Here is a 115,343-nt window from a genome sequence, read left to right on the forward strand (position 1 = left end):
ACACAAAAGGCTCTCTTGATTTTATTTCTCGAGGGTCTTTTTTGAGATGAATTTAACAGCGACTATCCTTAAAGTTCATCCAGCCTAAACCTTCATCTGTGGTCGCTCTTGGGCGATATTCTGCACCTACATAACCCGTATATCCCAATTCATATAACCAGCTTAATAATCGGCTATAACACACTTCACCTTCATCGGGTTCGTGTCGTGATGGCACTGCGGCAATCTGAACATGTTGAATATATTCAAGATATTGCTCGAGTTTCTTCATCAAATTTCCTTGCGCGACTTGAATGTGATAACAATCGAACATGATTTTGATATTAGAACGACTTAAGCAGGCAACGGTTTCTACAGCCGTTTCAATATCTGAGAGATAATAGCCCGGGATATCCTGACGGTTTATCGGCTCTATCAAAATACCTATGCCATGATCAGCCGCGAGGTCTGCCGCGTAATTTAAGTTACGCAAATAGACATCAAAACAGGATTCTAAATAACCATTAGTCACCCCCCCACTTTGGAGCACTTTTTCTGGTATCTTGCCCGACATCACATGAACGTGTTGTGCGTTTATCTGTGCAGCGTAATCAACGGCTTGCTTGATGAATTGACGAGCTTCGGTTTCTCTTTCTGGAATAGCGCATACGCCGAAGTCGCCTGCGCTCAGATCGCCTGGTAATGTATTTAAACTCAACATTGGCAAACCTGTCTCTTCCAAGGCTTGCTTGACGTCTTCTGCGGGAGTTTCAAACGGCCAGTGACATTCCACTGCATCAAAACCTGCGTTAGCAGCAGCATGAATACCTTCTACCAAGCTGAGTTCCTGCCAAAGAAAGCCGAGATTTGCTGATAGCTTAATTGACTCATTAATGGACTGATTTATTGATTGATGTGTAGTTGTCTTAATCAAGTGAGAATCCTATTAACTTGTTTGTGTTTTCCATGGGTGACTCTTACCCAACTTTAATTTTAAAACGACACCAACTAATAACAACAATGATGCCCATGCAATAACCGCAGGAACCATATCGTGACTGTGCGAAATCTGCCCCTGAACATCAATGTTAAACGCTGAAATGAGGTAATCAACAAGAAATCCTGTGATTAAAGCAACAATCGTTACCCCAGATAAATAAGCAATCAATGAGCGTTTACCCAGCTCTTTGCCAATTACGCCAAGTGTTGAAATATTGGTCGCCGGACCCGCCATTAAAAACACCATCGCTGTACCCGGAGAAACTCCTGCAAGCAGTAAACCTGCCGCAATAGGCGTCGAAGCAGTTGCACACACGTACATCGGAATGCCAACGACTAGCATCAACAACATTGCAGGTAAGCCACTTCCCCATTCTGCGAGGAAAGTAACAGGCACAAAAGTTTGCACTAGCGCCGCAAATACCAAACCAATCACCAACCAGAACAACACCTTATCAAAAAGATCTGTAAATGAGTAAACAACACCATTCCACGCTTTGTGTATAAAACTATCTGGGTGAGATTCCATGGGGATCTCGTTAGAAGATCCATTTGATGAATCACAGCATGACTTTATTTCTTTTGGCGGTTTTGAAGCTTCATCGCTACTGCTACAACATGAAGTTGTTTTTTCTACAGCTTTAGAGACTGCTTCACTACCGCAACATGACGTTTCTTCAACGATTTTTTGTGTTTTCTCTGATCCACAACAGTTAGCTTCCGCTGAACTCTTAGCGGCCATAGGAGTAGAAACATGAGATTCGTTCTCTTCTGCCTTACCCACCAACAGCCCCGCCGTGATAGCAGATACTATCGCGGCGATAGGTCTGACAATAGCCATAAATGGGCCCAGTAAAGCGTAAGAGACACTCACTGAATCGATCCCTGTTTCAGGTGTTGCAACCAAAAAAGAAACGGTTGCCGATTTTGAAGCACCTGCACGACGTAATCCCAATGCAGCAGGAATGACACCGCAAGAACACAATGGCAATGGCGCACCAAACAACGCTGCTTTGACGATCGATGGCGCACTATTTCCACTCAGATGCTTTTGCAATAAAGAGGTAGGTATCAGCGCTTTAATCAAGCCACCAATCACTAGACCCAAGACTAACCATGGGGCTGCTTCTAAGCATAATTCTAATAAATTGTTTAAAAATTCCATAACCTATCCTTGTTCCTCAAACTAAGCTTAAGCAAAACGTTAGTCGTCGGTATTGTCCAATGCGTTTAAAATCGTACACGAGGTAGCAGGTTCTGCCCCACCACAACACGCATCAGTAATTTTATGTAATGCATCACGCATTTTATTTAACTCATTGATTTTACTTTCTATCTGCACCAGTTTTTGCTCTGCGATAGTCTTAACTTCAGAACAACTATGCTGATCCCTTTCGACACGCAAAGTGAGTAACTCCGAAATCTCATTCAATGAAAATCCCACTGACTTCGCCTGTTGGATAAAGTGCAACTGCTTGAGAGATTCCTGATCGTATTCACGATAACCTGACTCGGTTCTTCCTACAGGTGCGATCAAACCCTGCTTCTCATAGAAACGTAGTGTCTCAACTTGAAACCCTGTGTTTTTCGAAAGCTCACCAATTCGCATTTTAATAACCTTAATTACTATTTAAGTTTTTAGTATAAACCCTAAAGTCTACTATAGGGTCAAGCGTAGACTTGAAATTAGCATTTATTAGATACAGATCAATTTACTGCATGGAATTCATTGAGTAATTCCCCTATCTAATTAGCACTGCCACATATAGTTAGCTTAAATATTTGAAGAAAAACAGATGGGTTTGGATGTTAACTTAAGATGAGATATAGTTTTTTTACTATCAAAAAACGGGCTGAAAGGTGGGGGGGTGCCTTTATCATTCAGAATAATAGCTCGTTTGAATGAGTCATTAGAACAGACTCTATATTCAACGTTCTAAAGTCATTTACTACAATCAAATATTACAAATAGTTTTCAACGAGTTCCTTATAGAGTTCAATATCACTCTCATAAACGGCAGATTCATATTTTTCGACAAAATCAGAATCAACGAAGGGGGAAAAAACGGTGAATATTTGTATGGGTGGTTCAGGTAAATTAAGCACCTTGAATTTATCCTCCATACCCAGTTTGGTTATTTCACTGGTGAGTGAGATATAACAGGGTAAATAGACCGCATCTAAACGGTTAAACGCTAATTTTTTAAGGTTCTTTCCTGGCGACTCTACGCCCGGCAAAGGTTCTAGATCAACCGCATTTCTGGTTAACATCGGGGAGACAAAAGAATTCTGGATAGTACCAATCTTGAATCCTGTTAAATCAGCTTCTGATGACACCTGATTTAATGCAGAGGATGAATTTACCACTATGCCTGATTTGATTTCTGAATATGGGAGTTTGGGGTATTGAAAGATTAATTCTCTTTTTGGATTTTTTGCCAAAAACAGAGCGGCATCCAGTGACGCCTCTTCCAGACGTTGCACTAAGCGACTTAATGGATACTCTTCAAACACATAGTCTGTCAGGCCCATACGCTTTGCGACGATTTTGAAATAATCAATGGCTGCGCCTTTCGGCTCGTGATTCTCATCCAGAAACATGTGTGGATGTAAATTAACAATACCAAGCTTTAATGTCTCCGCCTGAAGACTTGTTGATAGCACCAAAGACAAACCGAATAACAAACGTGTAATAAGCGTTAAAAATAATCGCGGTAATTTATAGGCAACAGCTGAAATATCGACAGATTCTCTGCGGATTAATTTTGTGGAATAGTTGTACAGATTGATAAAAACACCCTCTCCTGGTAGCTTAAAATAACTTTTAAAATTGAGGCTTAGATGTGCTTTTTTGGGCCATAGTTAAATGTAAGCGATAATATTTTTTATTTTCTCCCACTTATTATTATTTTTATTATTTTGTGAAGAAGTTATACCTATCACAATCGACTTTATAAAACGCCTTGTTTATATGGCTCCTTATAAAATGACATCATACTGATAGACATACAGTTTATGCCTATTGATTATACTAGAAATATAATTGCAGACAAATTATTTTTATTTATCATGAGCTTTATTAATTTAATTAATTGATTGTCAATAAAACCTCTTGTAAATCATAAATCGTTAGCGAGAATCTGATTTCTATTCAGAGACTCTCTTCATTCACAACGCTTTTTACGACGCTTTTTACAAGACTGTTTGCATTTTCAATATTCTCTGATCAAACCGAAAATTACCGTTAGTCAATCAAATTGGTATGAACTTGATATAAAGATTCTAATACCAAGGTTAAGTAATGCCAGACGGTTTAGCGTTTTTAACCTACACTTATGGCGTTTAAAATTGTTATGGGCAAACACTCATTCCGCCCCACATATATTCAAAGGAGAACAAAATGGATGCTATTGATACGATTAAGATATTAGGTAGTCTTCTTGGCAACGGTGCATTATCAAAAGGCTCAGGAGGAAATGTCTTAGGCAGTATCCTTGGTTCAGCGTTAGGTGGAGCACAAAACCAGCAAACACAGGGCGGCGGCGCACTAGGTGATATTCTGGGTGGTCTAATTGGTGGAAACCAACGCACTACTAGCGGCGGCGGTATGGCTGATATTCTGGGTGGTTTACTCGGCGGTCAACAACAGCAACAACAAGGCGGTGGTCTTGGTGATTTATTAGGAAGTCTAACTGGTGGCGGACAAAGTGGCGGCGGACTAGGAGACTTACTAGGCAGCTTGGCAGGTAGTCGCCAACAGCAGGCACCACAAAGCGGTGGCATGGGCGATTTACTTGGTGGATTACTCGGCGGCGGTCAAAGTGGTGGCATGGGTGGCGCTGGTGGACTAGGCGGTCTTCTTGGTGGAGCACTCACTAAATACGCTCAAAACCAGAACAGCACTGCCCCTAACCCGGGTGTCGATGATAGTGACCTTTTGCCAATGGGTATTGATCAACGAGAAGCAACAGATCAGGCAACCCTTATCATTCGTACAATGATCAATGCAGCTAAATCAGATGGTAGCATCGATGAAGCAGAGCAGGAAAAAGTGATCAATAAATTGGGCGATGTGACTCAGGCAGAAGCTGACTTCGTACGTAATGAATTCCGTCAACCACTTGATGCAGCAGCATTTGTACGTTCAATCCCACGTGGCATGGAACAACAAATCTACGCTGTATCATTGATGGCGATTGATCTGGACCACAATAAAGAAGCTAAATATCTTGATGAATTAGCACGTGGTCTTAATATTCAACCTCAACTTGCTAATCAGATCCACGAGCAGTTAGGTGCTCCAAAGTTATATGCATAAGCGAGTAGTGTATTCGTAAGAATTACTCAGTAAAAAAAAGCGACTCATCGAGTCGCTTTTTTTATGTTTGTGAATCAGCTAATTAATCAATTTAGCAGAGCTTTGGACTTTTTCTCTTTATATTCTGCCCAATCCGCAAAGCCAAAAGGAGTCTTTTGTTGACCCGTAATTCTGCGTTTAAGTGCTATCAACTGGATATTCAATTCCGATGAAGGTTTAACAAAATGCACCTGCTTACCGCTATCTACATGTCCTTTAAAATAGATCATGGCGTTGTTTTTATAAGCGATATGATCAATATAGAATGTGACTTGTTTTCCCTGATGTTCAATCTGAATACCTGCTTCATAATCATCATCCAGAGATTTGTGTAGATCATTAATCCAAACTACAACGTCTGTGTTATTAATGTTTTTAATTAATTTAGCACTGATTAAAATCTGACAATTAGAAACCGCTTCCTGACTTTTTAATCGGATCGTATTAATAATATCTTCTTTTTCAAAAATTCTACAAGTAGCATCCATGCCATCATCCTTACTTATTATTCTTCCTATCTAAGTAAGTGAAACAAAATCACGCTAAGTTCATAATTTTTATTAGAAAATTAGTTTGTTTACCCTGTAGCACCATAACATAGCGTAAAAATGCACTAGTTAGGTGTACATTCTTTTAAATTGCTGCCTGTTATTCCTGTACATTTCTCCATTGTCTAGTTACTTGCCCCACTTCCTTGCATTTAATCCTTAGTCTTTTAACCTGCTCTTAAGTCTAATTATTTCTGATACCCAAGCTACTAAACATAATACGCTATAGCTCTAATTCATTGAGAAGCTTGGTAATTTCTACCTAAATTGCTAAAAAATGGCATAAAAAGTCCTCTTTTTATCCAGCTTTATATTAAATCGTTTGTGGCAATCTCAGGCCATTGCCGATAGCTCATTGAATATATTAAATTTCCCATGCTACAATCGCGCCTTTTTTCGCTGAGCTGGCTAATCACATAGCGCTAATCGATTGTTCTCATTGAAGGTATTCCCTTGTTCTCTCTCACAAAATTATCACTCATAACCCTTTTATTACTATCCTGTATCAACCCGGCATTTGCATCATCCGCTGCCAGTATGATTCCGCATGATTTCACAGCAAAAACATTAAGTTGGGTGGCTATTGCAATCTTTGTTATAGCGTATACCTTTGTAATTCTGGAAGATGTGATTCACCTAAGGAAATCAAAGCCTGTCATTGTGGCAGCCGGTTTAATCTGGATCATTGTTGCAATGTCTTACGCGGGCATCGGACGCTCTGATCAAGTCGATGCTTTTCTTAGCCATAACGTTCTGGAATACGCTTACCTGTTCTTATTCCTGCTGGTGGCGATGACCTACATCAATACCATGGAAGAACGTGGTGTGTTTGATGCGCTCCGAGGTTGGTTAATCTCCAAAGGTTTCACCCTTAAAGGTATTTACTGGATTACCGGCGCACTGGCTTTTGTAATCTCGCCGTTAGCAGATAACTTAACAACGGCATTATTGATGGCCGCGGTAGTTATATCAGTATCGGGGGGTCGCTCAGCGATCATGGCAGACAAAACCCTAAAAGGTTTTGTGGTATTAGCCTGTATCAATATTGTGGTAGCAGCGAATGCAGGCGGCGCATTTAGCCCGTTTGGTGATATCACCACCTTAATGGTGTGGCAAGCAGGTAAAGTGCCTTTCGGTGGCTTCCTCGGCCTATTGCCAGCTGCCTTGGTAAACTGGTTGATTCCGGCAGTCATTCTTTCTTTCTTCTTACCTAATGCCAAACCTGAGCCTAAAAAAGAAGAAACGCGCCTCAAATACGGTGCATTTGTCGTCGTTGGTTTATTCATCTTCACAATCGCGCTTGCCGTTACCTTCCATAATGCGTTCCATCTTCCTCCGATGCTGGGCATGATGACTGGCTTAGGATTTTTGCAGTTGTATGGTCATCACCTTAAAAACACCGATAAATCACACGTTGATGATAATCGCATTGGACGTTTTGATATCTACAACCAGTTACAACGCTCGGAGTGGGACACCTTGATGTTTTTCTATGGCGTTATCTTATGTGTGGGTGGTTTAGGCGCATTGGGCTATCTTGCGCAAGTTTCAGGTCTACTTTATGGCGTTTTAGGACCAACCTATGCCAATATTTTAGTGGGTGTTATGTCAGCGATTGTCGATAACATTCCGGTAATGTTTGCCGTGCTCAGCATGAACCCTGAACTAACACAAGGTCAGTGGTTATTGGTGACATTAACCGCTGGTGTTGGTGGATCATTACTTTCTGTTGGGTCTGCAGCAGGTGTTGCACTTATGGGTCAAGCACGTGGCATATACACGTTTATGTCACACCTTAAATGGGCATGGGCAATTGCTTTGGGATATATCGCCAGTATTGGCGTTCACATGGTTATTTATGATCTTTCGTTTTAATAGTTGGGTATAGATAAAAGTAGTAAACCCACCCCCCTACTTTAAGCGACATTTTTATAACACAATAAAATCACAGCGCTAAACGATTACTTTAAAGGTATCGTTTAGCGCTGTTTATTTTTTTATTTCCGTGCATCTTTTATATACATAACCGAGCCGTCATTTCTCATTTCTATATCAAATAACTCGCTGGCTCTAATCAAATCACCCAGCTTTCTGTAGCCATAGTTTATGGATGAGAAGGAGCTATTATTCGAAATATAGTGACCGACGTGGCTCATGTGTGCCCAGCCATCATCTTCTGATGATTGCTCAACAGCCGTTCTCAATAACTTCACCAGTGCGTTATCACGTCTAAGCTCAGCTTTGCTTTTCTTGGCCTTTTTAGTGGAGGTATTGTCTGTTTTCTCTTTTTCTTCTTGCGCTAGATTTTCTGTGAAGATGAATGGCGAACATGCATCAACGAATGGCTGCGGCGTTTTCTTTTCACCAAAACCATAGACAGGTAGGCCACTCTCAAGGATTCTTAGCACCAATGGGGTAAAGTCACTGTCGCTAGTCATCAACGCAAACGCATCGATACTGCCACTGTAGAGCAAATCCATCGCGTCGATAATCATCGCAGAGTCAGTCGCGTTTTTACCTTTGGTATAAGCAAATTGCTGCATCGGCCTTATGGCATTTGGATGTAAACGATTAATCCAGCCAGATAACGATGAGTTGTTCCAGTCCCCATGTGCATGTCGCACATTGACCATACCGTACTTCGCTAGTTCTTCTAAAACCCCTTCTATTGAATTGTGACTTACATTATCGCAATCGATAAGTAATGCTATTCTTTTTCTTTCTGACACAAAAACTCCCAGTGTACACACTCTAATGATTAAACATGACGCACAAACAGTCAGTTTGTTACGTCATCTGATTGTAAACACATCCCCACTGCTTTTGAAAGACAACTCGTTTTTAGTTAGTAAAAACGTGTTGAATTTATACAGAGTCAGAGGCTTGTTTCATCCTAATCATTAGAATTTTCATTCTTTTGATTGTTTTTCTTATGCTCATTGTTGTCATCAGAAGACGAATCGTCTCCTTCATACACCACAATTTCTACTGGCTTATGGTAGATCAAATTACTAACATCCACGGTATCACCATATTTTTCTTTGATTGCCTTGATGGCTCTAGCGCGCTTGTCGAAGAAGTGTGCAGCACCGATTTTCTTATATAAACCAGAACGTTTCAGTGCATCTTCTACTTTGAATTTAATCCGTGAAATATAGAATTCGATGCCCGCTTCAGCTAACCGTTCAGACATATGGCTCAGCATTTCTTCACCCGTTGCATCAATCTGATCAACCGCTTCCAGATCTAACACCAGTACTTTCAGCTCAGGTTTATCTGCGACTGCATTCAACATTTTACGTTCGAGATAACCAGCATTGGCAAAATACAAATCGCCGTCATATCGATAGAAGGCAACCGTCTTACTGGTTTTAAGCGCATTCAATCTGGCATCACGATAAACACCTTCTTCGGTGAGTGACACCTCGGCAAAATGAGGTGTCATGGTGCGGTATAAATAGAACAACAGTGATAAACCGATACCAATAAAGATGCCCCATTCAAGATGCGGTGCAAAATAAAGCGTAGAAGCAAACACCGCCAGCGTGACAAAACCATCGTGCGGATTGACTGTCCATGCGTGTTTGAAAGGCTGTAATTGAATCAGGCCGATAACCGCGATAATGATTACGGCTGCCAGCGTAGCAACCGGCAAATGGTATAAAAGTGGTGTTAAGAACAACAAGGTAATACCAACAATAATACCGGACACGATTGCGGCAAAACCCGTTTTTGCACCGGCATCAAAAGCCACTGCCGTACGTGAGAAAGAACCAGAAACCGCATAACCCTGGGTTACACCAGCGACCAGATTTGCCAGACCTTTACCAACCATTTCCTGATCAGCTGATAAATGCTGGCGCGTTTTAGAAGCCACCGCTTTTGCAATAGAAAATGCTTCAACAAAGCTCAATAAAGCAATCATAAATGCAGGTAAAAGTAAGTTAGATAAATGATCTGGATTGATTGATGGCGCTTTAAAAGCGGGTAAACCACTGTTAACTTCAGCGACAATTTTACCGCCCATGCCTTCAAAACCAATCGCCCATGAGACTAAAATCGAGATCACTACCGTGAATAAAATACCGGGTAATCGTGGTGTGAATTTCTTGAATCCGAGTAACAATAATAAAGAAAACGCACCCATCATTAAGGTCGGCATATGTGTTTCATTGGGAATCGCTTTCAATAGATTCCACAGGGTTTCGTACAAATGACTACCCGATTCGACATCGATACCAAGTAATTTGCCTAGTTGTAAACTACTTATCACTATCGCAGCCGCATTGGTAAAACCAATCACCACCGGATGCGACAGGAAATCCACCATCACGCCCAGACGCAATAAACCTAGAACAACTTGCATAATGCCCGCAAGAATCGCAATCATCGCGGCATAGGCAATATATTGTTCGGGCTCTAATCCCAGTGGGATCAGTGCAGCTGCAGTCATCAATGAGATGATAGCCACCGGGCCATTTTGTAATTGCCGAGATGAGCCAAATAAAGCCGCTACTATAGGCACCAGGAATGCAGCATATAAACCCATTTGCGGTGGCAAACCGGCTAACTGCGCATACGCCATGGACTGGGGTATCAACACTAGGGCAACGGTAATGCCAGCGATTATATCTGCCCTTAATATCTCTGGTTTCTTCAGTTCAAAGATCCAGTCCAGAAACGGCACAAAACGCTTCTTACCATCGTTTACTAACTGTATTAAATAATCGTTCATTATTCCCCTATACGGTGTCTTTTATTATCTTTGCTGTACTTTAATTAGTACTTTTTTTGAGTGAGTCAAAAACTATGATTCATAGTATTTCATTATAATCATAAAGATAGCAGAATCTGATTAACAGTTTTCTATAATCTATTTTATTTATGGATTAATTAATCATATTTAAGGCTATTCAAAACAATAGCATCACATTTAAGTATCACATAAGAGGAAAAAGTGCCCCAATGTACGGGGGTGGCTTAATAGCTAAACGATAAAAATCCTTATTGTCTATCAGGTCTTAACAATGTCTTTGCGAAACTTATCGCTGTCGTTAATGACAGTCATGAACTGGCAGGAAGTAAAAACATTCGTTTAGCCGAGTTAAAAAATGAAAAGTTTATTATTTATTAATAGAGATCAAGCACTTGGACTATTTGATGAAACCCTCTCACTATGCAAGGAATCCGGTTTTTCACCCAATATCATTAGCCAGCCCCCGATACATGCAAACCTTAGTCACAGAAACAGCGGCAGGTATAGGTGTAGCGATTGCCCCCCTTTTGTATGAGTAAGTTATATAGCCAAGGCTGTCACTTTCTTAACTTAGAAAAAATAAATATGAAAATTCCATTATAGCTTCAATATAATAAAAATAACCACGCCGCAACAATCAAAGCATTTGTGGATATAGCTTTAAATGCTAAGGTCGAAATACAACAAAGCATGAAACATTAAGGCTTAAAAATTCAATAACCAACTAAGAGTTAAGTAATATGAAATCAGGCTTATCTATTCAAACAACTATCATTTCAAGTTTATTTGCAGTTTCGATATTCTTTATTTTTGCAAGTACACCTGCTTCTGCAGAAACTCATAACATATCTAATACTTCAAACACATCTGCAACAAAATCCGACTCTATTAATAGATCGATAGATTTATTTGGGCTTAAATTAGGTCAATCCATTACTGAGGTAAAAAGTATTCTGACAAATACCTTCAAAATCAAAAAAGAAATGATTAAAGAAGGCCGTTGGTTTCAACCAGAAATTGAAGGTTTAGATGTTGATGCTTTAACTATTAGTAATATCGAGCTACCGTTACAATTTAAACCTGATAGTCCCCCTATTTCAGTCAAATTAGAAAAACTTGAAATATTATTTACCTTGAAGCTCCCGATATCTGAGCCCAGAAGATCTGCATCAAAATTTATTGTGTTCTGGTTTGAGAAAACCCCTGAGGTACAAGCCTTGGTTAAGGATTACGCATTAAATAAACTGGGTAAGCCTTTAATTAATAATGAAGACGGTTATCAGTGGTGTAATTATATAAGCGAGGACAAACAGTCTTGTATCACCAGTTGTGATTTATCTAAGCCTGATCAATTTTGTCCACCCAATCCGTCCATTGGCTTGATGGAAGCTTCGTCTAAAATTTATTCACTCGCTATTACAGATTACTCTATGGATACTAATACAGGAAATGCTTTGAAGGTATTGAAATCTAAATCAAAATAATTAGTTTAACCCTAAACTTAGCTTGTTCAATTCATCTGCAGAAGAATTAAAAAAATGCCCGTAAGTAGGGGGGTGTAAAAAAACCGTCATTATTATTCTTTTTACGAGGCTAATGTGCGTTTAACCATTCATGAACAATAATTAATGTAAAAGACCCATTTTTGTGTCCAATTCAACGCCAAAATAGTATCTAATCTTTCATTACAAAATCATCAATAATCGCCGAATAAAGGTCTGATTATTTCAAAACTTATATACCCTGTTTAAAGGTAAATCATGACAACATTAAAAGAACAAACCGACGCTAAGATTGAAGAGTCTCGACAAGCTAACCCTGAGTTTATGAAAGGCGTCGAAGATGTTATTAAGCAGGCAAAAGACTTCCAACAAGGTAGCAATGCTGTTGAAACGGGTACGCAAGCACCTGGTTTCGAATTACCAGATCCAGAAGGTAAATTAATATCGTTGCCTGATTTACTGGCAAAAGGCCCTGCCGTAGTGACTTTTTATCGTGGTAGTTGGTGCCCTTACTGCAATTTACAGCTTAGAGCTTTGCAAGCACGTTTGGCTGATATTCATGCGCTAGGTGCTGAATTAGTTGCTATTAGCCCACAAGTACCTGATGGGTCGATGACAAAGAATGCCATTAGTGAAATGGACTTCATCGTACTCTCTGACCAAAACGCCAAGGTAGCCGCTGAATATGGCGTGGCTTGGGAAGTTCCAGAGTTTCTTGTGGAGCATATGAAAGTAGATCGCCAGCTTGACCTTGAAGAAATCAATAATGGCAATGGCAGCATACTTCCAATTCCTGCGACTTTTGTTTTAGATACTGATGGTGTCATTACATGGCGCTTTGTCGATGTTGATTACCGCACGCGCTCTGAGCCTGAAGATATTATCAAGGCGCTACAGAAGTTGTCTTAAGCGATTCTTACGACCTCATTAGAATACAGGTTTAAGAGTTACCTCATTGATCGCCAACCCTATGAAACAAATTACCGATATTACACTGATAGAAAGCCAATCAACTCAAGGCGCTTTGTTTATTCTCTTTAGTGGTCCATCTTGTGGCGTGTGCAAAAGTATTCGCCCACAACTTGAGTCTATGCTGAAAGAACACTTCCCTGAAATACAAAGCGCTTATATCGACTGCGAAACATCACCTGAAATATGCGCACAATTCGGTGTATTTAGTCTGCCAGTGGTGAAAGTATTTATTGAAGGTAAGCTAGTCGCGGAAGAGTTTGGTGCTTTTAGTCTTTCTCAACTACGCGATAAATTAGAAAGATACTATTCTATGTGGCTTAGCGAATAATGTGGCTTAGCGAATAGTATGGCTTAGCGAATAGACAATGATGACAATCAAGTTCGCTAAGTTTATATTACCCGTTATTTTAGCCAGCTAATTTCAAAATAAGGATACTCAAATGACAGACACTCAATCGCGACCGCCATTACCGGATAGACTTTCGGGAAATCCTCGCAGCCCTCATCATGTAGAAGAAATTTTCCAGCACGAGATAGGCATTTTATTTAACAACAAAGAACGCATCGATGTTGAAGAATACTGCATTAGTGAAGGCTGGATAAAAGTGGCTTCGCCTAAAGCTCTGGATCGTCGTGGACAACCACTATTGATTACATTGAAAGGAACGGTTGAAGCCTTTTATCGTTGAATTTTTCTCCCGCTTTCGGTCTTGATATCCCTATCTATAAGATATCCTCGTAGCCAAAAGAAGTAATAAGTGCAGTAATAAGCAGAAGTAATAAGTAGAAGTAATCAATAAATGTTTGAAGTTTTCAGTTTAGCCATTGCCCTGAGCATGGACGCTTTCGCCGTTTCTATCGGCCTTGGTTCTAAACACTTAACAAAAACAAAATCACTTTCGATTAGAGCTGCGATCTACTTTGGTGTGTTTCAAGGCATCATGCCTTTAATAGGGTTTATCGGCGGCAAAAGTGTTTTCGGATGGATCAATCATTATGCGCACTGGATCGCTTTTTTACTGCTGATTCTGATTGGCGGAAAAATGATTTATGACTCACTCACTGACGGTATCGAAGAATTTATCTCGGATATTACACACAAAGTTCTACTCGCTCTGGCTATCGCAACAAGCATCGATGCCATGGCAGCGGGTTTCACCCTAACGCTGCTTGAAGTCAATCCTTTTATCGCATGCATTATTATTGGCTTCACCACGTTTCTCTTTAGTGGACTTGGTGTCTTTATTGGCGCCAAGAGTGGCACCTGGTTAGAGAGTAAGGCAGAGCTTGTTGGTGGTACTGTCCTTATTTTAATTGGTTTTAAAATACTTCTCTTTTAGATGACGTAAAAAAGTGCCTATAAGTAGGGGGGGGGCCTTAAATCATAAGAAAGAGAATCGTAGTAGAAATCATTAGGCTAATCATTAAGGGGATGTATAGGCTGGTTTTTCAGCACCATTAAATGTTATGTTTGACGCCATGATTATCGCTAAATAAGTCTTTATAAACGCGAAATCATTCCAGAAAAACGAGTGCACTTATGAACAAAGGAACCTTAACTTTTTTCTGCGGAAAAATGGGCGCAGGAAAATCTACCCAATCGATTGCGATTGCACAACAAAGTAATGCCATCCTACTTTCTGAAGATGAATGGTTAGGCTCACTATTCCCAAATAAAATTTCGACTCTAGAAAATTATATAAAATACTCAAATCGACTGAAGCCACAAATCAAAAAGCTTGTTCAATCACTATTAAATAGTGGCACAGATGTGGTTATGGACTTCCCTGCGAATACCGTTTCTCAAAGAAATTGGTTTCGCCGTATTTTTGAAGAAGTGGATGCTCAACACAGAATGATTTACATCGACCTACCTGATGAAGACTGTTTAAAACACATAGAAAAAAGACGTTTACAACAGCCTGAAAGAGCGCAAACTGATACTGAAGAAATGTTTCATCGAGTGACTCAATATTTTGAAACCCCAGATTCGTCAGAAGGTTTTACTGTTGAAGTCAGGCAATAGAAAATTTCAGGAACACTTAAAAGCTTAGCCAGAAGGACTTGGCAAAGAATCAATAATTTATCAATCGTCAGGAAAGCAGATGAGCAAAGATTTTTTTAAACAAAAAGCGGGCATTTACGAGACAGATGAAAAGCGTGTTTCCAATGTCGATAATATCGCCAATACCGTGCTTGAAAATGTCAGCCTTAATCAGACTATGCACTTGATGGATTTTGGCGCAGGTACTGGACTACTGCTTGAACGCATTGCACCGTATGTTAAAAAAATAACGGCAATCGATATTTCGAAGTCGATGATTGAGCAACTCGAAAAAAAGCAAGACAGTCTTGAGTGTGAAATAAATATTCGACAGATTGATTTAGTTACAGAAAATATCAGCGATTCATTCGATGGCATCATATCGTCGATGACGATGCATCATGTGAATGATATTGAGGCAATGTTCTCCAAATTTTATAACTTATTAGAAGATGGTGGAGTCATTGCCATCGCAGATCTTGATGAAGAAGACGGCAGCTTTCACACGGAAGATACAGGCGTTTATCACTTTGGTTTCAAACGCGATGTTATTGCAAATGCCGCCAAACAAGCAGGCTTTCAAGACGTTGCAGTGATTGATGCGAGCGTGATGCACAAACCCTATGGTGATTTCCCGATATTTTTACTGACCGCCAGAAAACCGGAAAACCACCCTGCATAGCCAAAGTCATCTAGTTAAATAGATTAGCTTTTCAACTAAATGACTTCTTCAATAATACTTACCAATAACGCTTTGATTTCTTTGGTTTCCGGGGCTCTCGGATCTGGCTCTCTAAAGCTAAGATAAACCGTTTCTGGCTCGTCATGCAAAACATAGATAGCAATCGCATAAGGGCATAACACGATATTGTGTGGATTTGCACCTACCAAGGCGTGTGATAAATTCGCCTTACAAAACAGCAATATTTCGGCATCATCATAGACAGGGGTAGTAACACCAGCGATTTCAGCGGTGTTTTCTAACATGGTTTTAGCATGTGATGTGTAACTGATAACCAAACCTTCCGCCGATATGGCAGCCAGTAAATCTTCTTTAGCATCAGCAAAACTGGATTCTGTACTGAAAACATTGGCAAATTCAGGGTACTTAGCCTTCTCGCCTGATGCAGACTCGGTTTTTGATGGCGTTGCCGCATTTACAGCTGCATCACCGTTTAGGTTTTTAAATAACTCCGATGCTGCGATACCGCACACAACAAACAAAACCAAGATGAATATTTTTTTCATTTAACTACCCTATTCCAACATAAATAATTATTTTCGATCTGTTCTCAAGTATAAACTCAACCCTGTAAGGCTGTTTAGTGATTTTTGCCACCCCCTACCTTTGGGGCACTTTTTTTTAAAACGTTAATATCAAAAAGCGCTACACGGTTTAACATCACCAATAAAGAATTGCATACCTGCAATATTCGCAACTTGTTTAAAACCGGCATATTGGGCGAGTTTATAAATTCGTGATTCTTTGATACTCCAGAAAAACAACCTACTGGTTTGACTCCGTTCTGCCAAAGAGTTCAAAACAGGACAGATGAGTTTATGCAGCGGTACCTGTCCTCGGTAGTCTTTTGAGATACCTAAATCATGCACATACAACACCGGCTTATCATCCAGAATACGTTTTAGTGGCTCTAGTATTTTAGGACAACCCAGATCTTGATAAAACTGGATTGATTCAATCGCAGACTTCACTCCCTGTAATCCTAATTGTTGCGCCCAACAAAAGCCGAGTAAGTCATTAACTGTTTGATTTGCGCTATCTGCAACATTTTCAACACCTTTGTCGATATCATTATCATTTATACATAACCGTAAGCCTGCATTGCCTGATAATTCATCTTTGAGTTTTTCTTCCACTTCACTTTGAGAGTAGCTTTCACCCCAAAGATCAGGGTCTCCAAATATATTCTGATAGGTTTTAATTAATTGCTCACTCATATTACCTTCTGCCATTAACGCATCGAAGTTGTGAAAATCTTTAAAAGTCATCTTGTTATTCATTGTCTTGTTTATGAAGTTGTTCATGGGTAAAAATCCTCAGTTTTATATTTTTTTAGTGAGTAACATTGAAAGTATTTTGCTTTCGCGCTTTTCAGAAAAGCCACATGAATCGACGTCATGCTTGGGGTTGCTGTAGGTACCAAAGAGCATGTCCCACCAAACGATGTCGCTATAATTCTGTGAATGATGACCAGACTTGTGATGCAAACGGTGCATTTCTGGCGTTTGAAAAACGTATCCAACCCAATGGGGTAATCGAATATTGGCGTGAATTAGGAAACCCGCTGATCCTGTGATTAATAAAAACCACGAGGCAGCTTCCAGATTTAATCCCAATAGAACAAACACAACGCTATTGCTGATGATTAAATCGAATGTCATATCGAGTGGGTGGATATAAAAAGCAGTCAACGTTTGTAAGCGTTTTGGACTGTGATGCAGTTGATGGAAAACTCTCCATGCTAACGGTGATGCATGACGAAAACGGTGCCACCAATAACCCGCAAAGGTAAATATCACGTATGCAATCAGTGCCGCTAAAGGCGCTGACATCGAATCACTTAATGAAAATAGCGACCAACCATTCGCGATGCTGTTCCACAACATATCGACCAAAATGTAAACGCCAAAGATAAGTGCATTTACCAGTGCCGCACGCCCATACCATTTCCATTCAAACATTAAGGGATGGGCAGGAAAACGATGTTCCAAAAACATTAATACACCCGCAAAGGCATATAAAAGGGGTAAGGCTAATTCGGTCATTGATAACTCCGTATGTGTCTTGTGTTATGTAAGTGCTAGCTATAATCGTACGGAGTATCAAAATTGACCATTCATTAAGCTCAAGTTTAGATATAGGACCTATAATGGATCTTATGATGATACGTATTGATGTAATGAAGGTTTAAATATGGCGATAACCACAAACTTATTAGAGGCCTTAAAGACAGTCTTACGTGCCAAAGGCATCACCTATAAAGATGCTGCGCAGGCGCTGGAACTTTCTGAGGTAAGCATTAAACGCATTTTTTCAGAAAAGAATTGCTCCTTAACTCGCTTGGAAAAGCTCTGTGATTTAGCTGAAACTGATTTTTCAGAATTGTTGGAGATTGCCGAATCTCAACAACAAAAAGTGAGCCAGTTAAGCCACGATCAAGAACAAATGCTGGTCAGTGATACGCGGTTGTTAGTGGTGTCAGTGTGTATCATTAATTACTGGACGTTTGCTGAAATACTGGCGAAATATCAATTCACCGAAGCGGAACTCACCGGTGCATTCACGACATTAGATCGTCTGGGCATTATCGAATTACTGCCTGCTAACCGCTATCGTCTTAAAATATCGCGTCGCTTTAATTGGCAAGTCAGGGGCCCTATTCAAAACTTCTTTATCGAATCCGTTTTACAGGCTTATCTGCACAGTGATGCACAAGACGGAGGCAATCACCTGCACTTTACCTGGGGCATGTTGAGCAAAGAATCTGCCGAAGAATTAAACCGAAAAATTCACCGAGTGGTTGATGAGTACATGAGCATAGTTAATCAGGATGCAAAAATTCCGGTAGAAAATAAACTGACCAGCAGCTTATTGATTATGTTCAGAGAGCATTGGGAACCTGAGTCATTTAAAGCGCTGTGGAAGGATGAATAAGTATTAGTTGCTAATACACCCCCCACCTTTGGGGCACTTTTTTAATCGAATGCCTATCTAGTTATCACTAATTAATGATAACTAGCGGGAACAGCTAACAATTCATTAAATGATATATATCACTGATCCGCTGCTTATAACTTTTCAGCCTGTATAATTAAGTGCAAGATAGAATCATGAAGAAGGTAGAGAAAATTCAACTTAAGCGCTGTTTGAGTTTAAGCGAAATCGTTATCTATGGCGTTGGACTAATACTAGGTGCTGGCATCTATGTGCTGATTGGTTCTGCAGCAGGCATTGCAGGTAACATGTTGTGGCTATCTTTCACCTTGGCGGCAATCGTCGCCAGTTTTACGGCGATGAGTTATGCCGAACTCGCCGCTATTTTCCCCGAGGCCGGGGCTGAATATATCTATGCCAAAAATGCGTTTGGCTGGGATAAAATGGCGTGGGTGTTTGGCTTTATCGCTATTGTGATTGGCTTTACAACGGCAAGTGCGGTAGCCCTTGGTTTTGCGCGTTACCTCTCCTATTTCATCCCGATGAATCAGGTGATACTTGCCATTGGCTTGTTAGTGCTAATGACTGGCATCAATTTCTGGGGTATCAAAGAATCCGCACGTTTTAATGCATTAGCTACCACGATCGAAGTCGGCGGTTTGGTATTGCTGATTGCCATTGGTGGTTACTTCATCTTCAAGGGTGATATCCCGTTAGCAAACTTGACTGAATTTCCACCGCTACAGGAAGGTAGTTCTATAAGCTGGTTACCTGTGGTGTCTGCCAGTGCCTTGATTTTCTTCGCTTATATGGGTTTTGAAGATATTGCGAATATTGCCGAAGAAGCAGAAAACCCGGCACAAACTTTACCCAAAGCATTTATTTATGCCTTATTAATTTCAACCATTATTTATATTTTGGTGGCAGTTGTTTCTGTGAGCGTTATCCCCTTTTCTGAATTGGCTAAAGCCGAGCAACCTTTGTCGATGATCATGTCAAAATTAATCGGTGGCTTTAGCCCAGAACTCATCGCTTTGATCGCCTTATTCGCCACGGCAAACACCGTGTTAATCACACTTATTGTGTGTGCCAGAATGATGTATGGCATGGCAAAATCAAACTCTTTTCCTCGGGTATTAGCCAGTGTGCATCAGACTCGTCAAACACCTTATGTTGCGATCATGGTGACAGGCTTTATTTCAATTATCTTCTTATTTTTCAAAAAGGTAGAAGTACTTGCTGCGATTTCAGATGTTGGCATTTTCATTCTGTTCTTCATCGTTAATCTTAGTAATATTGTGTTGCGATACCGTCGACCCGATATCCACCGAGTGTGGCGAGCACCTTTCAATATTGGACGTTTACCGGTGCTCTCAGTGCTCGGTGTTCTGAGCTGCCTTTTCATGCTGATCAATATCAATCATCCTGTTCATCTTGGCGATAAAACCTACTCAGCGCAGTTGGTAGGTATGTGTATATTTGCCTTGGCTATTCCCTTGTCATTTGTCTTTAACCGTAAACCCAAAGTCTAAAAACGTATTTATCTGTTTTTTGATTTTTGTCTGGATGCTCAGAATAGTCTGCTGATAAACTAAAATCATAAATAATAAGAGGACTTAAGAATGCCTTCAAAACTAAGAGAGTGGTTCGACGAATTAGGTCATTTAAATCATTTAGACAAGAAAGATATTACCTTGCAGAGAGCCTTTGCAGTGGTGATTTATCATGTTATCAACGCTGACAAAGTAGAGACTGAAAAAGAGAAAAAACGCTTCAGTAGCTTCTTTAAAAATGATTTTTCTCTGGACGATCTAGAAATCGATCAATTGCATCGGGAAGCTTCACAATTCGATAAAGATTTCGACACGTATCTGGATGTCTTAAAAGAGAAAATTGGCGCTTATCCAGAAGTTGAATTGAAATTGATGCAAACCTTAAATTCCATCATGGTGACTGAGGGTTTCAATGAAAAGGAATTTTTTGAGTTTGAAAAGATTCGAGATGCTTTGTTTTAAATATTGTTTTAAATATTGTTTTAAAATATTTAAATTAACTTTAACTGAATTTAATTGCCTTTAAGCCCCTTTTTAGCGCGTTTATTCAGTTCTATTCATTATCAGTTAAGTCACGAAGAGTTAATATCAGGCAATCCAATCCAATGACAAAAATAAGGATTCCGTTGCGATGAAATACTGGTTTGACAAAAGTGCTACAAAAAATAATATCGTTATTCTCACGAGTAAAGCACTTGTAGTAGCATCTGCGGATGAAGCCTCTCAAGATAACGTTGAAACTCAATTAAAAGCCAATAGTCATCCCAAAACGATATTTGGCCCAAAAGGTTTTAAAGTTATTTCATTTGTCGCGATTAAGGATCTAAAAAGTATCAGTGTCGATGGCAACCTGGAAATAAGTTATCAAACGCCGAAAAAGCTGATCACAGAAAATATTAGCTTTGATAGTGCCAAATCAAAATTAGAGTGCATGGGTTACATTAAAAAGCTCACGCTTAAAAACGACGCGTCCAGTGAAAGCAATAAATCGTCTGAGGTCAAAAGCACCCCGGAAGCAAGCCCAGAAAGAGATAAAGATGGAATACCAACATCTACCGCATTCACAGTAAAAACCAATAAAGAAGTCAAAAAGAAGCCTAGATTCAATATCAACTTTCAACCGCTTATATTGCCATTAATTAGTCTGGCTATGGCAATTGGAGCCGCCTTCCTCCTCTACCCCAAGTTAAACGTCATTGCATATGCGCTCGGTGGTATTTGGGCATTGGCTAGCTTGTTTTTCTTATATCTTGGCTTCAAAAAACCATCAGAAGATGATGAAACTTATGTTGAACCGGCAAAAGATGACGAAGCAAATCAATCAGCACTGGCAAAACTATCAGAGAAGATATTCAGTGTATTAAAACCAGCCTATGTTTTAGGACTAGCCGCTATCGCCGTTGGCGCACTTTATTTTGTTATACCTGATGAACTACGCGGACCTTCATCACTTTATCAAGCCGTTCAAACGCGATTAACCAGCGGTGCAGATGGGTCATCTATTCAGAGTTATTTAGACAAAGGCGCTGATATCAATTACATGGCTGAGGATGGCTCGACACCACTTATTACGGCATTAAATTTCAGTGAAGAGAATTTAGCAATCGAGCTAATTAACAGAGGTGCTGCCTTAAGCACCCAATTCGTGGGTCAAACACCCTTGGATTTAGCGATTGAAGCTTCTTTAGATAAAGCCGTAAAAAGCATGCTTAATAAAGAAATGGTCACCAGCAATCCACAAGATTTATTGATACGTGGCATTTCAAGCGGATTAAACTACGAAAACCTTAAGATCATTGCTGATTCGGGCATGGACATGAATCATATGGATGAAGAAGGTTTAACCGCATTGGGAATCGCACTTCTATTCGGGGCAGAACCAAAGGTTGTAAAATTACTCCTGGACCGTGGCGCATCGATTGATATTAAAGTCGGCGACATTACCCCTTTAGAATTTGCAAAATTACGCGGATATACCGAAATCACTGCGATGCTGGAACAACATAGCTCTTAATCTAGTTCTTAAGCTAGTTAATAACCCAGATATTCATTACCTTAAAAAAGTGCCCCAAAGGTGGGGGGTGCCATTTTATTTAAGTTAATTATTACTTGTTAAACTAAACCTTAGCAGCAGTTAAAAACGACTCTAAATCAATCACCTCTATACCATTTTGTCGCGCTATTTGCTGTTGACTGGAAGTATTGTAACCCCAATCCACCAATTGCAGTTTGACTGACGATAAGGCGGGATTTTCTTGAACACCTAATAAGGTTGGCAAGCGGTCCTCGACAAAGATAACCTCTCTTTCGGGATATTCTTCAATCAGGTTTTCTAGCACCGCTTGTTTCGATAGTTTTCTATCTAAGCCAAACAATCGATCATCAGCCAATTCGATATGATTGCCTTGCAGGGTTTTCTTTACGAAGCGCTCTTGTTTGGTGGTGATGATTAACCAGTCTTCCTTATTCAAGTTTCTTAATTTATCTGCAACGCCATCAAACAAAGGATTCTTTGATAACCACTGCGTTTCGTCCTGTTCAATCAAATTATCGCGGATTCTGCCAAACAGCATTTGTAACGCATCTTTATTGAAGTCATTTTCTGTCAGTAGATTTTGCATTTGCGTATGATAATTACTGCATTCCACATCCAAATCGATATTTTGATGGAGTAAACGCATAATCAAAGGCGCTTCGTATCCAACTTCCAGACATGGGCGCATTTTCACAAACGCTTCAATACGGGCTTCGGTAATGGCTTCATCTTGCATATCAGGCCATAGCGCTTGAGCTGCCATCCATGAAGTACCAGCTGTTTCAATTGCGCTGTGGCAAATGACCCCGTCAAAATCGAGGGCGTAAAGTGTATTTGAATTCATACTAATAATTATAGAGTGGTCGATAGATAATGACACCCCCCTACTTTGGGGCACTTTTTTTATTTTAGAAACAGAAGTATTGTTTACATTGTAAGAATTCGCTGGTGAACTGAATAACCACGAGATTTAACAACGAATTGATCAAACAGCTAATTGATTAAACAAATGAGAGTCTTTTTTGTTAATCTGGTCAGTAACCTACTCATTAGAAACCCTATGAAAGTGACTCAATGATAAAAAACACAACCACAAAAATGTTTATTCATTCCTTTTTGCTGTTTGGACTCATTTTATTACTATCATCTTGTAAAACTGACACAGAAACACAGACTATTCCCAGAGTGGTCGCTGAGAAACAAACTTACGATTTTCAGCAACACGTTAAACCCATCATCGAACACAAATGTATCTCTTGTCATGCATGCTATGACGCTCCCTGTCAGTTAAAAATGCAATCTGCAGAAGGAGTTGATCGTGGCGCTAGCAAAATTAAAGTCTATGATGGCGGACGCTTAGAAAATGAATCACCTACCCGTTTATTTGTTGATGCTCAAACCACTGAAGAATGGCGCAACAAAGGGTTTATCTCTGTTTTAGAAAAAAGCGTATCTGCAGACAAGACACAAAATAATTCGCTATTGCGCAATATGATTGAGCTTGGGCAGAAGAATCCACTACCTGCGAATAAGCAAATACCAGATTCGATCGAACTAGGCTTAAAACGCAATAATTTTTGCCCAACGACAGGTGAGTTTTCAGAATACGCCGATGATAATCCGCATGGGGGAATGCCTCTGGCAGTGACAGGACTCTCTCAAAAAGAAGCGAATATCCTGACTACGTGGCTTGATGAAGGCGCCAAAGTTACGCCTTTATCCATAAAAATTTCTGAATCTGAAAAAGCATTGATCCAGCAATGGGAGACATGGCTTAACAGTGACGACATACGTACTAAATTAGTGGCGCGTTATATATACGAGCATTTATACCTTGGACATTTATATCTGCAAACAGATGACACAGAGACTGATACGACCAATCAAACCACGCAGTTTTATACCTTAGAACGCTCTTACACACCCAGTGGTGAAGCCGTTATACCGGTAAAAACAGTGAGGCCGTTTGATGATCCCGAAAAGCCTTTTTACTATCGATTGATTCCGATTGCAGAAACCATCGTGCATAAAACGCACATTATCTACCCGTTTGATCAACAGCGTTTACAGCAGTATAAAGACTTGTTTCTTCAAGCTGAGTGGACGGTAAATAAGCTACCTGGTTACAGTTATCAGGAGAAGTCGAACCCCTTTATTACCTATCAAGCGATACCTGCCAAACTCAGGTATCAATTTTTATTGAATGATGCCGAATATTTTGTACGTAACTTCATTCGAGGTCCTGTTTGCCGTGGTCAGATCGCCACCAACGTCATTCGCGATCAATTCTGGGTGATGTTTGAAAACCCCAAATACGAGATTTATACCAATAATGACGAATACCAAAACTCAGTGAATGCATATCTGGGTTTACCGGGTGAAAAAACATCCCTTAGCGATTTAGGTACAGAATGGTTTAAATACAGTGATAAGCGCAATAAGTACCTGAATACCCGAGAAAAACAATACCGTAAAACTTACCCTCAAGGTGCGACGACACAACATATCTGGAATGGCGATAAAACCAATGAAAATGCATTCTTGAGTATTTTTCGACACCATGACAGTGCATCAGTAACGACCGGCTGGTTAGGTGAAATCCCGCTAACCACATGGATGATGGATTACCCTTTATTTGAGCGTACCTATTATGAATTGGTTGCCAGTTTCGATGTGTTTGGCAATGTTTCTCATCAGGCACAAACGCGTCTTTATTTTGATTTAATCCGCAATGGCGCAGAAGTGAATTTTTTGCGATTACTACCTCCTGAATCCCGCGAAAAAACCTACGAGAGTTGGTATCAGTCAGCTGCGAAAATTAAAACGGAAATTACGTATCATGAACTTGATGATAAATCCCCGACGGCTATTCGTTACAAAACTAAGGATACTTACTCTGAAGTTTTGCAGTCACTATTAGATCAATACCCTCAATTAACCAAAAAACAGGATACGATTAACCGCTGTGATACAGCGTGTAGAGACACGTTAAGTAAAAAATCAGCAACAGATAAAGTCAATTTAAGTCTGTCTCAAATTGCAGCGATACCCGCCAAAAAACTGGCTGCTATTGAATGGTTACCAGAGGTAAGCTTTGTTCGGGTAGAACTGCCTGACCAGCAAGTGCAAAGCTATTCACTATTAAGAAATAGACGCCACAGTAGCGTGTCATTTATGCTCGGTGAGAAATTACGTTATCAGGAAGAATTAGATACATTAACCATTTTACCCAAGCTCATTGGCAGCTATCCAAACCTGATGTTCAATCTCAAAATCACCGAGATTGATGCGTTCGTCGCACAACTCGAAAAAGTAGGCTCGGAAAAAACCTTCAATCAACTGATAGAAAAATGGGGAGTGCGACGCATGAGCCCTGATTTCTGGAATGTGTTACACGGATTTACCGAGAACATGCAAACAGAACAACCCTTAGAGTCGGGTATTTATGATATTAATCGCTATGGTCGATGGTAGCGAGTGTCTAAGATTTACTCCCTTTTTTACTCTTTTTAGACTCAACTTCTTCGCCCTTTTTATCGGGAACATAGCTAATCACAACACTGAAATCGTCTGCATCCAGATCTTTATCCCACGGGTATAATTGCACGTGCCCTGCTTCATCCAGAGCTGCTATTAGCATCGTTCCTTCTGGTTTGTCTTCTAACACATTATCGATACCGTACTTCTCTGTCAGCGGGGTACTTTCAAACTGCCAGCCATGCGCAAACGAATCTCTAAATTCTTCATAGGAGATTTGACCATCAAACAAACTGTCACCTCGAATGGATTGACTAGGCACTTTCCTCGAGTCTTTTTCCTTGCCGTCGCCTTCTCGTACAATATTTTTCCACCCCATTTCATAGACATTATGATGACCGAGTTCCGGCGCAAAGCGACTACAAATCAAGGTGTTATAGGCTTCATTGGGGGTTACAGCGACAAGTTTGGTAATATTGGATAATTCCAGAACCTCTTCGGTGGTTTCAGATAAGATTTCACCATAATGGGTCGGTATATTTTGCATTCTGGCGGCTTTCAAATGTTTCCAGCGGGTATCAATCACCATCACTGGCACATCGTTTTTCTGTAATTCAGCGGCCAAGCCGGTACTCCAGAGTGAAGCTCCAACAATCAATATTCCATCGGGGTGTGCTGAAGCCAGATTCAACTTTCGCGCAATCCAGCCAATGCTTAGGCCGTGCATGGTGACGGTTAAAATGATCAGAGCAAAAACCAGAGGCAACAAGAGTTCTGCACCTTCATACCCTTTTTGCGCCAGTTGCGAACCAAATAAACCGGCAACCGCGGCGGCAACAATGCCTCGTGGAGCAATCCACATAATCAATAATCTTTCTTGTTTACTGATATCTGTGCCGATGGTTGAAATATAAATAGCCAAGGGTCTAAACACAAATATCACCAGCGCCAGTAACACCCAGCTTTGCCAACCCAAACGCTGCAAAATTTCAGGCTGGATGTCGGCAGTTAGAACAATGAAAGTCGAAGACACAAGCAAGATGGTGACATATTCTTTGAAGCGTTTCAGTTCATGCAAGGTGCTCAAATTCTGATTCGCCAGCGTGATTCCAAGTATCGTGGTTGCCAAAAGCCCTGCTTCGCTTTGCACTCTATTAGCGATGGTATAAACCAGAACAACAGCGATTAAAATCAACGGTGACTTTAAGTATTCGGGCACACTTCCCTGTCGAAAAGCTCGTGCGATAAACAAACCAATGCCAACACCCAAAGCGACGGAAACGACAAGGCTAATTGCCAGACCACCCAGAATGCCTGTAGCTAAGGTATCACCTTCCGATTGCACGTAATAACCATAAATCAGTACCACCAGCAACGCACCAATAGGGTCGTTAACGATACCTTCCCAGCGTAAAAGTGCAGCTGGTTTTTTCCTGAGATTTGCCTGCTTTAACAACGGCATGATGACGGTAGGGCCAGTGACAATGATAATGGCACCAAACATTAACGCCACCGTCCATGACAAGCCGACCAGGTAATGTGCAGCCAAACTGCCAAACAGAAAGGTTAAAACGACATTCCACGTGACTAGACGATATATAACATGAGTGTTCGCCTTTAATTCATGCCAACGTAAATTCAAGCCACCTTCGAATAAAATAACGGCAACACTCAGTGAAATCAGCGGTTGCAGTAAATCACCAAAATCTTCACTGGGTTTCAGCCAGCCAGTCAAAGGCCCCATGATGAAGCCTGCAATTATCAACAAAATCAGCGCAGGAATTTTTAAGCGCCAACCTATCCATTGCAGGGCAATACCCACGATAAGTATAGAGGCGATAATTTCAGCGAGATGATGATGCATAGAGTTAAGTTATCTGATTATAGAGAAGCTGTGATAGTAGCCGCTTAGTGCTTCTATGATAAAAAACCCCTCAAAGTGGGGGGGTGTATTTTCAATGAGCTAAATGCTGACCTTACAAGAAGCAATAATTTTTTCTCTTGAAAACTTCAAAACATGTCCCGTCTATTAAAGAAATGCTTTATTCGTTAGGTGCTTGTTCACTCAACAGGTTTTGCTGATCGCCTTCAGCAAACTCCTCTTCTATTTGATCGATAGCGGTATCATCTGGCTTTAAATCTACCGTTTCATCACTAATACGTTTAGCTTTAGTTGCAGGTTTGATTGTTTGCTTTTTCTTGGTTGATGACGCGCTGGTATTGTCTGTCATCCGCACCTGATAAATTGGTTCTGGCATGATGATATCGGCATCATCGAAGGCCTGTTTTGATTTTTTAATCGCTTCACTGCGCACCTTGGAAAAACTGAAATGATCCTGATCAACCCAGCCATAAATGCGCAAAAGAACATTAAAATCACCTAATTCTTCGATTAACGCCATTGGTTTAGGATCATCAAGAACGCCTTCTATTTGAATCAGGGTATTAACCGCTAGTTGCTGTGCTTCAGTCAAATCCTGAGCCGCATCGACACCGATATCAAAAGTAAAACGCCTTTCTGAATTTCGGGTGAAGTTTACAATAACCGCTTTATACACTTCAGAATTTGGTATGCGTAAATGATTTCCATCAGCTGTAATCAAGATGGTCGCTCGAGAAGTTAAGCGCGCAACGCTCCCCTGATTACCATTGATATCCACAAAATCTTTAACCTGAAACGGATTTCTCAAGCTTAATAAAATACTGGCAATGTAGTTTTCAACAGTGTCACGAACGGCAAAACCAATGGCTAAACCAAAGATACCTGCGGCCCCCATAATAGTGCCCAGTAAAGCCGTCGCATCGAGTAAAGATAATGCCAACACCAACCCAATGACGATAAAAATCAGGTGAGTAATCTGACCTAAGAGATTGGCAATAAAGGCATTTTTGGTGAAATAGCTATATAACTTTTCCCGGCGAGATATCCACCGTCCAATAAACCACATTATGATGAAAACCGTAAACGCCAAGACTAATAATGGCAATGCGGTGATAATTTTATTACCTAATGCGGTACTTTTATTCCAGGTGGTTTCCAGACGTTTTTCAACGCTTTGGGTGACGGTAATCTCATTTTCAACTTCGACAACGCCTTCAACTTTTTTTGCAAGGCTATTGGCTTTTGCCTCAACCGTAGAAGAAGAAACTTCACCGCTAAGTGTTACTACACCTTTATTGACGTCTATGTTTAATTTATCGAGCGTATCCAGTTCTGCAAAAATTTCACTTAAACGGCTGCGGATTTTTCGATCACTGACACGGGTATCATCAGTAGTTATGACTTTAGTACTGGTTTCTTCCTCACTACTCGTTGCTTTTGCACCACCCAGTAAATCATTGATGGCATCCGCGTGTATTGAGCTTGCTGAGAATGTTAAACCTAGAAGTAGAACGATCGACAAAATACAGCGAGATAAGAAGGAATGTGTGGTTTCTGTCATATAAGAAGTTAGTTATAAAAGATGATCATTATCAAAGATCAGTTAATAATGTTTGTGATAAGCGTTAACTGTAATTGGTAAAGACCCCCTACTCGTGTCATACAGGTAGGGGATTTATTGTTGTAAAAAATAATAACCATTTTGTATTGATCTACTAGTTATTGCTTGGTTTACATGCCACCTTTTTCATAATCTTTAACTTTGCGATTAAAAACACTCCGTTTTATTACTTTATTCTTATTGTAATTTTTACGGGGAACATAACGGGCACGATGCACACTATGGTTTAGATAAGGCTTATCTCTTGATTTTACTTTTACTTTTACGCGTTCCTTATGATTCAAACGATAGTTTTTAGGAACACGTTTAGTACGCTTCCAAGACTTACGACCTGGGTAGTAGTAATACCCGGATTTTGCATTGTAATAAACCCTTGATCCCGGGTAATAGTAATAATCGTAAGTGCTTTTTACCTTAACCTTAGTACGATTCTTGTATTTGTTTTTATCACGGTAATAACGCTGGTCACGATTATATCTGCGTGGTACATATTTCTTGCGGTGTTCACTATGCCTAGCATAAGGACGGTCTTTCGACTTGATTCGAATCTTTACACGGTCTCGACGATCAAGGTGATAGCTGCGAGGAAGTGACCTGACTTTTCGCCAGCGGTTTTTATAAGGGTAAAAATAATAACCCGTTGAAATATTCAGATAGATTCTGGATTGTGGGTAATAGTAGTAATCGTAAGGCTGATAATAAGACGAGCCATAAGAAGGCGATCGGACCGTTGTGTCATCACACGCTGTTACTCCAAACAACAGAATAACTGCCAGTAATGTACCACTAAGAGATTTAAACCACTTATTCATACTTCCTCCAACTTCGAATTTGATAAACGAGACTGTAACATCGATTAAACTTGTTCTCTTCTACATGTTCTCTTCTACTTGTCTCTTCTACTTGTCTCTTCTAATAGCTTAGATGAAAATGTAATTGATTTGTAATTTACTTTTTATAAATAACTGTAACGCCTAACGATTCAAGTGAGGAATCGTTAATTTCTTCACAACATCTAACTAACCCCACTCTCTACAAAGTCGGATTAGTCTATGAAAAGATGACATATAAATGACAAATAAAAGTCGAATAAAATATCAAATTTTAACGCCTGCGGTAGTTTTTGTACCTGTTAAGATTGGCATTACGTTCAATTCTATCTCTTCTAGGATCAACCCGTACCCTTGAACGTGGAACATATTGTTTGCGATGAACATTATGGAATCTATACGGAGGTTGATTCGTTTTTAATCTAACCGTTACACGATTTACTGGGTTTAAACGAAAATGAGGGGGTAACGTCCTAACCTTAATCCAGTTAGTTCCATCTGGGTAATAGTAATAGCCCGTTGAAATACTGAAATAAACCCGAGAATAAGGGTAATAATAATAGTCGTATGGATAATAATAAGGAGCAGGCGCAGCGGCTGTCACAACGGTGCTACCGCTACCATTACTACAACCAGTTACAGCGCCAAACATCGTCGCAGCGATTAAACCACCACCCATGAGCTTAACCATCGTGGTCGTTATTTTCGTGTTTTTGGTATTAGATATGGGTTTATCAAGAAATTGTTTTTTCATCATTAAATCCTCTACTTGTCAGACCTACAATCGGGTACTGAATAATTAAAGGATAGCGCCACTAAAGGTTTTAAAAAATGACAAATGTCTATAATCAGTAGATTAGACTGTTGTGAAATTATTGCTTCTATTCAGTACTCTGCCACCAATTTGCAATGACCTGGCTGACTTTATGATTGATAAGATAGCCGTAGGAACGGTGACAATTTAAACCTGATTCATCATGAAAATAGTTATAAACACCTTCTGACTGGTCTTCAATGGCTTCTAATATTCCGTAATCGACCATTCTTTTATAGTCATTAGCCAGAAAGCGATCAAGCGCAATCAAGTCTCCGTCTGCAGCGATATTTATCCAATAGCGAATATTGCTAGGGTATTTATGCTCGCCAGACATGTGATTACCCATTAAACGGGATTGCACATAATTCATTCCCAATGGACTGCCCAGGGTTAAAAACAAATCAACCTTGCCCGGTAAATGTTCCAGATTAGACAATGCCCACAGTGTGTCATAACTAATGATGGTGCCCATGCTATGACCAATGAGTAATACCTTATGGCCCTTTTCTAATAATGGCCTAAGTTCTTCTTTGAGTTGTTCACGAATATGACTCGCTATTTTGTCTTCATTTTCAAAATAACGATTTGTGTCTAGCGCAGTCTCTTTTAATTTACCCCGCAACAAGCGTAGTAATACCGGCGAACTGTCCACCGTGTTGTACATAAACATATCAAGACGGTGTCGCCATGCATTTGCCTGTTCTATATCCAGATCACTGGGGCCGCCCTTCTCCAGCATTTTCTCAACCCAGGGTCTATGTGTTTCGATATCTTCGCGGCTTTGATAATAAGTGTAATTCCAGTTGATGAATTTGAAATATTCATCGTGTGCAGCTAGATCTTCAGCCACATCTGGTTCCACTCTTCTGACGCCTTCGACCAATGTTTGCCAAAGCAAATTCTGATGCAGGTCAGCAGGAGGTTTAGGATTCTTCCCCGGTACAAAAACAATATGTCGCTTACTCATTCATAACCAACTACATTTAAAATTATTATTAAATTGCCCATACCTATCTGTCATTTATTTTCTGGCTTAAATCGATAGGTCATTAAAATAGATCATTAAAAATAGATCATCAAAAACGGTGATTAAAAACAGTATAGAACCAGATTAATAAAAAAGGCAGAAAATCAACCGATCTCAGGATTAAATGGCCCAGAAATACTTATAAACTGTTTGAGTTTTAAAAACGACCTGAGCGTTTAAGCAGATTCTAATTTGTTTAACTTGAAAAAATTAAATACGTTAAATACGTAATAAAGGTCGAACACTAAACCACAAAACCTTATTTACAAATATCCAGATCTTTCTCAGGTAAGGTTTTTGCCATATCTTCAGTTTTCTTAGCCAATGCATAAATATCATTCACATCCGCTTGCGCCGGTTTGTTATCAAAAGACGTTAACTGTTCTACGATTTCGTTGGTGTTATCTCGATACGCCTGAGATATCTGGCGCTGCTTCTCACACTGATCAATAGCAAATTTAGGGATGAGGCTTAAGGCGCCATCTATCTGGCTAATCCCGAGCTGATGCTTACTAGGATTAGTAATCATGCCATCTTTAGACAAAGCTTCCTGTAAATTTTTACCACTCTCATTGAGCATTACTGATCCTGCAAGAATGTATTCTTTGCGCGAAGGTTCTAATACTGAAATAGCATTTGAGATAGATGCCGAAATGATACGTGAAGCCTGTGTGATCTCATTTTTTTGTTGGCGAATACTATTGTCATTACTGTTGCGGGTGTAAATCTCAATCGTTTCTGGTTTGGCTAGTTGCTCCAGTGACTCTTTGAAGGGTTTGATATTATTATTTCTAAAAACCAATTCGAGAGAATCATAAATAGCTAACACATCTTCGTTGATACTCGCAGCCGCGTGATTACTCCATAAATTTACATCGCTATCACTCGCCTGACTACTCAAAAACGTCGATGTATTGCGATAACTAATCGTAGCCGCATTAATTTTACCCAGCGCAATCAGTGCTTCGATTTTGTTAATGGCAGGATGATCTTCTGATACAAAACCAAAATCCTGACCATGCCAGGTTTTTATTTCATTTGGATCATTGTGCTTTTCTGCGTCTTTTTCTGAGTTGTTACTGGTGCTGTTACTGCTATGATCTGTCGTCGAATTAACAGATGTGGATAGTAAAGATTGAGGCTTGGCGGTGTGACTGTCAGAGTCTGCGCTACTATCATCATTGTTGCAGGCACTTATCAAAAGTGCAGACAGGAATATGCCCAAAATATGGCCATTCTTTATTCCTTTAATTTTTTTATTATTAATTAACATCTGCTGAAGTTTTACCAAAATCCCTGTGATTTTTTATATTTGTCGTACAATATAATCTTAGTGATTGATTTCAGTGGATTTGTTCACAGAATGTTGTTTTTTTTCGACTAAACCTCAAATTAATTAAATAATTCAATAATTAAGCAAGGGAGCGATATGAAATACCACCCCCCTACTTACAGCAGTTTTTTCTATAGGCATCTGAATTTGATAATAAATTATCTATTCAACGCCAAGTAATTCAACGTCGAAAATCAAGGTAGCATTAGGCGGAATAACGCGCCCAGCACCACGTGCGCCATAACCCATTTCTGGTGGAATAATAAGGGTGCGTTTTCCGCCAACTTTCATTCCTTCAACACCTTGATCCCAGCCTTTGATAACGCGACCGCCGCCTAAAGGAAACTGAAATGGTTGACCACGATCTACAGAGCTATCGAATTTTGTGCCATGATTATCAGAAGCGTCAGGCTCGTATAACCAACCAGTATAATGAACAGAAACTGTTTGCCCAGCGGTCGCGACTGATCCATCACCCACGACAACATCTATTTTTTGAAAGCTGGCAGCGCTATTAGCTGTAGATGCTTTTTGCGTAACAACTTGTTTGATTTCATCCGTTTTAGTGCCACCACAGCCGATAAGTAGCACACTAATAGCTAGAGCTGAGATAAGCCCTTTTTGTGAATTAAGCTTCATTTGATCTCCTTTTATATCAAAATATCCATTAAATTAATTCCCGAGATTATGCCCATAATTACTTATTTTTACAGTATTTATATACTTAATCTATTTTTACAATCCGACAGCGCGAATATACCCTGAATTTGTGGGCTGAAAATAACCGAGCGGGAAATATAGAAAAACTGCTTAGAAAAGAGGTTTTGAAATGAGTTAGAAAAGGATTAGAAAAGGATTAGAAAAGAGGTGTATCAAAAATAAAATACACCTCTTTGTTTTAAGTAAACCTCAATGAGTGTTTGTATTGCAGTGTTCGTATTACATCTTTTACTTGAGGCTTAACTTTCTGAAACGCCTGATTAACAGTAATCCCAATAATGAAATCAAACCCATAGTATTCAGGCTTCCTCCGCCAGAACTACTCGACTCCGAATCCGTTGTATCTGAATCCGCTTTGACAGAAATTGTAAAAACAGCCTCATCATTACAACCATTGCTATCCGTAACGGTGTAGTTGAAAGAATCCGTTCCTACAAAATCTATTGCGGGCGTATAAGTAAAGGTGCCGTCGCCGTTATTGGTAATCGTCTGACCATTAGCCGATGTCGTATCAGCTGTTGATACGGTTAATGTATCGCCATCAGTATCGGTGTCATTCGCCAATACACTGGCAGTTGTTAGAATAGTATTTACCAATGTGTCATCGGCATCATCAACGGCAACACACGTTTCAGCGGGGCTTAACTTAGGTGAATTAGCGATTAGATAGGGCTCTGGGTCAACATAGCCCAGGTAATCAGTACATGCGGTCGAAGGGGTATAACCTTCCAGACTTGGCGATGAATTACTAATACCAAAATGTAAGTGCGGAAGCGCACTGCCACCCGATGTATAGGCGCCAACTTCTGCTATTTTTTGTCCTCCGGTTACCGTATCCCCCGCGTTAACGGTGAAGTTTTTGATATGACCATATAAGGCGTAAAAGAAAGTATCATCAGATTTGGTATATTTAACAACGACGACACCACCTGGCGTACCATCATCGCCCCCATAAAAAGGGATTGATGTTGAAGTGCTTTCTACCACACCTAAACCGACGGCATAGACGGGACTTCCTTCTGCCAGATTATAATCGTTTGCTAGATGGCATCTGTTCCCGAAATTTACATTTGCATCGCCGAAACCGATATAACTCGATTCTGCGTGAGTTTTATCACTGGGATAATAAAATCCAGAACTGGTGCGTAGCGTTGCTGCTGCGTATGCAACAACTGGTATCAACAATAGAGCTAAACTGATGTGCTTTTTTTTCATCTTATCCTCACGTTAATATATAAAGGTAAGAACGCCTCAAGATTGAGATTTAGTTGCTGATTAAAGTGTATCTTTTCTTAATAGCGCCCAGTTTTTATAGATTTAGAATTATTATATTGTTCGGGCATTATATATTAACCACAAGCTTCTTGCAGGCTAGGTTTTTTCGAAGCGAGTTTTTTCACATAACGATCAATGACTTCCCCTTAATCTTCTTCCATATCCTCTAAAAATTCAGCCAAATACTGAATTTTATCGGGTACGCCTTCCCATTCTTCGGCGTCTTCAGGTGCAGGAATCATGCCTTCGATTACCGGCCATTCGGTGGATAGATCTGCGTTTATTTTTATAAATTTTAATTGATCATCGGGTAAGTCGACTTCATCAAAAATAGCATCGATCGGGCATTCGGGCACACACAAGGCACAGTCGATGCATTCCTCTGGATCTATCACCAACATTTCGGGACCTTCGTGAAAACACTCAACCGGGCAAACGTCGACACAGTCTGTGTATTTGCACTTGATGCAATCTTCTGTCACTACAAACGTCATTATTCGATTCCTTCTAGATGTTTAATGTTCTTACTTAAATGGTTTATACACCCCCCTACTTTGAGGCGTTTTTTTCAATGACAAAAGCCATGATTACCCAATAACGTATTAAGAATAACCGATACAGCTTAAGTCTATAGCGGCCAGGCCAATAAAATCAATGGAATAGTAATGACAATAATCAGAATTTCAAGCGGCAAGCCCATGCGCCAGTAATCACCAAATTGATAGCCACCCGGCCCCATCACCAGCGTATTCGATTGATGCCCGACAGGAGTCAAAAACGCACAAGACGCCCCGACGGCGACTGCCATCAAAAACCCATCGATATTTACTCCCATGGTTTGTGCTGCAGCAACCGAAATTGGCGCCATAACCAAGGCGGTGGCGGCATTATTCACCACACTGGAAAGTAACATGGTGATGATTAAAATCAGCGTCAAAACAATGATTGGAGAATCCGTACCCACAAGATCCAGCATGGTTTCTGCGATTAGCTTGGTGGTATGGGTAGAATCCAGAGCATTGCCGACGGGAATCATCGCCGCCAATAACACCAGCACCGCCCAATCTATTTGCTCATAGACTTCACGCACGCGAACAATACCGGTTAACACGTAAACCATCACGGCAAGTATAAAAGCGATCGGTAAGGAAACCAGATTGGTCATCGCCAAAATGATTGCACCAACAAAAGTCGTCATTGCCAATACCACCTTTCGACTTCTATCCAGCTCTATCGCACGTGGCGCTAATGGCAATAAACCGATCTGGGTGAATTGTTCATCGATGGTTTCTTCGTGCCCTTGTATCAGCAACACATCTCCTGACTTGAATACCAGTTGACGGAGTCGACTCACCACGCTTTCGCCGTCTCGTGCCAAACCAACCAGCGCGATAGAACGTCCCGATAAACGTCTGAAGTAACGGATATCTCGCCCTACCAGAGGAGACCCGTGCGTAATCACCCCTTCCATAAGAATGGTTGTATGCTCGTCTGGCTCGTCGTAGATATGCGTCGCGCTATTGAGTAACTCAAAATCGTGGTTATCCAGCAGCGGCTTGATTTCTATTGGATCTGCACGGATGATAAAAATATCATCTTCGGCAATTTTATAAGTCAAGTTTACATTGCGTGCATAGGTTGATGGTGTCGCCACGCCGAGGATTTCAGTTCTATCCTGCCCTTTGAACATGGGTAAATCTTTCAGTCTGGAGCCAATGTACTTGCTGTCTTTTTTTACCTGAATTTCGGTGAGATAAGAATTGATTTCAAATAGATTTATCGACGCGTTTTTAGTCATTCGACCAGAAGGAATTAAACGCCAACCAATAAATACAATAAACAACACACCTGCTATAGCGACCGGAACACCGACAGGTGAAAAATCGAACATGGCGTATTCTTCGCCTGTTACTTTTGCCCGATAAGCCGCGATAATAATATTCGGTGGCGTACCAATCAGTGTGGTCAATCCACCCAGAATACTGCCAAATGCAAGCGGCATGAGTAAACGCGCAGGTGGAATATCATATTCCTTCGCTGCCACCATCGTAATCGGTAGCATTAACGCCAATGCACCGACATTATTCATAAATGCAGAAAGTACCGTAACAACCGCGGTTATTGTGGCGAGTAAGGAAAAAGGAGTAAATTTGATGAGCTTCATCTTCTCCGTAATTAAGCTCACTACTCCCGCATTCTGTAAACCTTGTGACAAAATCAGCACCGCCGCTACCGTAACCACAGCCGAATGGCCAAAGCCGGTAAATGCCTCCTCTTCAGGAATCACACCAAACAGAACTGCCACGATCAAACAGAACATGGCCACTAAATCATAACGCCAACGCCCCCAGGCAAAAAGAAGCAGTGCGACTACTAAAATGCCGCTTATTATCATTTGATCAAATGTCATAAAACTCCGTATCTTTTTTTTAGATGTATAGATTACCCATACTAATGAGTTTAGTCATATTAATAAAAGAAGATGAAATTAATATTAATAATCAAACAGAGATTTTGCGAGCGGACTTAATACAGCACTATATACAGGACAATAAATAGCGCTAACCGTAATGAATTTTTTATATTGGCACCCCCCTACTTTGGGGGCTTTTTTTTACAGAATGACTGGCTAGATCAATAAAAACATCAATAAAGACATTAGTAAAAACATCAGCAAATGTAACCCCGTTTTATTGTTATTTCTCTATGATTTTTTTTCGTGATTTATTTCACAGAATCAGCAGAAAAAACATTCTATTCTGTTTAACTGGGTTGATTCCATTATCTGAGCGTTAACCCGAATGAAAATATTCAAATATTTTCTAGTGTGAGAAAGCCCCATAAACACAATATTTTGAGTGGAGACCATCATGACCGCAAACTCGTTTGCTAATTCTGCGACACCCCAATCGCCAATCTGTAAATTATTCTTCATCGTCTTTTTCAGTTTATTTAGTCTTGCGACGAGTGTTTCTGCAAATGCAGAAGATAAAGCAATCATCGTTTTTGATGCATCGGGCAGTATGTGGGGGCAATTAGATGGTAAAACCAAAATAGAGATAGCCAAGAAAACACTGTCAGATGTGGTAACAAACTGGGATGACGAAAAACAGCTGGGCTTACTCGCCTACGGACACCGCAGAAAAGGCGACTGTTCAGACATAGAAACGCTGGTTCCCGTCGGCAAAAACAATAAAACGGCGATGATTTCCAAGGTGAACAAGATTAATCCCAAGGGAAAAACACCAATCAGCGCCTCCATTAAAATGGCCGCTAATGAATTAAAGTTCACCGAAGATGATGCTACCGTCATTCTCATCAGTGATGGCAAAGAAACCTGTAATGCCGACCCGTGTGAAACAGCGGCTGAATTAGAAAAGCTCGGGGTTAATTTCACCGCGCACGTTATTGGTTTTGGTGTCGACAAACAAACCAGCGAACAACTTCAATGCATCGCAGAAAATACCGGCGGCCTGTACTTCCCAGCGGATAGCGCAGAGCAACTCAGCGTTGCCTTAAAGCAAATTGTAGTCAAAGCCAAAGTCATATCAATACGTGCGATAGATGAGAAAACCGGTGAGGTCTTCCCTAAAATAATCGACTGGAAACTCATCAATCAAGACACCGAAGAAGTCATCAGTCTAGAAGGCTCAGGCGCTGGTGTAGAAATACTATTAGCTGGCGATGAAACGGATAACAATAGTAAAAATATCGTCACGACAGAAAAATCCATCACTGCCGGAAAATGGTTAGTCAGTGGAACAAGCGGAAATTATTCGGGCGAAGCGACCGTCAACATCGAAGATAACGATCAAAAGATCAGCATAAACTTCAATAAAAAATTACCCAAAGTTGTGATTAATGCGGCAAACGAAGCAATCACAGGCACAGAATTAGATGTTAGCTGGGAAGCACCCAAAGGCTTAAAAGGCTTAATCAACCTGCAACTCAGCGAGGACGAACCGAAATACCACGCCAGCCCGTTAAAACACACAAAAGGCATTAGTGAAACCACACTACGGTTACCCTCTGTCGCTGGTGAATACGTACTGCGCTTCTATGACAACCAGGACAGAATGATATTGGCAGAACACCCAATTACTTTAAAAGAAGCAGAGATAGTGATCAACGCGCCAGAAGAAGTGGGCACAGGAACCGAGCTCGAGCTTTCGTGGATAGCACCCAGAGAAGCCAAAGCAAAAATCAATCTGGAAGCGGCGGACGATAAACCTAAATTCCACCGCAATCCGCACCTTTATGTCAAAAATAAGAAAAAAGAAGGAGTCATGCGCATGCCTGCAACCGCTGGCGAATATGTACTGCGTTGGTATAACCAAAGTGATCGAAAACTAGTCACCGAAAAACCGATCGCACTTGTCGAATCCACCATTACCTTGAATGCTCCGGATCAGGCAGGAACAGGCAGCGAGTTGGAACTATCCTGGGAAGCGCCTAAAACAACAGAGGCCAAAATCAATCTGGAGTTGGAAGGCGATAAGCCAAGATTCCACAGCAATCCGCATCTTTCTGTAGATGACAGGAAAAAACAAAGAATCATGCGAATGCCAGCAACCGCCGGAAATTACATACTGCGCTGGTATAACCGTAGCGATCAGAAAGTCGTTCTGGAAAAACCGATTACATTAGTAGAGTCAGTGATTACCATCAATGCGCCTGATCAGGCTGAAACCGGCACAGAAATCGATCTATCATGGGAAGCTCCGAAATCAACGCAGGCTGTTATCAATCTACAACTAGCGGATGAAAAACCCAAATACCACAGTCGTCCTTATCTGAATACCAAAGGTAAAACATCCGCCACCATGCGCATGCCGGCAATTGAAGGTGACTATGTACTGCGCTGGTATAATATAAGTGATCAAAAGATTGTCGCTGAGCACCCGATTAAATTAACAGCAGCAGCAATCACCATCACCGCACCTGACGAAGCCGGGGTTGGAACCGAAATCGATCTATCGTGGGAAGCGCCAAAATCATCCAGAGCCGTTATCAATTTACGATTGGCAGATGAAAAACCCAGCTATAACAGTCGCCCCTACCTTTATACAAAAGGTAAAACATCAGCCAGTATGCGTATGCCTTCAGAACCCGGAGAGTATGTACTACGTTGGTATAACGAGAGTGACCAACAGATTGTCACTGAACGTCCCATTAAACTAACGCCAGTAGCAATCACCATCACAGCACCTGATGAAGCACAAGCGGGAACCGAAATCGATCTATCGTGGGAAGCGCCTAAAACATCCAAAGCAGTGATCAATTTACAATTGGCGGATGAAAAACCGAACTATAACAGTCGCCCTTATCTTTATACCAAAGGGAAAACATCCGCCACCATGCGCATGCCATCACAAGCCGGAGAGTACGTACTGCGCTGGTATAATGAGAGTGATCAACAGATTCTCACTGAACGTCCACTCAAAGTAACACCAGTTCAAATCACCATCACAGCACCTGATGAAGCACAAGCAGGAACCGAAATCGATCTATCGTGGGAAGCACCTAAATCATCCAAAGCAGTTATCAATTTACAACTGGCAGATGAAAAGCCCAGCTACAACAGTCGTCCCTATCTTTATACCAAAGGGAAAACATCAGCCAGTATGCGTATGCCTTCAGAAGCCGGAGAGTACGTACTGCGCTGGTATAATGAAAGTGATCAACAGATTCTCACTGAACGCCCACTAAAAGTAACACCGGTTGAAATCACCCTAAGCGCTGATGACGAAGCTATCGCAGGCACAGAAATCGAAGTAGCGTGGAATGCGCCAAAAGGTCTGGATGCTTTCATCAATGTTCAATTGGCGGATGAGAAGCCAAACTACAACGCAAAAAATTACATCTACACCAAAAAGAACAGCTCAGATTATTTACGACTCCCTTCAGTCGCAGGAGATTATGTATTGCGCTGGTATAACAAAAATCATAGAACCCCAATCGCAGAACGCCCGATAAAACTCATCGCGCCAGACATCACCATAAACGTACCCGATGAGATAAAGGCAGACACAGAAATAGAAATATCCTGGGAAGCACCAAAAGGATTAAATAATCCATTTATCAATATCCAGCCAGAAGGTGAAAAGCCAAACTACAATACAAAAAAATATATCTATACCAAAAACAAGCAATCAGACTACATGAAAATGCCCGCAAAGCCTGGTGTATATGTGCTGCGCTGGTATAACCACAGCGTAACCAAACCCATCATAGAAAAGAAAATTACAGTTAATTCGAATGAATAAAAGGAAATGACGAACGGTTCAGTTTCAATTCAGCGACACCCTGTAGAATTGACCACGACTTCAGATAAACAGCCACAGACGTAATAATAATAATATGGCCGGGCTAACAATAATAATAAAGTTATGTGGGGTCAAAATACCACCCGGTTGAGGGTTTCCTCAATCGGGTATTTTTTTACAAATAAAAACAGTTTTCTTCTTGCGTAATTTCTAAAGCTTTAATAGAATGCACCGCGTCGCCGCAATAGCTCAGTTGGTAGAGCAACTGACTTGTAATCAGTAGGTCCCGAGTTCGACTCTTGGTTGCGGCACCATTTATATCAAAGGCTTGTAGCGTTATTCGTTACAGGCTTTTTTTATGTCTGTTATTTATAGCAATCTATCACTCAAGAAGCTTTACCAAACAGTGAGTTAGAAGCGATTAGCGTAATTTTATACGCTCGCTTTGTAAACTCGTCATAACCTAATACAAAGTTATTCCAAGCTTATAATGGGGTTTGACAGCCCATCCTGTGGGTTTTCATCAAAATACTCCAACATTATCCTGGCTGACTATTTTACCTACAACATGTCAGCTTTGATTTAATCCAGTTATAGCTCTGGCGTTAATTGAGGAAAATAAAATGCCTCTGCATGTTCAGGTATCTCCCAGCGTAATGGTGACTTGCTACTTGTTTCGCTTAACAAACCATCCTTTTTTAACTGGCTTAATAAACGTCTCGCGCTGCGTTCTGGCATTGCACATAATTCCACTGCCTGAGCCCGTTCAAGTTCACCCTGAATAAATGCAGTATGTAGCACTAAAGCAGCATTTGTTTTTAAACTCTCTGTCATGTTAAGTACGCGAAAGTCATTTCGGGCTTGAATATATGCATCAATACGCTTACGCAAAAGACTAAGATCAAGTAAGTGACTAATATATGAAACCTGATCAATCGCTGTGGCCAGCATGTAATCACAAAAACCAAGCAAGCCTTTTTCAGTCAAGACACCACGACCATCAAGATCACCCTGACGAGGTGCATCAGCAGTTGCCAGCAAGGCTTTATAATTAACTGAACTCTTAGCCAAACCTCTGCTCAAACACCATGCACCATAACTATCTAAACCTACCGCTTTTAATACAGCATCGGTTAACAATCTCCCTACACGCCCATTACCATCTATGAAAGGATGAATCCAAGTAAAGCGGTGATGCGCAGCCATTACAGCAATCAACTTACGATCACCCTGGTATTTTTTGGAGTGGTAGATATCACAAAAACCCTCCATTAAATCATTAACATCATCATGGTCTGGGGCAATATGTCGACCTACATCTACTTTGCATGTTCGCCATTCACCAGGTACTACCTTATCAACAACATCCCCCTTCTCATTTTTAATCAACCATAAGCTTTCGGGTATTTGTTGATAAAAGCGCATGTGTAATTCTTTGATAAACGCCGTACTGTAAATTGTATCTAGATCAGGGCTTTTCTCACGTAACCATTGTTGTACCGAAATATGGGCTAATGACTCCTTCTGTAAATCACGTTTTATCGGATCATCACTATATTCTTCTCGTTGTGCTGCCCTAATTTCATGAGGCCGAGTAGCATTACCCTCAATCAAGTTAGAATAATACGAGTTAATCACTGACATATATTGCGATAACGTAGCAAGAGTAATTGGGGATATTTGCCCCATCAATCCCGCAGACAGTTTATTTAACTCTACAGCCTGATCAGGCAGTGATGATTTACCTAGTGCGTTATCACTAGGTATATAGGGCGTCAACGCTGAAATAGATGTACTCATAGTTTATATTTCACTCATTTAAATCAACTCTGGCTTTTTATTACTATGCACTATAAAAATGGCCGGATTATTGGCCACTATAAATATAACATAAGCAACTGTTTTATAAAATAATACAAATATATTATTAAGAATAATAAGATAGTTTTGGCCGTTTCATTGGCCAGATAGAATACAGTGTAAGCGCTACTGATTAGAACTATTAGCGTAATTCTATAAGTTTGCTTTCATCTCGTTTTAATCTTATCAAAAGCCACCCCCCTACTTTGAAGCCGTTTTTTTATAAAGACTCATTTAAACAAATGAGTACATCTCTTTGGGGATTCTTTTCTATCAAAATAATTTTCAGAGAATAAATCGAAGCCCGATATAAAAAACTGTCTCTCACTGCGCATTAAAAAAACAACTCACACAAAAATACATCATGAGTATTCAGAAACTTTTCTTCAATCGTAAAATAAAAAACTTGATTATTTTTTTACGTCAACTTGTCCACAATATCTGTGGATAAGTCTGTGTATATCACTGTGCATTATGTCGTCAAGCCTTGCTACACACAGGTGCTTTACTAATTGCTTAATTTTTGACCACTTACTATTAAACTATAATATTCAATAACTTACAGAGACTTATTAAGCAAGAAAAGGAAAAATAGAGCGGATGTTACATTTTTATGACATTTTAATGCTTGCTTTTTTGCTTGTGTATAAATCGGAAAAAATACAAATTTAGACAGCGATTTCGCTAAGTCATTGTTAAGTTTAGATTAAGGGAGTTTGGTGCAGAGAAAATTGAAATAGTTATCAATGATTTATCGAAATAGAAATCATTTTAATCAGAGATGTTTACACAGCACAGATTATAATTATCGATGAGAAAAAATATCTGCTGAACGTGGAATTTGAATTTATCTAGAGTGCGAGCGTTTTTACACATATTTTAATAACTCTATTTATAAGCATCTTTATAAACTGAGTTATAAACTGAGTTATAAACTAAGTTGTAAATAGACAGACGCTGAACTCTTTGATTTATTATCGATCAGATAATGGGTATCTTATTTTTCAGGTTGTTAATGGTGCTGGCCTTTTTATATCTAACTCTTTATACGTTGATGATTTTTTATACGTTGGTAACAACGTTAATTGTTAATGACTCCTTACAAAAACAACCATAAAATAGATTCCACCTAATGCAGAACTTAATCGATAAACTCCCCTTTAACCCTGAATGGTTGATAGCACTTGCTGTTGCCTCTCTGGTGTTGTTCTTACTATCCCTGATTTTTATTCCGTGGTTAATCACACGCTTACCCAGCGATTACTTTACCGATGAAACACGTCATATTTCGAAGACCCGAGACACACACCCATTAATTTATTATTCGATACGACTAGCGAAAAACATACTCGGAGGGTTCTTAATCATTGCAGGCATATTTATGCTGATGCTTCCAGGACAAGGAATTTTAACTATTTTAGTCGGCGTCGTATTCGCTGACTTCCCGGGGAAATTTAGATTATTACGCAAAATCGCACAGCAGCCCCCCGTTTTCAAAACGATGAACTGGATACGTCAAAAGACGAATAAAGAACCACTGCAAGAACCAGTGTAGAAAAAAGTGGGAATGGCTTTGATGTAATGGCACCCCCCGACTTTAAGTGACTTTTCATTTTGTAGTTTAAAATGACTAAAGGAACTTATGCTTTGCGGAATGATATTTATACGGCTGCACCTCCTCTTTGGGTAAGCATTAAACAAGAATGCTTTTGTCTCGCTGAAGCACGGCACGTTTTAATTTCTTTAAAACGTAAATAGAGCCGAGCTTGCGAGACAAAAGCTTTAGCTGACCCTTTAGGGTGAGGCGCAGCCGAATAATTTATGCTTTACAAGGGGCACTTTTTTATTCAATTTAGATTCTAGTGGTTTTTCCTATTAACCCTTCTGACAAAATTTTGTTTCTTGTATTCACAACTTCAAGCCCAATTAAAGGACAGTAGAGAAAGAGTAAAGCAAGAGTAAGTTTAAACTCAATTAAATAAGGAATAAGCAATGTCCTCCACAACATTTTCCACAACAAGCAATACACCGTTATCCATGCTCGATCTCGCTACTGTGCGCGAAGGCAGATCGGTCGCTAATGCATTGCAGACGAGTGTGCAAACCGCGCAACATGCAGAAAGCCTTGGCTTTAATCGCTATTGGTTGGCCGAACATCACAATATGTCAGGTATCGCCAGTTCGGCAACAGCCGTTTTAATCGGGCATATCGCAGGACAAACAAACACCATGCGCATCGGCTCAGGCGGCGTCATGCTACCGAACCATGCGCCATTAGTGGTGGCAGAAGCGTTTGGTACATTGGCAGAGTTATACCCCAACCGTATTGATCTGGGTTTAGGACGTGCACCGGGAACCGATCAAAACACGATGCGAGCATTACGTCGTAACCGTTTAAACAGCGCAGAAGATTTTCCCAATGACGTCAGTGAGCTTCAGCAATTATTAGCTGACCCCACGCCAGGCCAAACAATCACAGCCACACCGGGGGCCGGAACCCATGTACCGATCTGGTTATTAGGCAGTAGTTTATTTTCAGCGCAATTAGCCGGTGAACGCGGACTCCCCTATTCTTTCGCCTCACACTTTGCACCACGGTTGTTGTTACAAGCATTACAGGTTTATCGCAATGCATTTAAACCCTCTGAAACCTTAGACAAACCCTATGTCATGATAGGCGTTCCAGTAATTGCGGCCGACACAGATGACGAAGCAGAATATTTAGCGAGCAGTACTTATCAGCGCATTCTAGGGTTATTAAAAGGACAGCTCGGTAAGTTACCCGCACCCGTAGCAAACTATCTGGAAAGCTTACATCCACAAGAACAAGCTGCCATTAAAGACTTCTTATCTGCTGCCGTTATTGGTGGTCCCGAAACGGTTGCAAAAGGTTTGCAAGAATTGATTGCAGAAACGCAAGCAGATGAGCTTATGCTAGTGAGTGACGTCTACGAGCCTGAATTACGCTTTAAATCGATGAGTATCACGGCACAATGTCAGTCATAGTTTGCAAAGCTTAGATGACTTACTTTAGATAAATTACGCAAGGTTTGTTGGGCTTCCAAACTAACGTCAGCCCAACCGACCGCTAATAGTAAGGAAACGAAATATCAACCGACGTAGGTCGACTAGAGCCGATGTCAGTCTCGCCTATAAACAGCGTATTATCAAAAGTACATGCAATACCCTTAAAGCCGCGAATATCACTAAAGAATCCGTCAATTTCAAGCGTTAGGTTGTCAACCCTGTATTGCTCGCCGATACAAATACTTGTTGCATACTCACCCAAGTAAGTTATGTCACCTTCAACATATTCGTTATCAGAAGGGCCAGAACAGTCAACCGTATCGAAGTAAAACTGGGTTTCAAAATAGTCATAACCATAATATTCGATCTCTTCCCTGTAAGAGAAATCACCGTCTACATCGTAATAACAATCTGATAACCAAGGGCCTTGAATCCTTTGTGCGCTAATGCTTTCAAAATCATCGAAGTCATTACTGCTACTACCCCCACCACAAGCGGTTAAAAACAAAACGGATAGTAAGATTAATTTTTTCATTCAATGACTCCCTAAATTTAATTTGCAGCTATATAAGTAAAAATACTCGACAATATCATAACATCCATTTTCAAAGGTTCGTCTCGAATCAATTCAACACGTTCAAAAAACCAAAATTGAATACACTGTTTAGATATACCAAAACAGGCTGTTAGGTGATTAAGGAATAGATTTTTTGAGAACAGTTAAAAGATCATGCGTCAGATGGCGCAAGCTTATCTAACCTACGTATGCGGGTTACCGCGTTACGCAAAATCGCACAACAGCCCCCCGTTTTCAAAACGATGAACTGGATACGTCAAAAGACGAATAAAGAACCACTGCAAGAACCCGTCTAGAAAAAGGTAGGAATGGTTTTGATGTAATGGCACCCCCCTACTTATAAGCTGTTTTTTTGAAAACGCTCAAATAAGTAGGAAGGAAATATTTATTAATTCTTCCTTAGATCCAGGTAATCATCGTCGTTGCCAGTTCTAAGTTGAAACAATCGTGATTCATCTACAGACAACACAGCTGACGATATATATGGATCATCACTATTACGATCGCTGTTTATGTCTTCAATATCAAGCAAACATGAGTATCCTACTGATTCACTTGTTTGACCTATTGTGCATAACGCCGCCCATTCAATTTCATAGCTTGCTGTATTGCATCCGTTCAAGGCTTCAAAGGCAATGTTACCTGTACGTAAATCACTGGATAAAAAGCTCACTCCGTCAGGTACTTTCGTACTATCTAAATTCATTGTGACTTGATAATCACATTTAAGGTCAGTCGTATCATAATCGTATGTCTTAAATGCACCCTGCCATACACCTTTTAGTCGTGATAATGTTTCAGCGTCATCAGCATACCCATAGTCTGTAGTAGGTGTTGTTGGTGTTATTGGATTAGTGTTAGGTAAACTTCCTGAACCACCACCCCCACAAGCTGTTAGAAACATAGTTGTTGCTATAATGATTAATTTTTTCATTTCTTCCCCTTTCATTTTCTATTAGCTTCCTCTACAGCTTTCATAATACTTTGCGCAAGTGATGTAACAGTATTCTTATGAGTCCTAATCATAAAAAAAGACTGCATATCATTACTTTTTATATATTTGAGTGATAAAACGTCACAATAAACCCCCACTCCTTTGTGAGGATCTATATCAGACTACTTACTAAAATCTATTTTTAATATATTCCTGAATATCGGGACCTTCCAAAAGCCTTGTCGTATTACTCATACGTACAAAGAAACTATGTTCCGATTTCAACGTTTTTGCATAGACTGCAGCGTTTGATGGTTTTACATCTACAAGACAAACCATTTCAGCACCCACAGTTTCAAACCTTAAACTAACGAAAGAACCAACTACACCAGCGCTGATTTTTGTTATCAATAAAGTCATTAACCAATTCTGATATCCATCTAAGTCTTGTTTTTTAAAATCCAAATCTGGTTGTAATCCGAGAATATCTCCATCATCTGTTATACCAATGCCAAGTGTTCCTCCCTCTGTATTTAAAAAAGCAGCAACTGTTTTAACTATTCCATCATTGATTACTTTTTCAGGTACTTCTTTCTCCATTGCTGCTCGAGCAGTTTGCTTAAACTCAACATGCTTGGTTTCCATCAAACGAAGTAAATCTGAAACAGTAGGAAGAGCCTGTAAATGCCTAGATGGAGAAGGACTTGTGGCTCCATTTTTTAACTTTTCAAAACCAGCTTCTACAACCTTAGCCATAAGCTTTCTTCGCTCGATTAAGAAATCCTGATACCTCATATCTTCCCAACCCGCTGGTAATGCATGGAAAAATTGAGCATCTTTTTGTTCTTCAGCAGATAGCCTATTAAAATACTCGCTAAAATAATCTTGAGGGCTTTTATCAGATATAGAAATATTATCGCCCCACTCCACAAATGCATAGTTAGCAATTTGATTGGTGCGAGTTGTTCCAGTGATACCAATTGTTGATAAATAAGCTTTTGGGAAAAGGTGATGTTTTTCAACGGGGCTTTTAGTCTGTGTAACACCGGGATCAAATAACTCATTCATTTTCATTTGCGAGAACAAAGCCTTAGCATCTAACAAATTCAAACTAGCATAAAGAGCGTATAAAGTGGGACTTCTGGCAGCTGATGATTCCAATTGATCTGGTAATGTAACAACCCAATAATCCTTAGTAAGCTGCGTATCAATAACATTATCAATAATAGCAACAAATGAATCTTCATCTGTTGCCTCTGCAAAACGTCTTAAATCAGATTCCATTATTGTTTCAGGACTACCTGTATACCTTCCTGTCAGCGCAGACATAAAAAACCATCTAGCTACTGCCTCACGAAGCTGACTTTGGCCAACATTATATTCATGCTTGCCAATTAAAAAGACTAAATAACAATACAAGAAATTATTGTTAGAAGTCATCATAGAACCACTTCGATAACCTGCTCTTTTAACAGCCACAATAAACTGATGCCAGTTTGTTAAATCCAGCACCTTTTCTTGTGCATCAATCAAAGATTCAAAGTTTTTTTCTCGTAAATCTTCGTTTATTACTTTTGTTACAGGGTCTTTACCTCTCAAAAACTGATACGCGTTTTGCAATACACCACGTTTTAAACCAAGACCAACTGCCACTCTTAACATCTGATCGGGAGAAGGAGAAAGAAAATGATTGTAAGGAGACGCGCCTTCAATAGAAGGTAACTTTGCAGCACGACAAAAATCTTCTAAATCATATCGTGCTTCTTTAGCGTGGACAGACATTAGAGTCAGAATAAAATCTGCACTATTAAGACTTATACCTTTTGAGTTGATACGTACAAATACATCTGCGACTTCATCGATATCTAAATCTGCTGAAAGCTCTAACGCAGAAAACTGATAACCTTTTAAAGCGCCCAGCTTGCCAAGATTTCTTCCTATTTCCTGCTTCTCTTTATCCGTTACTTCCCTACTAGAGTTTAACTTTTCAATAAATTCAGTAGTAAAAACAAATTCACCATTGGGATTATTCCAAATATCTGAAATGCTAGTTAGCCACTCTGGATCTTTTTCTTTAGTAGCATCTGTAACTGCAAACTCTTCTGTTAAAGGGTTAAAGGCAATTCTAATAAACTGTTGTACACCGTCAGCATTTATTAATTCCTTACCCTTAATAACTGCATAAAGGCTTGTTAAACGTTGTTGCCCATCAACAATCATTTTAGGTACTGTATTCCCTCTTTTTGAGGTTGCAACACTATGGCTATCAACAAGATTAGTAGTAGACCAAAATAAAAAATAACCTGCTGGATACCCTTTATAAAGCGAATCAAACAAATCCCTTATTCGTGCTCTTTCCCAAACAAATGGACGTTGTAAATCTGGTAACTCTAAATCACCATTATCAATTTGTTCTACTAGATGTGTAATAGGATATTGTGTGTGTGAAAACTGCTGCGCCATAAGAATTCCTAGTTTAAATTTATTTAATTTGTATTAATTGTAAGTGCTATGTATCTTAAAGTTTAATTTACACACCCCCCTACTTATAGGCACATTTTTAAAAAAGTGCCTATAAGTAGGGGGGGTGTGTTTATATTTTATCTATATCGTATTGGAACTATATCTCTTAAAATTCTCAGCCTGTTCAAACACGTCATGATAAACCTCTTCACGACTTATCTCTGGCGGATATCCAAAGTCAGCTAGTAACATAATCAAATCCATTTTTAGTTCAGATTTGATGTCATCACGTTCGCTCCAATCCGTGTATTTGGCTTTATCATCTACTAGCTTCTTAACTGCTTTTGACAACTCAATCAGCTTGTTCTCGGCATATTCAAAATTATGCTTTTCGGCTAATGCTTTCAAAATATCGTAAAACGATTTCTCTTCAAAGCTAATGCCTAATTCATTATTTGAATCGAATGCTTCTCTAGTTTCCTCGATTAACCCTAAGAAACCTTCGGTAATCTCGTCATAAAGCTCAGCAACATCTACATCACGCTCATTGTACTTATTCACCAATGATTGAAACTTCTGCGTAAAGTCTATGCCTTTCATTTTGTTGACCTTTCTCAAGTCTCCAATGGCTTTCTTCAACAATTGCTGTAACAGTTTTATTCTGGTGTTTGGTAGTTGGATATTATTAATTTTATCCAGATACGCATCGTCAAAAATATCTACTTGCGATGCCGCATCGTCGCCCATTTTGAAGACTTCTTCGACACCATCGCTTTGTAATGCCTGTGTCACCATTTCGCGAACGCGCGCATTCATCTGTGCGATATCAGGCGCATCGCCTTTGGTGAGTTTGTAGATTATTGAACGTACTGCCAGATAAAAATGCACATGATCACGTTCTTGCGGGAAGATTTCATCCGAGCCTGAACAAATGTCATACGCCGCTTTTAGGCGTTTCACCAAGTCCATAAAACGCTTTTCATGTTTCTCGGTCTGTTGCACAAACTCAGAGGCTTTTTTCAAGCACTCCAATTGTGCTAATGACACACCTGAAAAATACGGTGCTTTATCAAAGGTGTAAAACATTCGACCCAGCAAATCCAAATGATCACGAACGATAACCAGCGACTGATCAACCTCTTCGATATTGTCGGCATCATTTTTAGAATAAATAGCCAAAGCCTCATTCATTTGCTTTTTGATGCCAATGTAATCAACCACCAAGCCTTTGGTCTTACCTTCGAAATTACGATTTACACGTGAAATCGTTTGAATCAAATTATGCTTTTGTAGCGGCTTATCAATATAAATCGTATCCAGAAACGGCACATCAAACCCCGTTAGCCACATATCCACCACAATCGCGATTTTGAAATTTGATTCCGCTTGCTTGAACTGAGTATCCAAGGTCTTACGATAATCCTTAGTGCCAAGCATGTTATACAGTTCTTCTATGTCATCCTTGCCGCGCGTCATAATCATTTTCACGCGTTCCATTGGCATTACGTCTTGCTGCTTTTTCTCGCTAAGTGTCGATCCCTCAAAATCAGGCTTTTTAACCTCAGCCCATTCGGGGCGTAAAGCGATTAATTCTTTATAAAAGTCATACGCAATATACCGACTACTCGACACAAACATTGCCTTGCCTTTTATTGACGAACCCTCGCTGACGCGATTTTCATAATGCTTAACAAAGTCAGCCGCCAAGGCTTTTAAACGGTCAGGGTCGCCTAAAATCGCAAACATACTCGATGAGGCTTTTTTACTCTCCTCTACCTGGTATTCACTCGCGCCATCCGACACGCAATCATCGTAATAATCTTCAATCTCTTGCAACTTGCGGTTATCCAAAATCACCTTAGCCGCACGACCTTCGTACACAATCGGCACGGTGATTTTATCTCTTACCGACTCTGTCATCGTATAGGCATCAACCACCTTACCAAACACATCCAGCGTGGCATCTACAGGCGTTCCTGTGAAGCCCACATACGTCGCATTAGGTAATGAATCATGCAGATATTTGGCGAAACCATAGGTCTTTTTAATCGTGCCACTTTCAAGATCAAAGGTTAGCTTTTGATCAAGATTCACTTGGCTACGATGCGCCTCATCCGAGATACAAATCACATTACTGCGATCCGTCAGTAAACGAATATCCTCAGTGAATTTATGAATGGTGGTTAAGTACACCCCCCCACTTTCACGCCCTTTTAACAGCTCGCGTAACTGGCTACGGCTTTGCACACTTTTAATTTCGCTATCACCAATATAGGTTTTAGCTGCCTCAAAGGTCGCAGACAATTGATCATCCAAATCCGTTCGATCAGTAATCACCACAATCGTCGGGCTAGAAAAATGCACACTCTTCATTAGCAAACGCGCCAAAAACAGCATGGTAAAACTCTTACCACAACCTGTTGCACCAAAGTAGGTTCCGCCCTTTCCGTCACCTTTTGGCTTTGCATGTTCTTTAATATTTTCAAATAACTTTCTAGCCGCGTAATACTGCGGATAACGACAGAAGATTTTAATCTCATCGTTGCCACCATCAGGCACATAAATAAAGTTACGAATCACATCACGCAAACGGTCTTTATCAAACAAACCCTGAATCATCGTGTGTAATGAATCGATGCCCTCTTTATCAACCGTCTCATTACCCGTAACCTTGCGCCACGCATAATAAAAATCATATTTAGCAAAGAACGAACCACTCTTGGTATTCACCCCATCGCTAATCACACACAGCGCATTGTATTTAAACAACTCAGGAATATCGCGACGATAGCGCGTCGTAATCTGTGTATACGCCTCAAAGCAATCCGCCTCTATACGAATCGCGCTTTTAAACTCAAACACCACCAAGGGCAAACCATTAATGTATAAAATCCCATCTGGTATGCGCTTATTCTCATTCCCCTGAAATTCTAACTGATTGACGATTTTGTAATGATTATTGTCTGTGTCGTTATAGTCGATCAGGTAAATATATAAATCTTTCTTACTCTCATATTTTTGACCTTGGCTTTGATTAGCTGACGGCTCTCGCTTTAACTGAAAACCATCAGCCAGCAACTTCATAATCTGCTTATTACTTTCATACAAATCTAACGAAGAATAAGCCTCAAGCTTTCGAATAATCGTTTCAATCTCAGACTCGGTAATATCTTCATCCGCATACTGCGACGCTAAAAAAGCGCGTAAATCATCTTTAATTAGGATTTCTTCATTAGCTCTTGTACCACGATCAATCTCAGTACCGATAACATGCGGAAAGCCCTGCTCGCCGAGTAAACGGATAATGGCATCTTCTAATTTAGCTTCTGTAAATTTACTCATAATCTAATTGAGGGTTATTAACTAATAAAAATGACACCCCCCCACTTTTGGGCTGTTTTTTATAGTTGTTCGAATAGGATCTAAAACACATATTCATACACCAGCTTCCTTGCTCAGCTTTTCAGTATCGGGAATACGGAGTTCTCCAGAAAGAAGTTTGGGTAGGAGAGTGTCTCGGAGCTTTGATAACTGGATATTTTGATCACCACTTAACTTTTCTATTAAAGGCTCTACAAAATTATCGAAAGCTCTCTGCAATTTAATTGGCGGTACTAATAGATCGATCGTTTCTAAATCTTTTCTTTTTATACTAGCTTGAACTGTTATCACTAATCTTGCATCTACATCATGCCTAAATCTAAAACCATCCATTTGATAATACATAAAATAAGGCGAGGCTTTTTCACTGTTGAATCTCAAACCTAATAGGTTTTGAGCAATCGTAAATTTTTCACCCTCGGAAACTAAACATATCCTACCTATTGTTCCTACTGTTGAAATAATTATATCGTCAGGCTCTAAATGTGCTCTAAACCACGTATCGTAAGTTTCAGAACTCACATGTTTTTTTGTATTTAAATCAGGCTTGAGTGAGTTTTCAGGTAAATGCTTCACCTCTATTAGTGGAATCCCAACTTCACTTAAAGGTGGAGTTTTACCTCTGTTATCAATATATTTTTCTACAATATCTTTGAATCTATTTATCTCCCAACCTTTAGGTATCCATCCATAAGACTTTGTAAATTCAAATTCATTGGGAAAGAATGATTGATAACTGTTTTCTGAACCATTTATTGACACCCCCCCACTTTTAGGGCTTCTTTCGGCGTTTGCATTCAATTCACGTCGTTGTTCAGCACGTTCGGCAAACACATCAGGGATGGGATTACCCACCGCCAATGCATTGTCGATAACGGGATCAAAGTCCACAAACCAGCTTTTAAATAAAGCCTGCGCCATTGATTCTAGCGTCTCATTCATTTGACGGTTTAGCTCGATTTTGTCATCCAAGTCCGTGAGGAAGTTACCAATTGCTTCTCGGTCTTTTGATGGTGGACACTGAAATTCATATTCTGCAAGTGCCTGCCAAGCTACTCGTTGCCTTCCTGTACTACCTTGCATTCTAGATTCAGCATACGCTCTAAAATGTGGAAGCCTTGCTAAATAATAGATAAAGTTAGAGTCATATTTATTATACGGTGATAAAACTATGAATTCCGTTGAACCATGAGCTATTTCATCCTCTTCTAGACTATCAATTTTGGCAGTCTTACCATTTTGTAAGCATGGTGTAATTCTTGCGAAAACTGTATCGCCATTAGAAAATCGACTCCCGCCACCAGTATACTTTTTAGAAGAAACATAATCTGGCACTTTTGAATTAGTGGGTATTGCCGCCATTTCTATAAATGGTGCGTCCTCACCTTTTTTGATCGTTCTCTTTGGTTGAAAATTCACGATCATATCAAGACGTGCTTCCTCCCAATCACTCCCCATAACCCAAGACCTCCAAATTTTTTCGAATAACTGCATCGAGTTTTTCGGATTCATTCATTTGGCTATAGAGTGTTTGGCTGAGTTCTGCCATTTTGGTTTCAAAAGGTATGCCGTCATCTTCAAGCGCTGCTGCGCCAACATAACGACCGGGTGTGAGTACGTAATCGTTGGCTTTTATGTCGTCCAAGGTTGCTGATTTGCAATAACCCGCCACATCTTCATACGCTTCATAACCGCCAGCGTCTTTTTCGCCCCGCCATGCATGGTAGGTTTTACCAATGTGTTCAATATCGTCTTTGGTGAGTTCTTTTAAGGTACGGTTGACCATCGTACCCATATTGCGCGCATCGATAAACAGCGTTTCGCCTTGGCGATTTCTAAAACCACGTTCTTTACTTTCCGCAGACTGGGCTTGTTTGTCGCGGCTGATAAACCATAAACACACAGGGATTTGGGTGGTGTAGAACAGTTGCCCCGGCATTGCGATCATGCAATCGACCAGATCATTCTCAATAATTTGTTGGCGTATTTTGCCTTCGCCACTGGTGGCGGTACTCATTGAGCCATTGGCGAGTACAAAACCTGCGGTACCGTGTTCGGATAGCTTAGATATCATCAGCATGATCCATGCGTAGTTGGCGTTGCCTGTGGGTGGTGTGTCGTAGCCCGACCAACGTGCGTCATCGACCAGTTCATTCTCGCCGCGCCATTCTTTTTGGTTGAATGGTGGGTTTGCCATTATGAAGTCGGCTTTTAAATCGGGGTGTTGGTCTTTAAAAAAGGTGTTACCGGGTACGTCGCCCAAGTTGCCTGAGATACCACGAATCGCGAGATTCATTTTCGCCAGTTTGTAGGTGGTGGCGGTGTTTTCTTGTCCGTAAATGGAAATGTCTTTGCTGTTACCGTTATGGCTTTCGACAAATTTAATTGACTGCACAAACATACCACCCGAACCACAGCACGGATCGTATATTTTGCCTTTGTAAGGTTCTATCATTTCCGCAATCAGGTTTACCACGCATTTAGGGGTATAGAATTCGCCCCCGCCTTTACCTTCGGTTGCGGCAAATTTACCAAGAAAGTATTCGTACACGCGCCCTACTACATCCGTTTCAGTATCAGTAATCGTGTCGATATTGTTAATGCTGTCGATGAGCGAGGCTAAGTCTTTCGCCTGCATACCCAAACGCGAGTAATAGTTGTCGGGTAATGCACCCTTAAGTGATTTGTTATTCTTTTCGACCGTGTGCAAAGCGGTATCTATTTTAAGCGCGATATCGTCTTGTTTGGACTGTTGAACGATGTACGACCAACGTGATTCTTCTGGAAGATAGAACACATTTTTAGCTGTGTAGAAATCGACCATATCGAGATAAGCTTCTTTGCCCTCGTCGATAAGCTCTTGTTTGCGTTGTTCGAATTTATCACTGGCGAATTTAAGGAAGATTAAACTCAGTACCACGTGTTTGTATTCGGATGATTCGACACTACCGCGTAATTTGTTTGCTGTGTCCCAAAGGTTTTCTTCAAAGCCTTTTTCGTTTTTATTTACTTTTGTTTTAGATGTTTGCCCAGCTGACATTTATAAATCCCGTTTATTATGTATAGTTTTCAAAAGAAGGTTGATGCTATCAATAGAACAAAACTATTGTTTTTGATACAAATAAGTAGTTATTGCCACCCCCCACCTTTGGGGCAGTTTTTTAAAAAGTGCCTCAAAGGTGGGGGGTGGCTTAATAAGATGATGCATCTATATTTTTGTAAAAAAGGTTTCGGTTTTGATTATTCATTTTTAATCTCTTCTTTTTTTATCTCTTCGTACGCTTTAATTTTCTCTTCAAGTAATTCTATGGCGATAGCCTTTTCGCGTGATCGTCCACCTCGAATTGCATCTACCAACACTAATAATTCATATAAGTGTGAATCTTTTTTCGCTGCATTAGGTGCTGACTTGTACAAAGGTGAAAATGATAGACCCCTGACATTTCCTTCCGGGTCTGGCCAGACAGGCGGTAACTCTTTATTGTCTATAAAATTGTTTGCGAGCGGTTCTGCGGCATAACTGGTGGGCAAGCCTTTAACCATGCCGCCTTTTTGGGGGGCAAATGAATACTGAATACCATGATTCAGGAATTCAGATAAATTTGTGGTATTTGGTCTAATACCAAAAACCTCGTCTTCTATTGCAAGCTTTGTATACAGTGACCTTTTAGCTGATGCATGAACTTCAGACGTACTCATGCCTAATTCGAGTGCCAACGAATTATATGCCCAGCTTTCTTTCTTAATTGCTAGAAGCTTTAACAAGAACAGAATGTCTTGTGGTTTTAAATACATGTTCCCCTTTTGTGTTTCTCTTTATTTGTGTTTCTCTTTATTAGTATTTTTTGCTATTCGCGATTTGCGAATAACGAAATTTATACTATAAAACGGGCATTTAGGCAATAAACTACTGAAAAGTAAAGATGTGGGATGAAGTACCTATGGATATAGGTACTTGTTTTAATGTATTTGCCACCCCCCACCTTTGAGGCACTTTTTTAAAAAAGTGCCCCAAAGGTGGGGGGTGGCTTAAAGTTTAAACAAATAATATATCTGAACTCTTGATCCAAGATAATCTCAAGAAGCAATGGTCTAGGATGAAGGTTGTTTGAGAGAGGAACGAGCGAGTTCCCTTCATCCCCATTGTTTCCCCTCAGACTTCCCGGAATATTACGTTGTAAAAGCAACGGCCTTTTTTGATTCGACTGCGTCTCACCCTACGGGTCGTCGTCACTGCGTTCCAACGTTGTCTCACTAACGTTCGGCTGGTTCGGTTTCTTTTGGCCGCGCAAAAGAAATGAACTCGTAGCTTCAGCTACGAAACCTTTAGAAAACATAGAAAGATAAGCTCCCATCCATCTGATAATTCAATCGGGATATATGACTTAAAGTAAAATCGAAATAAAAAACACACTTTATGAAATATTTAAATTGCCCTTGGTGCGGAAACTCCCACAGTTATTTTAACAATAACTGTCCTAGTTGCGGTGGCACTTTGACACACAAGTCAGAGCTGTTGAACCTGGTATTAAATAAGCTGGGACTCAGCAAAAGTAGACAGCCAACCCCTAATGCAAATACATCAACTATCATTCATGAGCCTCGCATCTCTGAGGTTAAAAAGTCAACATCCGCTAATTCCATCAAAGTTGGCATTATTTTTATTCTATTAATAACAGCTTCGATTGTTTTAATCGCATCATTTTTAAATAGCGGTTCTACTAATGAATTACTCGACTCTAAAACGCGAACAAGTCAGCAAGCCGTTCAAAAAGCGCCACAGAAAATTACTCCCGAAGAACAAATACACTCATTAATGAGAGATGAAAAAATACAGGTGGCTTCTCAAAAGGATATTGATAACTGGATGGCAGCCGCCAGTAGAAATAATGAATCTAATAAACACAGAATGTATCTCGGTGGACGTTCTTATATCGTTTCTGAGCAGATCACTTTCCCGGATGGCATGTATGGTTCTCATTCTAGAAGTTTCATCCTGAAAGAGAATGTTAAACTACCTTTTGGCGATATCGCGCACAACACTGTCTATTTTATGTCAGATGGTAAATGTTTAGGTACTGGGTGTAGATAGTGGGTAGATAGCTGGTTGATAAACTCTCTAAACCCAGATGACGCTAGCGCTTATCTAGGCTACAGCTTTGAGGATGAATTGCTGTCATTATTTTATTATTTAAAATTGGGCGTTTCATTGGTTTTCTAGGTCACCCCCCTACTTATGGGCGTTTTTATGTTGAATCAATTCAAAACAATCAATTCTATTAGACGTTCACAAACATTCTACACAATGGTCATTATGTAGAATGTTTGTGAAGACGAAATTACTTTAATAGGCTCATATAGACGCATTAATCGAGTAAGGTAACTCCGGTTAGTTTTCGACAATTGTTGCTTTTGCAACCATTCGGATTATAGGAAGGGCTGGTTCTAACCCACAGTGTTAGTCTTTTGCTTGAGGCTATGGCTTCGGTGGCTAGCTTCATCGCATAATCGACATTCACTGAAGCATTTGTGCTGAGACTGAAAAAGTAAACATTTACCTCTCCATAATAGCCAGTGCGCAATGGGCTACGGCATTTAATATGAAAACGTGAATTAAAAATTACAGCCACTTCGGTAGGCGTGCAATTCTTCGATACTATTGGTGCCATAGGGTCTTCTGCTCTCGCTGATAGACTAAACATCATGGTTATGACTAGACACGCTTGAACTATTATTTTAAACATTTCTACTCTCCTCTGCTGAGTGATAGCCCCGGTGTCAGGGTGGATAAAATCGACAAACCAGAGCCTTCTATATAAAAACCAATTTCCTTAAAGTTGGTTGAAATAATGTAACTGCTACTTTGGATAAAGGCTGTGAAGAAAGTCTCATTTTTAGAAAAAGATAAAAACAGAATGCGCAGAAGCATTGAACGCGAAGCTCTGCTACGAAACAACAAAACTACAAAAAATAGCCACCTCCCCACTTACAGGCACTTTTTTAAAAAACTGCCCCAAAGCCGGGGGGTGGCTTTCTTAGGCTCACCAAGAGCCAAGAAAGTCCGTCGTAGATTCCACAAGGAATCGTCGACGTACAATGATCGATCATTTATGGGATTAATTTAACATCAAAAATTCGAGATTTAACGCTCACCAAGAGCCAAGAAAGTCTCAAGACAATATAAACGAAATTCAACGCATTATTTCAGTGCAAAAAAAAGGCCCAAACATCAATAACACTGTTATCTTTGTTCGGGCCTTTCTGAGAGTAATTTTTCTAAATTTTACACTGCCATACTACTATGCTGCTATATCTTGCTGCTTTTGTTCTTGCGCTTGCTGTGCCTCATTACCATTCGCGATATTTCTAATCGCTTCGATATCGAGCAATTCGATGTTGCGTAGGTATTTTTTCAACAATCCGCGTTTGCAGAAAGTCGCTAATTCACGGCTTAGGGTTTCAACTGCCATACCTAGATATAGTGCGATGTCTGTGCGTTTCATCGGTACGGTGAATTCGTTTGCTCTTTGTCCGCGCTTCTTTAGGCCATCTGAATAGTTGATTAAAAACCATGCGAGTCTGCGATCGGCACATTGCGATAGCATCATTGAGTATTCGATATCGTGATTAAAATTAACGCCTAGCTGATGGATGAAATCAGGGTAATCGAAGTTTTTGTCTCTGTTTAGATCTTTATTGAGTATGGATTTGAATGGGATCAGTGTCAGATTAGACGTTTCTAGTGTAACAACGGTAGATCGGCTAAAACCATCGGCCAAACCATCTAATCCGATGAGGTCACCTGGCATACAAAAACGGATGATTTGGTCATTGCCTGCTTCTGAGGTTTTGAAGATTTTAACCGAACCTGAGTTTACTCGGTAAATGCCTTCGAGTTGATCGCCCATTTTAAAAAGGAATTCATGTTCTCTTATAACAAATGCGTTCGAATCTTTTGCGCCATTAATACCTAGGCTGTTGATGTTATTGATTTGTGTATTGTTGTGTAGATGACTCATTTTATTTCCTCTCCTTCCGATGTGTGATTGCAATTTATCTAATTCACACTGCATCGGGTATCCGTAGATTCAGAACAGGCTATGCGTATAAATACCTATACCTTTTGATAAGCACATGATATTCATCAAGTTATACCTTATTAAAAATTGCATTTATTTTTAATAAATTGACTGTTTTTTTATTTTTTTTTGTTTTTATAAAAAATAGCCTTACTCTTTACTAAGCTTTCGATTTTATTATTTAGCTAGGCTAGAATGTTCTAAAATTCTAATTTTTATATTCATCACTATATAAAGACAGAGAGAACCCCAACTTGCATAAACAACTACTGATTACAGGCAAAAAATGACTGCAGAATTCCTGGTACATATTGTCGATGATGACTTTGCAGTAAGAGATTCTTTAGTAGAACTTTTAGATTCGGTAGGTATTAAGGCGGTTGGCTACGAGTCTGCTGATGCTTTTTTAACTGAACATAATCAGGAAATGGCTGGTTGTCTGGTGCTGGATATCAGAATGCCTGGCATGAGCGGTTTAGAGCTACAAAAAAATCTTAAAGAACAAGGCTCTACCCTACCCATCATTTTCATTACCGGTCATGCTGACGTGCCGATGGCAATAGAAGCGATAAAACACGGCGCTATTGAATTCATTCAAAAACCGTTTCGTGATCAGGAATTGCTTGATTGTATTCACACCACGATGGAATACGCGAAAAAATCTTACGATAAGAATATTGAAAAGAAGTTGGTACTGGATAATCTTAATTCTCTGACAGATCGTGAAAAAGAAGCGCTGGAACTGGTCTCTGAAGGCCACCCCAATAAGGTGATTGCTTCGATGATGGGAATTAGTCAGCGCACGGTAGAGAACCATCGCGCGAAATTACTGGAAAAGATGAATGTGAAATCGACGGCGGCTTTGATTAAAGTGTTGTTACTGGCAAACTCTTCTCAGTAGCATTCTTCTGGTTTTATTTTTGCCGCTTTTTTCTACCTCTTTTTTCTGCCGCTTTTTTTACTATAATTCATTTAACAGCTAACTAAGTGCTATTAATTAAGTGCTGTTAGCTAAATACTATTAACCAAGTACTGTCAGACAGTAGTCTACATCACTGATATCCATTCATTATTAAAGAGACTATATGTCAAAAAATCCTGAAGATACCCACTTAAACCAAACCATCAATGAATCACCAACCAAAGACCGTGTCTTCGATTTAAGTACGGTTTTGGAAGATTCTCTCAATGAATTTTTTATTTTTGATGCCTGCGATTTAAGTTTTATTCAGGTTAATCGCGGTGCGCGTCAGAATTTGGGTTATAGCTCGGAAGAGCTGATGACGATGACACCCGTCGATATAAAGCCCGAGCACGATTACGACAGTTTTATGAAGGTGCTAGAACCTTTATCGTCAGGAAAAGAACAAAGGATTCAGTTTAATACCACTCACCTTCGCAAAGACGGGAGTACTTATCTGGTAGAAGCGCATATACAGAAAATGCACTTTCAAGATAGATCGGTATATGTCGCCATCATTATCGATATCACCAAACAAACACAGAACAATGTTGATTTGATAAAGGCACACGCGTTTCTGGATTCTGCGCCTGATGCGACGGTGATTGTCGATGATTCTGGTGTAATTCAGGTGGCGAATAAACAAATGGTAAAACTGTTTGGCTATTCCAAAGAAGAAATGAAAAACATGAATGTGGATATGTTGGTGCCTAGCCGCTATCGAGACAGTCATGCCAAACACCGCAAACACTTTTCTGATAATCCTAAAACGCGCGGTATGGGGATAGGCCTGGATTTATCAGCGACGACTAAGGACGGCAAAGAAATACCCATTGAAATCAGCCTGAGCCCGATAGAGACGGTTGAAGGTTCGCTGGTTGCAGCAGCAATCCGCGATATTTCGGCAAGAAAAGCGTCTGAGGAAGAACTTCAACTCGCGAGAAAAACAGCGGAAGATGCGACCGCCGCTAAAACGCGTTTTCTAGCGGCTGCCAGCCATGACCTTAGACAACCATTGCAAGCGTTAAGGCTTTATCTTTCTGCGCTTAGCAGCAAGCTGGACCAACCTAAAGCGATTCAACTAAGTCAGAAGATGAATCTGTCTCTCGATACCATGGGCGAATTGCTGGATGCCTTGCTGGATATCTCTACGCTTGAATCTGGTTCTGTTACTGCAGATAAACGTGACATTAGATTATCTGAAGTCCTTAACAAGCTGATAGCAGACAATGCCCCACTCGCCGAAGAGAAAGGCTTAGTGTTTTTGTGCGAAGGACTGGATTGCATGATTCACACTGACCCTGTGTTGCTACAGAGGATCATCGAAAACTTTATTACCAATTCCATTCGTTATACCGAGACAGGCAAGATCACAGTCAAAGGCATTCTCGCTGATGGTGTTATTCGTGTTTCTGTCAACGATACGGGCGTCGGTATACCCGATGAAGCACTGGAAAGAGTGTTTGATGAATTTGTGCAGCTGGATAATGCCGTACGCAACCGCAGCAAAGGCTTAGGGCTTGGGCTGTCGATTGTAAAGCATATTGCGCGTTTGCTGGAGCTACCTGTTTGCGCGGAATCTGTGGTTGGAGTGGGTTCTACTTTTAGTGTCGATATTCCTTTAAGTGACTCGCAAGAAGTGATTGATACGGAACAGGAAACGATTCACTTTAATTCTTCTACAGAAATAGATCCGACAATACTTATTGTGGATGACGACCCTGCTATTGTTGATGCGATGATGGAGTTGCTGACCGCTTTTGATGTGAATGTCATCACGGCCAATAATGGACCTGAAGCTTTAACCAAGCTTGATGAAGGAATTAAACCAGACTTTCTGGTATCAGATTACAATATGCCAGATATGAATGGCGTCGAATTAATCACCAAAATTCGTGCTAAATATAATGAAGATTTGCCCGCAGTCATTATGACGGGTGAGACTTCTGCAGAAAAAATAAATGATGCAAACTTGCCAAATTACACAGTGTTGCATAAGCCCATTAATATCAATCAATTGCTCTCGCTGATTGAATCTATCAGGACGTGAGTTGGCTGTGAGTTGTCTATACGAAGGTATTTATTGTTGTTAATACGTTACTAATACCTGAGCTATACCAGGATACGTTCTACATGCTCGATAAGGACTTCAGCGGTAATCGGTTTTGCCAAGACTTCCACTACGCCTAATTCCTCTATTTCAAGAGTTTCCGGCGCTTTGGGGTATGCGGTTAAGATAATGATCGGAATCGTTTTATTCAGGCTTTTGATAGACTTGACCACTTCTACGCCCCTAAGACCCGGGAAGTGTGCATCCAGAATAATACAATCAGGCTGATATTGGCCGAAATCAGCAAGGAACGCACTACCACTGATATACGTTTGCGTATCCCAATGTTGGTTTTCTAACACCATTTCAAGGGAATCTAAAATTGACTCATCGTCGTCGACGATAGCAATGGAAGGAAAAGTTGTAGTTGCGAGCATTCTCAATATCTCATCGATTGATGAATGAGATTATATGTTGTTGCTAAAATCTTAGCTTGATAGACGTCAAGTAAACTAAATACTGTACAAAATCACTTCTCAGCTAGCTTGGTCCAGATTAAGAGAGAGAGAGAGAGAGAGAGAGAGAGAGAGAGAGAGAAAGAGAGAGAGAGAGAGAGAGAGAAAGAGAGAAAGAGAGAGAGTATTGGCACCCCCCTACTTATGAGCCTTTTTTTTAAAGTATTGGAATCTTATGTTTTGGTTTTACTGGCGGACTGCTGAATCATAATCCCAACAATAATCAAACCTAAGCCCATAAAGGTCATCCACTGTAATGGCTCACCAAGTACCTGATTGATAATAAATAAGCTGACGAAAGGCGACAGGAATATCAGCGTGCTGATGCTGCTTACTTTATCGGTTAGGTGTAATGCCATTTGCCAGCACATAAAGGCCAAGCCCATTTCAAATAAACCGATGTAAACAACGCTCATTAACTGTTTTGCATTAACGCTTTGCGGCAAGCCTTCAAATATCAGGGTGATGATGATTAAGATAGGCACAGCGAAGGTAAAGCTCTGGAACAGTTTAACCACAGGTGGCCTTGTATCTCGTGCGTTTAATAACCAGTAACCCGCCCAGATAATGGTACTGAATAAGGCTAAAAACACGCCAAAATAACTTAATTCGCCCGAAATGCTTTTGCCACTGATGGATATAAACACAACACCGATATAGCCTAGCAGAATCGCGATTATGTCTTTCTTATTAAGTTTATGACCTAACAACGGCACGGATAAAATAGTCAGCGTTATCGCCCAGGTATAATTGAGTGATTGCGCCACCTGCGCTGGCAATAAATCGTAAGCTTTGAATAACACCAGATAATATAAAACCGGATTGAGTAAGGCCAAAACCAGAATAGCTTTGACGTTTTTGGGGATTGTGCTTATTGCTGTTTTTAACTCACCTTTCCAGGTTAAAAAACTACCCAGAGTTAACCACGAGAAAAAACTCGCACCCATCAGCAATTGCAACAATGTCATCTGCTGTAAGCCTAGTTTGAAAGCTGTTGCGACCGTCGACCACATCCCTACGGCTAATAAGGCATAAATAACTGCTAGCTTATTTTTATCCATTTTTATCTACTTATACCTAGAGCCATCGCACTCTGTTGCGTTGTATTTATTACTTTAAGTTTATTTTGTTAAACAAAGACGTTTAGCCAAGTGATAATTCACTAAAAGGTGTAAATTGAATCAAATCACCTTTTGAGACTAGCGTTTGAGCCGGCACAAAAGCGAAGCCATTCCCCCAGCTTGCCGAAGTTAGCACTCCTGAACTCTGGTTGGGATATAGCGTGATACTTGCCTTGCCGGAATCGTCATAATCGAGACGCGCACGCAAATACTCGTTACGTGTTTCTTTTTTGCTGATTTCAAAACCACTTTCTACCATAAAGCTCTTTGGTGGCTGTTCGTTTGAACCCTGCTTTTTGAGAATGTAGGGACGCGCAAATATACAGAATGTTGCAAACACCGAAACGGGGTTTCCTGGTAATCCCATAAAGGCGGTATTTCCCGATTGATGGTGTATTTCACCAAACACAAATGGCTTGCCCGGTTTGATATTGACTCGCCATAAACCAAGCTCACCATTGGCTTCTAACGCTTTTCTGATATGGTCTTCTTCACCTACCGACACACCGCCACTGGTCATCACCAGATCTGCTTTTGCTGCCGCTTCCAGTAAGGCAGCTTCTGTCGCAGCGAGGTTATCTTCGATAATACCCAAGTCGATGACTTCGCAATTCAGGCTTTCCAATAAGCCATTTAAGGTGAAACGGTTAGAGTTATAGATTTGCCCTGGCCCCAGAGTTTCTCCCGGTTGGCGTAATTCATCACCGGTAAAGAAAATCGCAACCTTTAAACGGCGTTTAACGGATAACTCTGATATGCCAACCGAGGCGACCAATCCTAAATCTTGAGGGCGTAGTTTGTGCCCTGCTTTTAGAATCACATCGCCTTGTTTGATATCCTCTCCCGCTTTGCGAACATTCGAGCCTGCTTGTGGGATTGACTGGATGACGACTTTATCGCCCTGTCGATCACAGTTTTCCTGCATCACGACCGTATCTGCGCCGGCTGGAATAGGGGCTCCGGTAAATATTCTGGCTACTGTGCCTTTATTGAGTGGCTCACCAAAATCACCCGCACAAATACGCTGGCTAACATCAAAGCCATCTGCTGATGTTGATGTTGTAGCTGCGTCAGCGATATCTGCTGCATTAAACGCATAACCATCCATGGCGCTATTGTCCGCGGGTGGTACGTTTATCGAAGACGTTATATCTTTCGCCAGAATACGAGTACGCGCTTTGAGAATGGGTATTGTTTCAACGCTGTTAACGGTTTTTGCTTTATCGCGCAAAACGTTTAATACATCATCGATAGCCAGTAGTGTTTGCTTGTAGTCACAAGAATCATCGGCACTGGTTGCGACATTAGTGGTAGCATTAATAGCTGTTTGATTTTTCTGCAAATCTGACATATTACTTTTCTTTAAACCTTGGCATCATTTGTACTAAGTTACATGGCATTACACGCACATCTAATTGATGTTTAATGATTTCTTGCCAGCCGTCTTTACACGCACCCGGCGACCCTGGAAGGGTGAAAAGCACTGTGCCATTCGCCAACCCTGCTATCGCGCGAGACTGAATGGTAGAGGTTTTGATAAGGTCATAAGAGATCATGCGGAATACTTCGCCAAAACCTTCGATTTCCTTATCGTATAAAACCTTCATCGCTTCCGGGGTGACATCTCTACCCGTTAAACCGGTGCCGCCGGTGGTGATGACTGCATGCACATCAGGGTCAGCAATCCATTGAGAGACAGCCGCTCTGATTTCGTAAATATCATCGATCACAATCTTTTTTTCTGCAAGATTATGCCCATCAGCGGTGAGTAATTTTTCTAACATTTTCCCTGACTTATCATCACTTTCATCGCGTGAGTCTGAGACCACCATCACGGCGATATTAAGCGGAATAAAGTCTACATCTGGATTGATTTTAGCCATAATTTGATATTGTAATTTTATGTAAAGTTTGAGAAAAAGTTCTCTATAAATCTATAATCTTTAAGTAGTGAATATAGAGCAATTTAAGCGTTTCAGAGTATATATTTAATTATAAAAAGACACCCCCCTACTTATAGGCTGTTTTTTAATCGAACGGCTAAGTAGTGATTAAGAGAAATGACTTAATTATAGTTGGATGATAGTACACAGTGTTAAAATTGCAGCAACCTTAGTCTTAATCAGGATATTACATCTAATGCCCCACCGGATATCACTCAATTTTTTGATCGGCATGCTTGGCATAGTAATAATGATTACAGCCGCGAGCATTACACCAGCAACTGCTGCCGATAAGAAAAAAGCGATCCATTTGGTCGAGGTAACTCAAGCCGAAGCGACAAAATCGAATACTGCGAATAACTGGTACGGCTCGCTGTATTTTAATGAACTGGTTAATATCTATAATCAGGAAAAAGGCCGCATCGATTCTTTTCCTTTCAAAGAAGGCGATTACGTTAAGAAAAATCAAGTACTGGTGCATCTGGATGATCGTTTATTACGCGCAGAAAAAACCAGATTATTGGCACAAATTAGCCAGGCAAAGACCGACTTAAACCGTATTCAGGTACTGGTCAAAAAACAGGCTTTGGGGACTAATGAATTAGATCAGGCAAAAACACAACTCGCCATTTATAACGCAGAGAAAAACCTGCTCGACATCCGTTTAAGTTATTTTACGATTAACGCCCCATTCTCGGGGATTGTTACTGACCGCTTTGCAAACGAAGGGGATGCTGTTTCGGCTCAGCAACATTTACTTACCCTGAGCAATGACAACTCGTTGGTGGCTAAAGTGCAGATCAGTGAAACCGCCCTGCCTAGCTTAAAAATGAATGCACCTGCGACCATCATTATCCCGTCTTCTGGTGAAAAATATGCGGGTAAAATTTCACGCATCTACCCCAAACTTCACCCTAGTACACGACAAGCGACCGTAGAAATCACCTTCGACAGCATTCCTAAGAATCTGTATTCAGGGCAATCGGTACTCGCCGAGATCAAAGGAGCGACCAAGGATCGAATCCTGATCCCTCTTGCGGCACTCAAACGAGACGGTGACGGTGAGTATGTTTTCTTGCTAAAGGAAGATGGCAAAGCACATCGACAGGCTGTCACCAGCTCTGCCTATATCTCTGGAAAAGTTGAAATTACCAGCGGCATAAAACTCAACGACAAAGTTATTACACGCGGTTTTTTAGGTTTGCAAAATGGTAAAGCGGTGAAAGTATCTGGAGAGCTCGATACCTCTGAAGATACCGCGAAACAATCTGAAATACCCAATAATAAACCAGCGACTAAGCCAGATAATGCGAACACTTTCAGTGGTCGCCTGAGTAAAACCTGGAACAGCACCTTGAACAAGATTAAGGACATGGTTAACTGATGAAGCACTCGGCAGGCATAGCTGGCTGGGCGATATTTCACCCGATTGGTGTGATCATGTTGATGCTCACTATCATCATCCTTGGGCTATTTTCACTCAGTAAACTCAATATCGATTTGTTACCAGAGATTATCTACCCCGAAGTGCGCACGCGTATCATCGACGCTGGTGTGCCCGCAACGATCATGGAAGATGAGATCACTCGTCAACTGGAAGAACAACTGGCGATTACTGAAGGTGCTATTTCAGTTATATCGACTACACAGGAAGGTCGTTCTGCGGTTGACCTGTCATTTGCCTATGGCACCGATATCGATGTGGCGCTGCGCGATGCAAGTACCCGACTGGATCGTGCTAAACGTTTTTTACCTGATTCGATTGATCCACCCGTCATTTATAAACGCGACCCTTCGCAACGCCCTATTGCGGAATACGTATTGAGTTCACCCACAAGGACATCGGTAGAACTGGATGACTGGGGCAATTATACGCTGTCAAAATGGCTGTTAAACCTGCCGGGTGTAGCCTCGATTGAAGTCGGTGGTGGCAGGCAGCGTGAAATTCAGGTGATTACAGATTCGAATAAACTGGCCGCCTATAAACTAGATATCACCGATATATCGGAAGTCATTCAAGAAAATAATCAAGACACACCTGCGGGCCGATTTTATTCTGAAAGTGGCGAGATTAGCGGGCGAACTGCATCGCGCTTTAACTCGGTTAACGACATTGAAAACCTACCCTTACCTGTCACCTCTGATTCGGCTGATAATATTTTACGCATCAAAGACGTGGCGTTTGTTCAGGATGGTATGGCGGATGAAAAGGTTCGTATTCGACTGAACGGTGAGCCTGGCTTAAAAGTCTCCTTACAAAAACAACCTCAGGCAAATACGGTAAGTGTTTATGACGGGGTCGCGAATGAGCTTGAGAAATTAGCCGAACGCGGCCAAATACCCGAAGACATCACGATCAAACGGGTTGATGATCAGGCTCAGTATATTCGCCAATCGTTAAAGAATGCTTCCTCTTCTGCGCTGACAGGTGCAATCCTGGCAATGCTGGTGGTGTATATATTTCTCGGCAATATTCGTCGTACGCTGATTATTGGTAGCGCGATTCCGATCGCGGTTTTAGTCACGATGATTTTCATGTCGATGGGCGGCTTGACCCTCAACATCATGACCTTGGGTGGCTTGGCTTTAGGCATTGGTATGCTGGTTGATAACACCATCGTGATGCTCGAAAATATTTACCGACACCAGAAAGAAAACGAAGATTCACTCGATCAGGCGGTGGTTGCATCTTCTGAAGTTAATAGTGCAATCATCGCTTCGACAACGACCAATCTAGCGGCGGTACTGCCCTTTTTATTCATCGGTGGTTTGATAGGTTTATTGTTCCGTGAGTTGATCTTCACAATCTCATCCGCAATCGTTGCATCGTTATTAGTCGCGATTACCTTAGTGCCCGCGCTGGCGGCCAGAGTGCCTGCGAAATCCAAAGAAGGTATTTTACGACGCGCGTTTGATGCCACTATCAAACTTTTACAGAACGTTTATGGCTCGTTCTTGAGCATTGCACTCAAAATGCCAATACTGGTTATCATTCTGTTTTTAGCCGTCTTCGCCTTCAGTATTCCGGTTTTTCAGGACAGTAAATTTGAGTTCCTGCCTAAAATGGAGAATGGTGAAGTCTCTATTCGCTTAACGGCTGATCCGGGTATTTCTCTCGATGAAATGGATACCTTAACCAAAAAAATAGAGTCACTGATTACGGAACTACCCGATGTCGATTCGCTGTTTACCTTGGTTGGCGGTGGTGTTTATGGGCGTTCGACCTATGAAAGAAGTAATCGCGCAGACATCAAAGTGTTATTAGATAAAAGTGAAAAAGCGATAGCGGTAGACCAATGGATAAAACTCGCGAATGCAGCCATCACCAAAGAAGAACTCGCTGGCGTTAAAGTAAGAATAAGAAATCAGGGTATTCGTGGAATACGGGTATCGCAAGGTGAAGATGATCTTAACCTGCGTATTAAAGGCCCTAACTTGCTGGTTTTAGAATCCCTGGCTGATCAGGCGGTTGAGTCGTTAAACGGCACTGCTGGTATTCGTAATGTGCAACATTCCAGTGAGGGTAGTGATCAGGAACTGACGATTAAAGTAGACCGTGAACGCGCCGCACAACTAGGGCTATCGACAGAAGAAATCGGAAATGTGATTCGCTTTGCAGTGGGTGGGCGAACGGTCACAGACTTTATTCAAAACGATAAAAGTATTGATGTGTTGATGCGGCTCGATAGAAGCCAGCTGCGTAACCCGGATGATTTGGGTGAGATTATTCTGTTTACCAATACAGAACCGCGACAACCGGTTCGCCTGTCTGAGGTTGCTAATCTTGAATGGGAGAAAACACCCGCAAGCATTATGCGCGATCGCCAGCAACGTGTGATCGAAATTACCGCGAGTCTCACCGGGGATTTAACTCTGGAAGAGGCTTATGCAAATATCGAAAAATCGCTTGAAAATGTCGATTCCCCTGCGGGATATTCAATCTATGAAGCAGGCGAACTCGAGGCGATAAAAGAAAACCAAAGGACTTCGCAGATATTATTAGGGCTCGCAATGTTCTTAGTTTTTGTGGTGATGGCGGTGCATTACGAATCTTTGCGTGATCCCATCATTATCATGTTAAGTGTGCCATTTGCGGCGATTGGTGTGGCCCTGGGCTTGCTGGTAACGGGTATTCCTTTATCCATGCCTGTGTGGCTGGGTACCATCATGCTGGCTGGCATCGTTGTAAATAACACCATCGTGTTAGTAGAAACCATTGAGCTTAAAAAAGAGCACGCTAACTCAATGGTTGAGGCGATCATCGAAGCTGCGAAAGTTCGCTTACGCCCAATTTTGATGACAACCTTGACGACTGTCGTGGGTATGATTCCTTTAGCAATGGCGCTGGGTAAAGGTTCTGAAATGCTACAGCCATTGGCGATCAGTATTGTTGCAGGTCTTAGCTTTTCTGTATTGGTTACGCTATTTTTTGTGCCTTCAATTTACAAATTGATTTATAGGGCTTAGCGTTAAATCCAGAATGGTTGATGTTGGAACTATTTCCGCCAATGATCTACCTTTGTACGTCTACGATTCTTTACGGAATCTATGACGGACTTTCTTGGCTCTTGGTGAGCGTTAAATCTAGAATGATTGATGTTAAAATTATTTCCGTCAATGATCGATCATTGTACGTCTACGATTCCTTATGGAATCTATGACGGACTTTCTTGGCTCTTGGTGAGCCTAAGAAAGCCCCCCCCCACCTTTGGGGCACTTTTTTTAAGAGTCTTTATTATCTGCCGGATTACTCGGTGAGCTTTTAGCTTTATTCAATAAACGCGCAAGTTCGGTTTTTTCAGCATCGGTTAAATGCGCCAGTTGTTTTGATTCTGATTCTTTCAATGGCAAGTAGGCGGATTCAACCAACTGAATTCCAATGTCAGTTAGCTTAGATCTGACCACTCGTTTATTCTCGACATCACGTTCGCGCGTTATCCAGCCTTTATCCACCATACGCTCTAAAAGGCGCGTAACATCAGGAACCCGGGTATATAAACGCTGCCCTATTTCCATGCTAGGCAAGCCTTCTCCCTGGCTATCTTCCACATACAAAACTTTCAAGGCATTGTATTGCAACGCGGTCATTCCCCAGATTGAAAGCAACTTGTTTGACTCTGATAATGCCTGATCTCCAAGCGCAACCGCAGACATGAATATACCTTCTTCCAGATATGGCTTTCCTATTATGGCTTTACGATTCTGACTTTTTGACATATACTTGTTATAACAACTGTTGTTTGAACGTTTAATTATAGCTAATTATACCCTTTCACAATAGTGATTAAAGTGTAATAAAAATTCGGTAATGCTCTTACTCAATATATGATGAATGAAAGTATAAAAAGTATAGATCATATCGGCTTCGACCAAATAGGAGACATCATGTTTGATAAACCATTTACTCAATCACGTCGTAATTTTTTAAAGAGTGCGGCATACACCTCCGCTTTATCAGTAGGTAGCTTATCCGGTGTCGCTATGGCAGCGAACTCAACGTTATCGACAGATGAGGCTTTATCAGCCGATGAAATTGCAAGCGCATCGAAAAGTGCAAACAAAGAAACCGTTATTTTATTCAACCAAAGCGGCGAAACCGTCGAACTGGATGCTGCAAACCCCGTCAGCCTGGAGTTATTGAATGGTTGGGCTGTGGTAAAAATAAATAAACACACAGATAGTAATCAGCCATCTATTCGTCTATCCCCTGGCGAACGCCAAGGTTTTTCTGTCGATTCCGTTTTAGGCCCGTTATTAGATACCACCGGCAATTACATTGTGATTACCAGTGAGTTTACAGCCTTGAATAATATCGTACCTATTTCAACCGTTGATGTAGCTGTCGCTTAAATTTAATTCTGCGAACACTTTTATTCTGCAAACAGTCACCTGAGGAACCCATCATGACTATTAAAACTTTCACTAAATCACGTCGTAATTTTCTTAAAGGCGCGGCTTATACTTCTGCCTTATCGTTAGGCGGCCTATCTGGCCTGGCTTATGCAGCTAAAAGCACAGCAGCGGATAAAATGACAAGTGCGAAAGCATCTGCTTTTATGGCAAATTCTGGCATCAGCATCATGCAACAAAAAACGCTGACCGGTGAAACAGTTACCTTGATCAACCAGACCGACAAAATAGTAATGCTAGATGCACTAAAGCCAGTTTCCTTAGAGCAATTTAATGGTTCGATAATTGTTAGAGTGAATCAGATCGAATCTGAAGCTACCAATGGCATGATCGCGATTTCACCCAGTGAACGCATTTCATTTGATATCAAATCATTAGACTTTAACGAGAGTTATGCCGGCGCTCTTCAGTCATCTCATACTGATCAAAATCATGTAAACATTAGCAGTGAACACTCGATCTTTAACAGAGTTGTGCCTGTCCAAATGGCATAAATCAGGCTGTTAATAGCAAACAAGCTGTGATTAAAAACCAACAAGGAAACTAACATGTCCAATACAACAAGACGTACATTTTTAAAAGGGCTTGCTTATGGGTCGGCGCTTTCAATTGGCGGCCTATCAAGCGTAGCCATGGCCGCTAAATCAAGCGCTAAGGCTTCTCTAATGGGAGCTGCTCTGCCCTCGTGTGACATCCACCTATTACCGACTCAACATATCGGTACTGAAAAGCTCAGTTTATTCAATCACACGAATAAGGCTGTGACGATTGAAAATATTACGCATCATAATCTGGATAACGTGAATAAATTTTTAGCGATCAAAGTCAATAAGCTGGGTAAACATGCTGATCAAAGTAGCGTAACGCTCGCTCCCGGGGAATCAATGGAATTTGTGGTTGCTGCTATTAGTAGTGATAACTATGGCAATAGCGCTCACAACAGTTCTTTATCGATTCCAAATGTTTTAGCCGGACAACTAAAAGTCAGTAGTAACCATCTAGATTTCAGTGGTGTTATTCCTGTGACTGTATTTGATTCACAAACCGCTTAATTTGTGCCGCGTTTAAATAGATTTACAAAGGTAAAAAGAGAGAATCCAATAACAATAATAAATAACGCTACACGCTGAAGTGTATTAGCCCGCCTTGCGGGCTTTTTTTCTGCCTGAAACTAAATCTGATATTGTTTTCTATTCGCGAAATTATTCACGTTTACGCTGAATGTCGAAATGCTCAATGAGTCAACGACGAAGGCCTCTATAAAATACGCAATTGATTCCCGAATAATAAAATAAAGTCACCCCCCTACTTTGGGACGTTTTTGTGGGGCTTATTTTAATCTTAACGTTCTATTTTTAATTGCAGCACACCTATCCCAATACTGATAAATACACTGCCTAGAACTCGATTAAACCATTTGGTTCTTTCACCTTCAGCAAACCAGCGCTTCGCTTTGGATGCAAGCAAGCCATAGGTCATCAAGGCAATAAACGACATCAGCATAAGCGTCAGGGTCATAATAAAAAACTGCATCGACAGTGATTCCTGAGTGTTTAAAAACTGCGGAAATAAAGCAGTGAAAAATAGAATCGCTTTAGGATTCGTCATCGCAATAAAAAAGCCTTCCAGATAATAGCGCTTGATGGATTTAGGCTTTACAACACCTGTTTGGGGAATTGCCCCATCAAAAAAATTTGCTTTGGTTCTCCATTGCTTAACGCCCAGATAGATTAAGTAAGCAGCGCCAATCACTTTAACAATAAGAAATAAGGTTGTAGATGTTTTAAGCACCGCACCCAAACCAAAAATGGCAGCAATAGATAATAAAAACAAACCACTGACATTACCTAACGTCGATAGAAATACTTTGCTTAAACCAAAACGAACGCTATTTGAAATAGCCAGAAGAATAGCGGGACCAGGACTCATTACTGCCGCTATGGCGACGGCGACAAACAATAACCAACTTGAAAATCCCATAAAAAAAGCCCCGATACAATTCAATAAAATGTGTTCGAGGCTTTATTATAGTGAAAGGCGAAACAAAGATGAGTAAATGGTGCTTAAATAAAATAAAAACTATTCAACTTTATCTAATCATTCATATTTTAATCATTCATAGTTTGACCATTCAATCTGGCAGTTTTAGATCAATCTTCAGCTTCTCTTCTAACCACCATCACAGAACAATGAGCACGGTCTGTAACAGCTAAGGTTGTAGAGCCCAAAAGCCTTTGTTCATCACGAGAGTTTTTACGTCGGCAACCTAGCATTACCAAATCTGGAGTTGTTTCTTCTACAACTTTCAGAATAGCATTAACGCGTTTAGGACCTTTGATTACCGATATTTTTACGTCAGTGGTAATATATTGTTCTGCCAGTTCAGTGACTTTTTTACGGGTTTCTTCTTTGATCTGATCCTGTGCATGCTCAGGAAAAAAGCTAGCGACCAGTGGCATGCCGTAGTCAGGAATGACTGAAATAATTCGAATTTTTGAATCAAATTTTAACGCCATTTCATTGGCAGCCTCTAACAATGCTTTGGTTGTTAGAGGTGTCGCAATATCAACAGGAACTAATATTTTATTTAGCATGGGTTATTACCTTTGTCAGATTTAATCGATTATGCATTTTTCACCTGTAGGCCTTCTTCCTTGCGGATTCGTCCTTTTTGCGCAAACCAAACTACGGCTAATAATGCCATTGCAATTAAATAGAACCATTGTTTTGCTGGTCTGTCTGTATTCTCGATTTTAACACTGGCTATTTCCCAATCGAAATCTAGTTTTTGTTTTTCAGCCACGCCACCGAAAGCCAGATTATCAATGATCAACTTGCCTTCTTCTTCACGAAGCTCAAGGCCAGCAGCTTTAGCTAATCTTGCTTTACCATCACCATCAGCCTTTGTTCCGACTGGCAACATCACCACTTTATCAACTGCTTTACCTTCAAGCGTTTCACCTTTAACCTGAAGACGTATTTGAGCATTGTCAGGTAGTGCGTCTGTTACTTGGTAGATGGTGCTTGCTTCCACTTCATTAAGTGGCGGATAGATCTTATCCATGAAGAACCCTGGTCTGAACAACAAGAACGTCATAGCTACCAGCGCTATCGTTTCCCACCATTTATTTTTCGTCAGGAACCAACCCTGAGTTGCTGCGGCAAACAACAGCATTGCAATGGTGGCGGTCACCACCACCGTTAACAGATGAATTGGTCCTGTTATGCCTATCATCAAGAGTTCGGTATTGAAGATGAACATGAAAGGCAATATGCCGGTTCGAATGTCGTACATAAAACCTTGAATACCGGTTTTAATAGGATCACCACCCGAAATTGCCGCCGCCGCATAGGCGGCCAGCCCCACGGGCGGGGTGTCATCCGCCAGAATACCAAAGTAGAAAACGAATAGATGTACTGCGATTAATGGAACGATTAATCCTGATTGCGCACCTAATGTAACAATCACTGGCGCCATCAACGATGAAACCACAATATAGTTTGCCGTAGTCGGTAAACCCATTCCTAATAATAAACTGATACCCGCCGTGAGCATCAGCATCACGATTAGGTTACCGCCAGAAATAAACTCAACAACTTCTGCCAGTATCAGACCAACACCTGTTAGCGTTACTGCACCGATAATTAAACCTGCAGCAGCTGTTGCGATACCGATACCAATCATATTGCGCGAACCGGCAACCATGCCTTCTTTAAAATCATTCCAGCCTTCAGCGATATGTTGAGCAGGGTTATGATCTTTTCGCATGATTCCTTTCAGATATTTATGCGTCAGCAAGACAAATATCATCGCCAAAGAAGCCCAGAATGCCGAAAGCGCAGGAGACAATCTTTCTACCGTTAATAACCAGATTAAGGTAACCACAGGAAGTAAGAAATAAAGACCAGATTTAACGATAGGTCCTGGCTCAGGTAGTTCATCAATCTGATCGCTACGTCCTAAATCTGGGTATTTCACAGCAATTTTTAATAGGAAGAAATAAGCAACACAGAATAAAACACCAGTTATCCAAGGTGTTGCATCCCCTGCAACATCTTTTAACCAACCTAGACCGTAATGCATGCCCATAGATAACAACATGATGCCGATAACAACGGTCATAAAGGTAAATAGGCTTTGAATAAACGTCTTCTTTACCTTTCTAGGTAATCCAACTAATCCTGCTTTACACGCTTCTAAGTGAACAATATAAACCAAAGCAATATAAGCAATAATTGCAGGTAAAAAGGCGTGTTTGATAACTTCGATATAGGAAATACCAACAAACTCAATCATCAAGAAGGCCGCAGCACCCATAACTGGTGGAGTTAACTGACCGTTAGTGGATGATGCCACTTCTACCGCACCGGCTTTTTCAGAAGAAAAACCAACGCGTTTCATTAGTGGAATGGTAAATGTACCAGTAGTTACAACATTGGCAATTGAAGAACCAGAAACCAGACCTGTTAATGCAGAAGAAACAACGGCTGCTTTTGCTGGACCACCCTTAAGGTGACCCATTAAAGTGAATGCAACCCAGATAAAGTAATTACCTGCACCGGCCTTTTCTAATAAAGAACCAAACAGTACAAACAAGAAAACCATACTGGTTGAAACACCCAAGGCAACACCGAATACACCTTCTTGTGTTATCCATAGATGGCTCATAGCACGAGAGAATGAGGCTCCTTTCCACGACATCACATCAGGTCCAAGATGCCCAAAGAAGACATAAGCGAGGAAGACCATAGCGATGATCATTAGTGGTGGACCAAGCGCGCGTCTAGCGGCTTCCAGCACTAACACTACGCCTATTCCGGACACGACTAGATCTAATGTAGTTGGTAAGCCTGCTCTGTCTGCTAACTCTCTAGCAAACATCCATAAGTAGAGCGTGACCACAATCGCAATGATTCCCATAATCCAGTCCTGGATAGGAATACGATCTCGCGGCGAGGATTTCAGGGCAGGATATGCCAGAAAACCTAAAAACATGGCAAAGGCTAAATGAACGGAACGTGTCGCAGTGTTATTTAAAACAGGAATTATGTCCGAAAACATGTACATAAAAGGTGATGCAATCCAAAGCTGAAAAACAGCCCAGGCAAAAGCCACCCAAAACATAAATTTGCCAACACCACCTACCGGGTTTCTTGCACCAGTATCGGTTTCGGCAATCATCTCCTCTAATTTTGCTTCATCTATCTCAAAATTATCAGCCTTTGTTTCAGCCATACTTACTCCTTATAAATTTCCGCTAATATTTTCCTTTCTATTTACTCTTTTGCTTACTTTTCTGCTTTTAGGTTTTCTAAAAAAGCTAAATAGAAAAATAAATAGAAAGAAAAACGATTCCAGATGTTTTCAATTATTGATGACACAAAAAAAGCGAGGCTAAGCCTCGCTTTTTTTGTTAGCTGATTTATTTTATCAAACCAGCTTCTTTGTAGTACTTCATTGCGCCATCATGTAATGGAGCAGAAAGTGCCGCAGAAACCATTTCTGATTTCTTTAGGTTTTTAAATGCAGGGTGTAACTTTTTGAAGTCATCAAAGTTCTCGAAAACTGCTTTAACTACTTCGTAGATAACGTTTTCAGGTACTTTTGCAGAACTTACGAATGTTGCACCAACACCCATAGTTTTTGCTGCTGTGTCGTTACCTGTGTACATTCCAGCAGGAACTGAAGCATATCTGTAGTAAGAATTTTCTTTTACAAGCTTATCTACTGCAGGACCATGAATGTTTGCAATTTTTGCATCACACGTTGTCGTTGTTTCTTTGATCAAACCAGCTGGATGACCAACCAAGATGAAGTAAGCATCAATCTTGTTATCACATAGCGCCTGACCCATTTCAGAAGACTTAAGCTCTGCAGCAAGTTTTAGATCTGAACGTTTAATGCCGTATGCGTCTGCAATAACGTCATAAGTTGCAACCGTACCTGAACCAGGCTGGCCTACGTTTACTCGCTTACCCTTAAGGTCAGCAAATTCTTTGATACCTGAATCAGCACGAACAACAAGTGTCGCTGGCTCAGCATGTACCGAGAATACTGCACGTAAGTCTTCAAATTTACCTGCATCTTTGAACTTAGATGTGCCGTTGTATGCGTGATACTGCCAGTCAGACTGTGCAACACCCATTTCTAGCTCACCTTCACGGATTGCATTGATATTAAAAACAGAACCACCAGTAGACTCAACAGAACAACGAATGCCTGTTTTCTTACGGTTCTTATTTACTAAACGACAAATTGCACCACCTGTTGGGTAATAAACGCCTGTTACTCCACCTGTACCAATAGATACAAAAGTTTGTTCTGCTGCCATTGTTGATGATGATAGCGTTGCTCCAAGTAACAATCCTGCTGTAGCTAGTGCAGTAGTTAAGTGTTTTTTCATAATTATGAATTCTCCAAGTGATGTTAAATAATTTCTATTTGTTTAAAAAAGTAAACTAGGTCCGTAAATTGTAATTTTCTTTCCTAAACCATATATAGAAGAACAATCTTATACATGCAAGGATAAATGACATAAAAATGAGATTCGCTGATGAAACAGTCAAAAAACGGTATGGAAAACAATTTCTCTTTGATAAATAAGTATTTAGCAATCAGTAATAGAAATAATACACCCCCCTACTTTGAGGTACTTTTTTATAGTACTTAAGAGATAGAAAGAGTGTAAAAAAGACAACTGCTCACCGCTTTTTGAGAGTTAGTTACCGGGTTTAGTTTTGACAGAAAACTAGGTGAAATCAGCAGTATTTAAAAAGCGACTAGTTAGCTCTGCAACTTCTTTAGAAAATAACAGTGCCGTATGAGATTTATCGACCAAGATGTGTGCTTTTTGTTTTGGATGGTGGGTTTCTTCGACGAGCACAGTGCCGTCACTTTCTTCAGGTAATCCACCGGTCAAAAAACCCAGACCTAGACTTTTTGTCCCAGCGATCATTCCCCAGTCCCGATCAGTTTTCCATTCTGGCACATCTACACCGGATAACGCACTAGGCATACTCTTCGCCAATAAAGGAGAAATGACTGGCCAATCCTGCACTTTTTGAGCCATCCAACTGCCATTTACGGGAGAACCGAGCATAACGATTCGGCCTTCTGGTATATCATCCGTTTGATCAAACAGATGCATCAAAACAACGCCACCCAAACTATGCCCGACCAAATGCAGATCTGGCAGATTCAGCTTGGTTATTTTGTCGTGAATGACTTTTGCATTTTGCTCTGGGGTTTTAAGAACCGATTGGTAATAGACATAATGCACATTGAAACCCAGCTTCTCTAGCTGTGTTCCCAGATAACGCATCTCTAGAGGGTTCATCAAGATGCCGTGAATGAGAAGAACGTTTGGTTTCAATGTAACCTTTTATGTATCTAATTAATCTTATAAATTTACTTATCTGGCCATTTTCTAGCGCTAAGTGTTAAACCTTTTATTCATCTTCTACAACATAAGGAAGGTCTAAAAAGTGCACATTAGCTTCTTGATTATCAACAGAAACAGTTAACGGTTTTGTAGCTTCAGCTATCTTAAGAATAACCAGCGCTTCAGCCTTGCCTTCGGGGTTTATCACTGAGGTTAACACTTTTCCAGCTTCGGTATCTTTTTCACTTTTAACTGCCGAGCCTACTGCTAACGCCGATGCTGTATCGGCAACAATATGATACATACGACGTTTGGTTTTACCCAGATAATTCAAACGAGCAACTACTTCCTGCCCCGGGTAACAACCTTTTTTAAAGTCTACACCGCCGATATGAATATAATTCACCATTTGCGGAATCCAGGCCTCAGTACTCTCCGCTGATATCATGGGGATACCCGCTTGTATGTTGAGATAATCCCAATGTGTGCTCGGTGCAACGACGGCATCGTTATTTAGTTTTTGCCAGAGACTTTTGCAGTCTTCTACTTCACCAAAAATATCAAAACGAGTATTCGCTCCAGCGATAGCTAATACGCTTAAAGAACCTGACTGAATTGATTCGGTAGGTGCTTTTGGCAAATCACCCAGAATATTATTCAATTCTGTATCGGCACCCTGCCCTGAATAACTGAAATGCACTAAAGAATCTGAAACATCATCAATAGTCACTTTTGACATCATCACATACATACGTAATTTTTTTATTACGTGCTCAAGAAGATCAGCAGACAAATCCAATAAGAAACTATCACCGCGCTTAAACACACGGAAATTAGCGATAATGCGACCTTTTGGAGAACACCAGGCGCTTTCCTGATGTGTCGTTTCATTCACATTACGAATATCATTGGTTAACTGGTTTTGTAGAAAAGTTTCAGCATCCTCACCTGATACTTCCAGTAGACCTCTACCTGAAAGATCCGCTAAAACTTTAGTGTCAGAGGAATAGCTAGAGTTCTTACTGTCATCAGATAAGGCATCGTGTTCAGTTAAAAATGTTTTCCAATTTGGGTTCATAGCTAGAAAAACCTATTATTTATTATCGTGAATGTAAAATAAAAAAACCCAGAGTTTGAAGAATCACACTCTGGGTTTTAATTGTAGCATCTGTAGAAAAAAGACTAGGTTTTAGTCTTTCTTCTCTTCAGCTTTTTCTTCTGTTTTTGCTTCAGCTTTCTCTACTTCTGGAAGCGTTAGCTTGATATCAGCATCTTTTTTCAAGTTTTCCATATATGCCAACATCTGCTTCTGTGAAATAACTCGAGTTAACTGAGGCTTTAATGACTCAAGTGTTGGTAGTTTTGCATCACGGCTGTCTTCTAGTTTGATTACATGATAGCCGAACTGTGTTTTAACAGGTTCTTTTGATACATCGCCTTTAGACATTTCTTTTACAGCATTTGCGAAAGCAGGAACCATTGTCTGTGCTTTAAACCAACCTAAAGAACCACCGTTTGAGCCTGAAGGACCGGTTGATTTCTCTTTAGCAACTTTAGCAAAATCAGCACCATCAGCGACTTCTTTAATCACTGCTTTAGCTTCATCTTCTGTTTTAACTAAAATATGGCGTGCGTTAAACTCTTTGCTTGCTAGTTTGGTAACACGCTCATCGTAGGCAGCTTTGATATCTTCGTCTTTGATATCAAAAGATTCTACTTTCTCTTTTGTCCAGGTTTTTAGCAAGATGTTACGCGTGAAATCACTGATTGCTTTTTTCGTTTCAGGACGCTCTAAAATATCTGTTTTCTTTGCTTCTTGAAGTGCAATTTCAGTAGCTACTAAATCGTTAACGGCAGCTTCCTGATCACCTTTACCTGATTTCTTGAGGATTTCCATGTAACCGTCAAGTGTGCTCTTCATGATTTTATCGCCGTTTACCGTAGCGATAACAACATCAGTTTCTGCTTTTTCATCAGCGTGTAAAGTAAACATGCCTGCCATTGATATCGACAGTCCAAGTATTGATGTTGCAAGTAATGATTTTTTCATAGTTAACATTTTATCTAATTGTCCTTTCCGTAAAATTATTCTAATTTATTTATATGTTCCCGACTATTCGGGTCGCCCTATGGCAAAACCTTCTTAAATGGTTTCACCGTAACTTTTTGATAAACGCCAGCTCCAATATAAGGATCTGCATCAGCCCAAGCTTGCGCAAGTTCTAATGTGTCGAATTCTGCAACAATGAGACTACCAGTGAAACCGTTAGTTCCGGGATCCTCACTATCGATTGCAGGGTGCGGCCCTGCTAACACTAATTTACCCTGATCTTTTAAATCATTTAAGCGAGCAATATGCTCCGCTCTCACAGATAAACGCTTTTCCAAGCTATTTTCTACATCTTCCGAAATTACAGCATATAACATCTGCTTCTCTCCTTCATTTATTATGCATTACTATTTTATTAATTTTTGGTAATACTCTTGTACCTAATATTCTGTGCTTTTGATGCAGACGACTAGAACAGAGTAAATTCAAATCAGTGTTTATATCTTGTCTTTAGATGCTTCTTCATCGGGCTCATTTTCCGCATGTTTCGCCAGGTAAACACCTTGCGCAATCATAAAAACAAACGTCATCCCCAGAACACCAAACATTTTAAAATCGACCCAGATGTCTTCACTAAAGTTGTAGGCGACATAAATATTCACAAAGCCTACCAGAGCAAAAAACACTCCCCAACTCAGATTAACACGCTTCCATATTTTTTTGGGAACATCAATCGCATTAGACATCATTCGTTCTATCAGCGACTTACTGCCGATGAATTGACTGCCTATAATAACCAATGCAAACACCCAATTGAAGATACTTACTTTCCATTTGATAAACAATGGGTCTTTAAAAGCCAGAGTCAAGGTTCCAAAAGCAATCAATATGCCTAAGGAAATCAAATGCATTTTTTCTAATTTTTTGAATACAACTCTATGCACAATATTCTGAACAATCGTTGCCAGAATTATCAACACGGTCGCGAAGTAAATTGCATCTTTGGGTTCATCGGGACTAATTGATACGAAGGGAAGCTGGTTTGCCATTTCTATCCATTGCGGAGGCATATCACCAAAGAATTTATATCCAATAAAAAACAAAACTACTGGAAAAAAATCAATCAAAAACTTCATTGTTATTATATATCCCTGAGCAACTACTGATGTAGAATAGCGTATTTTAACCTGTTACTGGTTTGCTTAGAAGTTATATGAGTCAATATTTCGAAATACACCCAGATAATCCACAAAGTCGTTTAATTAAACAATCTGTAGAGATTATCAATAAGGGCGGTGTAATCATTTACCCAACCGATTCAAGCTACGCAATCGGTTGTCATTTGGGCGACAAAAAAGCGATGGATCGAATCCGTATGATTCGACAGCTCGATAAAGACCATGACTTTACGCTGGTCTGTAGAGATCTATCAGAAATATCACACTATGCAGTGGTCGACAATCTGAATTATCGTCTGATGAAATCACTCACGCCGGGGCCCTATACGTTTATTTTGCCGGCCACTCGTGAAGTGCCGAAGCGGTTACTCAATCCTAAACGTAAAACAATCGGAATCCGTGTACCAGACAACGCCGTATGCTCTGCTTTACTGGAAGAGTTAGATCAGCCGATCATGTCGAGCACACTCAGTTTACCCAATGACGAATACCCATTAAATGACCCTTATCAGATCAGATTAAAACTGGAAAACATGGTTGATCTGATCATAGATGGGGGTTACAGCGGGCACGAAGAAACTACCGTAGTCAGCCTCACCGAAGATAAACCTGTCATTATACGTCAAGGATTAGGTAGTGCAGACTGGCTTCAACAGCACTAATTTTATAGCTATCAACACCTTACAACACAAACAATAAAACACAGTAGAACTTAAAATACATGAATATAGATAGCATTATCTACAATATTGCCGTTTGGTCTTTACCGGTATTATTTGCCATTACCTTACATGAAGTTGCTCACGGTTGGATGGCAAGCAAACTTGGCGATAACACGGCAAAAATGTTGGGCCGTTTAACCGTAAACCCATTCAAACATATAGATCCAATCGGAACCGTTGTGGTGCCATTAGCCATGGTTTTGCTACAAACCGGTTTTGTATTCGGCTGGGCAAAGCCTGTACCGGTAAACATGAGAAACCTGAATTCACCCAGAAAAGATATGGCGATCGTTGCTGCTGCAGGCCCAATATCTAATTTACTCATGGCTGTTTTCTGGGTGTTTATTTTCAAGCTAGGCGCATCCGTTATTACTGACCCTAATATTTCCGAAGGGGTAAAGGCAATGGGTCAGGCAGGCATTATTATTAACCTGATATTATTCATTTTTAATTTACTCCCTATTCCACCATTAGATGGAAGTAAAGTGCTTTCAGGCATCGTCCCTCCTCCTGTTTCTGCTATGATGGACAAAATTGAACCATACGGTTTATTTATCGTTATCGGGCTGCTTTATTTTGGCGTACTAAATGCCATTATCTCACCTGTATTAACGTTCTTTTTACAAACAATAGGTTCGCTTTTCTTTTAACGACTTAATCATTATTTACTTTTTGACATACATATAACTCTTTGAAATACATATAAGTAAAACGCTTCTAATTTATGAATACACAAATTCCACAAAATCAACGTGTCGTATCTGGCATGCGTCCCACAGGCAAACTTCACCTGGGCCATTATCATGGCGTATTGAAAAACTGGGTTGAAATGCAATTAAACTACGAGTGCTTTTTCTTCGTAGCGGATTGGCACGCACTTACCACACACTACGATGACCCAAGTGGCACACCACAACATGTTGAAGATATGGTGATTGATTGGTTGGCAGCAGGCATCAGCCCGAGCTCTGCGACTATTTTCTTACAATCAGAAGTGCCTGAACATGCAGAATTACATCTATTGCTTTCAATGATTACACCATTGAGCTGGTTAGAGCGTGTTCCGACGTATAAAGATCAGCAAGAGAAGTTACGCGAGAAAGATTTAGCAACCTACGGATTCCTTGGTTATCCCCTGCTTCAATCTGCAGATATATTGCTCTATAAAGCAGACATGGTTCCAGTAGGTGAAGATCAGGTTGCACATATAGAATTGACACGCGAAGTGGCAAGACGATTCAATCACATTTATGGTCGTGAGCCAGATTTTGAAGAAAAAGCTGAAGCTGCCATCCATAAAATTGGTAAAAAGAATTCAAAACTATACCGTGATTTGCGCAAACGCTATCAGGAACAAGGCGACCTCGAAGCTTTGGACATTGGTCAGGCATTACTAGAAGCACAGCAGAATATATCTGTGGGCGATAAAGAACGCCTGTTTGGTTATCTGGAAGGCATGGGAAAAATCATCCTGCCAGAACCAGAAGCGAAACTCACTAAAGCATCCCGCATGCCGGGCTTAGACGGTCAGAAAATGTCTAAATCTTACGGCAATACAATCGGCTTACGCGAAGACCCTGATGTGCTGGATGAGAAAATCCGTAAGATGCCAACAGACCCTGCTCGTGCTCGTTTAACTGATCCGGGCAATCCTGAAAAATGCCCTGTATTTGATCTCCACAAAGTATACTCCGATGATTCACGACTACAGTGGGTTAACGAAGGGTGCCGAAACGCATCATTCGGTTGTTTGGATTGCAAAAAGCCCTTAATCGAAGCGGTACAGGCAGAAATGCAACCCATTCGCGAAAGAGCACAAATTTTTGAGAATGACCGCACCGCAGTAAGGGCAATCATTCGCGAAGGTAGCGAAGCAGCGCGTGATGTGGCGCGTGAAACTTTGACTGATGTGGTTGAGGCAATGCGCTTTTCGCAACAGTAATTTTCACCTTTTCAACGAGAATCAATGACCAACAAGACAGACACTAAGCACCACATACCGATACAAGGCGAACTACCGTTCGCCATTGTTCATGGTGAAGCTGTTTCTGCACCACCTGAAGACCTCTATATTCCACCCGATGCCCTTGAAGTATTTCTGGAAACGTTCGAAGGTCCGTTGGATTTATTGCTGTATTTAATCCGTCGCCAAAATCTGGATATTCTGGATATCCCGATTGCTGAAATCACCTCTCAATACATGGATTATGTCGAGATGATGCGCAACATCAATCTCGATTTGGCGGCTGAATATCTGGTGATGGCAGCGATGCTGGCAGAAATTAAATCGCGCATGCTCTTGCCACGCCATGAAGAAGTCGAAGATGAAGAAGACCCGCGCGCCGAACTGGTTAAACGACTTCAAGAATACGAACGCTTTAAACAGGCAGCATCAGATATAGATGAATTACCACGCACGGGGCGTGAAAACTTCCCAACCTCAGTAGAAGTCATTCTTGATAATCAGGAAAAACCAGAACCCGAAGTAGACTTACGTGAAATCCTGTTAGCCTTTCAAAACATACTTAAGCACGTCGATATGCAAAAGCACCATGAAATCGAGCGCGAAGAAATATCAATACGTGAACGCATGACACACGTCCTGTCTAGGCTGGATGCTGATAATTTTATCGAGTTTCAAAGCTTATTCACTTTTAAAGAGGGACGCCTGGGTGTTGTTGTCACCTTGATGGCGGTGCTGGAATTGCTAAAACTCAAAGTCATCGACATGGTGCAAGCCGAGGCGTTTGCCCCCATCTATTTAAAACCTGTTTCCAGCACAGAAGAAATTGTATAGATGATAAATAGCATTCAGAAAAAACTGCGTATAAGTGGGGGGGTGGCTTTTAACTCTTCTATTAAACGAGAAACATAACGAATTAGACATGCAAATAGAAAAATTACAAAACATTCTGGAAGCACTACTCATTAGTGCTGAGAAACCACTAAGCATCGATAAACTTTTAGGTTTTTTCCAGACAGAAGACCTGGTTAATCGAAATGATGTGAAACAAGCTTTAGCGTTAATTCAGAAAACCTTTGAAGCGCGCGGATTTGAATTAATAGAAACAGCGAGCGGCTTTCGCTTTCAAACAAAGTCAGAATATAAACAATGGGTTACACAGCATTGGGATGAAAAACCTGCGCGATATTCCAGAGCATTATTAGAAACACTAGCACTCATCGTTTATCGCCAACCGATAACTCGTGCAGAAATTGAGGACATTCGCGGCGTTGCTGTTAGTTCGAATATTATCAAAACACTTCAGGAAAGAGACTGGATCAGAGTCGTTGGGCATAAAGAAGTACCTGGTCGACCTGCCCTGCTCGGTACAACTCGTCAATTCCTTGATTACTTTAATCTTAAGTCTCTGGATGAAATGCCGAGCTTGAGCGAAATTCAGGATATCGATAAACTTTACCCTGAGCTTGATCTGGGGCCTCTGCAAGATTTGACGGAAGCTGCTGACGAACAGGAAAGGGAAGAAGAGGAAGACGAGCATATTGAAGATAAGCCAATGGATATCTTTGATATTGACGAAATCGAGATTAACGAAAGCAGTATAGACAGCCTGAATGCAAAAATTAAAAGCGAAGCAGATCAAGAGCCAAATGATAATTAGCCGATAAAAAAAGACTCATAGGTTACGCAAGACTATTAAAGATTACGAAAAATTAATAAATATTTAAAGATTTAGAACAAGTAAATGATGAATACTTACACCATTGATTTTGCTCTAATAAACATGGCCACTTTGATGCCTACTTAAGACATCCACTTTAGACAGTTATAAAAAATATGAAAAAAACATCAAAAACTAAAGACATTGTATTATTCAGCTTTCTCACGTTAATCATCATTCTTATCATACTGGCCATGTACCAACGCGATCGCGAATGGACAAAGCTAACTGCGATGGAACGTTCACTCTCTGAACAATCGCGTGATGTCAGTAATCTGCGTGGCTCGCTCAATGCTATGGAGAAAAAGTTAGAATCATTAAAAGTTCAATCACTCAGCACATCAGTCGCAAACTCAAACGAATCTTCAGAAAAAACGCCTGTAAGTGGGGGGGTGTCTTTAGCCTTTAAACGTGCCAAAGCAGCGACACAACAAGCTGATTATGCACAAGGTGACTGGAGCGTTAATGCACTAGGCAGTAATATCAAAACCATCACCCCATTGGTTTCATCCGATGCCACCGCCAGTGATATTCAGGGATACGTACTGGAAGGATTAATTACAAGAGATCCCGATACTTTAGAGTGGACAGGTCTTATCGCTAAAGACTGGACCATTAGTGACGATGGCCTAGTCATCACCTTCAATCTTAGAAATGATGTGTATTTTTCTGATGGTGAGCCATTAGATAGCTCTGATGTTGTGTTTAGTTTCAATTTCATCATGAATGAAAAAATTCAGGCACCACGTCACCGCGCCTATCTAGAAAAGATTAAAACAGTCACCGCAGATGGACCATACAAAGTAACGTTCACATTTAAAGAGCCTTACTTCGAAGCGTTTAGTCTTGCCGGTAGTTTAGAGGTGATGCCAGAGCACTTCTACAAAGAATATTTAGAAAAACCTGAAGTATTCAATGAGTCAAAAGGATTCTTGATCGGGTCTGGTCCGTATCAGTTAGCTGATCCAAAATCGTGGACACCAGAAAACGGCAATGTCGAATTAGTTCGAAACACCCGTTACTGGGGTGACGTTCAGCCTTCTTACGATAGAATTTTATGGCGCGTTATCCAGAACGCTAGCGCACGATTAACCACCTACCGTAATGGCGACGTTGATACTTATAGCGCCAGACCGATCGAATACGAAAAGCTCAAAGAAGACAAACAAATAATGTCGAAGAGCCAGCAATTTGAATATATGCCGCCTGTTGTTGGTTATTCCTATATTGGCTGGAATCAGGAAAGAAAAGGAGAAGCGACCCTGTTTGCGGATAAGCGCGTTCGTCAGGCAATGACCTATTTAATCGATCGTGATCGTGTTAACAAAGACATCTTTTTAGGTTATGCAGAAACGGCAATTAGCCCTTTTAGCCCTCGCTCTAAACAGCACGACCCAAGTCTTAAACCACGCGAATACGATATCGAAAAAGGCAAAGCACTGCTTAAGGAAGCCGGCTTCGAAGACCGAGATAATAATGGCGTCTTAGAGAATGAAGAAGGAAAGCCGTTTGAGTTTGAGCTTACCTACTTTCAAGGCAATGAAGATACTCAACGCATGATATTGCTACTTAAAGATATGTACGCGAAAGCTGGCGTTAAGCTCATCCCAACACCTCAAGAATGGCCGGTAATGATTGAGTTACTGGATAAGAAAGACTTTGAAGCCATCACTCTGGGTTGGACTAGCGGTTTAGAAACAGACATCTTCCAGATGTTTCATGGATCACAGGCAAAAACTAACGGCGATAACTTTATCAATTACAAAAATCCTGAATTGGATAAGTTAATCGATGAAGCACGTAAAACCGTAGATTCTGATAAGCGCATGCCAATCTGGCAAAAAGCCGAAGCGGTGATGTATGAAGACCAGCCCTACTCGTTTTTATTCCGCAGGAAGACACTGGCGTTTGTTGATAAACGCATCAGTAATTTAAAGCTAACCAAGCTAGGCCTGAACAAAAGTCGATTACCTCTGGAAGTATATGTGCCTAAAAACATGCAAAAGTACACACAGTAAGCTCACTCATAATCGAATAAAACTGAATATAAATACATGTTAGCTTATATCATACGTCGCCTGCTTTTGATGATTCCTACCTTGTTAGGGATTACCATCGTGGTGTTTTCCATTATGGCATCTTCACCAGGCGGCATTAGCGCACAGTCTTTGACTGGCGGGCTCGACATGAAACCCGCAGAACGCAAAGCACTGGAAGATTACTACAACAAACGCTATGGCCTGGACGACCCTGCCCCGATTCAATACCTGCGTTGGCTGAATAACATTTCGCCGATTGGATTTACGCTGGATGACGATAATAACTTTGATAAGTTTTCATTTACCAAGGGATCAGATCTAGGACAAAGCTTCAACTATGGGCGTGATGTTTCTGAGTTAATTAAAGAACGACTGCCGATAACCTTATTACTGAACCTAATCACGATTCCTCTCATTTATATCATAGCCATAGTGATAGGGGTGAAAGCTGCCACCGATCGTGGTGGACGGTTTGATGTAGCTTCCAGTGTTTCGCTATTGGCCTTGTGGTCGATTCCGTCAATGCTTACGGGTGTTTTATTAATCGGATTCTTCGCTAATGTGCAGCACTGGCAGTGGTTTCCCACCGCAGGCTTAAGTGAACGAGAAGCCTTGGACATGACGTTTTTACCCACGGGTTTATCACTGATATCGGTGTTTAAACTATTTCTCGGGATGACAATAGGTGCCGCTGCAATGGTCAGTCTAGCCCTATGGCATCACAAACAAACACGTATTGTTATTGGTGCAATCTTAGGGGTTGCTGTTGGCTGGTGGATGTCAGCTGCACACCCTGAAGATTTACTCTTGCACCAAATCTCGCTACCAATACTCGGGGCGATCACCATTGCTTTGCTGGGCTGGATTGAGTCACCTGCGTTTAGGGTCGGCATACTAGGCATTCTGGGTGCTGGTTTCGGCCTTACCATTGGCTTCAATTTCATTAGTGAAGATATCGTGAGAGGCTTCCTGTTTGATAGGATATGGCATCTTATTTTGCCTATTATCACGCTTTCCTACGGTAGCTTTGCATTCCTAACCAAGCTAACCCGAACATCTATTCTAGAAAACCTGCAGGCAGATTACGCACGCACCGCTCGCGCCAAAGGCGTGAGTGAAAACGATGTACTGTGGAAGCATGTATTTCGTAATAGCTTGATGCCTTTAATTACTGCCACGGCAGGAATTTTGCCAGGCTTGATTGCAGGATCAATCATTGTAGAAACCATTTTCAGTATCGAAGGTATGGGCAAGCTAGCACTTGAAGCGGTTAAAGGCAGAGACAGAGAATTGATTCTCTCGATTACTTTAATCAGTGGTCTCTTGACGTTGATTGGTAATCTATTGGCTGACTTCCTCTATACCATTGTTGATCCGAGGGTTTCTTATGATTAGACACATATTTGGTGATTTTCATGGATAACACAATGAATAAACCGACTGAGAAAGTAAAGCATAGATCATCAGGTTTTCTGCGACGTGTGCTTAAGCATACGTTCTCGGGCTGGGGAGCAAAAATAGGTTTAATGTGGGTTGGCATCCTGGTTATTGCTGCCGTATTCGCACCTTTCCTTGCCAACAGTATGCCGTTATTGGTTAGCTTAAACGGTGAAATATCAGCACCTGTATTCCGCTACCTTAGCGTTGAAGACATCGTTGTTTTAATTGCATTCTTTGTGCTTATTCTGCTATTTCTAAGCCCGCTTAGACATTCAATTAAAAGCCTACTGTTATTTTTCCTGATCATTATTGTGGGTTCTACGATAGTCAGTAAACAGTTTGTCACCGTACAACAAAATGTCGTTTATTCTGATTTTCGTGAAGACCTTAAAACCACTAACTACGACTGGGTGGTGATGCCCCCTATTCCCTATGCGCCAGAAGATTATTTACGTGATTCACAGGCAACGCCATTAGAAGCACCTCTGGAAAACAGTGAATATACACACTGGATGGGCACTGAGGAAAACGGCGGAGATGTGCTCAGCCGCATGATTCACGCTTCAAGAATTGCTTTGGGCATTGGCTTTATTGCAACGGGTATTGCAATGGTCATTGGCGTAATTCTTGGTGGATTGATGGGATACTTCTCGGGTATCGTGGATATGCTGGGAATGCGTTTGGTAGAGATTTTCGAATCGATTCCGACGCTCTTTTTACTCCTTACGTTTGTGGCATTTTTTGGACGAAGTATTTACATCATGATGGTGATAATCGGCCTCACCAGCTGGTCTGGTTATGCTCGCTATATTCGTGCTGAATTCCTGCGATTACGCAAAATGGATTTTGTTCAAGCCACCATCGCCAGCGGTTTACCCCTTAGATCAATTCTGTTTCGACACATGTTGCCAAATGGGATAGCGCCATTATTGGTGGGTCTCAGCTTTGGTGTTGCCTCAGCCATTCTTGCCGAAGCAATGTTAAGCTTCCTTGGACTTGGCCTTGTTGGTGCTCCTTCGTGGGGGCAAATGCTAAATCAGGCAGTGCAATCATCTACCTTTAACTGGTGGATGGCGGTTTATCCGGGTGGCGCTATTTTCCTTACCGTCTTTGCTTATAACCTGATGGGTGAAGCGTTACGTGATGCTATCGATCCTCAATTAGCGAAGAAAGCTGGAGTGGTTGGATGACAGAGAAAAAGGCATCGAGTGACCACTTAGTCGAGATCAAACAATTAAAAACGTATTTACAAAGCGCTAATGAAACTGTTAAAGCGGTAGATGATGTCACTTTCAATATCGAAAAAGGCGAAACCTTCTGTTTAGTTGGCGAATCCGGTAGTGGCAAGTCGATACTGGCACTTTCTATCATCCAGTTATTACCTGCAAAAATCAGTCACCATCCCAGTGGCAGTATTCTTTTTGATTGGCGCAAACAAAGTGGTCTAGGTTTAGGAATAAACTCCCAACAAAAAACCACGTATGAAAAAGTAAACATGCTGGACCTTAAAGAAAACCAGCTGTGCGATATTCGTGGTTCACGCATCGCAATGATTTTTCAAGAGCCGATGACATCGCTAAACCCTGTCGATAGCGTGGGTGAGCAAATCATGGAAGCGCTATTATTGCATCATCCTGAAATGTCTGACGAGTCAGCCAGAGATCGCGCCTTAACTGCGATGCAGGAAGTACAAATCAAAGATGCAGAATCACGCTTTGATAATTACCCGCATGAGCTTTCTGGTGGTCAACGTCAGCGTATCATGATTGCGATGGCACTAGCCTGTGAGCCTGATCTATTAATTGCAGATGAGCCAACTACAGCGCTCGACGTTACCGTACAGGCCGAAGTTCTAAAACTCATGAGGGAGTTACAGGAACGCAAAGGCATGAGCATCCTATTTATCACCCATGATTTTGGTGTGGTGTCACAGATTGCACATCGCGTCGGTGTTATGAAACAGGGTAAGCTGATTGAATTTGGCGAAACCAAAGAAGTACTCAAAAACCCGCAGCATCCTTACAGTAAAAAATTACTCGCCGCTGTTCCAGAAAATCTACCAAAACGCGAAAAGATCAAAGATCCTAGCTCAGAGAAACCGTTAGTACGTGTCAAAGACCTCGATGTTTTCTTTCCTATTCGTAAAGGAATTTTTCAACGAGTGGTTGACCACGTACGTGCCGTCGATGGCGTAACGGTCGATATCAATAAAGGTAAAATTATCGCTTTGGTAGGCGAATCAGGTTCTGGTAAAACCACCTTGGGCAGAGCCATTTTACAACTGCAAAAACCAACCGCAGGTAGTGTCAAAATTGATGATCACGAATTAGTCGGTTTATCGTCAAAGGAATTAAAACCGTGGCGTAAGAAGATGCAAATTTCCTTTCAAGATCCACAATCTTCCCTCAATCCACGTTTACTAATCGCCAAAACTATTACCGAACCGATGAAGGTTCATAATATTGGTAATAGCGATGAAGAACGTCTTGAGCTTGCTGCCGATGTGATGGAAGCCGTGCAACTCAAACGCGATTTCTTATGGCGCTACCCCCACGAATTTTCTGGTGGTCAACGACAACGCATTGGCCTGGCCCGCGCCCTCGCCTTAAACCCTGAATTTATTGTGTGTGACGAAATCACCAGTGCACTGGATGTATCCGTGCAGGCCGAAGTCTTGCAGTTGCTGCAAGAGATCAAAGCACAGCGAGATCTGACCTTATTATTCATCACCCACAATATAGCGGTGGTCGAATACCTTAGTGATGAAACCATCGTGATGAAAGCCGGCAAAGTTGTAGAACAAGGCTATACTGATGATGTATGTGGTAACCCGCAAAATTCTTACACCAAGGAATTAATCGAAGCGGTGCCACGCTTAAAACTATAAACCATTAAACTGGAACGGAACAATCACAACATGAGCATCAAACTACTCCTTACCGGCGGCACCATTGATAAAGCCTACAACCAGTCCAATGGCGAACTGCACTTTACCGAAACCCATCTCAAGGAAATACTGCATCTTGGGCGTAACAGTGCATCCATTGATATTGAGCAACTGATGCTCAAAGACAGCCTGGACATGACAGATGCAGATAGACGTTCGATCTTAAAAGCCTGTCATAATGCATCACAAGATAAAATCCTGATTACACATGGTACTGACACCATGGTTGAAACTGCCAATATGCTGGGTAAAGAACAACTGAATAAAACCATAGTTTTAATCGGCGCCATGATTCCCTATGTCTTCAAAGATACCGATGCCGTATTCAACTTTGGATTTGCCCTTGGCGCAGTACAAGCCTCTAAACATGGCGTCTACGTCGCCATGAATGGCATGATATTTAATTACGATGATGTCATTAAAAACCGCGAATTAGGTGTTTTTCAGGCTTTATAAATTTATACAGGCACCCCCCACATTTGAGGCATTTTTTTAAGCTATCTTTAAATGCAGATCTGAAAGTGCGGTTTTCTGCTGCTTTTGATGATTAATCACAAGTAGCAGGTCATCCCATAGCTTTACTCGTGCTTCAACCGCTGTTTGAGCTGCGATTATCGCTTCGTCTATTTTGACAGTATCACCATCACATAATCCGTTAAGCAAACGTAATGATAATGGCCCATGGACTTCTTCGTCCATATGCACATGACGGTTTAAATAATAATGAAAAGTTGGCGCTTGTGATTCGCTAACGCCAGTGCGATTGAGAATCGCGCGGAACATAATAGGGATAATATGCTCACGACCTAAAGCCAGTGATGCTGCAACTTCATGAGGTTTATCAGCAGCAATACAGCTAAACGTTACTTCAGTGAAATCTCTACATATCGTTGGAATATTCCCCTTATATAAAGCCTGGTTCACGCCTTGCATACGCACATCTTCAAGGAATGCGTTGCTCTTTGAAATATCAGCGCCAATTTCCAGCATCGCCTGTTGATATAATTCGAAATGACTGGAGTAACCTTCTCCATTAATTCCCTCATCCGTTTCTTCTTCTAACACTAACTCATTGATAAAACGCTGAACATTAGAATCACCGCCTGGCAACCAAGGCGCTTTAGCAGGAGCTACCGTCGCTTGCACATATTTAACCAGAGACATGAAATCCCAAACAGAGTAGACATGGTGCTCCATAAAACATTGCAAATCCTCAATAGATTCAACCGCTTCATAAATCGGATGATCTTCAAGCTTTTGTTTAATCGAAGAAATGATGTCACTGTTAATTATTTTAGGCATAATATCTCTCTTCCTTGAGTTAATCTGATGCAAATTGGTTTAGATAATTGATCGATTATATTAGCAATAAATTATATAGAAAATATCTCTATAGAGTTTAGGGTTACTGAAGATAGTAAAAAATGAAAAAGGCACCCCCCACCTTTAGGGCACTTTTTCCATGAATATTAATAACAGGCGTACCATTGAAATTAGTTAGCTGGAATCTTAACGGTCTCGAAGACGAACACATTGACATGCGAACCGAAGCTGCGATGTTTCAAATTCTACTCGGCGCACCGATCGAAGCAGCAATCGCTCCTGACTTTACACCCAATACTCCAGATATTGTGCTGTTGCAGGAAGTCGTAGAGAGAACTTATTTCGCGCACCTTAAACCACATTTTCAAGCGGCTGGGTTTACGCTATTTCCAAACGAACCTGGCATACGCTCTTATTTTGAAGTCGTTGCAGTCAGACAGAAAGTACTGGATTTTAATCAAGAACCCTTTACTTTCAGCCAGCAAGGTAGGGAACTGAGCAGCATTAAACTCGATGGTGTAACGGTGATGACCTCTCATTTAGAAAGCATGAAACCGGGTAAGCATGAACGCATTGATCAGGCACAATATGTGATTGACCAGATGTCTGCACTAGGACCTTCTGTTTTCGCTGGTGATACCAATCTGCGCAATGAAGAATGGCAAGCCTTGAATCATCGCGATATCGTTGATGCATGGAGTGATGTTGGCGAACCAAAATCTGAAAAAGTTACTTGGCGGGAAGAGCAACGCAGCAGTCGATTTGATCGCGTCTGGGCACATCAAATCCGAGTAAAAAGCTTTGAAACATTTGGAAAAGAAAAAGTCCCAACATTAGACGTGAGACCGTCCGATCATTATGGCTTACGTGTAGAATTAGAATTATAAAAATTCAGCAATAGCACTCAAACCCTCTTATTTCTCGCTAAAATCTTAAAAAAACAAAAAAAATCAGTTTGGCTACTTCCAACGACGAGAACGACGTTTCTTCCTAAACTTATGGCCCAGCATAGCCAGGCCAATCAGTAAGATAAATATTACGGTGAAAAAAACCATCATCAGGGTATTCTGACTCCAGCCAGTGAGGGCCATTAAATACTCAAACTCCTCAACACACTTTGTTCCACAGCCCTTGAGAACACCCTGAATCACTATAAAGACATTTAAACCAGGGTCAGTCTAGAAGATGTACCTAGCGCCTTCGCAATTTCGGCAAACGCCTCCACTTCACCTTCACTTACACGCGTTCCGCCAATCCCTAGAAAACCACCTTCTTTAGCGGCATTCGCGACATTTTCTGCGATGTGCATTGCCCACTCTTTGTATTCTCTCGCTTCTTCAGCCGAGGCTTTTTCTTCCAATAGTTTTGACACCGCACGACTATCTTCAATCAACTGCGCACGTAACTGCTCACCGGACTGAATCCCCTTTTCTTTGAGTCGTGCCATGGCTTTTTGACGCATTTCTTTAGCCTGACTCATCGACTCTTTAAACTCATGTACATTGGGCAATACGCCAATGATGATCTCATTATCAGGATAGTCTTTAAGACCATTAACAAAGCTTTTAGAGCTGGCGTACATTTCTTTAATCGTTCCTAAACCACTGCCTTCAGCAAAAGCCATAACCGTACCAATTTGAGTAGGCGTGGTCGAAAGCAGGAAAATCTCATCTTCGGTAAAACGGTTTTCTAGTGACATAAAAGCTCCTAATATTTTTTGTTTAATTATTTTCTGAAGTCGCCATTTTCCGCAAATCACCACGAATAATTTTACCCGTCGTGGTCATTGGCATTGCGTCTATAAAGCGTACTTCCCTTGGATACTCGTGCGCGGCTAAACGCGATTTAACGTATTGGGCAATCTCATCTGCAAGTTCCGGAGATTCATTATACCCGTCTGTAAGTGTCACATAAGCGGTAACAAGTTCCCCTCTTATTTCATCTGGCTTACCCACTGCCCCAGCTAACTGCACAGCAGGGTGTGAAATCAGGCAATATTCAATTTCTGCAGGACCTATTCGATAACCACCCGAACAAATAACATCGTCATCACGACCCACGAAGCGCAAGCGACCATCTTCTTCGCGGACTCCTCGATCTCCTAAAAATAGCCACTCAATATCACCAAACTTCTTGGTTTTCTCTGCTGTCGCCTCGGGCTTATTCCAGTATTCGATAAACATAACCGGGTTAGGCACTTGTACCGCAATGGCACCCTCTTCGCCTGCTTTTTTAATCTCTCCAGTTTCGGCATCAATCACATCAACCACAAACCCGGGAGCCGCACGCCCCATCAAACCTGGCGAAGGATATTCCTGAGCAGAACAGGCGGCAACAATCATATTGCATTCGGTTTGTCCGTAGAATTCATTAATCGTTGTGCCTAGTGCTTTTTCACCCCACTCGATAAGTTCAGTGCCCAGAGTTTCGCCACCACTGGCGACTGAGCGCATTTTTATTCCAAACTTCTCAGCATCAGGAACTAATCTCATCATTTTTAAAGCGGTTGGTGGCAAGAATGCATTGCGGATATTATGTTTTTTAATTAATTCTAAAGCAGCGACGTTATTAAATTTCGAGAAACGATAAGCCACCGTAGGAATTCCGTGATGTAAGGCTGGCATTAATACATCCAGCAAACCTCCAATCCACGCCCAATCGGCTGGCGTCCAGAATTTATCACCTTCATGAGGCAGGAAATTATGACTCATTTCAACACCGGGAAGATGTCCCAATAACGTACGATGCGCTTGCAATGCCCCTTTCGGGTTTCCTGTAGTTCCAGACGTATAAATCAGTAAGGCAGCATCCTCAGAATGCGTTTTTACCGGAGTAAACTCTGTACTTTCTCCTTGATAAAAATCGTGGAAGTTTTCAGCGTTTGCGTCTGCACCATCAACAGAAAAAACATGTTTAAGCTCTGGTAGCTTATCCCTGATACTGGCAATTTTTGCCGCGCCTTCTGTATTGGTTATCACCACCTTGGCACTGGAATCTCGTAATCGATGCAATAAGGCTTCCTGACCAAAAAGAGTGAATAATGGAATCGACACACAAGCCATTTTTGTCACGGCAATATGCGCAATTGCAGTCTCAACACATTGCGGTAATAACACCCCAACACGATCACCTATTTCATTGTCTTTTCGCTCAACACCTAATTTAGCTAAGGCATTTGCCAATTGGTTCGACATCGCTTTTAAATCAGCGTAACTATATTCTTCGAAGTCACCATTTTCTTCAACATCTATCAATGCAATACGATCTGGATCAGCCTCCGCCCACCGATCACAGATATCCACACCTATATTGAAATACTCTGGAATATCCCAGGTTAATGCAGCACAGGTCTCCTCATAGGTTTTTTTTTCTTCTAACACTGAATGTTCTCCCACTTCTTATACAATTATTAATAATTATGCGAACTACCCTGAGTTTAGAACAAAAAACAACGGATATTTAAAGAAGCGGAAATGAAGCATAAATACAGCTTGTCAGTAACTCTTAGTCAGCATTCAACAATAAGATATACTAGCGATAACAAATTCAACAACTGTAAAAAACACAAGGTCAAAAAATGAATAAGCTGTACCTATTGGGAATTATTGGCCTTGTAGCCTTTTTGTTTTTCGGTCAGTCCAGCGATATGCCAACCGCAAATCTGCAGGTACATAATGAAGACCCTTATAACGAGATGGATGGCTCAGTCGGTGGTCGTTGTCTGGGTGGAAAATGCCTGACGGTATACGTCGCGCCATGGTGTCCCGCTTGTAAAAGCTTACGACCCACGATTATTGATATGGTGGAAACACTCGAAAAAGAAGGCATCGAAGTGAAAGTAATTATCGGCAAAGATTCGCAACAAGCGACAGAACAATATGCCAAAAGCTACCCGTTCCCTGTTTTGCTCGACCCTCAGGGAGATTTCTTTCAAAAGGCCAATCAACGCGGCGTCCCCTTCTTTATGGTTAGCGATAGCAAAGGAAAGGTTGTCAGCCAAATGGCTGGAGGCACCACACATATTCCTACCATGCGTGAACAACTTAAGATTTAAGTTAGCCAAGCTGCTTAATTTAGCTTAGCTATTTAGTTAAAACTAGAACTAAAGATAAAGAGGACTTTCTATTCTAGAAAGCCACCCCCCACCTTTGAGGCACTTTTTTTTAATCAGGAAACGCCTTCTAAAATACTCTCAATAGCAACTACAACTGCTTCTGATTTTTGTTGATTCAATGCATCTTGATGCGGTGGTGAAAATTGCTTCGAATCATTATCGAAGTATTTACCCGAAGCATTTGCAAACTCATCCGATAATGCTGCACGTGTCAGAATATCTGCACCGATATTTATATCACTCCCTTCAACACCAAAACCTTCTTTGACCATTTTACTGGCAAGTAATGATCCCGGGTTTACAGCAACGATCATGGGACCATCTTTTAGTTTTTCTGCGAGAACACTCGACCACATGGTGATAGCCAACTTACTCTGTGCGTAGGCCCCCATATCATCGAGTCTGGCTTTACCATAGAGCGCATCGATACTGACAGGCGCTTGTGCGGCAGACGATAAATTAACAACTCGTCCATTGTTACCTAATAGCGGTAGCAGGTGTTTCGTTAACAAATAAGGTGCCAATGTATTCACTACAAAACGAACATCAAGACCATCTTGCGTCATCGGATCATTGATTTTGAAAACACCGGCATTATTGATAAGCACATCAAGACTGTCGTGTTTTTCAGCCACAGCATCTGCAAATTTCTTTACCTCAGACAAATTCGATAAATCCGCCACATAGCTTTCGATGTTCGCGCCCTCTACCTGAGACGACAAGGTGTTAACCACGTCTTCCAGTTTTTGAGGATTGCGTCCGTGTAGCAATAAATGATTGCCTTGCTCTAACAACATTTTTGCCGTTGCTAAGCCAATGCCGTCTGTGGCACCTGTAAGTAGAATTGTCTTTTTCATTTTCTAATCTCTTATGATTGAAAGCCTGAACTTGGGAAGTCAGGTAAAATTTTGTTAGATAGTCGTTCTAGCGTCGTCTCAATATTCGCTTGATTAAAACGCAGATTAATTGCCACATGATTTACACCAATTTCTTCGAGTGACGATAAATAATCTCGAAGGTAATTAACCCCCGAACGGAATCCCAGATGTATCGGTTGCGGAGTTGCATCATCATCTTCAACCAAGTCGATGTAGAGCGATTGGGATACCGGCTTAAATGGTGCGTCTAACTCTTTGGCACGTGAACGCCAACTCGAGATTAAACGCTGTTGAGCTTGCACATTACGCGGATAAGTTACCCAGCCATCACCATTACTCGCGAGCCAATCCGGAGATTGCTGACTGCCACCCGTTATCATCAACGGTAATCTACCCGAGGAAGGTTTTGGCAACATGTCCATACCACCGTAAGGCGTGCCATATTCATTTTCGAACGCAGGAGCGGTTTCCCACATGCGTTTGATGTATTCAAAACTGTCTCGGAAACGTTTCCCCCGATCATCAAATGACATATTCAGCGCAGGGTATTCTTCGGGTCTATCGCCTGAAGCTATTCCCAAAATTAAACGCCCACCTGATAGCACATCCGCAGTCGCCGCTGCTTTGGCAACATGTGCAGGATGGCGCAAAGGTAGGACGATACTGCCGGTAGCGAGTGAGATTCTTTTAGTGTGCGCCGCCAAAAAACCCAGATAAACAAAAGGATCATAAGTTTGTCCTGCATCACCAAACGATGGCACATTGAACGGCACATCTCTCAACCAGATAGAAGCAAAACCAAGCGCTTCAGCCAGTTGAACGCGTTCGATATGGTTTTCCATGCTAGGCACGGGGCTATTGTTATAGTTTTCTATAGCCATAACCAAACCAACGCTCAACCGATTAGGACGAAAAACATTGTTGTAGCCACGGTTGATTTCTGGAAATGCTATTTGGTCAGTACTGCTCATAATTGGCTCATATCATTTTAATTCTATTTATCTAAACTATATGACAAATTGGAATTCGAAACGTTAAGTTATTAGGCTAAATCATCCTTAGCTTCGATTAGAAAGTGATGGCTAATAGAACCTTCAGTTCGTTCCTTAAGATGCGGAACATATTCTGGATCATTCATAAAAGCGATCGCAGCCTCTCGTGAAGGCCACTCGATAATAATGCGTAAAGAGGCATCTTCTCCCACTCCTTCTAAACGTTCATGGCTATCTGTACGCGCTAAATATTTTCCACCATGAGCCGCCACTAAACGATTAGCTGGTTCGATGTAGCCTGCAACCCAAGCATCGCTTGTTGGTGTTACTTCTAGTACTGAATAATATGACATGATTTTTATCCTTAAATTTGCTTGTTTTACTTACTATTTATTTAATATTTACTTAATTTCTACAACAACTTTTCCAGTCGCTTCACCACTAGATAATCGAGCATGTGCAGCACCCACTTCAGCTAATAAAAATTCATTTTCATCTAAAATAGGCTTTAATTTTCCTGCTTCTACAATGTTAGTGATCTCACTAAGAATTTGACCATGAACTTCACGTTTATGGTTGTATAGCATTGGAATCAGCATGAATACTACGTGCAAAGACAAGCCTTTGAAATGGACAGGGGACAAATCAATTTCAAGCAAAGAGGTAGTTGATGCAATTTGAGCATTTAAAGCAGCCGCTTCAAATGAATTAGTTAAATTCTCACCACCTACCGTATCGTAGATAACATCAAAACCTGCTCCATCGGAATGCTTCTGAACATAGTCAGCCACTTTCTCTGTTTTAAAATTAATCGCTTTAGCGCCTAATTTTTCGATGATATCCAATTGCTTATCAGTACCACCGGTTGCATAAACATCTGCACCAAAATGACGCGCTAACTGTAAAGCCAAATGACCCACACCACCTGCACCACCATGAACGAGTACTTGCTGTCCTGAAGCAATACCTGCACGTTTCAAACCTTCAAAAGCGGTAATTCCCACTAACGGGATTGCCGCTGCTTCACGCATCGATAAATTTTTAGCTTTACGCGCAATTAACTTAGCATCAGCCACAATGTATTCTGCCAATGTACCCGGAAGATCCGCTAAACCGCCAGCACAACCATAAACTTCATCACCCACTGCAAAATCAGTCACACCTTCACCGACTTCTTCAATCGTACCTGCAAAGTCCATACCTAAAATAGCAGGCGCATCTGGTGATAAAGGCAGTTCTTTACCCATTTGACGAATCATTGTATCGACGGTGTTAACGCTAGTCGCCGCAATATTTACCAATACGTGACCTGCTTTAATTTCTGGTTTTGCTACTTCGGCAGATTCAAAAACTTCTGGTCCACCAAAATCATTAATTATCATTGCTTTCATTTTTACTATCTCTATTTGATTGATTGTGAGACTAGTATAATTATTTAATATAAAATGATAATAGGCTAATATATAAAATCAGTTTTCTGATTTTATTGATAATAGAAAACCTGATATTGATGAAACAATAAAATTGAGCAGGGTAATAGCCAAAACATGAACATAGAACATCTCAAACTATTCGTGCGACTTGCCGCAACCAATAACATCAGCTCCGCTGGTCAAGAGCTAGGCTTATCCCCTGCGGTTTCCAGTTCGCACATCAACAAGCTGGAAGAAAGATTAGGCGTTCGATTACTGCATCGCACCACCCGAAAAGTATCGCTCACAGAAGAAGGCGAAGCATTTTTGCCCCACGCGGTAGAAGTATTATCTAGTGTCGAAGCAGCCAGAGCATCGGTCGGTGCAGGTGAAGTATTCCCCAGAGGGGTTTTAAGAGTAACCGCGCCCGCTTCATTCGGCGGCATGCACATGATGCCGGCAGTAAAAGACTTCTTAACGCGCTATCCTGATCTGACTATCGACTTTCGCTTTTCAGATGCGATTGTCGATCTGGTAGAAGGTGGATTTGATATTGCCATTCGCAATTCAGATCTCAAAGACTCCACGTTAATCGCACGCAAATTAGCACCTGATAATCGAATCATCTGCGCCTCTCCTGAATATCTGGAAAAATTTGGCGAGCCAAAGACACCGCAAGAATTAGAAAACCACAACTGCATAAACCTAATGGGGCTTGAGAACTGGGTATTTGAAACACCCAAAGGACAAGTCACCATAAAAACCAAAGGCCGTTTTCGCTCGGATAATGGCGAAGCCGTTAGAGATGCCTGCGTCGATGGCTTAGGCATCACCATCAACTCACAGTGGATTGCTTATAAACATCTCGAAAGCGGCGAGCTGGTAGAAATTTTAAAAGACTTTCCATTGGTCTCGGATACCGCAATCTGGGCGGTATACCCAAGCTCTCAATTACTCGCACCCAAGGTCAGAGTGTTTATTGATTACTTTTCAGAGCTTTATTCGAGCCCGGTTTATTGGGATAAAACATAATCTAAAAAGGTCAAAGGCTTATTTATAAACAAAAGTCACCCCCCTACTTTGGGGCACTTTTTTATTTTTCTAAGATACAACTTCTATTTTACTAGATTAAAAACTTTCATATTTCTTACACTTTTGTTGCGTAAAGTACCCCGATTAACTGTGTTACAGTTATCGCTTTCAATTAAGGAAACAGGATAAATATCATGGGCTTAACAAGCTATCGTCCATTCATTAGCAGTATTGCTTTTAGTGCACTCGTGTTAGCGGGGTGTAACAGTTCTTCTGTTGATACCAGTAAACAGGCTGCTACCACTAACAATGATACCAAGCAAAAAGTGATGATTAATCCTGCAAAGGGAATGGATATTTCTATGTTCGCAAAGGGGTCTTTTACTGAAGAGCCTAAAATCGTTGATTGTGAAACCGCAGAAGGCACGAAAACCACGTGTTATCAAATGGTAACAGCTGGCGCACCTGCAGGGCGTGAGCCAGGTCCTTTCTGCCCAAGAACAACCTCCGACGGAGCTGATGCCGGTGGCGCATGGTTCAGCAGAGATGGCGCTGGAGATTTAGTCGATATCACCGGAAATTTCATAGTAAATCTAGCCAGTTACTACGATGATACAAACTGGAAGCTTTACGACCCAGCAAGCAACAAAGTCCGTTACACAGCGACTAAAGAAGCTTGCCTAGGTGCGGCAAAACCTAATGTTGAAGAGCAGTATAAACAAAACTGTATTGAATGTGAGTTGTCATATTTAGACGCAGATTTCTCACGAACCTTCCTCATTCCAACCACTCCTATCCCAGCTGCCAAGCCAGGCCGAGCTAGAACAACAGGTATTGCCCTAGATGGATCAGAGCTCTCTGGACCAGCACCTGTTGATGCAATTTTAGGTGCGTATACCATTGCTGCTTTTGATGATTGTGGTGGACACATTAATGTTCATCAGGGATATCACTATCATTCATCAACCGGATGTACAAACGCCCCAGTAAAAACCGATGATGGCTATGCACCATTGATTGGTTATGCCGCAGATGGCTATGGCATTTATGCGATGAAAGATGCGCAAGGCAAGGAAGCAGAGTCACTTGATGAATGTCGTGGCACAAGCGATGACATTCGAGGCTATCACTACCGTGTAGCAAGCCCGAGTGAGAATATGTTTATTGGCTGCCTTCACGGAGAAACCGTTCGTGCAACAGGCGGACATGATGGACCTCCTCCTGGCGGTCGACCTGGTGGTGCTGGCAGACCTGGCGGACCTCCTCCTGCTAATAACCCGCCGACAAAATCGTGATCGGAGTTCAAACAATGACTCAAACAATAGCATCAAGAAAATCGATCAAGAAAGCAGTACTTGGTTTTTTATCGGTATCGGCATTATTACTCACAAACAGCATGGCTTATGCGCACTCTGGTTCACTCAACAAGGTTGCGGTGGAAGTATGCAAACAGAAACAAAAGTCGCAAGCCTGTCAGTACCAAGGTGGTCATAGCGACTTGTACATTGGCACCTGTCAGCTGATGTCAGAAACAGATTTGATATGCGTTAGAAACAAACCTATCCAGAAAATCGAGTCTGTAAACACAGATTCCAACAATGAGCATAAGCATTAGCGCAGATAAGTAGTTTCTGTAATCTTTTAGCTCCGATCATGCAAACGTGGCGCATTTGTTAAAATTGCGCCACTGTTTATCCAGCGATTTACCTATTTTTATTTATCCTGTTCACGCCTTAACCATTCTGCTGCCACCTCTCCCATAGTTTTAGCTTCTCCATTTTTAATCCAGGCCATAAACGGTCGGTTAAATTTGAAGTCGGGGCCACAAACACCGGTTAAAAAACGCCTGACATTCTGGGTATTACGGTAGCTATCAGTAACCGGAGTGTCCGTTGTTATTTGATCACAGTGCCAATCAAAATTATTCATACGGCATTTCTCCTTTTAGTTGGTTGGCTAGTTATTTAGTCACCCCCCTACTTTGAGGCACTTTTTTGAGTCGACTAAAACAAATCCAGACCAAACGCTCGCTTCACATCGTTCAAAACCTGATTCGATTCTTCTTTGGACTTTTCACTGCCCGCTTTTAGGATCTCGATGAGTTGTGCTTTGTCTGAAATAAAACCTTCTCTAGCCTCTCTAATAGGTTTTAAAGTTTCCTGCAGGCATTCTTCCAGAATCTTTTTGGTAGTTCCATCACCAAGACCACCTGCCTGATATTGCGCCTTTAAGTCTGCCACATACGCTACGTCAGGATGGAAAGCGTCTAAGTAGGTAAACACGACATTACCTTCGATTTGACCGGGGTCTTCTATTTTTAGGTGATTCGGGTCTGTGTACATCGATTTTACAGCTTTGGATATTTCCTTTTCGCTCGAACCTAAATAGATACAGTTTCCCATCGATTTAGACATCTTGGCTTTACCATCCATACTTGGCAAACGTGTCACTTTACTTAACAAAGGTCGGCACTCTACTAAAATCTCTTCCCCAGCTACGTTGTTTAGTTTCCTGACGATTTCATTGGTCTGCTCAATCATCGGTAGCTGATCGTCGCCCACAGGAACTAAGGTCGCTTTGAATGCGGTAATGTCTGCTGCCTGACTAATCGGATAAGTTAAGAAACCTGTGGGAATAGAAGCCCCAAAAGACTTACCCTCTATCTCGTTTTTAACCGTTGGATTTCGCTGCAATCTCGCTACGGATACCAGATTAGAATAATACATGGTGAGTTCAGACAAGGCTGGAATAGCCGACTGCAAACAGATCGTAGTTTTATTTGGGTCAATCCCGACAGCTAAATAATCCGCCACCACATTTAAGATATTAGAAGATACTTTTTTGGGATTATGACCGTTGTCGGTCAAACCTTGTAAGTCAGCAACCAGGATGGTTTGTTCGTATTGATCTTGCAACGAGATTCTTTGCTGAAGTGAACCAACGTAATGCCCAAGATGCAACTGTCCCGTTGCTCTATCGCCGGTTAATACTTTTTCTTTTTTGTTTGGATCTAATTGATTATTCATAATTTAAAACTCCTGCTAAATTCTACTGACGGAGACAAAAATTACGAAATTCATAAGCTGTCATCCGACGGCTTTGAACACATGTGATTCAGCACCGCTCTACGAAAAAGAACGCCACCAGAAAATTGTGATGAGATGAAAAGTGAGATTAACTTGCATGGAGCGCAAGTTACCACTTCACTGAAAGTGGTTCAATAGTACGAGGAATATTTATAAACCCACCCCCCTACTTTGGGGGCTTTTTTTTAAATCAGTGTTTCCAGCTGTTTCTGATACGGCGATAAATCTTTAAGATGCTCACTCACCCAATCGTCGTTGTAATACGTATCCATATAGCGATGACCACTGTCGCACATTAGCGTCACGATAGAACCTGTTTGCTGATTTGCCATCATTCGCTTGGCCACTTCCAGGACACCCCAGAGGTTTGTCCCCGTTGATGCGCCGGCTTTTCGACCGATTATTTTCTCCAGCCAATAGATTGTCGCTATGCTGGCGGCATCTGGGACTTGTAACATTTCATCGATGATATCGGGTTGGAATGAGGCTTCTACCTGAGGACGACCGATGCCTTCAATTCGACTACCAATCTTTGAAGTAAGCGTAGAATCTTTTTGCATATAGCTGTCGTAGAACACGGAGTTCTCAGGATCCACCACCAGCAATTGAGTATCGTAACCTTTGAATCGAATGTAACGACCTAGCGTTGCTGAAGTACCGCCAGTACCCGCACTCATCACAATAGTATGTGGCACAGGATGTGGCTCGTACTGCATCTGTTCGAAGATACTTTCAGCAATATTATTACTGCCACGCCAGTCTGTCGCACGCTCGGCGTAGGTGAACTGATCCATAAAATGACCATTCAACGATTCGGCAAGATGCTTAGCCTCGCTGGTAATTTTGGTCGGACAATCAACAAAGTGACAACGACCACCATAACGTTCTATTTGACTGATTTTGCTTTGCGCTGTGCTATCCGGCATCACCGCAATAAAAGGTACGCCAATCATTCGCGCAAAATAAGCTTCTGAAACCGCAGTACTGCCAGAAGATGCTTCAATCACCGAAGTGCCTTGATTGATCTTGCCATTGCATAAGGCATATAAAAACAGAGAACGTGCTAATCGATGCTTTAAACTTCCGGTCGGGTGAGTGCTTTCATCTTTAAGATAGATATTAATACCCTGTAACTTAGGCAACTCCAGCTTAATCAGATGCGTATCGGCGGAACGATTATAGTCAGCCGTAATTTTATTGATTGCTTCAGTGGTCCAGATACTCATAAGGTCACCCTCCTACTTTGAGGCCGTTTTTTTTATCGAAAACAATATATAGAAAAATAGATATTAACCGATTTAAGAACCAGTCTGCTTCTAACTATCATCAATTAGCAACGCCACCAACCGTCTAACGATTGGCCCAACGATGAGCACAGTAGGAAAGGCAACTAGAAAAGCGAAGCTCCAGGCCTTTAACCATTTGATTAATATGCCATCAATAAGTCCGACATTGAAAAGGGTAATGACGAATGACATAAAGCACGACATTAAAAGCGCCATGAAAAATGAAAATACCACGGCTGTATATTTTTTATGTATCAAAACTGAAATCCTGTTTATTCAGATGTACTTGATCTGAGAATATGAAAATAATGATCAAGGACTACATTTGAAGTGATTAACAAAGGCATATAAACATTTCACTGAGATGTTTAGGATGCAATGTTAATAAAATATTTTTTAGTAGGTCCCCCCCCTACTTAGGGGCACTTTTTTTGGAGACTATCACTTCATTCGTGATTGCCACATTTTCAAAATATCATTGAAGGTGGCGTTATTCAGGTTATCGTCCAAGTGTAAAATGGTGTAGTTACGATAGTAAACACTCAGGTCTAATTCAACACCTAATCCAAAAATTTCCAGATCAGGCTGTTGTTCATAATTACTGATAACATCTTTTAAATGATTATCCAGATAGTAAGGATCATTGGCGATATTGGTGGCAGAATCCATCGGGCTACCATCTGAAATCACGGTTAGTATTTTCTTTTGTTCGGGACGTTTCAATAGTCTTTGTGCCGCCCATGTGATCGCTTCGCCATCCACTCCTTCGCGGAATAAGTCTACTTTCATCAGCCCTGATATAGAATTACGCGCCTGTTTCCAGGTTTGTTCTGAGTCTTTGTAGATGATGTGATTGGTTTCATTGAGGCGACCAGGATTTTTTGGTCGGCCTTGTTTGATCCATTCCTTCATCGGTTTACCACCACTCCAGTTGCCCGTGGTGAAACCGAGTATTTCGGTTTTAATACCAGAGAGATCAGCGGCGCGCGCAAACACATCCAGCATAATCGCGACATTTGCTGCGTGCTGTTTCATCGAGCCTGAACAATCAACCAGAAAACTCAACACACAATCGGATTGTGGACGTTCACGTCGATCTTTGAAGATGCGTTTCTCCGTAGGTGACGCTATTAACTGCGACAAGCGACGACCATCGATATAGCCTTGTTCTTGCGCATAATTCCAGTCATCGTATTCAGGCGTAGCAAACAGAAATTTAAGCTGACGCGCCAGCCGTGGCATATTGATGCCTTGTTTGCTAATACTGTCATCCAGATGACTGCGCAAGGCTTTTAACTGCATCGGTCTAACCAGTTTATCTGCCTGTGAAATCTTGTCGTATTCGGTAGTGAATATTGAGTAAACCGCATCATTTTCCAGCCACGATTTACTCTCACCACTGCTGATCATGAATACATGTTCATCGTTTTCGTCATAGTTAATCAGTAGCTTGAATTCTGGTGCTTCGATTTCTTCCAGAATCGTATCGACGTCTTTTTCTTCTTCGTCCTCGTCCTGATTCTCATCACGCACCATGCTGTTAAATTGCTTCGCTAGTTGCAAGGCGTATTCGGCAAATTTCTCCTGATCGGTGAGGTTTTGCTTCATGCCGTAGAGCTGCTTACCAATCATGGGCGAGATGCCTGCGCGCGTCGCTTCCAATAGATCTTCGGTTTCTTCGGTGACCGACACATTATTAAAGCGCGACCAGCAGACCTGAGCCAGTACGTAGATAAGCAATCCGATACTGCTCTCGGTTAAACCAGAATGATGATAGCGCAGTGACCATTCTTCGAAACGATGCAGCATATTGCTGCGCATGCCTTTATAGGTTTCTGGCACTAAGGATTCGACGCGTAGCTGTTCGAGTAATTCGAACATAAAACGCTCGAGTCTTTCATCCGGTAACAGCGAATGATGCAGTGCTTCGTCAGTGAATTGATAGCGTAAATTAATACTATCGGCTACACCTCGCAAAGCGACAAAACTGTCTTGCACAAGATCAGACTGAATATGACATGCATACAAAGGCACACGCTGTTGATTGTGGTAGAGAAATGGACCACGGAAATACAAGCTTGCATCTTTGGTATAACCACGCACCACGCCACCGCAAAGTTCTATGGCTTTTTGCTGTTGCTGGCTCTTGGTTTGAGCAGTTGCTTCATCATGATCTGAAAGGTATTTCATCTGGTTGTTTTCTGATTGTTTCTGATTTATGTCCGATTTAATCTACTTGTTATTTGCTGGTAGGCGAAAGATGCACATACGATTCTTCCAGCTCTTCATCGAAACAACGTTGGAAATATTCAGCCACTAATGGCTTTTCATCGTCACTGCATTTATTCAAGAATGCGAAACGGAAAGCCGTTTGAATGTCTTTGAATATCTGGAAGTTTTCAGCCCAGGAGATTACCGTTCTTGGTGACATCAATGTTGATAGGTCACCCACTGCAAAACCATTACGCGTGAGTTGCGCCATGCTAACCATTGCATTCAATAATTTCTCATCAGTAAATTCAGGCACACGCGCTTTGATGATATTCACTTCATCATCATGCGGTAAATAGTTTAACGAGGTAACAATATCCCAACGGTCAAGCTGCGCATGATTGAGCATTTGCGCGCCGTGATAAAGACCGTTTAAGTTGCCTTGTCCTATGGTGTTGGATGTCGCAAACATGCGGAAGTTTGGATTAGGACTAATGACCTGATTCTGGTCGAGTAAAGTGAATTTGCCATCACGTTCAAGAATACGCTGGATAACAAACATTATGTCTGGTCGACCCGCATCGTATTCATCAAAAATCAATGCAACCGGACGACGTAATGACCAGGGAATAATCCCTTCCTGAAATTCGGTAACCTGCTGGTTATCGCGAATCACGATGGCGTCTTTACCCACTAAATCCAGACGACTGATTTGCCCATCCAGATTTAAGCGCACGCAAGGCCAGTTTAGGCGTGCTGCGACTTGTTCGATATGCGTCGATTTACCCGTGCCGTGCAAACCCTGAATCATCACGCGACGATTAAAAGCAAAACCCGCGATAATTGCCAAAGTTACATCAGCATTGAACTGATAAGCTTCGTCAACAGCAGGAACGAACTCACAAGGTTCGCTAAACGCAGGGACTTTCAAATGGCTATCGATATTGAAAGTGTCACGAACCGATACAGAAAGACTCGGTTCTAAATCTAGAATATCACTCATAAAACTAACTCAAAAAAATAAATTGAAGCACTACTATAGCTCATTTTTGCGTATTGTCAGTTTAAAAAACAGAGTTAAAGTCACCCCCCCACTTTAGGGCTATTTTTCCTATCTTTTTCTCTTTACTCCGATAACTTTGTATCGTCAGGCATTCTGATTGTCTTTTCTCAAGCACATGATTTATTTTGATATTTTGAAAAAATGACTCTCTAGATTATTAGGCATTATCTAGAGAGTCATCGTTTGATGATATGTTTTAAGAGAAGATTGGGAAATTATTGAAGCTTATTTACTCAATCATTTTCAGGTGCTTTGTCTGGTGTATTGTCTGGCCCATGTTCAGGTCTTGGACCTCCTGGTCTCCCATGGTTTAGCCCTCCTTGATCTGATCCTCCTTCAAAAGAACCTTTTTCACCCATAAAACAACCAAAGATTTCGTTCTTACCGGGAGCAGATGCGTGATAATGATAGCCACGGGTGTCATCGGTTTCTCCACCACACTCATCAAGCCCTTTTGCTTCTAAGCTACTTTTATCTGTCTTTGCAAAAATGGCATAACCATCTAAGGCATAGCCAATCATTGGTGAATGCCCATCTTTTTGGATACCAATCTCAGAGCAACCATTAGCTGCGTGGTAATGATAACCTTCATGTGGATTAGCATGCGCACCACAATCATCAAGAACACCAAGAGAATAACTACTGAGGATCATTGCTAACGGAGCAGGAGGACCGAGTAGAACGCCATTTAATGCAACCCCGGTATTGTCACGCCCTCGAACGTCAGTGGGGTTTTCAACAGGTACAGGTGTTGTTGGAATCAAGACGGTTTTCTTGATGCCACCATCAAGTTCTTTAAGTCGGCACTCTAGGCAAAAATTGTTAAATCCTGGAATTGGACGGGGATCGCCTGCAACTTCACAACCTCTTTCTCCAGTAATAACGGTGACTTTACCTGTCTTTATATCGTACATCTGCCATTTTTTATCTTTGTAGAGAGTCGATAGGTTTTCAATAAACTTACCATCCACATCGTAGACTGTACCTTCCCCATCAATCCATGTTCCGCCCTCATCCGCGCTCGATGTAATCGATTGCGGACAGTAAGGTCCTTCTGGCGAGGTATCGGGATCAGCAGGTGCTCCGGCAATAGTTAGCTTATAGCAAGTAGTCTTGGTGCCACCGCTCAATGTGCAATCGACAGTTTCCACATCTCCTACAATTGCGCCTTCAGCGAATAAAGATGTATCTACTGCATGACTGTTAACTACAACCTTATTTTTTACCAAGTTACCCTTTATTAAGTTATCTATCGCAACTGTACCATCTAACTTTGTAGCTGCTGTCACTGTAGATGAAGATTTAGTTGTAATTGCCTCCGTTGAATGTGATTCGTTGCCATCAACTGTCTTCGGAATGATTGGCTTATTTCTTACGCACATCATACTTGATGAAATTGATTGGCAAGTACCTCTATAAAGCCCCTTATGAACGCCTTTAAACTCACAAGATTGTGACTTCGATTTGTTATCACAAGCATCCCATGCGGCTTTGGTTGTAGAACCAGAATGCGCATAGGAGTAACTTGTGGATAGCAATAATACGAGGGACAAAAGCCACCAGGCTTTTATCCCTAATACTTTTTTAGTTGTCATTGTTTAAACCCTATTCAGGAGCTGTTCCAGTGGGTGGTCCACCTGCTGGTGGCTCTCCATCTGCAGGACCAGCCGCATCTGTAGATGCAACAGTCTTACCATGAAAACAACCAACGAACATATTTTCACCCGGACTTGCTGCGTGATAGTGATAACCGCGTACATCGTCCGTAATGCCACGACATTCATCAAGTCCTTCAGCTTCATTTCCATCTGAATCTTTCATTGCATAAATACCATAACCATCTAGTGCGTAACCTAGTAATGCAGAGTGCCCATCATCTTGAGTACCCACTGCAGCACAGTCGGTTGCAGCATGGTAATGATATCCTTGGTGCGTATTAATGTGTCCGCCACAGTCATCAAATGCGGCAATCGTGTAGTTTGATAGAATGTCATCAACAGGGGCTGGTGCAGATAATTCAGTACCATTAAGTGCGATACCCACTTGCGAAACCAAACCTGTTACATCGGCAGGAATTGGAGTTACAGGTATGAGGTAAGTTGCGGATAAAACACCATCTTCAAGGTACTCCATTTCGCACTGAACACAGTAATTATTATATTCATCGGCAACATTCGGTTGCGCCGCAGCTTCGCAGGCAACCTGAGTATCTGTGATCCTTACATTTCCCGTTGTTGGATCGTAAACCTGCCAATTAGTATCATTGTAAGTAACAGCTAAGTCCTGAATGAAACTTCCCGTTAGCTCTACGATGCCGTCTACACCATTTTCATAAAACCACATTCCGCTGCTATCAGCACCATTGTCATAAATGGTTTCCGGGCAAAACGGACCGGGCGTTTGTCCTGCTGGTGCGCCAGTCGTAGTAATTTGGTAACAACTGGTTTCTGTGCCATCGCTTAAAGTACAGTCAACAATTACAGGATCTGACTTAAGCGCGCCTGTGACAAAGTTATTCAGATCTATCGCTTCTGTGGCACTAGCCGTTTCTGTTGAATCTGCTGATGAATCCGATGTTTCTGTGGAAGTATCAGCTGTTGTATCTAATGCGTCTTCTGAACTAGTGCTAGACTCAGATGAGGAAGAAGTAGATGAGGAGGATGAAGAATTACACCCCCCCAGTACTAATAAACTAATGGCTATAGCACCGGCTAAAAGCCGATAGTATTGAGTTTGCATAAAAATTCCCTTACTGCTTTATTATAATGATTCTAAGTTCGAATTTTATAATGTATTGGAAATGTGCAAAAAATATGAAAGCTAAACGTTAGGATTAATTTAATGTGATTAATCAGAGCGTGATAGGTAGTTGATTAGCTAAGAAGTTAATTGGTTAGCGGTAAAAATTGAGTATTTTGTTTTGGATTAGAAGTCTGCGTGCAAACCAACAAAGTAACCATCTGTTTTTAAATCAAAAGAGAGATCATCGAAATCTTTCGCATCAAAGCTTTGCAC

Annotated in this window: 101 protein-coding genes and 1 tRNA gene (1 of these 102 only partly in view); 41 read left to right on the forward strand and 61 right to left on the reverse strand. The window is 41.1% G+C overall.

From position 1 onward, the window contains the following. Positions 1-52: 52 nt before the first annotated feature. From OO007_RS11915 to OO007_RS11930, 4 genes are all read right to left on the reverse strand, one after another. Positions 53-913, reverse strand: coding sequence for a hydroxypyruvate isomerase family protein (locus OO007_RS11915; protein ID WP_325808968.1), 861 nt, complete (start codon positions 911-913; stop codon positions 53-55). Between the two features lie 12 nt (positions 914-925). Next, positions 926-2,143, reverse strand: coding sequence for an SO_0444 family Cu/Zn efflux transporter (locus tag OO007_RS11920; protein ID WP_325808969.1), 1,218 nt, complete (start codon positions 2,141-2,143; stop codon positions 926-928). Between the two features lie 39 nt (positions 2,144-2,182). After that, complete coding sequence (gene zntR / locus OO007_RS11925) at positions 2,183-2,587, reverse strand: Zn(2+)-responsive transcriptional regulator (RefSeq protein WP_325808970.1); 405 nt, start codon at positions 2,585-2,587, stop codon at positions 2,183-2,185. 353 nt (positions 2,588-2,940) lie between these two features. After that, complete coding sequence (locus OO007_RS11930; protein WP_325808971.1) at positions 2,941-3,642, reverse strand: substrate-binding periplasmic protein; 702 nt, start codon at positions 3,640-3,642, stop codon at positions 2,941-2,943. A 736-nt stretch (positions 3,643-4,378) separates the two neighbouring features. On the opposite strand from OO007_RS11930, the gene OO007_RS11935 reads away from it, so the two are divergent. Further along, the gene (locus OO007_RS11935) at positions 4,379-5,296 is read left to right on the forward strand and encodes a tellurite resistance TerB family protein (RefSeq protein ID WP_325808972.1); all 918 of its coding nucleotides are present in this window, start codon (positions 4,379-4,381) and stop codon (positions 5,294-5,296) included. Positions 5,297-5,382: 86 nt separating this feature from the next. Here OO007_RS11935 and OO007_RS11940 read toward each other — a convergent pair whose 3' ends face one another. After that, the gene (locus OO007_RS11940) at positions 5,383-5,823 is read right to left on the reverse strand and encodes a DUF6173 family protein (protein ID WP_325808973.1); all 441 of its coding nucleotides are present in this window, start codon (positions 5,821-5,823) and stop codon (positions 5,383-5,385) included. Between the two features lie 597 nt (positions 5,824-6,420). Between OO007_RS11940 and nhaD the strand changes: the two genes are divergently transcribed. After that, the gene (nhaD, locus tag OO007_RS11945) at positions 6,421-7,758 is read left to right on the forward strand and encodes a sodium:proton antiporter NhaD (protein ID WP_325809242.1); all 1,338 of its coding nucleotides are present in this window, start codon (positions 6,421-6,423) and stop codon (positions 7,756-7,758) included. A 122-nt stretch (positions 7,759-7,880) separates the two neighbouring features. Here nhaD and OO007_RS11950 read toward each other — a convergent pair whose 3' ends face one another. After that, positions 7,881-8,612 (reverse strand): NYN domain-containing protein, encoded by a 732-nt coding sequence (locus tag OO007_RS11950; protein WP_131905946.1) that lies wholly within the window; start codon positions 8,610-8,612, stop codon positions 7,881-7,883. 164 nt (positions 8,613-8,776) lie between these two features. Further along, the gene (locus OO007_RS11955; protein WP_131905947.1) at positions 8,777-10,618 is read right to left on the reverse strand and encodes a SulP family inorganic anion transporter; all 1,842 of its coding nucleotides are present in this window, start codon (positions 10,616-10,618) and stop codon (positions 8,777-8,779) included. A 761-nt stretch (positions 10,619-11,379) separates the two neighbouring features. Between OO007_RS11955 and OO007_RS11960 the strand changes: the two genes are divergently transcribed. The 7 genes from OO007_RS11960 (at position 11,380) to OO007_RS11990 (ending at position 15,839) form a co-directional block, all read left to right on the forward strand. Then, positions 11,380-12,123, forward strand: a complete 744-nt coding sequence (locus OO007_RS11960; RefSeq protein ID WP_325808974.1) for a hypothetical protein — start codon at positions 11,380-11,382, stop codon at positions 12,121-12,123. A gap of 276 nt (positions 12,124-12,399) precedes the next feature. Continuing rightward, positions 12,400-13,050 (forward strand): peroxiredoxin-like family protein, encoded by a 651-nt coding sequence (locus OO007_RS11965; RefSeq protein WP_325808975.1) that lies wholly within the window; start codon positions 12,400-12,402, stop codon positions 13,048-13,050. Positions 13,051-13,111: 61 nt separating this feature from the next. Beyond that, on the forward strand, positions 13,112-13,441 hold the full coding sequence (locus tag OO007_RS11970; protein WP_325808976.1) for a thioredoxin family protein: 330 nt from the start codon (positions 13,112-13,114) through the stop codon (positions 13,439-13,441). A gap of 112 nt (positions 13,442-13,553) precedes the next feature. Beyond that, complete coding sequence (locus tag OO007_RS11975) at positions 13,554-13,802, forward strand: DUF3297 family protein (protein WP_325808977.1); 249 nt, start codon at positions 13,554-13,556, stop codon at positions 13,800-13,802. A gap of 111 nt (positions 13,803-13,913) precedes the next feature. After that, the gene (locus OO007_RS11980; RefSeq protein WP_325808978.1) at positions 13,914-14,453 is read left to right on the forward strand and encodes a manganese efflux pump MntP; all 540 of its coding nucleotides are present in this window, start codon (positions 13,914-13,916) and stop codon (positions 14,451-14,453) included. Between the two features lie 200 nt (positions 14,454-14,653). After that, a complete protein-coding gene (locus OO007_RS11985; RefSeq protein WP_325808979.1) occupies positions 14,654-15,139 on the forward strand; it encodes an AAA family ATPase in 486 nt (161 codons plus the stop codon). A gap of 79 nt (positions 15,140-15,218) precedes the next feature. After that, the gene (locus OO007_RS11990; RefSeq protein ID WP_325808980.1) at positions 15,219-15,839 is read left to right on the forward strand and encodes a class I SAM-dependent DNA methyltransferase; all 621 of its coding nucleotides are present in this window, start codon (positions 15,219-15,221) and stop codon (positions 15,837-15,839) included. Between the two features lie 35 nt (positions 15,840-15,874). Here OO007_RS11990 and OO007_RS11995 read toward each other — a convergent pair whose 3' ends face one another. The 3 genes from OO007_RS11995 to OO007_RS12005 form a co-directional block, all read right to left on the reverse strand. Further along, positions 15,875-16,405, reverse strand: coding sequence for a hypothetical protein (locus OO007_RS11995; RefSeq protein WP_131905955.1), 531 nt, complete (start codon positions 16,403-16,405; stop codon positions 15,875-15,877). Between the two features lie 129 nt (positions 16,406-16,534). After that, positions 16,535-17,203 carry a hypothetical protein gene (locus tag OO007_RS12000; protein ID WP_325808981.1) on the reverse strand — a complete coding sequence of 223 codons (669 nt, stop codon included), beginning with the start codon at positions 17,201-17,203 and terminating at the stop codon, positions 16,535-16,537. An 18-nt stretch (positions 17,204-17,221) separates the two neighbouring features. Continuing rightward, entirely contained in the window at positions 17,222-17,944 is a 723-nt protein-coding gene (locus tag OO007_RS12005; RefSeq protein WP_325808982.1) for a sterol desaturase family protein, read from the reverse strand. A gap of 148 nt (positions 17,945-18,092) precedes the next feature. Between OO007_RS12005 and OO007_RS12010 the strand changes: the two genes are divergently transcribed. From OO007_RS12010 to OO007_RS12025, 4 genes are all read left to right on the forward strand, one after another. Continuing rightward, the gene (locus OO007_RS12010; RefSeq protein WP_325808983.1) at positions 18,093-18,833 is read left to right on the forward strand and encodes a helix-turn-helix domain-containing protein; all 741 of its coding nucleotides are present in this window, start codon (positions 18,093-18,095) and stop codon (positions 18,831-18,833) included. A gap of 176 nt (positions 18,834-19,009) precedes the next feature. Then, positions 19,010-20,365, forward strand: a complete 1,356-nt coding sequence (locus tag OO007_RS12015; protein ID WP_325808984.1) for an APC family permease — start codon at positions 19,010-19,012, stop codon at positions 20,363-20,365. A gap of 90 nt (positions 20,366-20,455) precedes the next feature. Beyond that, positions 20,456-20,848 carry a TerB family tellurite resistance protein gene (locus tag OO007_RS12020; protein WP_325808985.1) on the forward strand — a complete coding sequence of 131 codons (393 nt, stop codon included), beginning with the start codon at positions 20,456-20,458 and terminating at the stop codon, positions 20,846-20,848. A 169-nt stretch (positions 20,849-21,017) separates the two neighbouring features. After that, positions 21,018-22,400 carry an ankyrin repeat domain-containing protein gene (locus OO007_RS12025; RefSeq protein ID WP_325808986.1) on the forward strand — a complete coding sequence of 461 codons (1,383 nt, stop codon included), beginning with the start codon at positions 21,018-21,020 and terminating at the stop codon, positions 22,398-22,400. Positions 22,401-22,503: 103 nt separating this feature from the next. Here the strand turns inward: OO007_RS12025 and OO007_RS12030 are convergent, their stop codons facing one another. Continuing rightward, a complete protein-coding gene (locus OO007_RS12030; protein ID WP_325808987.1) occupies positions 22,504-23,265 on the reverse strand; it encodes an HAD family hydrolase in 762 nt (253 codons plus the stop codon). A gap of 230 nt (positions 23,266-23,495) precedes the next feature. On the opposite strand from OO007_RS12030, the gene OO007_RS12035 reads away from it, so the two are divergent. Next, positions 23,496-25,895: a fatty acid cis/trans isomerase gene (locus OO007_RS12035; RefSeq protein ID WP_325808988.1), complete on the forward strand. Its 2,400-nt coding sequence runs from the start codon at positions 23,496-23,498 to the stop codon at positions 25,893-25,895. A 7-nt stretch (positions 25,896-25,902) separates the two neighbouring features. Here the strand turns inward: OO007_RS12035 and OO007_RS12040 are convergent, their stop codons facing one another. From OO007_RS12040 to OO007_RS12085, 10 genes are all read right to left on the reverse strand, one after another. Continuing rightward, the gene (locus OO007_RS12040; protein ID WP_325808989.1) at positions 25,903-27,762 is read right to left on the reverse strand and encodes a cation:proton antiporter; all 1,860 of its coding nucleotides are present in this window, start codon (positions 27,760-27,762) and stop codon (positions 25,903-25,905) included. A gap of 178 nt (positions 27,763-27,940) precedes the next feature. Then, positions 27,941-29,341 carry a mechanosensitive ion channel domain-containing protein gene (locus OO007_RS12045; RefSeq protein WP_325808990.1) on the reverse strand — a complete coding sequence of 467 codons (1,401 nt, stop codon included), beginning with the start codon at positions 29,339-29,341 and terminating at the stop codon, positions 27,941-27,943. Positions 29,342-29,511: 170 nt separating this feature from the next. Next, positions 29,512-30,213, reverse strand: a complete 702-nt coding sequence (locus OO007_RS12050; RefSeq protein ID WP_325808991.1) for a hypothetical protein — start codon at positions 30,211-30,213, stop codon at positions 29,512-29,514. A gap of 292 nt (positions 30,214-30,505) precedes the next feature. Further along, positions 30,506-30,985: a hypothetical protein gene (locus OO007_RS12055; protein WP_325808992.1), complete on the reverse strand. Its 480-nt coding sequence runs from the start codon at positions 30,983-30,985 to the stop codon at positions 30,506-30,508. Between the two features lie 127 nt (positions 30,986-31,112). Beyond that, entirely contained in the window at positions 31,113-32,015 is a 903-nt protein-coding gene (locus tag OO007_RS12060; RefSeq protein ID WP_131905963.1) for a hypothetical protein, read from the reverse strand. 319 nt (positions 32,016-32,334) lie between these two features. Beyond that, positions 32,335-33,348, reverse strand: coding sequence for a hypothetical protein (locus tag OO007_RS12065; RefSeq protein ID WP_325808993.1), 1,014 nt, complete (start codon positions 33,346-33,348; stop codon positions 32,335-32,337). Positions 33,349-33,570: 222 nt separating this feature from the next. Continuing rightward, positions 33,571-34,047, reverse strand: a complete 477-nt coding sequence (locus OO007_RS12070; protein WP_325808994.1) for an FKBP-type peptidyl-prolyl cis-trans isomerase — start codon at positions 34,045-34,047, stop codon at positions 33,571-33,573. A gap of 309 nt (positions 34,048-34,356) precedes the next feature. Continuing rightward, on the reverse strand, positions 34,357-35,343 hold the full coding sequence (locus OO007_RS12075) for a cadherin-like domain-containing protein (protein WP_325808995.1): 987 nt from the start codon (positions 35,341-35,343) through the stop codon (positions 34,357-34,359). Positions 35,344-35,549: 206 nt separating this feature from the next. Then, positions 35,550-35,897, reverse strand: coding sequence for a ferredoxin FdxA (gene fdxA, locus OO007_RS12080; RefSeq protein WP_325808996.1), 348 nt, complete (start codon positions 35,895-35,897; stop codon positions 35,550-35,552). Positions 35,898-36,031: 134 nt separating this feature from the next. Further along, a complete protein-coding gene (locus OO007_RS12085; protein ID WP_325808997.1) occupies positions 36,032-37,813 on the reverse strand; it encodes an SLC13 family permease in 1,782 nt (593 codons plus the stop codon). Between the two features lie 460 nt (positions 37,814-38,273). Here OO007_RS12085 and OO007_RS12090 point away from each other — a divergent pair, with 460 nt between their 5' ends. Next, the gene (locus OO007_RS12090; protein WP_325808998.1) at positions 38,274-41,669 is read left to right on the forward strand and encodes a vWA domain-containing protein; all 3,396 of its coding nucleotides are present in this window, start codon (positions 38,274-38,276) and stop codon (positions 41,667-41,669) included. Positions 41,670-41,907: 238 nt separating this feature from the next. Next, a tRNA-Thr gene (locus OO007_RS12095) sits at positions 41,908-41,983 on the forward strand. A gap of 277 nt (positions 41,984-42,260) precedes the next feature. Here the strand turns inward: OO007_RS12095 and OO007_RS12100 are convergent. Next, the gene (locus OO007_RS12100) at positions 42,261-43,469 is read right to left on the reverse strand and encodes a Fic family protein (protein ID WP_325808999.1); all 1,209 of its coding nucleotides are present in this window, start codon (positions 43,467-43,469) and stop codon (positions 42,261-42,263) included. A 1,192-nt stretch (positions 43,470-44,661) separates the two neighbouring features. Between OO007_RS12100 and OO007_RS12105 the strand changes: the two genes are divergently transcribed. Beyond that, complete coding sequence (locus tag OO007_RS12105) at positions 44,662-45,084, forward strand: PGPGW domain-containing protein (protein ID WP_325809000.1); 423 nt, start codon at positions 44,662-44,664, stop codon at positions 45,082-45,084. Between the two features lie 437 nt (positions 45,085-45,521). Continuing rightward, positions 45,522-46,535: an LLM class flavin-dependent oxidoreductase gene (locus OO007_RS12110; RefSeq protein ID WP_325809001.1), complete on the forward strand. Its 1,014-nt coding sequence runs from the start codon at positions 45,522-45,524 to the stop codon at positions 46,533-46,535. 82 nt (positions 46,536-46,617) lie between these two features. Here the strand turns inward: OO007_RS12110 and OO007_RS12115 are convergent, their stop codons facing one another. The 7 genes from OO007_RS12115 to OO007_RS12145 form a co-directional block, all read right to left on the reverse strand. Beyond that, positions 46,618-47,091: a hypothetical protein gene (locus OO007_RS12115; protein ID WP_325809002.1), complete on the reverse strand. Its 474-nt coding sequence runs from the start codon at positions 47,089-47,091 to the stop codon at positions 46,618-46,620. 430 nt (positions 47,092-47,521) lie between these two features. Next, a complete protein-coding gene (locus OO007_RS12120; protein ID WP_325809003.1) occupies positions 47,522-48,037 on the reverse strand; it encodes a hypothetical protein in 516 nt (171 codons plus the stop codon). 219 nt (positions 48,038-48,256) lie between these two features. Beyond that, positions 48,257-50,530 carry a GmrSD restriction endonuclease domain-containing protein gene (locus OO007_RS12125; protein ID WP_325809004.1) on the reverse strand — a complete coding sequence of 758 codons (2,274 nt, stop codon included), beginning with the start codon at positions 50,528-50,530 and terminating at the stop codon, positions 48,257-48,259. Positions 50,531-50,671: 141 nt separating this feature from the next. Next, positions 50,672-53,872 (reverse strand): type I restriction endonuclease subunit R, encoded by a 3,201-nt coding sequence (locus OO007_RS12130; RefSeq protein ID WP_325809005.1) that lies wholly within the window; start codon positions 53,870-53,872, stop codon positions 50,672-50,674. Positions 53,873-53,965: 93 nt separating this feature from the next. Beyond that, positions 53,966-55,369 carry a restriction endonuclease subunit S gene (locus OO007_RS12135; protein WP_325809006.1) on the reverse strand — a complete coding sequence of 468 codons (1,404 nt, stop codon included), beginning with the start codon at positions 55,367-55,369 and terminating at the stop codon, positions 53,966-53,968. Further along, positions 55,359-56,951, reverse strand: a complete 1,593-nt coding sequence (locus tag OO007_RS12140; protein WP_325809007.1) for a type I restriction-modification system subunit M — start codon at positions 56,949-56,951, stop codon at positions 55,359-55,361. The genes OO007_RS12135 and OO007_RS12140 overlap by 11 nt, the downstream gene beginning before the upstream one ends. 200 nt (positions 56,952-57,151) lie before the next feature. Then, complete coding sequence (locus OO007_RS12145; protein ID WP_325809008.1) at positions 57,152-57,706, reverse strand: hypothetical protein; 555 nt, start codon at positions 57,704-57,706, stop codon at positions 57,152-57,154. Positions 57,707-58,406: 700 nt separating this feature from the next. On the opposite strand from OO007_RS12145, the gene OO007_RS12150 reads away from it, so the two are divergent. Next, the gene (locus OO007_RS12150) at positions 58,407-59,003 is read left to right on the forward strand and encodes a hypothetical protein (RefSeq protein WP_325809009.1); all 597 of its coding nucleotides are present in this window, start codon (positions 58,407-58,409) and stop codon (positions 59,001-59,003) included. 274 nt (positions 59,004-59,277) lie between these two features. On the opposite strand, the gene OO007_RS12155 is transcribed toward OO007_RS12150, so the two are convergent. Both OO007_RS12155 and OO007_RS12160 read right to left on the reverse strand, forming a co-directional pair. Further along, a complete protein-coding gene (locus OO007_RS12155) occupies positions 59,278-59,655 on the reverse strand; it encodes a hypothetical protein (protein WP_325809010.1) in 378 nt (125 codons plus the stop codon). A 555-nt stretch (positions 59,656-60,210) separates the two neighbouring features. After that, on the reverse strand, positions 60,211-60,930 hold the full coding sequence (locus OO007_RS12160) for a Crp/Fnr family transcriptional regulator (RefSeq protein ID WP_165874687.1): 720 nt from the start codon (positions 60,928-60,930) through the stop codon (positions 60,211-60,213). A 346-nt stretch (positions 60,931-61,276) separates the two neighbouring features. On the opposite strand from OO007_RS12160, the gene OO007_RS12165 reads away from it, so the two are divergent. Together OO007_RS12165 and OO007_RS12170 are read left to right on the forward strand one after the other, a co-directional pair. After that, positions 61,277-61,891 carry a response regulator transcription factor gene (locus OO007_RS12165; protein WP_131905982.1) on the forward strand — a complete coding sequence of 205 codons (615 nt, stop codon included), beginning with the start codon at positions 61,277-61,279 and terminating at the stop codon, positions 61,889-61,891. 184 nt (positions 61,892-62,075) lie between these two features. Then, positions 62,076-64,001 carry a PAS domain-containing hybrid sensor histidine kinase/response regulator gene (locus OO007_RS12170; RefSeq protein ID WP_325809011.1) on the forward strand — a complete coding sequence of 642 codons (1,926 nt, stop codon included), beginning with the start codon at positions 62,076-62,078 and terminating at the stop codon, positions 63,999-64,001. A gap of 62 nt (positions 64,002-64,063) precedes the next feature. On the opposite strand, the gene OO007_RS12175 is transcribed toward OO007_RS12170, so the two are convergent. The 4 genes from OO007_RS12175 to moaB form a co-directional block, all read right to left on the reverse strand. Then, positions 64,064-64,438 carry a response regulator transcription factor gene (locus OO007_RS12175; protein WP_325809012.1) on the reverse strand — a complete coding sequence of 125 codons (375 nt, stop codon included), beginning with the start codon at positions 64,436-64,438 and terminating at the stop codon, positions 64,064-64,066. A gap of 251 nt (positions 64,439-64,689) precedes the next feature. Next, complete coding sequence (locus tag OO007_RS12180) at positions 64,690-65,577, reverse strand: DMT family transporter (RefSeq protein WP_325809013.1); 888 nt, start codon at positions 65,575-65,577, stop codon at positions 64,690-64,692. 82 nt (positions 65,578-65,659) lie between these two features. After that, the gene (locus tag OO007_RS12185) at positions 65,660-66,988 is read right to left on the reverse strand and encodes a molybdopterin molybdotransferase MoeA (RefSeq protein WP_325809014.1); all 1,329 of its coding nucleotides are present in this window, start codon (positions 66,986-66,988) and stop codon (positions 65,660-65,662) included. A 1-nt stretch (position 66,989) separates the two neighbouring features. After that, the gene (moaB, locus tag OO007_RS12190) at positions 66,990-67,520 is read right to left on the reverse strand and encodes a molybdenum cofactor biosynthesis protein B (RefSeq protein WP_131905987.1); all 531 of its coding nucleotides are present in this window, start codon (positions 67,518-67,520) and stop codon (positions 66,990-66,992) included. A gap of 256 nt (positions 67,521-67,776) precedes the next feature. Between moaB and OO007_RS12195 the strand changes: the two genes are divergently transcribed. Then, positions 67,777-68,964: an efflux RND transporter periplasmic adaptor subunit gene (locus OO007_RS12195; protein WP_325809015.1), complete on the forward strand. Its 1,188-nt coding sequence runs from the start codon at positions 67,777-67,779 to the stop codon at positions 68,962-68,964. After that, complete coding sequence (locus OO007_RS12200) at positions 68,964-72,047, forward strand: efflux RND transporter permease subunit (RefSeq protein WP_325809016.1); 3,084 nt, start codon at positions 68,964-68,966, stop codon at positions 72,045-72,047. Before OO007_RS12195 ends, OO007_RS12200 begins: the two co-directional genes overlap by 1 nt. Positions 72,048-72,302: 255 nt before the next feature. Here the strand turns inward: OO007_RS12200 and OO007_RS12205 are convergent, their stop codons facing one another. Beyond that, entirely contained in the window at positions 72,303-72,797 is a 495-nt protein-coding gene (locus OO007_RS12205; RefSeq protein ID WP_131905990.1) for a MarR family winged helix-turn-helix transcriptional regulator, read from the reverse strand. A gap of 168 nt (positions 72,798-72,965) precedes the next feature. Here OO007_RS12205 and OO007_RS12210 point away from each other — a divergent pair, with 168 nt between their 5' ends. Genes OO007_RS12210 through OO007_RS12220 form a run of 3 tightly spaced genes read left to right on the forward strand, consistent with a single transcriptional unit; the run spans position 72,966 to position 74,542 of the window. Next, complete coding sequence (locus tag OO007_RS12210) at positions 72,966-73,430, forward strand: hypothetical protein (RefSeq protein WP_131905991.1); 465 nt, start codon at positions 72,966-72,968, stop codon at positions 73,428-73,430. Between the two features lie 53 nt (positions 73,431-73,483). Continuing rightward, complete coding sequence (locus tag OO007_RS12215; RefSeq protein WP_325809017.1) at positions 73,484-73,984, forward strand: hypothetical protein; 501 nt, start codon at positions 73,484-73,486, stop codon at positions 73,982-73,984. 54 nt (positions 73,985-74,038) lie between these two features. Next, a complete protein-coding gene (locus tag OO007_RS12220; protein ID WP_325809018.1) occupies positions 74,039-74,542 on the forward strand; it encodes a hypothetical protein in 504 nt (167 codons plus the stop codon). Positions 74,543-74,831: 289 nt separating this feature from the next. Here OO007_RS12220 and OO007_RS12225 read toward each other — a convergent pair whose 3' ends face one another. From OO007_RS12225 to OO007_RS12265, 9 genes are all read right to left on the reverse strand, one after another. Then, positions 74,832-75,470, reverse strand: a complete 639-nt coding sequence (locus OO007_RS12225) for a LysE family translocator (RefSeq protein WP_325809019.1) — start codon at positions 75,468-75,470, stop codon at positions 74,832-74,834. A 170-nt stretch (positions 75,471-75,640) separates the two neighbouring features. Next, complete coding sequence (locus OO007_RS12230) at positions 75,641-76,084, reverse strand: universal stress protein (protein WP_131905995.1); 444 nt, start codon at positions 76,082-76,084, stop codon at positions 75,641-75,643. 29 nt (positions 76,085-76,113) lie between these two features. Beyond that, positions 76,114-78,726 carry a TRAP transporter permease gene (locus tag OO007_RS12235; protein ID WP_131905996.1) on the reverse strand — a complete coding sequence of 871 codons (2,613 nt, stop codon included), beginning with the start codon at positions 78,724-78,726 and terminating at the stop codon, positions 76,114-76,116. A gap of 187 nt (positions 78,727-78,913) precedes the next feature. Next, entirely contained in the window at positions 78,914-79,894 is a 981-nt protein-coding gene (locus OO007_RS12240; RefSeq protein ID WP_131905997.1) for a TAXI family TRAP transporter solute-binding subunit, read from the reverse strand. A gap of 345 nt (positions 79,895-80,239) precedes the next feature. After that, a complete protein-coding gene (locus OO007_RS12245; RefSeq protein WP_165874690.1) occupies positions 80,240-80,827 on the reverse strand; it encodes an esterase/lipase family protein in 588 nt (195 codons plus the stop codon). 112 nt (positions 80,828-80,939) lie between these two features. Next, positions 80,940-81,950 (reverse strand): CAF17-like 4Fe-4S cluster assembly/insertion protein YgfZ, encoded by a 1,011-nt coding sequence (ygfZ, locus tag OO007_RS12250; RefSeq protein WP_325809020.1) that lies wholly within the window; start codon positions 81,948-81,950, stop codon positions 80,940-80,942. Between the two features lie 111 nt (positions 81,951-82,061). Then, on the reverse strand, positions 82,062-82,931 hold the full coding sequence (locus OO007_RS12255; protein ID WP_131906000.1) for a peptidylprolyl isomerase: 870 nt from the start codon (positions 82,929-82,931) through the stop codon (positions 82,062-82,064). A gap of 68 nt (positions 82,932-82,999) precedes the next feature. Then, positions 83,000-83,299, reverse strand: coding sequence for a YciI family protein (locus tag OO007_RS12260; protein WP_131906001.1), 300 nt, complete (start codon positions 83,297-83,299; stop codon positions 83,000-83,002). A gap of 120 nt (positions 83,300-83,419) precedes the next feature. Continuing rightward, positions 83,420-84,058 carry a septation protein A gene (locus OO007_RS12265; RefSeq protein WP_325809021.1) on the reverse strand — a complete coding sequence of 213 codons (639 nt, stop codon included), beginning with the start codon at positions 84,056-84,058 and terminating at the stop codon, positions 83,420-83,422. Between the two features lie 77 nt (positions 84,059-84,135). Here OO007_RS12265 and OO007_RS12270 point away from each other — a divergent pair, with 77 nt between their 5' ends. From OO007_RS12270 to OO007_RS12315, 10 genes are all read left to right on the forward strand, one after another. Continuing rightward, positions 84,136-84,762, forward strand: coding sequence for an L-threonylcarbamoyladenylate synthase (locus tag OO007_RS12270; RefSeq protein ID WP_131906003.1), 627 nt, complete (start codon positions 84,136-84,138; stop codon positions 84,760-84,762). Between the two features lie 59 nt (positions 84,763-84,821). Continuing rightward, a complete protein-coding gene (locus tag OO007_RS12275) occupies positions 84,822-85,472 on the forward strand; it encodes a site-2 protease family protein (protein ID WP_325809022.1) in 651 nt (216 codons plus the stop codon). Positions 85,473-85,546: 74 nt separating this feature from the next. Beyond that, positions 85,547-86,764 carry a tryptophan--tRNA ligase gene (locus OO007_RS12280; protein ID WP_131906004.1) on the forward strand — a complete coding sequence of 406 codons (1,218 nt, stop codon included), beginning with the start codon at positions 85,547-85,549 and terminating at the stop codon, positions 86,762-86,764. Between the two features lie 24 nt (positions 86,765-86,788). Beyond that, positions 86,789-87,619, forward strand: coding sequence for a segregation and condensation protein A (locus tag OO007_RS12285; protein ID WP_325809023.1), 831 nt, complete (start codon positions 86,789-86,791; stop codon positions 87,617-87,619). Between the two features lie 88 nt (positions 87,620-87,707). Next, on the forward strand, positions 87,708-88,445 hold the full coding sequence (scpB, locus tag OO007_RS12290; RefSeq protein WP_325809024.1) for an SMC-Scp complex subunit ScpB: 738 nt from the start codon (positions 87,708-87,710) through the stop codon (positions 88,443-88,445). A 176-nt stretch (positions 88,446-88,621) separates the two neighbouring features. Beyond that, complete coding sequence (locus tag OO007_RS12295) at positions 88,622-90,523, forward strand: peptide-binding protein (RefSeq protein ID WP_325809025.1); 1,902 nt, start codon at positions 88,622-88,624, stop codon at positions 90,521-90,523. A 36-nt stretch (positions 90,524-90,559) separates the two neighbouring features. Beyond that, on the forward strand, positions 90,560-91,939 hold the full coding sequence (locus tag OO007_RS12300; protein WP_325809026.1) for an ABC transporter permease: 1,380 nt from the start codon (positions 90,560-90,562) through the stop codon (positions 91,937-91,939). Between the two features lie 32 nt (positions 91,940-91,971). Further along, a complete protein-coding gene (locus OO007_RS12305) occupies positions 91,972-93,174 on the forward strand; it encodes an ABC transporter permease (protein ID WP_131906191.1) in 1,203 nt (400 codons plus the stop codon). Continuing rightward, positions 93,171-94,871, forward strand: coding sequence for an ABC transporter ATP-binding protein (locus OO007_RS12310; RefSeq protein ID WP_325809027.1), 1,701 nt, complete (start codon positions 93,171-93,173; stop codon positions 94,869-94,871). Before OO007_RS12305 ends, OO007_RS12310 begins: the two co-directional genes overlap by 4 nt. A 30-nt stretch (positions 94,872-94,901) precedes the next feature. Then, entirely contained in the window at positions 94,902-95,387 is a 486-nt protein-coding gene (locus OO007_RS12315) for an asparaginase domain-containing protein (RefSeq protein WP_325809028.1), read from the forward strand. Between the two features lie 36 nt (positions 95,388-95,423). On the opposite strand, the gene OO007_RS12320 is transcribed toward OO007_RS12315, so the two are convergent. Continuing rightward, entirely contained in the window at positions 95,424-96,233 is an 810-nt protein-coding gene (locus OO007_RS12320; protein WP_325809029.1) for a DUF3050 domain-containing protein, read from the reverse strand. 185 nt (positions 96,234-96,418) lie between these two features. On the opposite strand from OO007_RS12320, the gene OO007_RS12325 reads away from it, so the two are divergent. Continuing rightward, complete coding sequence (locus tag OO007_RS12325) at positions 96,419-97,141, forward strand: endonuclease/exonuclease/phosphatase family protein (protein ID WP_325809030.1); 723 nt, start codon at positions 96,419-96,421, stop codon at positions 97,139-97,141. A 275-nt stretch (positions 97,142-97,416) separates the two neighbouring features. Here OO007_RS12325 and OO007_RS12330 read toward each other — a convergent pair whose 3' ends face one another. Both OO007_RS12330 and OO007_RS12335 read right to left on the reverse strand, forming a co-directional pair. After that, positions 97,417-97,953, reverse strand: a complete 537-nt coding sequence (locus OO007_RS12330) for a hypothetical protein (protein ID WP_325809031.1) — start codon at positions 97,951-97,953, stop codon at positions 97,417-97,419. 22 nt (positions 97,954-97,975) lie between these two features. Next, the gene (locus tag OO007_RS12335; protein WP_325809032.1) at positions 97,976-99,634 is read right to left on the reverse strand and encodes an AMP-binding protein; all 1,659 of its coding nucleotides are present in this window, start codon (positions 99,632-99,634) and stop codon (positions 97,976-97,978) included. A gap of 197 nt (positions 99,635-99,831) precedes the next feature. Between OO007_RS12335 and OO007_RS12340 the strand changes: the two genes are divergently transcribed. Then, positions 99,832-100,308, forward strand: a complete 477-nt coding sequence (locus tag OO007_RS12340; protein WP_325809033.1) for a TlpA family protein disulfide reductase — start codon at positions 99,832-99,834, stop codon at positions 100,306-100,308. 113 nt (positions 100,309-100,421) lie between these two features. On the opposite strand, the gene OO007_RS12345 is transcribed toward OO007_RS12340, so the two are convergent. The 4 genes from OO007_RS12345 to OO007_RS12360 all read right to left on the reverse strand — a co-directional run bounded on the left by OO007_RS12345 (position 100,422) and on the right by OO007_RS12360 (position 103,629). Continuing rightward, on the reverse strand, positions 100,422-101,225 hold the full coding sequence (locus OO007_RS12345) for an SDR family NAD(P)-dependent oxidoreductase (protein WP_325809034.1): 804 nt from the start codon (positions 101,223-101,225) through the stop codon (positions 100,422-100,424). A gap of 11 nt (positions 101,226-101,236) precedes the next feature. After that, positions 101,237-102,217, reverse strand: coding sequence for an LLM class oxidoreductase (locus OO007_RS12350; RefSeq protein ID WP_325809035.1), 981 nt, complete (start codon positions 102,215-102,217; stop codon positions 101,237-101,239). A gap of 71 nt (positions 102,218-102,288) precedes the next feature. Then, entirely contained in the window at positions 102,289-102,591 is a 303-nt protein-coding gene (locus tag OO007_RS12355) for a DUF1330 domain-containing protein (RefSeq protein WP_325809036.1), read from the reverse strand. A 48-nt stretch (positions 102,592-102,639) separates the two neighbouring features. Next, complete coding sequence (locus tag OO007_RS12360; RefSeq protein WP_325809037.1) at positions 102,640-103,629, reverse strand: zinc-dependent alcohol dehydrogenase family protein; 990 nt, start codon at positions 103,627-103,629, stop codon at positions 102,640-102,642. Positions 103,630-103,785: 156 nt separating this feature from the next. Between OO007_RS12360 and OO007_RS12365 the strand changes: the two genes are divergently transcribed. The 3 genes from OO007_RS12365 to OO007_RS12375 all read left to right on the forward strand — a co-directional run bounded on the left by OO007_RS12365 (position 103,786) and on the right by OO007_RS12375 (position 106,297). Continuing rightward, entirely contained in the window at positions 103,786-104,682 is an 897-nt protein-coding gene (locus OO007_RS12365; protein WP_131906020.1) for a LysR family transcriptional regulator, read from the forward strand. Between the two features lie 194 nt (positions 104,683-104,876). After that, on the forward strand, positions 104,877-105,977 hold the full coding sequence (locus OO007_RS12370; RefSeq protein WP_325809038.1) for a YHYH protein: 1,101 nt from the start codon (positions 104,877-104,879) through the stop codon (positions 105,975-105,977). Positions 105,978-105,991: 14 nt separating this feature from the next. Next, entirely contained in the window at positions 105,992-106,297 is a 306-nt protein-coding gene (locus tag OO007_RS12375) for a hypothetical protein (RefSeq protein WP_325809039.1), read from the forward strand. Positions 106,298-106,395: 98 nt separating this feature from the next. Here the strand turns inward: OO007_RS12375 and OO007_RS12380 are convergent, their stop codons facing one another. The 9 genes from OO007_RS12380 to OO007_RS12420 form a co-directional block, all read right to left on the reverse strand. Further along, complete coding sequence (locus OO007_RS12380; RefSeq protein ID WP_325809040.1) at positions 106,396-106,611, reverse strand: DUF6434 domain-containing protein; 216 nt, start codon at positions 106,609-106,611, stop codon at positions 106,396-106,398. A 74-nt stretch (positions 106,612-106,685) separates the two neighbouring features. Further along, on the reverse strand, positions 106,686-107,708 hold the full coding sequence (gene trpS / locus OO007_RS12385) for a tryptophan--tRNA ligase (RefSeq protein ID WP_325809041.1): 1,023 nt from the start codon (positions 107,706-107,708) through the stop codon (positions 106,686-106,688). 245 nt (positions 107,709-107,953) lie between these two features. Further along, complete coding sequence (locus OO007_RS12390; RefSeq protein ID WP_325809042.1) at positions 107,954-108,994, reverse strand: PLP-dependent cysteine synthase family protein; 1,041 nt, start codon at positions 108,992-108,994, stop codon at positions 107,954-107,956. A gap of 90 nt (positions 108,995-109,084) precedes the next feature. Next, positions 109,085-109,312, reverse strand: a complete 228-nt coding sequence (locus OO007_RS12395; RefSeq protein ID WP_131906026.1) for a DUF2798 domain-containing protein — start codon at positions 109,310-109,312, stop codon at positions 109,085-109,087. 183 nt (positions 109,313-109,495) lie between these two features. Beyond that, a complete protein-coding gene (locus OO007_RS12400; RefSeq protein ID WP_325809043.1) occupies positions 109,496-111,244 on the reverse strand; it encodes a cobaltochelatase CobT-related protein in 1,749 nt (582 codons plus the stop codon). Between the two features lie 49 nt (positions 111,245-111,293). After that, a complete protein-coding gene (locus tag OO007_RS12405) occupies positions 111,294-112,268 on the reverse strand; it encodes an AAA family ATPase (RefSeq protein ID WP_299871376.1) in 975 nt (324 codons plus the stop codon). A gap of 293 nt (positions 112,269-112,561) precedes the next feature. Then, positions 112,562-113,923, reverse strand: coding sequence for a YHYH protein (locus OO007_RS12410; protein WP_325809044.1), 1,362 nt, complete (start codon positions 113,921-113,923; stop codon positions 112,562-112,564). 10 nt (positions 113,924-113,933) lie between these two features. After that, the gene (locus tag OO007_RS12415) at positions 113,934-115,067 is read right to left on the reverse strand and encodes a YHYH protein (RefSeq protein WP_325809045.1); all 1,134 of its coding nucleotides are present in this window, start codon (positions 115,065-115,067) and stop codon (positions 113,934-113,936) included. A 186-nt stretch (positions 115,068-115,253) separates the two neighbouring features. Then, a protein-coding gene (locus OO007_RS12420; RefSeq protein ID WP_165874692.1) for a TIGR04219 family outer membrane beta-barrel protein crosses the window boundary here: on the reverse strand, positions 115,254-115,343 show its end. The gene runs 567 nt beyond the window's last position; 90 of the gene's 657 nt are visible here — the last part of the coding sequence; the start codon falls outside the window, past its right edge — the gene reads right to left on this strand; it ends in the stop codon at positions 115,254-115,256.

The organism is Cocleimonas sp. KMM 6892, from assembly GCF_035798195.1.
Classification (GTDB): domain Bacteria; phylum Pseudomonadota; class Gammaproteobacteria; order Thiotrichales; family Thiotrichaceae; genus Cocleimonas; species Cocleimonas flava.

Bases quoted from the DNA above. Each gene is read 5' to 3' on its own strand.
- OO007_RS11920 (WP_325808969.1), bottom strand. From the start codon at position 2,143: ATGGAATTTTTAAACAATTTATTAGAATTATGCTTAGAAGCAGCCCCA.
- zntR (WP_325808970.1), bottom strand. From the start codon at position 2,587: ATGCGAATTGGTGAGCTTTCGAAAAACACAGGGTTTCAAGTTGAGACA.
- OO007_RS11935 (WP_325808972.1), top strand. From the start codon at position 4,379: ATGGATGCTATTGATACGATTAAGATATTAGGTAGTCTTCTTGGCAAC.
- OO007_RS11940 (WP_325808973.1), bottom strand. From the start codon at position 5,823: ATGGATGCTACTTGTAGAATTTTTGAAAAAGAAGATATTATTAATACG.
- nhaD (WP_325809242.1), top strand. From the start codon at position 6,421: ATGATTCCGCATGATTTCACAGCAAAAACATTAAGTTGGGTGGCTATT.
- OO007_RS11955 (WP_131905947.1), bottom strand. From the start codon at position 10,618: ATGAACGATTATTTAATACAGTTAGTAAACGATGGTAAGAAGCGTTTT.
- OO007_RS11960 (WP_325808974.1), top strand. From the start codon at position 11,380: ATGAAATCAGGCTTATCTATTCAAACAACTATCATTTCAAGTTTATTT.
- OO007_RS11965 (WP_325808975.1), top strand. From the start codon at position 12,400: ATGACAACATTAAAAGAACAAACCGACGCTAAGATTGAAGAGTCTCGA.
- OO007_RS11970 (WP_325808976.1), top strand. From the start codon at position 13,112: ATGAAACAAATTACCGATATTACACTGATAGAAAGCCAATCAACTCAA.
- OO007_RS11975 (WP_325808977.1), top strand. From the start codon at position 13,554: ATGACAGACACTCAATCGCGACCGCCATTACCGGATAGACTTTCGGGA.
- OO007_RS11980 (WP_325808978.1), top strand. From the start codon at position 13,914: ATGTTTGAAGTTTTCAGTTTAGCCATTGCCCTGAGCATGGACGCTTTC.
- OO007_RS11985 (WP_325808979.1), top strand. From the start codon at position 14,654: ATGAACAAAGGAACCTTAACTTTTTTCTGCGGAAAAATGGGCGCAGGA.
- OO007_RS11990 (WP_325808980.1), top strand. From the start codon at position 15,219: ATGAGCAAAGATTTTTTTAAACAAAAAGCGGGCATTTACGAGACAGAT.
- OO007_RS11995 (WP_131905955.1), bottom strand. From the start codon at position 16,405: ATGAAAAAAATATTCATCTTGGTTTTGTTTGTTGTGTGCGGTATCGCA.
- OO007_RS12000 (WP_325808981.1), bottom strand. From the start codon at position 17,203: ATGAACAACTTCATAAACAAGACAATGAATAACAAGATGACTTTTAAA.
- OO007_RS12005 (WP_325808982.1), bottom strand. From the start codon at position 17,944: ATGACCGAATTAGCCTTACCCCTTTTATATGCCTTTGCGGGTGTATTA.
- OO007_RS12010 (WP_325808983.1), top strand. From the start codon at position 18,093: ATGGCGATAACCACAAACTTATTAGAGGCCTTAAAGACAGTCTTACGT.
- OO007_RS12015 (WP_325808984.1), top strand. From the start codon at position 19,010: ATGAAGAAGGTAGAGAAAATTCAACTTAAGCGCTGTTTGAGTTTAAGC.
- OO007_RS12020 (WP_325808985.1), top strand. From the start codon at position 20,456: ATGCCTTCAAAACTAAGAGAGTGGTTCGACGAATTAGGTCATTTAAAT.
- OO007_RS12025 (WP_325808986.1), top strand. From the start codon at position 21,018: ATGAAATACTGGTTTGACAAAAGTGCTACAAAAAATAATATCGTTATT.
- OO007_RS12030 (WP_325808987.1), bottom strand. From the start codon at position 23,265: ATGAATTCAAATACACTTTACGCCCTCGATTTTGACGGGGTCATTTGC.
- OO007_RS12035 (WP_325808988.1), top strand. From the start codon at position 23,496: ATGATAAAAAACACAACCACAAAAATGTTTATTCATTCCTTTTTGCTG.
- OO007_RS12040 (WP_325808989.1), bottom strand. From the start codon at position 27,762: ATGCATCATCATCTCGCTGAAATTATCGCCTCTATACTTATCGTGGGT.
- OO007_RS12045 (WP_325808990.1), bottom strand. From the start codon at position 29,341: ATGACAGAAACCACACATTCCTTCTTATCTCGCTGTATTTTGTCGATC.
- OO007_RS12050 (WP_325808991.1), bottom strand. From the start codon at position 30,213: ATGAATAAGTGGTTTAAATCTCTTAGTGGTACATTACTGGCAGTTATT.
- OO007_RS12055 (WP_325808992.1), bottom strand. From the start codon at position 30,985: ATGAAAAAACAATTTCTTGATAAACCCATATCTAATACCAAAAACACG.
- OO007_RS12060 (WP_131905963.1), bottom strand. From the start codon at position 32,015: ATGAGTAAGCGACATATTGTTTTTGTACCGGGGAAGAATCCTAAACCT.
- OO007_RS12065 (WP_325808993.1), bottom strand. From the start codon at position 33,348: ATGTTAATTAATAATAAAAAAATTAAAGGAATAAAGAATGGCCATATT.
- OO007_RS12070 (WP_325808994.1), bottom strand. From the start codon at position 34,047: ATGAAGCTTAATTCACAAAAAGGGCTTATCTCAGCTCTAGCTATTAGT.
- OO007_RS12075 (WP_325808995.1), bottom strand. From the start codon at position 35,343: ATGAAAAAAAAGCACATCAGTTTAGCTCTATTGTTGATACCAGTTGTT.
- fdxA (WP_325808996.1), bottom strand. From the start codon at position 35,897: ATGACGTTTGTAGTGACAGAAGATTGCATCAAGTGCAAATACACAGAC.
- OO007_RS12085 (WP_325808997.1), bottom strand. From the start codon at position 37,813: ATGACATTTGATCAAATGATAATAAGCGGCATTTTAGTAGTCGCACTG.
- OO007_RS12090 (WP_325808998.1), top strand. From the start codon at position 38,274: ATGACCGCAAACTCGTTTGCTAATTCTGCGACACCCCAATCGCCAATC.
- OO007_RS12100 (WP_325808999.1), bottom strand. From the start codon at position 43,469: ATGAGTACATCTATTTCAGCGTTGACGCCCTATATACCTAGTGATAAC.
- OO007_RS12105 (WP_325809000.1), top strand. From the start codon at position 44,662: ATGCAGAACTTAATCGATAAACTCCCCTTTAACCCTGAATGGTTGATA.
- OO007_RS12110 (WP_325809001.1), top strand. From the start codon at position 45,522: ATGTCCTCCACAACATTTTCCACAACAAGCAATACACCGTTATCCATG.
- OO007_RS12115 (WP_325809002.1), bottom strand. From the start codon at position 47,091: ATGAAAAAATTAATCTTACTATCCGTTTTGTTTTTAACCGCTTGTGGT.
- OO007_RS12120 (WP_325809003.1), bottom strand. From the start codon at position 48,037: ATGTTTCTAACAGCTTGTGGGGGTGGTGGTTCAGGAAGTTTACCTAAC.
- OO007_RS12125 (WP_325809004.1), bottom strand. From the start codon at position 50,530: ATGGCGCAGCAGTTTTCACACACACAATATCCTATTACACATCTAGTA.
- OO007_RS12130 (WP_325809005.1), bottom strand. From the start codon at position 53,872: ATGAGTAAATTTACAGAAGCTAAATTAGAAGATGCCATTATCCGTTTA.
- OO007_RS12135 (WP_325809006.1), bottom strand. From the start codon at position 55,369: ATGGGGAGTGATTGGGAGGAAGCACGTCTTGATATGATCGTGAATTTT.
- OO007_RS12140 (WP_325809007.1), bottom strand. From the start codon at position 56,951: ATGTCAGCTGGGCAAACATCTAAAACAAAAGTAAATAAAAACGAAAAA.
- OO007_RS12145 (WP_325809008.1), bottom strand. From the start codon at position 57,706: ATGTATTTAAAACCACAAGACATTCTGTTCTTGTTAAAGCTTCTAGCA.
- OO007_RS12155 (WP_325809010.1), bottom strand. From the start codon at position 59,655: ATGTTTAAAATAATAGTTCAAGCGTGTCTAGTCATAACCATGATGTTT.
- OO007_RS12160 (WP_165874687.1), bottom strand. From the start codon at position 60,930: ATGAGTCATCTACACAACAATACACAAATCAATAACATCAACAGCCTA.
- OO007_RS12165 (WP_131905982.1), top strand. From the start codon at position 61,277: ATGACTGCAGAATTCCTGGTACATATTGTCGATGATGACTTTGCAGTA.
- OO007_RS12170 (WP_325809011.1), top strand. From the start codon at position 62,076: ATGTCAAAAAATCCTGAAGATACCCACTTAAACCAAACCATCAATGAA.
- OO007_RS12175 (WP_325809012.1), bottom strand. From the start codon at position 64,438: ATGCTCGCAACTACAACTTTTCCTTCCATTGCTATCGTCGACGACGAT.
- OO007_RS12180 (WP_325809013.1), bottom strand. From the start codon at position 65,577: ATGGATAAAAATAAGCTAGCAGTTATTTATGCCTTATTAGCCGTAGGG.
- OO007_RS12185 (WP_325809014.1), bottom strand. From the start codon at position 66,988: ATGTCAGATTTGCAGAAAAATCAAACAGCTATTAATGCTACCACTAAT.
- moaB (WP_131905987.1), bottom strand. From the start codon at position 67,520: ATGGCTAAAATCAATCCAGATGTAGACTTTATTCCGCTTAATATCGCC.
- OO007_RS12195 (WP_325809015.1), top strand. From the start codon at position 67,777: ATGCCCCACCGGATATCACTCAATTTTTTGATCGGCATGCTTGGCATA.
- OO007_RS12200 (WP_325809016.1), top strand. From the start codon at position 68,964: ATGAAGCACTCGGCAGGCATAGCTGGCTGGGCGATATTTCACCCGATT.
- OO007_RS12205 (WP_131905990.1), bottom strand. From the start codon at position 72,797: ATGTCAAAAAGTCAGAATCGTAAAGCCATAATAGGAAAGCCATATCTG.
- OO007_RS12210 (WP_131905991.1), top strand. From the start codon at position 72,966: ATGTTTGATAAACCATTTACTCAATCACGTCGTAATTTTTTAAAGAGT.
- OO007_RS12215 (WP_325809017.1), top strand. From the start codon at position 73,484: ATGACTATTAAAACTTTCACTAAATCACGTCGTAATTTTCTTAAAGGC.
- OO007_RS12220 (WP_325809018.1), top strand. From the start codon at position 74,039: ATGTCCAATACAACAAGACGTACATTTTTAAAAGGGCTTGCTTATGGG.
- OO007_RS12225 (WP_325809019.1), bottom strand. From the start codon at position 75,470: ATGGGATTTTCAAGTTGGTTATTGTTTGTCGCCGTCGCCATAGCGGCA.
- OO007_RS12230 (WP_131905995.1), bottom strand. From the start codon at position 76,084: ATGCTAAATAAAATATTAGTTCCTGTTGATATTGCGACACCTCTAACA.
- OO007_RS12235 (WP_131905996.1), bottom strand. From the start codon at position 78,726: ATGGCTGAAACAAAGGCTGATAATTTTGAGATAGATGAAGCAAAATTA.
- OO007_RS12240 (WP_131905997.1), bottom strand. From the start codon at position 79,894: ATGAAAAAACACTTAACTACTGCACTAGCTACAGCAGGATTGTTACTT.
- OO007_RS12245 (WP_165874690.1), bottom strand. From the start codon at position 80,827: ATGAACCCTCTAGAGATGCGTTATCTGGGAACACAGCTAGAGAAGCTG.
- ygfZ (WP_325809020.1), bottom strand. From the start codon at position 81,950: ATGAACCCAAATTGGAAAACATTTTTAACTGAACACGATGCCTTATCT.
- OO007_RS12255 (WP_131906000.1), bottom strand. From the start codon at position 82,931: ATGTTAACTATGAAAAAATCATTACTTGCAACATCAATACTTGGACTG.
- OO007_RS12260 (WP_131906001.1), bottom strand. From the start codon at position 83,299: ATGTTATATGCTGTAATTTCGGAAGATGTAGAAAATAGCTTGGAAAAG.
- OO007_RS12265 (WP_325809021.1), bottom strand. From the start codon at position 84,058: ATGAAGTTTTTGATTGATTTTTTTCCAGTAGTTTTGTTTTTTATTGGA.
- OO007_RS12270 (WP_131906003.1), top strand. From the start codon at position 84,136: ATGAGTCAATATTTCGAAATACACCCAGATAATCCACAAAGTCGTTTA.
- OO007_RS12275 (WP_325809022.1), top strand. From the start codon at position 84,822: ATGAATATAGATAGCATTATCTACAATATTGCCGTTTGGTCTTTACCG.
- OO007_RS12280 (WP_131906004.1), top strand. From the start codon at position 85,547: ATGAATACACAAATTCCACAAAATCAACGTGTCGTATCTGGCATGCGT.
- OO007_RS12285 (WP_325809023.1), top strand. From the start codon at position 86,789: ATGACCAACAAGACAGACACTAAGCACCACATACCGATACAAGGCGAA.
- scpB (WP_325809024.1), top strand. From the start codon at position 87,708: ATGCAAATAGAAAAATTACAAAACATTCTGGAAGCACTACTCATTAGT.
- OO007_RS12295 (WP_325809025.1), top strand. From the start codon at position 88,622: ATGAAAAAAACATCAAAAACTAAAGACATTGTATTATTCAGCTTTCTC.
- OO007_RS12300 (WP_325809026.1), top strand. From the start codon at position 90,560: ATGTTAGCTTATATCATACGTCGCCTGCTTTTGATGATTCCTACCTTG.
- OO007_RS12305 (WP_131906191.1), top strand. From the start codon at position 91,972: ATGAATAAACCGACTGAGAAAGTAAAGCATAGATCATCAGGTTTTCTG.
- OO007_RS12310 (WP_325809027.1), top strand. From the start codon at position 93,171: ATGACAGAGAAAAAGGCATCGAGTGACCACTTAGTCGAGATCAAACAA.
- OO007_RS12315 (WP_325809028.1), top strand. From the start codon at position 94,902: ATGAGCATCAAACTACTCCTTACCGGCGGCACCATTGATAAAGCCTAC.
- OO007_RS12320 (WP_325809029.1), bottom strand. From the start codon at position 96,233: ATGCCTAAAATAATTAACAGTGACATCATTTCTTCGATTAAACAAAAG.
- OO007_RS12330 (WP_325809031.1), bottom strand. From the start codon at position 97,953: ATGTCACTAGAAAACCGTTTTACCGAAGATGAGATTTTCCTGCTTTCG.
- OO007_RS12340 (WP_325809033.1), top strand. From the start codon at position 99,832: ATGAATAAGCTGTACCTATTGGGAATTATTGGCCTTGTAGCCTTTTTG.
- OO007_RS12345 (WP_325809034.1), bottom strand. From the start codon at position 101,225: ATGAAAAAGACAATTCTACTTACAGGTGCCACAGACGGCATTGGCTTA.
- OO007_RS12350 (WP_325809035.1), bottom strand. From the start codon at position 102,217: ATGAGCAGTACTGACCAAATAGCATTTCCAGAAATCAACCGTGGCTAC.
- OO007_RS12355 (WP_325809036.1), bottom strand. From the start codon at position 102,591: ATGTCATATTATTCAGTACTAGAAGTAACACCAACAAGCGATGCTTGG.
- OO007_RS12360 (WP_325809037.1), bottom strand. From the start codon at position 103,629: ATGAAAGCAATGATAATTAATGATTTTGGTGGACCAGAAGTTTTTGAA.
- OO007_RS12365 (WP_131906020.1), top strand. From the start codon at position 103,786: ATGAACATAGAACATCTCAAACTATTCGTGCGACTTGCCGCAACCAAT.
- OO007_RS12370 (WP_325809038.1), top strand. From the start codon at position 104,877: ATGGGCTTAACAAGCTATCGTCCATTCATTAGCAGTATTGCTTTTAGT.
- OO007_RS12375 (WP_325809039.1), top strand. From the start codon at position 105,992: ATGACTCAAACAATAGCATCAAGAAAATCGATCAAGAAAGCAGTACTT.
- OO007_RS12380 (WP_325809040.1), bottom strand. From the start codon at position 106,611: ATGAATAATTTTGATTGGCACTGTGATCAAATAACAACGGACACTCCG.
- trpS (WP_325809041.1), bottom strand. From the start codon at position 107,708: ATGAATAATCAATTAGATCCAAACAAAAAAGAAAAAGTATTAACCGGC.
- OO007_RS12390 (WP_325809042.1), bottom strand. From the start codon at position 108,994: ATGAGTATCTGGACCACTGAAGCAATCAATAAAATTACGGCTGACTAT.
- OO007_RS12400 (WP_325809043.1), bottom strand. From the start codon at position 111,244: ATGAAATACCTTTCAGATCATGATGAAGCAACTGCTCAAACCAAGAGC.
- OO007_RS12405 (WP_299871376.1), bottom strand. From the start codon at position 112,268: ATGAGTGATATTCTAGATTTAGAACCGAGTCTTTCTGTATCGGTTCGT.
- OO007_RS12410 (WP_325809044.1), bottom strand. From the start codon at position 113,923: ATGACAACTAAAAAAGTATTAGGGATAAAAGCCTGGTGGCTTTTGTCC.
- OO007_RS12415 (WP_325809045.1), bottom strand. From the start codon at position 115,067: ATGCAAACTCAATACTATCGGCTTTTAGCCGGTGCTATAGCCATTAGT.